Source organism: Pseudorhizobium flavum (assembly GCF_044142885.1).
Taxonomy (GTDB): Bacteria; Pseudomonadota; Alphaproteobacteria; order Rhizobiales; family Rhizobiaceae; genus Neorhizobium; species Neorhizobium flavum.
The window spans coordinates 56,041-168,704 of sequence record NZ_JBIOKZ010000005.1; the positions used below are offsets into that span (position 1 = coordinate 56,041).

Annotated in this window: 106 protein-coding genes and 4 tRNA genes (2 of these 110 only partly in view); 43 read left to right on the top strand and 67 right to left on the bottom strand. The window is 62.4% G+C overall.

Annotated elements, in window-relative coordinates:
- Positions 1–178, bottom strand: the 5' portion of a protein-coding gene (locus ACEPP2_RS11380) for a DUF6105 family protein (protein WP_077547202.1). 152 nt of this gene lie to the left of the window's left edge; the window shows 178 of its 330 coding nt (coding positions 1–178); it begins with the start codon at positions 176–178; its stop codon lies beyond the left edge, outside the window.
- Positions 175–351, bottom strand: coding sequence for a hypothetical protein (locus tag ACEPP2_RS11385; RefSeq protein ID WP_156157129.1), 177 nt, complete (start codon positions 349–351; stop codon positions 175–177). Before ACEPP2_RS11385 ends, ACEPP2_RS11380 begins: the two co-directional genes overlap by 4 nt.
- Positions 352–552: 201 nt before the next feature.
- Between ACEPP2_RS11385 and ACEPP2_RS11390 the strand changes: the two genes are divergently transcribed.
- The 3 genes from ACEPP2_RS11390 (at position 553) to ACEPP2_RS11400 (ending at position 3,136) form a co-directional block, all read left to right on the top strand.
- Positions 553–1,236, top strand: a complete 684-nt coding sequence (locus tag ACEPP2_RS11390) for a TetR/AcrR family transcriptional regulator (protein ID WP_077547201.1) — start codon at positions 553–555, stop codon at positions 1,234–1,236.
- On the top strand, positions 1,237–2,100 hold the full coding sequence (locus ACEPP2_RS11395) for an amidohydrolase family protein (protein ID WP_077547200.1): 864 nt from the start codon (positions 1,237–1,239) through the stop codon (positions 2,098–2,100).
- A gap of 70 nt (positions 2,101–2,170) precedes the next feature.
- Positions 2,171–3,136 (top strand): Bug family tripartite tricarboxylate transporter substrate binding protein, encoded by a 966-nt coding sequence (locus tag ACEPP2_RS11400; RefSeq protein WP_395516815.1) that lies wholly within the window; start codon positions 2,171–2,173, stop codon positions 3,134–3,136.
- A gap of 81 nt (positions 3,137–3,217) precedes the next feature.
- Here ACEPP2_RS11400 and ACEPP2_RS11405 read toward each other — a convergent pair whose 3' ends face one another.
- Positions 3,218–3,862, bottom strand: coding sequence for a TetR/AcrR family transcriptional regulator (locus ACEPP2_RS11405; RefSeq protein ID WP_077547198.1), 645 nt, complete (start codon positions 3,860–3,862; stop codon positions 3,218–3,220).
- Positions 3,863–4,015: 153 nt separating this feature from the next.
- Between ACEPP2_RS11405 and ACEPP2_RS11410 the strand changes: the two genes are divergently transcribed.
- Positions 4,016–4,951 (top strand): AEC family transporter, encoded by a 936-nt coding sequence (locus ACEPP2_RS11410; RefSeq protein ID WP_077547897.1) that lies wholly within the window; start codon positions 4,016–4,018, stop codon positions 4,949–4,951.
- On the opposite strand, the gene ACEPP2_RS11415 is transcribed toward ACEPP2_RS11410, so the two are convergent.
- Positions 4,933–6,585 (bottom strand): acyl-CoA dehydrogenase family protein, encoded by a 1,653-nt coding sequence (locus ACEPP2_RS11415; RefSeq protein WP_395516677.1) that lies wholly within the window; start codon positions 6,583–6,585, stop codon positions 4,933–4,935. The two genes, ACEPP2_RS11410 and ACEPP2_RS11415, sit on opposite strands and share 19 nt — an antisense overlap.
- 121 nt (positions 6,586–6,706) lie before the next feature.
- Here ACEPP2_RS11415 and ACEPP2_RS11420 point away from each other — a divergent pair, with 121 nt between their 5' ends.
- From ACEPP2_RS11420 to dprA, 4 genes are read left to right on the top strand one after another with little or no spacing between them, the layout of a single operon-like run.
- The gene (locus tag ACEPP2_RS11420; RefSeq protein WP_077547196.1) at positions 6,707–7,648 is read left to right on the top strand and encodes an aspartate carbamoyltransferase catalytic subunit; all 942 of its coding nucleotides are present in this window, start codon (positions 6,707–6,709) and stop codon (positions 7,646–7,648) included.
- The gene (locus tag ACEPP2_RS11425; protein WP_281977504.1) at positions 7,645–8,934 is read left to right on the top strand and encodes a dihydroorotase; all 1,290 of its coding nucleotides are present in this window, start codon (positions 7,645–7,647) and stop codon (positions 8,932–8,934) included. The genes ACEPP2_RS11420 and ACEPP2_RS11425 overlap by 4 nt, the downstream gene beginning before the upstream one ends.
- A 12-nt stretch (positions 8,935–8,946) precedes the next feature.
- Positions 8,947–9,564: a glycerol-3-phosphate 1-O-acyltransferase PlsY gene (gene plsY, locus ACEPP2_RS11430; protein ID WP_395516678.1), complete on the top strand. Its 618-nt coding sequence runs from the start codon at positions 8,947–8,949 to the stop codon at positions 9,562–9,564.
- A 2-nt stretch (positions 9,565–9,566) separates the two neighbouring features.
- Positions 9,567–10,718: a DNA-processing protein DprA gene (gene dprA, locus ACEPP2_RS11435; RefSeq protein ID WP_395516679.1), complete on the top strand. Its 1,152-nt coding sequence runs from the start codon at positions 9,567–9,569 to the stop codon at positions 10,716–10,718.
- Here the strand turns inward: dprA and ACEPP2_RS11440 are convergent.
- Entirely contained in the window at positions 10,671–10,889 is a 219-nt protein-coding gene (locus ACEPP2_RS11440; RefSeq protein WP_395516680.1) for a hypothetical protein, read from the bottom strand. The genes dprA and ACEPP2_RS11440 overlap by 48 nt on opposite strands.
- 233 nt (positions 10,890–11,122) lie before the next feature.
- Between ACEPP2_RS11440 and topA the strand changes: the two genes are divergently transcribed.
- The 6 genes from topA (at position 11,123) to rpmG (ending at position 18,707) form a co-directional block, all read left to right on the top strand.
- Positions 11,123–13,780, top strand: coding sequence for a type I DNA topoisomerase (gene topA, locus ACEPP2_RS11445; RefSeq protein ID WP_395516816.1), 2,658 nt, complete (start codon positions 11,123–11,125; stop codon positions 13,778–13,780).
- Positions 13,777–16,107: a ribonuclease R gene (gene rnr / locus ACEPP2_RS11450; RefSeq protein ID WP_395516681.1), complete on the top strand. Its 2,331-nt coding sequence runs from the start codon at positions 13,777–13,779 to the stop codon at positions 16,105–16,107. Before topA ends, rnr begins: the two co-directional genes overlap by 4 nt.
- 10 nt (positions 16,108–16,117) lie before the next feature.
- On the top strand, positions 16,118–16,570 hold the full coding sequence (locus ACEPP2_RS11455; protein WP_281977507.1) for a DUF983 domain-containing protein: 453 nt from the start codon (positions 16,118–16,120) through the stop codon (positions 16,568–16,570).
- A complete protein-coding gene (locus ACEPP2_RS11460; protein WP_395516682.1) occupies positions 16,567–17,253 on the top strand; it encodes an NUDIX domain-containing protein in 687 nt (228 codons plus the stop codon). The genes ACEPP2_RS11455 and ACEPP2_RS11460 overlap by 4 nt, the downstream gene beginning before the upstream one ends.
- Positions 17,254–17,262: 9 nt before the next feature.
- Positions 17,263–18,447 (top strand): MFS transporter, encoded by a 1,185-nt coding sequence (locus tag ACEPP2_RS11465; RefSeq protein WP_077547189.1) that lies wholly within the window; start codon positions 17,263–17,265, stop codon positions 18,445–18,447.
- A 92-nt stretch (positions 18,448–18,539) separates the two neighbouring features.
- The gene (gene rpmG / locus ACEPP2_RS11470; protein ID WP_052637931.1) at positions 18,540–18,707 is read left to right on the top strand and encodes a 50S ribosomal protein L33; all 168 of its coding nucleotides are present in this window, start codon (positions 18,540–18,542) and stop codon (positions 18,705–18,707) included.
- A gap of 475 nt (positions 18,708–19,182) precedes the next feature.
- Here rpmG and ACEPP2_RS11475 read toward each other — a convergent pair whose 3' ends face one another.
- Positions 19,183–20,553 carry a PleD family two-component system response regulator gene (locus ACEPP2_RS11475; RefSeq protein ID WP_395516683.1) on the bottom strand — a complete coding sequence of 457 codons (1,371 nt, stop codon included), beginning with the start codon at positions 20,551–20,553 and terminating at the stop codon, positions 19,183–19,185.
- Between the two features lie 16 nt (positions 20,554–20,569).
- Entirely contained in the window at positions 20,570–20,941 is a 372-nt protein-coding gene (locus ACEPP2_RS11480) for a response regulator (protein WP_077547187.1), read from the bottom strand.
- Between the two features lie 131 nt (positions 20,942–21,072).
- Here ACEPP2_RS11480 and ACEPP2_RS11485 point away from each other — a divergent pair, with 131 nt between their 5' ends.
- The 3 genes from ACEPP2_RS11485 to ACEPP2_RS11495 all read left to right on the top strand — a co-directional run bounded on the left by ACEPP2_RS11485 (position 21,073) and on the right by ACEPP2_RS11495 (position 24,190).
- Positions 21,073–21,381 carry a DUF3572 domain-containing protein gene (locus tag ACEPP2_RS11485; protein WP_395516684.1) on the top strand — a complete coding sequence of 103 codons (309 nt, stop codon included), beginning with the start codon at positions 21,073–21,075 and terminating at the stop codon, positions 21,379–21,381.
- A gap of 91 nt (positions 21,382–21,472) precedes the next feature.
- Positions 21,473–22,765: a DNA polymerase IV gene (locus ACEPP2_RS11490; RefSeq protein WP_395516685.1), complete on the top strand. Its 1,293-nt coding sequence runs from the start codon at positions 21,473–21,475 to the stop codon at positions 22,763–22,765.
- A 108-nt stretch (positions 22,766–22,873) separates the two neighbouring features.
- Positions 22,874–24,190: a L,D-transpeptidase family protein gene (locus ACEPP2_RS11495; protein WP_395516686.1), complete on the top strand. Its 1,317-nt coding sequence runs from the start codon at positions 22,874–22,876 to the stop codon at positions 24,188–24,190.
- A 6-nt stretch (positions 24,191–24,196) separates the two neighbouring features.
- Here ACEPP2_RS11495 and dnaE read toward each other — a convergent pair whose 3' ends face one another.
- From dnaE to ACEPP2_RS11620, 25 genes are all read right to left on the bottom strand, one after another.
- On the bottom strand, positions 24,197–27,685 hold the full coding sequence (gene dnaE, locus ACEPP2_RS11500) for a DNA polymerase III subunit alpha (protein WP_395516687.1): 3,489 nt from the start codon (positions 27,683–27,685) through the stop codon (positions 24,197–24,199).
- 316 nt (positions 27,686–28,001) lie between these two features.
- Complete coding sequence (locus ACEPP2_RS11505) at positions 28,002–28,685, bottom strand: ABC transporter ATP-binding protein (RefSeq protein WP_052637925.1); 684 nt, start codon at positions 28,683–28,685, stop codon at positions 28,002–28,004.
- A gap of 13 nt (positions 28,686–28,698) precedes the next feature.
- Positions 28,699–30,006 carry a lipoprotein-releasing ABC transporter permease subunit gene (locus ACEPP2_RS11510; RefSeq protein ID WP_077547182.1) on the bottom strand — a complete coding sequence of 436 codons (1,308 nt, stop codon included), beginning with the start codon at positions 30,004–30,006 and terminating at the stop codon, positions 28,699–28,701.
- A gap of 47 nt (positions 30,007–30,053) precedes the next feature.
- Positions 30,054–31,376 carry a proline--tRNA ligase gene (proS, locus tag ACEPP2_RS11515; protein WP_395516688.1) on the bottom strand — a complete coding sequence of 441 codons (1,323 nt, stop codon included), beginning with the start codon at positions 31,374–31,376 and terminating at the stop codon, positions 30,054–30,056.
- A gap of 434 nt (positions 31,377–31,810) precedes the next feature.
- Positions 31,811–32,080 (bottom strand): DUF1467 family protein, encoded by a 270-nt coding sequence (locus tag ACEPP2_RS11520; RefSeq protein ID WP_077547180.1) that lies wholly within the window; start codon positions 32,078–32,080, stop codon positions 31,811–31,813.
- A gap of 76 nt (positions 32,081–32,156) precedes the next feature.
- The gene (gene mce / locus ACEPP2_RS11525; RefSeq protein WP_077547179.1) at positions 32,157–32,561 is read right to left on the bottom strand and encodes a methylmalonyl-CoA epimerase; all 405 of its coding nucleotides are present in this window, start codon (positions 32,559–32,561) and stop codon (positions 32,157–32,159) included.
- Between the two features lie 9 nt (positions 32,562–32,570).
- Positions 32,571–34,238, bottom strand: a complete 1,668-nt coding sequence (locus ACEPP2_RS11530; protein WP_395516689.1) for a ribonuclease J — start codon at positions 34,236–34,238, stop codon at positions 32,571–32,573.
- Positions 34,239–34,245: 7 nt separating this feature from the next.
- Positions 34,246–35,016, bottom strand: a complete 771-nt coding sequence (locus ACEPP2_RS11535) for a biotin--[acetyl-CoA-carboxylase] ligase (protein ID WP_395516690.1) — start codon at positions 35,014–35,016, stop codon at positions 34,246–34,248.
- A gap of 2 nt (positions 35,017–35,018) precedes the next feature.
- On the bottom strand, positions 35,019–36,461 hold the full coding sequence (gene nuoN, locus ACEPP2_RS11540; RefSeq protein ID WP_142587036.1) for an NADH-quinone oxidoreductase subunit NuoN: 1,443 nt from the start codon (positions 36,459–36,461) through the stop codon (positions 35,019–35,021).
- Positions 36,462–36,479: 18 nt separating this feature from the next.
- Positions 36,480–37,991, bottom strand: coding sequence for an NADH-quinone oxidoreductase subunit M (locus ACEPP2_RS11545; protein ID WP_395516691.1), 1,512 nt, complete (start codon positions 37,989–37,991; stop codon positions 36,480–36,482).
- Positions 37,991–39,991: an NADH-quinone oxidoreductase subunit L gene (nuoL, locus tag ACEPP2_RS11550; protein WP_395516692.1), complete on the bottom strand. Its 2,001-nt coding sequence runs from the start codon at positions 39,989–39,991 to the stop codon at positions 37,991–37,993. Before nuoL ends, ACEPP2_RS11545 begins: the two co-directional genes overlap by 1 nt.
- A 7-nt stretch (positions 39,992–39,998) precedes the next feature.
- Positions 39,999–40,307, bottom strand: coding sequence for an NADH-quinone oxidoreductase subunit NuoK (gene nuoK / locus ACEPP2_RS11555; RefSeq protein ID WP_395516693.1), 309 nt, complete (start codon positions 40,305–40,307; stop codon positions 39,999–40,001).
- A gap of 24 nt (positions 40,308–40,331) precedes the next feature.
- Complete coding sequence (locus ACEPP2_RS11560) at positions 40,332–40,946, bottom strand: NADH-quinone oxidoreductase subunit J (RefSeq protein ID WP_052637914.1); 615 nt, start codon at positions 40,944–40,946, stop codon at positions 40,332–40,334.
- Positions 40,947–41,066: 120 nt separating this feature from the next.
- Positions 41,067–41,558: an NADH-quinone oxidoreductase subunit NuoI gene (gene nuoI, locus ACEPP2_RS11565; RefSeq protein WP_052637913.1), complete on the bottom strand. Its 492-nt coding sequence runs from the start codon at positions 41,556–41,558 to the stop codon at positions 41,067–41,069.
- Between the two features lie 37 nt (positions 41,559–41,595).
- Entirely contained in the window at positions 41,596–42,642 is a 1,047-nt protein-coding gene (nuoH, locus tag ACEPP2_RS11570; protein WP_142587033.1) for an NADH-quinone oxidoreductase subunit NuoH, read from the bottom strand.
- Between the two features lie 7 nt (positions 42,643–42,649).
- Positions 42,650–44,731 (bottom strand): NADH-quinone oxidoreductase subunit NuoG, encoded by a 2,082-nt coding sequence (gene nuoG, locus ACEPP2_RS11575; protein WP_395516694.1) that lies wholly within the window; start codon positions 44,729–44,731, stop codon positions 42,650–42,652.
- A gap of 54 nt (positions 44,732–44,785) precedes the next feature.
- A complete protein-coding gene (locus tag ACEPP2_RS11580) occupies positions 44,786–45,433 on the bottom strand; it encodes a hypothetical protein (protein ID WP_395516695.1) in 648 nt (215 codons plus the stop codon).
- Between the two features lie 5 nt (positions 45,434–45,438).
- Positions 45,439–46,743, bottom strand: coding sequence for an NADH-quinone oxidoreductase subunit NuoF (gene nuoF, locus ACEPP2_RS11585; protein ID WP_077547170.1), 1,305 nt, complete (start codon positions 46,741–46,743; stop codon positions 45,439–45,441).
- Positions 46,744–46,830: 87 nt separating this feature from the next.
- Positions 46,831–47,778, bottom strand: coding sequence for an NADH-quinone oxidoreductase subunit NuoE (gene nuoE / locus ACEPP2_RS11590; protein ID WP_395516696.1), 948 nt, complete (start codon positions 47,776–47,778; stop codon positions 46,831–46,833).
- A 73-nt stretch (positions 47,779–47,851) separates the two neighbouring features.
- Complete coding sequence (locus ACEPP2_RS11595) at positions 47,852–49,042, bottom strand: NADH-quinone oxidoreductase subunit D (protein WP_052637908.1); 1,191 nt, start codon at positions 49,040–49,042, stop codon at positions 47,852–47,854.
- Positions 49,043–49,120: 78 nt separating this feature from the next.
- Positions 49,121–49,723: an NADH-quinone oxidoreductase subunit C gene (locus ACEPP2_RS11600; protein ID WP_052637907.1), complete on the bottom strand. Its 603-nt coding sequence runs from the start codon at positions 49,721–49,723 to the stop codon at positions 49,121–49,123.
- Between the two features lie 16 nt (positions 49,724–49,739).
- A complete protein-coding gene (locus ACEPP2_RS11605; protein WP_052637906.1) occupies positions 49,740–50,321 on the bottom strand; it encodes a NuoB/complex I 20 kDa subunit family protein in 582 nt (193 codons plus the stop codon).
- Positions 50,312–50,677: an NADH-quinone oxidoreductase subunit A gene (locus ACEPP2_RS11610; protein ID WP_052637905.1), complete on the bottom strand. Its 366-nt coding sequence runs from the start codon at positions 50,675–50,677 to the stop codon at positions 50,312–50,314. Before ACEPP2_RS11610 ends, ACEPP2_RS11605 begins: the two co-directional genes overlap by 10 nt.
- A 449-nt stretch (positions 50,678–51,126) precedes the next feature.
- Positions 51,127–51,203 (bottom strand) — tRNA-Asp (locus ACEPP2_RS11615).
- A 61-nt stretch (positions 51,204–51,264) separates the two neighbouring features.
- Positions 51,265–51,341 (bottom strand) — tRNA-Asp (locus ACEPP2_RS11620).
- A gap of 258 nt (positions 51,342–51,599) precedes the next feature.
- Between ACEPP2_RS11620 and ACEPP2_RS11625 the strand changes: the two genes are divergently transcribed.
- Positions 51,600–51,675, top strand: a tRNA-Val gene (locus tag ACEPP2_RS11625).
- A 51-nt stretch (positions 51,676–51,726) separates the two neighbouring features.
- On the opposite strand, the gene ACEPP2_RS11630 is transcribed toward ACEPP2_RS11625, so the two are convergent.
- From ACEPP2_RS11630 to ACEPP2_RS11640, 3 genes are read right to left on the bottom strand one after another with little or no spacing between them, the layout of a single operon-like run.
- Positions 51,727–51,921 (bottom strand): hypothetical protein, encoded by a 195-nt coding sequence (locus ACEPP2_RS11630; RefSeq protein WP_395516697.1) that lies wholly within the window; start codon positions 51,919–51,921, stop codon positions 51,727–51,729.
- A 7-nt stretch (positions 51,922–51,928) separates the two neighbouring features.
- Positions 51,929–55,369, bottom strand: coding sequence for an ATP-binding protein (locus tag ACEPP2_RS11635; RefSeq protein WP_395516698.1), 3,441 nt, complete (start codon positions 55,367–55,369; stop codon positions 51,929–51,931).
- On the bottom strand, positions 55,369–56,607 hold the full coding sequence (locus tag ACEPP2_RS11640) for a metallophosphoesterase family protein (RefSeq protein WP_395516699.1): 1,239 nt from the start codon (positions 56,605–56,607) through the stop codon (positions 55,369–55,371). Before ACEPP2_RS11640 ends, ACEPP2_RS11635 begins: the two co-directional genes overlap by 1 nt.
- Positions 56,608–56,714: 107 nt before the next feature.
- On the opposite strand from ACEPP2_RS11640, the gene ACEPP2_RS11645 reads away from it, so the two are divergent.
- Positions 56,715–57,701 (top strand): aldo/keto reductase, encoded by a 987-nt coding sequence (locus ACEPP2_RS11645; RefSeq protein WP_395516700.1) that lies wholly within the window; start codon positions 56,715–56,717, stop codon positions 57,699–57,701.
- A gap of 70 nt (positions 57,702–57,771) precedes the next feature.
- Here ACEPP2_RS11645 and ACEPP2_RS11650 read toward each other — a convergent pair whose 3' ends face one another.
- The 5 genes from ACEPP2_RS11650 to clpP form a co-directional block, all read right to left on the bottom strand.
- On the bottom strand, positions 57,772–59,961 hold the full coding sequence (locus ACEPP2_RS11650; protein ID WP_395516701.1) for an esterase-like activity of phytase family protein: 2,190 nt from the start codon (positions 59,959–59,961) through the stop codon (positions 57,772–57,774).
- 158 nt (positions 59,962–60,119) lie between these two features.
- Positions 60,120–60,398 carry a DNA-binding protein HupB gene (hupB, locus tag ACEPP2_RS11655; RefSeq protein WP_052637900.1) on the bottom strand — a complete coding sequence of 93 codons (279 nt, stop codon included), beginning with the start codon at positions 60,396–60,398 and terminating at the stop codon, positions 60,120–60,122.
- Positions 60,399–60,586: 188 nt separating this feature from the next.
- Complete coding sequence (gene lon / locus ACEPP2_RS11660) at positions 60,587–63,007, bottom strand: endopeptidase La (protein WP_395516702.1); 2,421 nt, start codon at positions 63,005–63,007, stop codon at positions 60,587–60,589.
- A 354-nt stretch (positions 63,008–63,361) separates the two neighbouring features.
- Positions 63,362–64,639: an ATP-dependent Clp protease ATP-binding subunit ClpX gene (gene clpX / locus ACEPP2_RS11665; RefSeq protein ID WP_052637898.1), complete on the bottom strand. Its 1,278-nt coding sequence runs from the start codon at positions 64,637–64,639 to the stop codon at positions 63,362–63,364.
- 273 nt (positions 64,640–64,912) lie between these two features.
- Positions 64,913–65,545, bottom strand: coding sequence for an ATP-dependent Clp endopeptidase proteolytic subunit ClpP (gene clpP / locus ACEPP2_RS11670; protein WP_077547161.1), 633 nt, complete (start codon positions 65,543–65,545; stop codon positions 64,913–64,915).
- Positions 65,546–65,865: 320 nt separating this feature from the next.
- Between clpP and ACEPP2_RS11675 the strand changes: the two genes are divergently transcribed.
- The 3 genes from ACEPP2_RS11675 (at position 65,866) to ACEPP2_RS11685 (ending at position 70,272) form a co-directional block, all read left to right on the top strand.
- The gene (locus tag ACEPP2_RS11675) at positions 65,866–67,119 is read left to right on the top strand and encodes a GGDEF domain-containing protein (RefSeq protein WP_395516703.1); all 1,254 of its coding nucleotides are present in this window, start codon (positions 65,866–65,868) and stop codon (positions 67,117–67,119) included.
- A 101-nt stretch (positions 67,120–67,220) separates the two neighbouring features.
- On the top strand, positions 67,221–68,978 hold the full coding sequence (ggt, locus tag ACEPP2_RS11680; RefSeq protein ID WP_395516704.1) for a gamma-glutamyltransferase: 1,758 nt from the start codon (positions 67,221–67,223) through the stop codon (positions 68,976–68,978).
- Positions 68,979–69,024: 46 nt separating this feature from the next.
- The gene (locus ACEPP2_RS11685; RefSeq protein ID WP_395516705.1) at positions 69,025–70,272 is read left to right on the top strand and encodes a cytochrome P450; all 1,248 of its coding nucleotides are present in this window, start codon (positions 69,025–69,027) and stop codon (positions 70,270–70,272) included.
- On the opposite strand, the gene ACEPP2_RS11690 is transcribed toward ACEPP2_RS11685, so the two are convergent.
- A complete protein-coding gene (locus ACEPP2_RS11690) occupies positions 70,273–70,617 on the bottom strand; it encodes a cupin domain-containing protein (RefSeq protein ID WP_395516706.1) in 345 nt (114 codons plus the stop codon).
- A 5-nt stretch (positions 70,618–70,622) separates the two neighbouring features.
- Complete coding sequence (locus ACEPP2_RS11695) at positions 70,623–71,906, bottom strand: O-acetylhomoserine aminocarboxypropyltransferase (protein ID WP_395516707.1); 1,284 nt, start codon at positions 71,904–71,906, stop codon at positions 70,623–70,625.
- Positions 71,907–72,020: 114 nt separating this feature from the next.
- On the opposite strand from ACEPP2_RS11695, the gene ACEPP2_RS11700 reads away from it, so the two are divergent.
- Positions 72,021–72,446 carry a DUF6455 family protein gene (locus ACEPP2_RS11700; RefSeq protein WP_395516708.1) on the top strand — a complete coding sequence of 142 codons (426 nt, stop codon included), beginning with the start codon at positions 72,021–72,023 and terminating at the stop codon, positions 72,444–72,446.
- A 4-nt stretch (positions 72,447–72,450) separates the two neighbouring features.
- On the opposite strand, the gene ACEPP2_RS11705 is transcribed toward ACEPP2_RS11700, so the two are convergent.
- Positions 72,451–72,879: a CoA-binding protein gene (locus ACEPP2_RS11705; protein ID WP_152340439.1), complete on the bottom strand. Its 429-nt coding sequence runs from the start codon at positions 72,877–72,879 to the stop codon at positions 72,451–72,453.
- 157 nt (positions 72,880–73,036) lie between these two features.
- On the opposite strand from ACEPP2_RS11705, the gene ACEPP2_RS11710 reads away from it, so the two are divergent.
- The 5 genes from ACEPP2_RS11710 (at position 73,037) to argC (ending at position 76,677) form a co-directional block, all read left to right on the top strand.
- The gene (locus ACEPP2_RS11710) at positions 73,037–73,462 is read left to right on the top strand and encodes a PaaI family thioesterase (RefSeq protein WP_142587014.1); all 426 of its coding nucleotides are present in this window, start codon (positions 73,037–73,039) and stop codon (positions 73,460–73,462) included.
- 222 nt (positions 73,463–73,684) lie between these two features.
- Positions 73,685–74,149, top strand: a complete 465-nt coding sequence (gene rplM, locus ACEPP2_RS11715) for a 50S ribosomal protein L13 (protein ID WP_281977538.1) — start codon at positions 73,685–73,687, stop codon at positions 74,147–74,149.
- A 2-nt stretch (positions 74,150–74,151) separates the two neighbouring features.
- Positions 74,152–74,619, top strand: coding sequence for a 30S ribosomal protein S9 (gene rpsI / locus ACEPP2_RS11720; RefSeq protein WP_281977539.1), 468 nt, complete (start codon positions 74,152–74,154; stop codon positions 74,617–74,619).
- A gap of 110 nt (positions 74,620–74,729) precedes the next feature.
- On the top strand, positions 74,730–75,683 hold the full coding sequence (speB, locus tag ACEPP2_RS11725; protein WP_077547152.1) for an agmatinase: 954 nt from the start codon (positions 74,730–74,732) through the stop codon (positions 75,681–75,683).
- A 64-nt stretch (positions 75,684–75,747) separates the two neighbouring features.
- Entirely contained in the window at positions 75,748–76,677 is a 930-nt protein-coding gene (gene argC, locus ACEPP2_RS11730) for an N-acetyl-gamma-glutamyl-phosphate reductase (protein ID WP_395516709.1), read from the top strand.
- A 50-nt stretch (positions 76,678–76,727) separates the two neighbouring features.
- On the opposite strand, the gene ACEPP2_RS11735 is transcribed toward argC, so the two are convergent.
- Entirely contained in the window at positions 76,728–77,828 is a 1,101-nt protein-coding gene (locus tag ACEPP2_RS11735) for a COX15/CtaA family protein (protein ID WP_281977672.1), read from the bottom strand.
- Between the two features lie 144 nt (positions 77,829–77,972).
- Between ACEPP2_RS11735 and ACEPP2_RS11740 the strand changes: the two genes are divergently transcribed.
- Positions 77,973–78,188 (top strand): DUF2842 domain-containing protein, encoded by a 216-nt coding sequence (locus ACEPP2_RS11740; RefSeq protein WP_077547150.1) that lies wholly within the window; start codon positions 77,973–77,975, stop codon positions 78,186–78,188.
- 116 nt (positions 78,189–78,304) lie between these two features.
- Positions 78,305–79,513, top strand: coding sequence for a GNAT family N-acetyltransferase (locus ACEPP2_RS11745; RefSeq protein ID WP_139346160.1), 1,209 nt, complete (start codon positions 78,305–78,307; stop codon positions 79,511–79,513).
- 12 nt (positions 79,514–79,525) lie between these two features.
- Here ACEPP2_RS11745 and ACEPP2_RS11750 read toward each other — a convergent pair whose 3' ends face one another.
- Entirely contained in the window at positions 79,526–81,697 is a 2,172-nt protein-coding gene (locus ACEPP2_RS11750) for a GumC family protein (protein ID WP_395516710.1), read from the bottom strand.
- Between the two features lie 162 nt (positions 81,698–81,859).
- On the opposite strand from ACEPP2_RS11750, the gene ACEPP2_RS11755 reads away from it, so the two are divergent.
- The 11 genes from ACEPP2_RS11755 (at position 81,860) to phnE (ACEPP2_RS11805) (ending at position 92,121) form a co-directional block, all read left to right on the top strand.
- Positions 81,860–82,435, top strand: coding sequence for a polysaccharide biosynthesis/export family protein (locus ACEPP2_RS11755; protein WP_395516711.1), 576 nt, complete (start codon positions 81,860–81,862; stop codon positions 82,433–82,435).
- 6 nt (positions 82,436–82,441) lie between these two features.
- A complete protein-coding gene (locus ACEPP2_RS11760; RefSeq protein ID WP_281977545.1) occupies positions 82,442–83,602 on the top strand; it encodes a glycosyltransferase family 4 protein in 1,161 nt (386 codons plus the stop codon).
- A gap of 90 nt (positions 83,603–83,692) precedes the next feature.
- Positions 83,693–85,243: an undecaprenyl-phosphate glucose phosphotransferase gene (locus ACEPP2_RS11765; RefSeq protein WP_395516712.1), complete on the top strand. Its 1,551-nt coding sequence runs from the start codon at positions 83,693–83,695 to the stop codon at positions 85,241–85,243.
- Positions 85,240–86,490 carry an O-antigen ligase family protein gene (locus tag ACEPP2_RS11770; protein ID WP_395516713.1) on the top strand — a complete coding sequence of 417 codons (1,251 nt, stop codon included), beginning with the start codon at positions 85,240–85,242 and terminating at the stop codon, positions 86,488–86,490. The genes ACEPP2_RS11765 and ACEPP2_RS11770 overlap by 4 nt, the downstream gene beginning before the upstream one ends.
- 31 nt (positions 86,491–86,521) lie before the next feature.
- On the top strand, positions 86,522–86,812 hold the full coding sequence (locus ACEPP2_RS11775; RefSeq protein WP_077547143.1) for a helix-turn-helix domain-containing protein: 291 nt from the start codon (positions 86,522–86,524) through the stop codon (positions 86,810–86,812).
- 96 nt (positions 86,813–86,908) lie between these two features.
- Complete coding sequence (locus ACEPP2_RS11780) at positions 86,909–87,097, top strand: hypothetical protein (RefSeq protein WP_052637875.1); 189 nt, start codon at positions 86,909–86,911, stop codon at positions 87,095–87,097.
- A gap of 135 nt (positions 87,098–87,232) precedes the next feature.
- Positions 87,233–87,568 carry a hypothetical protein gene (locus ACEPP2_RS11785; RefSeq protein ID WP_395516714.1) on the top strand — a complete coding sequence of 112 codons (336 nt, stop codon included), beginning with the start codon at positions 87,233–87,235 and terminating at the stop codon, positions 87,566–87,568.
- Between the two features lie 166 nt (positions 87,569–87,734).
- Positions 87,735–88,583, top strand: coding sequence for a phosphonate ABC transporter ATP-binding protein (gene phnC / locus ACEPP2_RS11790; protein WP_395516715.1), 849 nt, complete (start codon positions 87,735–87,737; stop codon positions 88,581–88,583).
- A gap of 81 nt (positions 88,584–88,664) precedes the next feature.
- Positions 88,665–89,573 carry a phosphonate ABC transporter substrate-binding protein gene (phnD, locus tag ACEPP2_RS11795; RefSeq protein WP_395516716.1) on the top strand — a complete coding sequence of 303 codons (909 nt, stop codon included), beginning with the start codon at positions 88,665–88,667 and terminating at the stop codon, positions 89,571–89,573.
- Between the two features lie 77 nt (positions 89,574–89,650).
- Positions 89,651–90,610, top strand: coding sequence for a phosphonate ABC transporter, permease protein PhnE (phnE, locus tag ACEPP2_RS11800; protein ID WP_395516717.1), 960 nt, complete (start codon positions 89,651–89,653; stop codon positions 90,608–90,610).
- 11 nt (positions 90,611–90,621) lie between these two features.
- Positions 90,622–92,121 (top strand): phosphonate ABC transporter, permease protein PhnE, encoded by a 1,500-nt coding sequence (phnE, locus tag ACEPP2_RS11805; protein ID WP_395516718.1) that lies wholly within the window; start codon positions 90,622–90,624, stop codon positions 92,119–92,121.
- 219 nt (positions 92,122–92,340) lie between these two features.
- Here the strand turns inward: phnE (ACEPP2_RS11805) and phoB are convergent, their stop codons facing one another.
- The 6 genes from phoB to ACEPP2_RS11835 all read right to left on the bottom strand — a co-directional run bounded on the left by phoB (position 92,341) and on the right by ACEPP2_RS11835 (position 98,524).
- Complete coding sequence (phoB, locus tag ACEPP2_RS11810; RefSeq protein ID WP_142586998.1) at positions 92,341–93,024, bottom strand: phosphate regulon transcriptional regulator PhoB; 684 nt, start codon at positions 93,022–93,024, stop codon at positions 92,341–92,343.
- Between the two features lie 17 nt (positions 93,025–93,041).
- On the bottom strand, positions 93,042–93,761 hold the full coding sequence (gene phoU / locus ACEPP2_RS11815) for a phosphate signaling complex protein PhoU (protein ID WP_052637868.1): 720 nt from the start codon (positions 93,759–93,761) through the stop codon (positions 93,042–93,044).
- A gap of 44 nt (positions 93,762–93,805) precedes the next feature.
- A complete protein-coding gene (gene pstB, locus ACEPP2_RS11820; protein ID WP_077547136.1) occupies positions 93,806–94,621 on the bottom strand; it encodes a phosphate ABC transporter ATP-binding protein PstB in 816 nt (271 codons plus the stop codon).
- Between the two features lie 14 nt (positions 94,622–94,635).
- Positions 94,636–95,970: a phosphate ABC transporter permease PstA gene (gene pstA / locus ACEPP2_RS11825; RefSeq protein WP_077547135.1), complete on the bottom strand. Its 1,335-nt coding sequence runs from the start codon at positions 95,968–95,970 to the stop codon at positions 94,636–94,638.
- On the bottom strand, positions 95,967–97,427 hold the full coding sequence (pstC, locus tag ACEPP2_RS11830; protein ID WP_395516719.1) for a phosphate ABC transporter permease subunit PstC: 1,461 nt from the start codon (positions 97,425–97,427) through the stop codon (positions 95,967–95,969). Before pstC ends, pstA begins: the two co-directional genes overlap by 4 nt.
- Positions 97,428–97,492: 65 nt before the next feature.
- On the bottom strand, positions 97,493–98,524 hold the full coding sequence (locus ACEPP2_RS11835) for a substrate-binding domain-containing protein (RefSeq protein ID WP_142586995.1): 1,032 nt from the start codon (positions 98,522–98,524) through the stop codon (positions 97,493–97,495).
- 258 nt (positions 98,525–98,782) lie between these two features.
- On the opposite strand from ACEPP2_RS11835, the gene ACEPP2_RS11840 reads away from it, so the two are divergent.
- The gene (locus ACEPP2_RS11840) at positions 98,783–99,268 is read left to right on the top strand and encodes a DUF883 family protein (protein WP_281977553.1); all 486 of its coding nucleotides are present in this window, start codon (positions 98,783–98,785) and stop codon (positions 99,266–99,268) included.
- Between the two features lie 24 nt (positions 99,269–99,292).
- On the opposite strand, the gene nadE is transcribed toward ACEPP2_RS11840, so the two are convergent.
- From nadE to ACEPP2_RS11895, 11 genes are all read right to left on the bottom strand, one after another.
- Positions 99,293–100,141 carry an ammonia-dependent NAD(+) synthetase gene (gene nadE / locus ACEPP2_RS11845; RefSeq protein ID WP_395516720.1) on the bottom strand — a complete coding sequence of 283 codons (849 nt, stop codon included), beginning with the start codon at positions 100,139–100,141 and terminating at the stop codon, positions 99,293–99,295.
- 108 nt (positions 100,142–100,249) lie between these two features.
- Positions 100,250–101,344, bottom strand: coding sequence for a YeeE/YedE family protein (locus tag ACEPP2_RS11850; protein ID WP_077547132.1), 1,095 nt, complete (start codon positions 101,342–101,344; stop codon positions 100,250–100,252).
- A 228-nt stretch (positions 101,345–101,572) separates the two neighbouring features.
- A tRNA-Pro gene (locus tag ACEPP2_RS11855) sits at positions 101,573–101,646 on the bottom strand.
- A 93-nt stretch (positions 101,647–101,739) separates the two neighbouring features.
- On the bottom strand, positions 101,740–101,934 hold the full coding sequence (locus ACEPP2_RS11860) for a hypothetical protein (protein ID WP_395516721.1): 195 nt from the start codon (positions 101,932–101,934) through the stop codon (positions 101,740–101,742).
- A 150-nt stretch (positions 101,935–102,084) separates the two neighbouring features.
- The gene (locus tag ACEPP2_RS11865) at positions 102,085–102,498 is read right to left on the bottom strand and encodes a BA14K family protein (protein ID WP_077547130.1); all 414 of its coding nucleotides are present in this window, start codon (positions 102,496–102,498) and stop codon (positions 102,085–102,087) included.
- A 122-nt stretch (positions 102,499–102,620) separates the two neighbouring features.
- A complete protein-coding gene (locus ACEPP2_RS11870) occupies positions 102,621–103,157 on the bottom strand; it encodes a MerR family transcriptional regulator (RefSeq protein ID WP_395516722.1) in 537 nt (178 codons plus the stop codon).
- A 142-nt stretch (positions 103,158–103,299) separates the two neighbouring features.
- Positions 103,300–103,638 (bottom strand): integration host factor subunit alpha, encoded by a 339-nt coding sequence (locus tag ACEPP2_RS11875; RefSeq protein ID WP_077547891.1) that lies wholly within the window; start codon positions 103,636–103,638, stop codon positions 103,300–103,302.
- Positions 103,639–103,766: 128 nt separating this feature from the next.
- Positions 103,767–104,738: a beta-ketoacyl-ACP synthase III gene (locus ACEPP2_RS11880; RefSeq protein ID WP_395516723.1), complete on the bottom strand. Its 972-nt coding sequence runs from the start codon at positions 104,736–104,738 to the stop codon at positions 103,767–103,769.
- Positions 104,739–104,756: 18 nt separating this feature from the next.
- A complete protein-coding gene (plsX, locus tag ACEPP2_RS11885) occupies positions 104,757–105,803 on the bottom strand; it encodes a phosphate acyltransferase PlsX (RefSeq protein WP_077547127.1) in 1,047 nt (348 codons plus the stop codon).
- A 94-nt stretch (positions 105,804–105,897) separates the two neighbouring features.
- Positions 105,898–106,467, bottom strand: coding sequence for a YceD family protein (locus tag ACEPP2_RS11890; protein ID WP_395516724.1), 570 nt, complete (start codon positions 106,465–106,467; stop codon positions 105,898–105,900).
- A 7-nt stretch (positions 106,468–106,474) separates the two neighbouring features.
- Positions 106,475–107,011 (bottom strand): ubiquinol-cytochrome C chaperone family protein, encoded by a 537-nt coding sequence (locus ACEPP2_RS11895; RefSeq protein ID WP_395516725.1) that lies wholly within the window; start codon positions 107,009–107,011, stop codon positions 106,475–106,477.
- A gap of 262 nt (positions 107,012–107,273) precedes the next feature.
- Between ACEPP2_RS11895 and ACEPP2_RS11900 the strand changes: the two genes are divergently transcribed.
- Positions 107,274–107,735 (top strand): outer membrane protein assembly factor BamE, encoded by a 462-nt coding sequence (locus ACEPP2_RS11900; protein WP_235864212.1) that lies wholly within the window; start codon positions 107,274–107,276, stop codon positions 107,733–107,735.
- A gap of 79 nt (positions 107,736–107,814) precedes the next feature.
- On the opposite strand, the gene ACEPP2_RS11905 is transcribed toward ACEPP2_RS11900, so the two are convergent.
- From ACEPP2_RS11905 to ACEPP2_RS11925, 5 genes are all read right to left on the bottom strand, one after another.
- On the bottom strand, positions 107,815–109,953 hold the full coding sequence (locus ACEPP2_RS11905) for a sodium-translocating pyrophosphatase (RefSeq protein WP_395516726.1): 2,139 nt from the start codon (positions 109,951–109,953) through the stop codon (positions 107,815–107,817).
- 147 nt (positions 109,954–110,100) lie between these two features.
- A complete protein-coding gene (locus ACEPP2_RS11910; RefSeq protein WP_281977560.1) occupies positions 110,101–111,324 on the bottom strand; it encodes an MFS transporter in 1,224 nt (407 codons plus the stop codon).
- A 22-nt stretch (positions 111,325–111,346) separates the two neighbouring features.
- Complete coding sequence (gene nusB / locus ACEPP2_RS11915) at positions 111,347–111,826, bottom strand: transcription antitermination factor NusB (protein ID WP_281977561.1); 480 nt, start codon at positions 111,824–111,826, stop codon at positions 111,347–111,349.
- Between the two features lie 4 nt (positions 111,827–111,830).
- Complete coding sequence (ribH, locus tag ACEPP2_RS11920) at positions 111,831–112,286, bottom strand: 6,7-dimethyl-8-ribityllumazine synthase (RefSeq protein ID WP_395516727.1); 456 nt, start codon at positions 112,284–112,286, stop codon at positions 111,831–111,833.
- A 167-nt stretch (positions 112,287–112,453) separates the two neighbouring features.
- Positions 112,454–112,664 carry the 3' portion of a DUF2200 domain-containing protein gene (locus ACEPP2_RS11925; RefSeq protein WP_281977563.1) on the bottom strand. 140 nt of this gene lie beyond the right edge of the window, so only the last 211 of its 351 coding nucleotides appear in the window; the start codon falls outside the window, past its right edge — the gene reads right to left on this strand; it ends in the stop codon at positions 112,454–112,456.

A 112,664-nucleotide genomic window follows, 5' to 3' on the forward strand; every position in this document is an offset into this window, starting at 1 on the left:
CCAGCGGCGGAAGATCTTCGGCCGGTATACCGAGGACGGAGCTATAGACCTGGAAGACGAGATCATGGGTCTCGCGCGTCAGCATGAAGAAGCCGAAGCTGAGGTCGTAGTAGGATAGCCCGTACCAGCTGCCGAGCAGCAGGATTGGTCCGCCCCATAGAATCAGGAACCACTTCATGCGGTCCTCCTTCCCGGCTGTACGAGGTGAAACTCCACCGTCGGCAGCCATCTCAGCAAAGCCATCAGGCTCAGCAGGATCGCGGGGATGGCAATATCCAGCGCCAGCACCGCGAAAAACATCGTCATGATGCCCAGCAATGCGCGATCCGAAAGTTGGGTTCCCTGCAGCAACGGCTCGCCCTGCCCATGGTTAACGATTGGTTAACCCAACTTAGGCCTCCCGTTCGGGAGAGCAACGCAAACCCTTACCTATGGTTAACGGCTTGTCCAATCTGTGGACAACCACACTCCCAATCCCGAATGCGGAGAAATCTTCAGCCACCGCCCCTTCGCCGATTGACTGACCGAATAATTTGGACAAGTGTACAAATAATGCGAGCAAACGTAAAAGAGATCCTCCTGCGAAACGCCGCCATGCTGTTCTCCCGCAGCGGCTACAATGCTGTGTCCCTCCGCGACGTGGCCAAGGCGGCAGGCGTCAATGTGGGGAGCCTGACCTATCATTTCGGCTCCAAGGCAAACCTTTTGCGGGAGATCTACGAGCGTCACACGCATCCCATGAACGCGCGGCGCCTGGAGCTTCTCGGGGAAGCGCGGCGAATCAGCGATCCCGACGAGCGCCTGATGGCGATCCTGCGGGCCTACGTGGTACCGGCATTTGTCTCCTCTTCCGACGGCGACGGAGGCGGAGCGGAATTTACCCGCATGCGGGCCGTTCTCTCCGCCGAAGGCAATCCGGACGCGCAGGCGATCATCGCCGATGCCTTCGACCAGACCAGCCGGACCTTCATCGAGGCGCTGGCAGAGTGCGTGCCGGGTGCGTCGCTGGAAAGCCTCGTCTGGCGCAGCCAGTTCCTCCTCGGCGGTCTCTACTACGCCCTCATCAATCCCGAGCGCATCACCCGCCTCTCCAATGGGGCGGTGGACGGCGACGACCGCGACGCTGCCATCGAGCATCTTGTCGAGGCGACCTATGCCAGCTTTAGAAGCCTTTCGGACACGGCATCGGTGGTCGCAGCCGCAGACAACAAAACCATCAGGAAAGCGAGTATCTGAATGACCTCTGCCCCGTCTCCCAAGGACCAGCAGAAGCGCAAGCCTAACTTCACCGCGCCGGCGCTTAGCTGCGACGCGCATTGCCATGTCTTCGGCCCCGCCGCCGTATTTCCCTATGCGCCTGACCGGCGCTACACGCCGGAAGATGCACCGAAGGAGGCACTTGCCGCGCTTCACGAGCGGCTCGGTCTGGAGCGGGCCGTGATCGTGCAGGCGAGCTGCCACGGCACGGACAACCGGGCGATGCTCGATGCCATCGCCTGGCGCCCGGACAGCTATCGGGGTGTCGCGATCGTGGATGACACGTTCGACGACACGGCACTGCAGGCGCTCCACGACGGAGGCGTTCGCGGCGTCCGGTTCAACTTCGTCAAGCATCTGGGCGGCGCGCCGGACATGGTTGTGTTCGACCGCGTCATCGACCGCATCAAGGGACGAGGCTGGCATGTCGTCCTGCATCTTGACGCGGTCGACATCGTGCCGCTCTCCGACATGATCCGGGGGCTGCCAATACCCTTCGTGATCGACCATATGGGACGCGTCGACACCGCACTGGGGACGCAGCAGCCGGCATTCCAGTCCCTGCTGGAGCTCGCCCGTCGCGAGGACTGCTGGGTCAAGGTCTGCGGCTCCGAACGTATCTCGCGGCATCCCTTCGATGCGGCCATTCCGTTCGCCCGCGCGCTGGTGGAGGCTAGCCCCGAGAGGACGCTGTGGGGCACAGATTTCCCGCATCCCAACCTGAAGGAGCCGGTGGACGAGGCGGATCTTCTCGATCTCGTTGCCCGGATCGGGCCTACCGCGGAGGAGCAGCAGCGGCTGCTGGTCGACAATCCAGCCCGGCTCTACGGCTTTACAACCTGAACAAACACACCTGGAGGAGGAAGACATGACGAAGACAACGACGAAGCGGACGGGGATTTTCCGACGCACGATGATCAAGGCATTGCTGCCGGCTATACTGCTGGTGACGGCAGCTCCTGCTGTCGGCTGGGCACAGGAAAATTACCCGGAGCGCGACATCACGCTCGTCCTCCCCTTCGGTCCCGGCGGCATCGCCGACATCACCTCGCGGGTGGTCGCCGAATCGCTCGGCAAGAAGCTCGGCAAGCAGATCATCATCATGAACCAGCCGGGCGCGGCAGGTTCGGTCGCGGCAAGGGCGGCGCTGAACGCTCCGGCCGATGGCTACACGCTTGCACTTCTCTCCAACGGCACGGCGATCAGCGTGCCGCTCTTCGAGAACCTGCAATTCGATCCGATGAAGGATTTCGTTCCGGTCTCGAGCCTTGCCTATTTCGACTTCGTCTTCGTGGCGAAGAAGGGAGGAAAGTTCTCGACGCTGGCCGATGTCCTCGCGGCAGCCAAGGCAGAGCCCGGCATGCTCAACGTGGGCACGATCAACGTCGGCAGCAGCCAGAACCTCGCCGCTGAACTCTTCAAGTCCACGGCTGGGATCGACTTCACCATCGTGCCCTACAAGGCGACGCCGGATCTCCTCGTCGCACTCCTCGGCGACGAACTGGACGTCATCATCGACAGCCAGACGGCGCTGAAGGCGGCGTTGGAACAGGGACAGGCGGTGGCGCTCGCCTCCTCCGGTCCCGAGCGCTCGAAACTCCTGCCCGATCTAGCAACCGCGCAGGAACAGGGTGTCGAAGGCTTCGACGTCACCTCGTGGAACGCGATCTTTGCGCCGACAGGCACGCCTCCCGAAGTGGTGGAGAAGCTGAATGCGGCGCTCGTCGAGGTGCTGGCGGATCCGGCAGTCCAGAAGCGCTTTGCCGAGCTTGGCGTAGAAGCGCGTTCGAGCACGCCTCAGGAAATCGGCGACCGGCTCGCGGCCGACATCGAGAAGTGGGGCGCCGTCATCGAGAAGGCCGGCATCCCGAAACAGTAACCTTTCCCAGGAGACGGTGTGGCGGCCACCGTCTCGACCTGGCCCGGGGGATGGATATCAATCCTCTTCCGGGCCTTTTTTTCAACCGTAGATGCCGCGCACCAGACGACGTATGGACGCTGCGACCTTGTCCCAGTCCTTGTCGCTTCGGAGCGGCAAGCCCGCGAACTCACCCGTTACCACCGACGAGATCACCAGATGCTGGATGGCTGCAAACAGAATGCCGTTGGCCGTTGGCGCATCCACGCCCTTCGGCGCAGAAAGGCTGCCACGCATCCGGTCGAGCCACTTCGCCAGCGCCCTGGAGCGCGCCTCGGCAAGGCGGCGGACCTGCGGCGTATCCTTCGAGACCTCCCAGGCGATGATCTTGCATATGAGCGGATCGCTGCGCAGGGCATCCATGTAGAGAAGCGACAGCCGCTCCATCAGATCCCCATAGGTCAGAACGAACATTCCACCCGTGTCTTCGGGAATCCGTTCCTTGACCCAGTCGCCCAGATCGGCACCGATGGCATCGAGAAGACCGTCCAGTCCGCCGTAGTAGCGGTAGATCAACTGCTTGTCACAGCCGGCGCGCCTGGCGATGGCATTGATGCCGAACCCCTGGAACCCCTCCTCCGCCAAGAGGTCACGCGCAGCGTGGAAGATCGCTGCTTCGGTCTGCGCACGATTCTTGACGCGCTTCTCCGGCAGGGGATCAACGAAAGCTTCCTGTACTGCAAGCATGACCGGCACTCCAACTCGTTGTCTGCCGATAAGCGGCCCGACAGCCCCGCACAATGAGCGCTCGTTCTCCATTCACAGAAACCGTAGGATTGCATCCGCGCCAACCGGCAGATAAGCCTCGGTGCCTTCTTGCCGACAGCCGAACTGGCCCTCATGCTGATCATCTTCGAGAGTATCCTGCCGATCTTCCTCCTGGTCCTGCTGGGCGTGGCGCTGAAGCGCAGCCCGCTCATCAACGGGACCTTCTGGGAGGGGCTTGAGCAGTGTGGCTACTACGTCCTGTTCCCGGCCCTGCTGTTCCACACGCTGGCGACAGCCGATTTTTCGAGCATGGAGATCAGCGCCATTGCGGTTACGGCTGTCGCGGCCGTGGTGGCGATGTGCGGGCTAGTGCTGGCGCTCTGGCCGGTCTTGAGGCGGATCGGCGTCCCCGCCTCTGCCTTCAGCTCCGTCTTCCAGACTGCCACCAGATGGAACGCCTTCATAGCGCTGGCTATCGCGCAGAAGATCGCGGGAGACTATGGGCTGACCGTCGTAGCATTGGTGATGGCGGCCATCATTCTGCCGATCAACTTCATCAATGTCGGCGTGCTGTTGAGGTTCTCCGGCGCCCATATGGGCTTTGGCACCTTTGCCTTGCGGATCATCACCAACCCAATGATCATCAGTTGCCTGCTCGGCGTCCTCGTCAACCAACTCGGCATTCCCATCTACGCGCCTTTGATGACCACTATAGACCTCGTGGCGCGGGCGGCGCTGAGCCTGGGGCTCATTGCCGTGGGAGCTGGCCTGCGTGTCTCCGACGCGTTGAAACCGCACCCGCTGGTGCTGTTCTCGACGGTGCTGAAACTCGCCTTCTTTCCCGTCGTGATGATCGGAGCCGCACTGATGGCCGGGGTTACCGGCCCTGCGATCACGCTGCTCGGTTTGAGCGCCGGCGTGCCGACGGCCATGAACGGCTATATCCTCGCCAAGAAGATGGGGGGCGACGCCGAGCTTTACGCGGCGACGGCGACGGTACAGACTGTCTTCTCCTTCCTCACCATTCCGCTCGTGCTGATGGCGGCCGGTCAGTTCGCTGCCGGATAGAGAAGGTCAACGATGTAAGACGCATCGAAGCGGGCATCGAGCATACCATAGGTCGAGCGCCAGCCGCCGGCGAGACGCGTTTCCAGGAAGGCGTCCGCGATCTTGCCGGCGCCGAGCCGCGCCAGTTCGGCTGCACCGGCGGCAAGCGCCAGTTGCTCGACCAGGAGGCGCGCCGCCCCCTCGTCCGTCTCGCAGAGCGCCATGGCTGCCCGCAGCACCTCGATCGTTTTGCGGCCTGAAGCGCCAAGGTCGCGTTCAAAGCCGGAGAGGACGAGATCGAAGAGGTCCTTGCCGCGAGACAAAACGCGCAAGACATCCAGCGCCATGACGTTGCCGGAGCCTTCCCAGATCGCGTTGACCGGTGCCTCCCGATAATGCCGCGCCACCGGGCGCTCCTCGACATATCCATTGCCGCCGAGGCACTCCATCGCCTCGTAGATGAGCGAAGGCGCGATCTTGCAGTTCCAGTACTTGATGACCGGCGTCATGACGCGGGCGAAGGCTGCGTCGGCCGGGCTGCTCGCTGCGCGGTCGAAGGCATCCGCAAGGCGGAAAGCGAGCGCTGTCGCCGCCGCGACGTCGAGGGCCATGTCTGCCAGCACCCGCGTCATCAGCGGCTGGTCGATGAGGTTCTTGCCGAATACGCTGCGGCCGCGGCAGTGATGCACTGCTTCGGCCAGCGAAGCACGCATGATGCCCGCCGAAGCCAAGGCGCAGTCGAGCCGCGTCAGGGTGACCATGTCGAGGATGGTGCGTATCCCGGCGCCCGGCTCGCCCAGCAGGTAGCCGAAGGCATCGGTGAACTCGACCTCAGAGGAGGCGTTGGAGCGGTTGCCGAGCTTGTCCTTCAGGCGCTGGAACTGCAGCCCGTTGGCCGAGCCGTCCTCCAGCAAGCGCGGAACGAGGAAGCAGCCGATGCCCTCGTTGGTCTTTGCCAGCATCACGAAGGCGTCGCTCATCGGGGCCGACATGAACCACTTGTGCCCGGAAAGACGATAGATGCCCTCGCCCACGCGCTCAGCGGTGGATCGGTTCGCCCGCACGTCCGTGCCGCCCTGCTTCTCAGTCATGCCCATGCCGAGCGTGATGGCATTCTTCTGCAGCGCCGGCCGGTTTGATGAATCGTATTTCCTCGACAGGATCTTCGGTGCCCATTCCTTCTGGACACGCGGCGATGCCATCAGAGCAGCGACGGAGGCGCTGGTCATCGTCAGCGGGCAGAGGTGGCCGCATTCGAGCTGCGCCGTCAGGTAGAAGCGGGTGGCGCGCGCCTTGTGCTCGGTCCCCTTGGCCTCTGCGATGCTCTCCCAGACCGACGAGTGCAGCCCGATTGACATGGAGCGACGCATCAGCGCGTGCCAGGCCGGGTGGAACTCCACGACATCCAGCCGCTCGCCGCGGGGTCCGTGGGTGCGAAGCTTCGGCGGGCTTTCGTTCGCCATCCGCGCCAGTTCCTGTGCCTCCGGCGACGTGGCGTAGTGGCCGAGCGAATCGAACTCCTCGCGCAGGCTGCGGTGCAGACCGGCGGTCAGATCAACGATCAGCGGGTCAGATCGATAGGCATTGATGCCGGACCAGGGCTGGGGCTGGTTCAGTTCGGCAAGCTTTTGTTCGGTCCGGCTATTCTGTGTCATGCTTGGCTTCTAGCCCGTTTCTCTGAAAAATGCATGAGGATGAACGGACTTTTCCCGCCCCTTCGCTTGCCGGTTTCCCGGTCAGTCATTATAGACGCCCGAACGCAAGCGGAGACGCCTCATGGTCTTCTTCCCTCACCGCCACCTCCTCGGCATCAAGGGCCTCACCGAACAGGATATCACCTATCTTCTGGACAAGGCCGACGAAGCCGTCCAGATCAGCCGGCAGCGGGAAAAGAAGACCTCGACGCTGCGGGGGCTGACCCAGATCAACCTGTTCTTCGAGGCCTCCACGCGCACGCAATCCTCCTTCGAACTCGCCGGCAAGCGGCTGGGTGCCGACGTGATGAACATGTCCGTAGGCAATTCATCAGTGAAGAAAGGCGAGACGCTGATCGACACGGCGATGACGCTGAACGCCATGCACCCCGACGTGCTGGTGCTGCGGCATTCTTCGGCCGGCGCGGCAGCCCTTCTGGCGCAGAAGGTCGCATGTTCCGTCGTGAACGCGGGCGATGGCCAGCACGAGCACCCGACGCAGGCGCTGCTCGACGCGCTGACGATCCGCCGCGCCAAGGGCAAGCTGTCGCGCATCATCGTCGCCATCTGCGGCGACGTCCTGCATTCGCGCGTGGCCCGCTCCAACATCCTGCTCTTGAACGCCATGGGAGCGCGCGTGCGCGTTGTTGCGCCGGCAACTCTCCTCCCCTCTGGCATCGCGCAAATGGGGGCCGAGGTCTTCCACTCGATGGAGGAAGGCCTGAAAGACGCTGACGTCGTGATGATGCTGCGCCTCCAGCGCGAGCGCATGTCGGGCTCCTTCGTCCCCTCGGTCCGCGAGTACTTCCATTTCTACGGCCTGAACGCCGAGAAGCTGAAAGCTGCCAAGGAGGATGCTCTTGTCATGCATCCCGGCCCGATGAACCGCGGGGTGGAGATCGCTTCGGAAGTCGCGGACGGTCCGCAGAGCGTGATCGAGCAACAGGTTGAAATGGGGGTCGCGGTGCGCATGGCGGTGATGGAGACGCTGCTTCTCTCGCAGAACCAGGGGCCCCGGACATGACGCGCTCCCTCGTCCTGAACAATGCCCGCATCATCGACCCGTCCCGCAATCTGGACGAGGTGGGATCCATCATCATCGGCGATGATGGCCGTATCCTTGCCGCTGGCGCCGAGGCTCACAACCAGGGTGCACCGGATGGTGCGGAAGTTCACGACTGCAACGGGCTTCTGGCCGTTCCCGGCCTGGTGGATGCGCGCGTCTTCGTCGGCGAGCCTGGGGCAGAACACCGCGAGACGATCGAGTCGGCTAGCCGCGCCGCTGCTGCGGGTGGTGTCACATCCTTCATCATGATGCCCGACACCGATCCTGTTCTCGACGACATCGCGCTCGTCGAATTTGTGAAGAAGACTGCGCGCGACACGGCGATCGTCAACGTGCACCCTGCCGCGGCCCTGACGAAGGGGCTCCACGGCGATGAAATGACCGAGATCGGCCTGCTGCAGCAGGCGGGTGCCGTCGCCTTCACCAATGGCCGCCATGCGCTGCCGGACACGCTCGTGCTGCGCCGGGCCATGACCTATGCACGAGAATACGGCGCCGTCGTCGCACTCGAGCCCCGGGAAACCTATATCGGCAACGGCGTCATGAACGAGGGCCTGTTCGCCAGCTGGCTTGGGCTCGCCGGTGTGCCGAAGGAAGCGGAAATCATTCCCCTCGAACGCGACCTCAGGATGGCCGGCCTGACCCGGGCGAAGTATCATGCCGCGAAGATCTCCGTGACGGAATCGGCCGAGGCGATCCGGACCGCCCGCAGACGCGGCGCAAACGTAACTTGCGGCATCTCGATCAATCACCTCTGCCTCAACGAGAACGACATCGGCGAGTACCGGACCTTCTTCAAGCTCTCGCCGCCGCTGCGCACGGAAGACGATCGGACCGCCATGGTCGAGGCGCTGGCCGACGGGACGATCGACATCATCGTCTCGTCCCACGATCCGCAGGACGTGGATACGAAACGCCTTCCCTTTGCCGATGCCGCCGACGGAGCCGTGGGCCTCGAGACAATGCTGGCCGCGGCGCTGCGCCTGCATCACTCGGGCCACGTCTCTCTCATGCGCCTGATCGACGCGATGTCGACGCGCCCGGCGCAGATCTTCGGGCTCGATGCCGGCACGCTGAAGCCGGGCGCGAGAGCCGACATCACGCTGATCGACCTCGACGAGCCATGGATCGTCTCGAAGGATGCTCTGCTGTCCCGGTCGAAGAACACGCCCTTCGAAGATGCCCGCTTTTCCGGCCGCGCGATCGCAACCTATGTGGGCGGCAAATGCGTCCATTCGCTGTGAGGAGGCGAGCCGGTGAATGAACTTCTGACCTGGCAGATCGGCGCAGGCGTTGCGATCGCGTCCCTTGCCCTCGGCTACCTCCTCGGCTCCATCCCTTTTGGTCTGCTGCTGACACGGATGGCAGGCCTTGGCGATATCCGCTCCATCGGATCGGGCAATATCGGTGCGACCAACGTGCTGCGTACCGGCAACAAGAAGCTCGCGGCCGCGACACTCCTCCTTGACGCGCTGAAGGCAACCGCTGCCGCACTCGCCGGCTACTATATCGCCGGACCGGAAGCGGGGCTGCTGGCCGGCTTCGGCGCCTTTCTCGGCCACCTCTTCCCCGTCTGGTTGGGCTTCAAGGGCGGCAAGGGCGTGGCGACCTATATCGGCATGCTGCTGGGGGTTGCTCCGGTCTGGGTGCTGGTCTTCGCTGTCGTCTGGCTGACCGTCGCATTCATCAGCAAGTATTCGTCACTGTCCGCGCTGGTTGCAACTCTTGTGATTCCGGTTGCATTGTGGATAGTAGGCAGCGAGAAGGTTGCCCTTGTCATGGCGATCATGACGGCAGTTTCCTGGTGGCGGCACGAGACCAATATCAAGAGGCTTCTGGCGGGCACGGAAGGCAAGATCGGCCAGAAGGGATAGCGATGCCTGACGGCGGCGCAAGACGACATGGGATTGCGCTCACCGACAGGCAAAGGATCGCCTGGCTCCGCCTCATCCGCAGCGACAATGTCGGTCCGGCCACCTTCCGCGACCTCATAAATCACTTCGGCTCGGCGGAAAACGCGCTTGCCATGCTGCCGGAACTGTCCAGCCGCGGCGGCGCCTCCCGCGCTATCCGCATCGCGTCGGTGGAGGAGGCAGAACGGGAACTGGATGCGGCCCGCCGCCATGGTGCCCGCTTCGTCGGCATAGGCGAGCCCGATTATCCGCCGGCGCTCAGGCAGATCGATGGTGCGCCACCCCTTCTTGCGGTGATGGGACATTCGCCGGTGGGGTTGAGGCCGTCGGTCGGGATCGTCGGCTCTCGCAATGCCTCGATCAGCGGTGCGAAGTTCGCAGCGATGATCGCCCGCGACGTCGGCCGCGTCGGCTACGCCGTCACCTCCGGACTTGCCCGCGGCATCGACACTGCCGCCCACCGGGCGAGCATGGAAACCGGCACGGTCGCAGTGCTCGCCGGAGGACTGGATCAGCCTTATCCTCCCGAGAATGTGCCGCTCCTGAAGGAGATCGTCGCGGGTGAAGGACTTGCAGTTAGCGAAATGCCCTTCGGATGGGAACCGCGGGCACGCGACTTCCCGCGCCGGAACAGGCTGATCGCGGGCATTTCGCATGGGGTCGTTGTCGTCGAGGCCGCGCAGAGGTCGGGTTCGCTTATTACTGCAAGAATGGCGGGAGATTTTGGTCGACTTGTCTTTGCGGTCCCCGGATCGCCACTGGATCCGCGATGCCACGGCACGAATGCACTGCTGAAGGAAGGCGCGATCGTTACCACGTCGTCCGAAGATGTCCTCGAGGCGCTGGCTCCTCTCGCACGGCTCGAAGGCAGCAGTGAAAGGATGATCGAGGAAACGGGCGATGATGACGGCGCCGCGGCGCTTCTTCCGCCCGACGACAGCGATCGGGCGACGATCATCTCATCCCTCGGCCCGAGCCCGGTCGAGGTCGACGACATCATCCGACATACAGGCTTGTCCGCGTCAGCCGTCTATCTTGTGCTTCTGGAGCTTGATCTTGCGGGGCGGCTACATCGTCATGCCGGAGGTCTTGTCTCTCTCTCCATGAGCGACTGAACGTGGTCGTCGGCCCGCATGGACATCGCCCGCTTCGACATAAGCCATCTCGATCAGGTAGCAGAGCATGTCCGCCCCTTCCTGGCGTGCAACCTGATGCAGTTCACCCAGCATCTGACGGATGTAGGCGATCGTCTCCTTGTCCTCCAAACCGGCACGATCCGAACGCATGGTTGATCCCGTTGCCCCTGCCATCCAGCGGATGAACTACCTTTGATGGAGACAGGATAAAGCATTTATCTTGGATTGCAACCTTAAGTACAATCTCCTCCAGGTTGTATCGCGTTGTAGTGCTTAAATTGGCTTCAGCACTTGACCACGGCTCAAACGCCATCCATGTCGGAACCAACATCCGGTCGGGAACCTGTCCCGGCGTCCGGAAATGCACCATGCAGAGAAACTCCATGAACGTTGTCGTCGTCGAATCTCCGGCCAAGGCCAAGACCATCAACAAGTATCTCGGGCCCGGCTACAAGGTTCTCGCATCCTTTGGTCATGTTCGCGACCTGCCCGCTAAGGACGGATCGGTTCTTCCAGACCAGGACTTCGAGATGTCCTGGGAGGTCGACAGCGCATCACAGAAGCGCATCAAGGACATTGCCGACGCGGTCAAGGGATCCGACGGCCTGTTCCTCGCGACCGACCCTGATCGCGAAGGCGAGGCCATTTCGTGGCACGTTCTCGATCTTCTCAAGAAAAGGCGCGTGCTGGGGGACAAGCCCGTCAAGCGGGTCGTCTTCAATGCCATCACCAAGAAGGCCGTCCTTGATGCCATGGCCGCGCCGCGGGATATCGATGCCCCGCTGGTGGATGCCTATCTCGCCCGCCGCGCCCTCGACTACCTTGTCGGCTTCAACCTGTCGCCGGTCCTTTGGCGCAAGCTGCCTGGTGCCCGCTCGGCCGGCCGCGTGCAATCCGTCGCCCTCCGCCTCGTTTGCGACCGCGAAGCCGAAATCGAACGCTTCGTTTCGGAAGAGTACTGGAATATCTCCGCACTGCTCGGCACCCCGCGGGGCGATCAGTTCGAGGCTCGACTGGTCTCAGCCGATGGCAAGCGGCTGCAGAACCGCTCGATCAAGACCGGAGACGACGCCAATCGCCTCAAGACCCTGCTCGAAGGCGCCAGCTACGTGGTCGAGAGCGTCGAGGCAAAGCCGGTCAAGCGCAATCCAGGTCCGCCCTTCACGACATCCACGTTGCAGCAGGCCGCCTCCTCCAATCTCGGCTTCAATGCCTCGCGAACGATGCAGGTGGCACAGAAGCTCTATGAGGGCGTAGACATCGGCGGCGAGACCGTCGGTCTCATTACCTATATGCGTACCGACGGCGTACAGATGGCACCGGAGGCGATCGACGGCGCGCGGCGCGCTGTCCAGGAGCAGTTTGGCGATCGCTACGTCCCGGAGAAGCCCCGCTTCTATTCCACCAAGGCGAAGAACGCCCAGGAAGCTCACGAAGCGATCCGACCCACTGACTTCAACCGCACCCCGGAGAAGGTGCGTCGCCACCTCGACGCGGACCAGGCGCGTCTCTACGAGCTGATCTGGAAGCGCGGCATTGCCAGCCAGATGGCATCTGCCGAGATCGAGCGGACCACGGTCGAGATCACGGCGGATAGCAAGGGTGAGAAAGCCGGTCTGCGCGCGGTCGGCTCGGTCATCCGGTTCGACGGCTTCCTCGGCGCCTACATGGATCAACGCGAAGAGGGCGACAAAGGCGAGGACGACGACGAGGACGGCCGCCTGCCGGAGATCAACGCCCGCGAAAAACTCGACAAGAACAAGGTGAATGCAAGCCAGCATTTCACGGAGCCGCCGCCGCGCTACTCGGAAGCGTCGCTGATCAAGAAGATGGAAGAACTCGGCATCGGCCGCCCATCCACCTACGCAGCAACGCTAAAGACCCTGAGCGACCGGGAATACGTGACAACGGAAAAGCGCAAGCTCATCCCGCAGCCCAAAGGCCGATTGGTGACGGCATTCCTGGAGAACTTCTTCACCAAGTATGTGGAGTACGACTTCACGGCAGATCTCGAGGAAAAGCTCGACCGGATTTCGGCCGGAGAACTCGACTGGAAGCAAGTCCTGCGGGATTTCTGGCAGGATTTCTTTGCCCAGATCGAGGACACGAAGGAACTGCGCGTCACCAACGTGCTCGATGCGCTGAACGAGGCGCTTGCACCGCTGGTGTTTCCGAAGCGGGAGGACGGCAGCGACCCGCGGACCTGCCAGGTCTGCGGCACCGGGAAACTCTCGCTGAAGCTTGGCAAGTACGGTGCGTTCGTCGGCTGCTCCAACTACCCGGAGTGCAATTTCACCCGCCAGCTGTCGCAGGACGGTGCCGAAGCCGAGGCCACCGGTCTCAATGAACCGAAGTCGCTCGGCGCCGATCCCCACACGGGCGAAGACCTCACCCTGCGTTCCGGCCGCTTTGGGCCGTATATCCAGCGCGGAGAAGGCAAGGATGCCAAACGTTCGTCGCTGCCGAAGGGCTGGAAGCCGGAGGATATCGACCACGAGAAGGCACTCGCGCTCATCAATCTTCCACGCGACATCGGCAAGCACCCCGAAAGCGGCAAGATGATCTCCGCCGGCCTTGGTCGCTATGGTCCATTCCTTCTACATGACGGCACCTATGCCAATCTTGAAAGCGTCGAAGACGTGTTCACGATCGGCCTCAACCGGGCCGTGACGGTCCTGGCAGAGAAGCAGAGCAAGGGGCCTGGCGGCCGCGGGCGCGGAACGCCGGCGGCCTTGAAGACGTTGGGAGATCACCCCGACGGCGGCGCCATTACCGTTCGCGACGGCCGCTATGGTCCCTATGTGAACTGGGGCAAGGTCAACGCCACGCTGCCGAAGGGCAAGGATCCGCAGGCGGTGACGCTGGACGAAGCTCTGGCACTGATTGCCGAGAAGGGTGGCAAGGCGGGCTCCGGCAAGGCCAAAGCCACCAAGGCAAAGGCGGCAGCGGGAACGAAGAAGACGGCCGCCAAACCAAAAGCTGCAGCCAAGCCGAAGGCCTCGGCAAAGACGGCTACGAAGGCGAAGAAGACCGGAACGTGACAAGAGACAATCGGGACACACCCGCGCCAAGAAACCGCAAGGGCAACGCTCCCTCCTCCGGCGGACCGACCATCATCCACGGAGCCGTGCCGCCGCGCGACGTCTTGCTCGAGTTCATCGCCGAGAACCCGGACCGGGCATCCAAGCGAGAGATCGCCAAGGCCTTTGGGCTGAAGGGCGAGGCACGGGTGGAGCTCAAGGATCTGCTCAGGACCTTGGAGGACGAAGGCCTCCTGAAGAAGAGCCGCAAGTCTCTTTCGCGCCCCGGCGCCCTGCCCCCGGTGACGGTGCTCGACATCACCACCCGCGACAAGGATGGGGAACTGATCGGCCGGCCTGCCGAGTGGCCCGAAGACCAGGGTGCAGCACCGGCCGTGCTCATCCGCCAGCCGTCAGAGCGCAAGGGAAAGACCCCGGCTGCCGGCCTCAACGACAGGGTGCTCGCCAAGATATTTGCCAACAAGGACCGCAGCGGCCCCGCCTATACAGCTCGCGTCATCAAGATCATCGACCGACGCCGGGGGGCTTCGCTCGGCGTTATCCGGATGATGGAGGATGAGGCTCGCCTGATGCCGATCGACCGGCGCGGCGAGGAGATGCTGATCGAACGCGACGGCATGGGCGATGCGAAGGATGGCGACCTGGTCGAGGTCGAAGTCGCCCGCAGCGGCCGATTCGGGCTGCCTCGCGCCCGCGTCCTGTCGGTCGTCGGCTCAGTCGGGTCCGAAAAGGCGATTTCGATGATCGCCATCTATGCCCATGGCATCCCCCATGTCTTTCCGCAGGCGGTCCTCAACGAGGCCGAGGCAGCACGTCCAGCGACCATGTCGAAGCGGGAAGACTGGCGCCATGTTCCGCTGATCACCATCGATCCTGCCGACGCCAAGGATCACGACGACGCAGTCTATGCAGAACTGGACACCTCGCCGGATAATCCGGGCGGAGTGATTGTCACCGTCGCGATCGCTGACGTCTCCTGGTATGTCCGCACCGGCTCCGCGCTTGATCGCGAGGCGCTGAAGCGCGGGAATTCAGTCTACTTCCCGGATCGGGTCGTCCCTATGCTTCCGGAACGCATCTCCAACAACCTCTGCTCTCTGCGCGAAGGCGAGGATCGACCGGCGATTGCCGTCCGCATGGTCTTCTCCAAGGAAGGGCGTAAGGCTGGCCACACCTTCCATCGGATCATGATGAAGAGTGCGGCGAAGCTCTCCTACCAGCAGGCCCAGGCGGCGATTGACGGCAAGCCCGACGACAAGACCGGACCGTTGCTGGAGCCGATCCTGAAGCCGCTGTGGCACGCCTATGCGACGCTGATGCGCGGTCGCGAGCGGCGGCAGCCCCTCGAGCTCGACATGCCCGAACGGAAGATCATCCTCAAGCCCGATGGCACCGTCGACCGCGTCTTCATCCCCGATCGGCTGGATGCCCACAAGCTCATCGAAGAGATGATGATCCAGGCGAACGTCGCCGCGGCGGAAACGCTGGAGAAGAAACGCCAGCCGCTCGTCTACCGCGTCCACGATGCGCCAGCGCTGTCAAAGCAGGAAATTCTGCGGGAATTCCTCGCCACGATCGGGCTCTCCATGGCCAAGGGTGGGCAGGTACGGGCGAATTCCTTCAACGGCATCCTCGCACGCGCGCTCGATACCCCGCACCAGACCATGGTCAATGAGATGGTGCTGAGATCCCAGAGCCAGGCGATCTACAGCCCAGAGAATATCGGGCATTTCGGCCTGAACCTGATGAAATACGCCCATTTCACCTCCCCGATCCGGCGTTACGCCGACCTGATCGTGCATCGCGCGCTGGTCGGCTCGCTCGGGCTGGGCGAAGGCGGCATTACGCCGGAGGAAGAAGCGATCCTCGACGATATCGCCGCCGAGATCTCTACCTTCGAGCGGAGGGCGATGGCAGCCGAGCGCGACACCGTCAACCGGCTGATCGCCCATCACCTGAGCGAGCGAATCGGCGAGGAGTTCCAGGGCCGCGTCTCCGGCGTCACGAAGGCCGGTCTGTTCATCACCCTGCCGGACTACGGAGCAGACGGCTTCGTGCCAATCTCGACGCTTGGCATTGACTATTTCATCTACGACGAAGCCCACCAGGCGCTGACCGGCGAAAAATCCGGGCTTGGCTACCAGCTCGGGGATGCAGTCGAGGTACGGCTGGCCGAGGCGATCCCCCTTGCCGGCGCCTTGCGTTTCGAAATGCTGAGCGAAGGCCGGAAAATGCCGGCGGCGACACGGTCTTTTCACAAATCCGGGCGAAGAGACCGCAATCAGCGGCGCGCGAAGGCCGGCACCCGACCCCCGCGTGGCCGATAGGAGCAAGTATATGCTAAGAGAAGCCGAGCAGCCGGTCCGGTTCGGAGGAACGCACCAGGAAGAGCGCCCCCTGATGCGGTCCATCGGGCGCGGCATGAAGGGTACCTGCCCTAACTGCGGCACCGGGCGCCTTTTCCGGGCCTTCCTCAAGCCGGTGGACGAATGTTCGGTCTGCGGGGAAGAGATCCACCACCACAGGGCGGACGACCTGCCGGCCTACCTCGTCATCTTCGTGGTCGGCCATGTTCTGATGACCGGCTACATGATGGCGGACCTGGTATTCCCGCTGTCTCCCTGGATCCATCTGGCGATCTGGATCCCGCTCGCAGTCCTGGCTGCGCTCCTGACCATCCAGCCGATCAAGGGCGGCGTCATCGGACTGCAATGGGCGTACCGCATGCACGGATTCGGCGGCGAGGCAGGAGAGCGGCCCGTTGCGGATCACGGAGACCGACATCCTTGAAACCGGCTGTGGTCGCGCCCGCACCGTTCGCGATCGACGAGCCGTTGCGGAAGAACACGGAGAAGCTGCGTCCGAAGGATGCCAGCACGATCATCCTGCTGGATCGACGCCAGGGCACGCCCCGCTTCCTGATGGGGCGGAGAGGTGGCGGCCACGCCTTCATGCCCGACGTCTACGTCTTTCCGGGCGGCCGGCGGGATCGTCACGACTACACCCTGCCCTACCAGCGTGACCTTCACCCGCTTGTCGTGAAGCGGCTTCTCTCGGGAACGGCAGCACGCACCGGACCGTCGACCGTGCGCGCCCTTGCACTGGCGGCGCTCCGCGAACTGCGTGAGGAGACGGGGTTGAGCACCGGCGACGCGGCCGACCTCGTGCCCCTGCGTTACGTGGCGCGTGCGGTAACGCCACCCGGGAATGTAAGACGCTTCGATACCCGTTTCTTTCTGCTGCCTGCCGACGAAGCCGGCATTGCCTCCGCTCCGCTTCAGGATACCGAAGAACTGCAGGATCTGCGCTGGGTGGGTTTTTCCGACCTTGCGGAGCTCAAGGTGCCGCAGATCACGCGCGCGGTGCTGGAGGATGTGAAATTGCTGCTTGAGAGCGATCCTGCCCTCCCCTATGGACTGCCCGTACCCTATTACTTCATGCGCCATGGACGGTTCGTCCGGACCGAGCTCTAGAGGCACAAGATGTCCCGTCCACAGAACGACCTCAACGGCCATGTCGAGGAGATACACTGGCCGTCGCTATTCGCGGCGATCTCGGCAATCAGCGCCGTGGGGATCGCCATTGGCCTTGGCCTCCCCCTCCTCAGCATAATCCTCGAGAAACGCGGCATCTCATCGACCATGATCGGGCTGAATTCGGCCATGGCGGGTGTAGCGGCCATGATCGCCGCACCGATCACCACTCGGCTCGCCCATGATTTCGGCGTCGCCCGGACCATGCTGTGGGCGGTGATCGTGTCTGCCGTCAGCGCTCTCGGCTTCTACTATGCCAGCGCGTTCTGGATGTGGTTTCCCCTGCGGTTCGCATTCCATGGGGCGACCACGACGCTGTTCATCCTGTCCGAGTTCTGGATCAATGCAGCCGCCCCGCCCCGCCGCAGAGGCCTCGTACTCGGTATCTATGCCACCGTGCTCGCAGTTGGCTTCGCGATGGGGCCGCTCTTGTTTTCGGCCATCGGTAGCGACGGAATCCGGCCTTTCCTGATCGGTGCCGGCGCCATCCTGATCGCGGCGGTGCCAATCTATATCGCGCGGCATGAGAGTCCCGTTCTGGACGAGAAGCCCGAACGTCACTTCCTACGCTACATCTTCCTTGTGCCCACGGCGACAGCCGCCGTCTTCGTCTTCGGCGCGGTCGAAGCGGGCGGACTTTCGCTGTTTCCAATCTACGCCGTCCGGGAGGGCTTCAGCGAGGCCCAGGCAGCCCTGCTCCTCACCGTGATGGGCATCGGCAACATGGTGTTCCAGATCCCGCTGGGCATGTATTCCGACCGCCTTCGCGACCGGCGACCGCTTCTCGCACTCATGGCGCTGACGGGCCTCGTTGGCTCGCTGCTCCTGCCGTTGCTGATCGAGGACTGGCTGCTGACGGCAGTCGTCCTGCTGTTCTGGGGCGGTTGCGTCTCCGGCCTCTATACTGTGGGGCTTGCCCATCTCGGCTCGCGACTCACCGGCGCCGACCTCGCCGCCGCCAATGCAGCCTTCGTATTCTGCTACGCCGTCGGCACCGTGGCCGGGCCACAGGCGATCGGCGCAGCGATCGACATCACCGGCAACAACGGTTTCGCATGGGCGCTCGCCTCCTTCTTCGGCCTTTATGTCATGCTGTCGATAGGACGGTTCCTTTTTAGACCGAAACGGACTTGACTTTTCGGGCGCGATTTGTAGTTTCGCGCCAGATTTCGCCGTGGACACCATCCGGCCGTCCGCGGCTTCATTTTTCCTAAAGGCAGAACACCATGGCGAAAGCTACGACCATCAAGATCAAGCTGCTGTCGACGGCGGACACCGGTTTCTTCTACGTGACCAAGAAGAACAGCCGTACCTTCACAGACAAGATGTCCAAGACCAAGTACGACCCGATTGCCAAGAAGCATGTCGAGTTCAAGGAAACCAAGATCAAGTAAGATCGTGGCATCCGGCAGAACGAGGCGCGCGCCGCAGGGCGACGCGCCTTTTTTGTCGTCTCATGATCCAAGCCAATAAAAAAGCACCGCTTCCCTTGAAAGCGGTGCTTTTTTATTGGGGGTCGACCGACTGCAATACGGCACGAGGAACCGAGACATGCAATCGATCGACCGACCCCACGACCCAGGAGATGCGGCGGACCTGAGCATCATGGGGTATCTTTCGTCTCTAAAAATCGCGCAAACCACCAAGGAAATCAACCGAATCTTGCCGATTCCATAAGCGAGTTCCAATGTTGGTTAAAATCAGGCGTAGTCGCGGCGCGCCATTCAATGAATAGCGAAGATTCGACCGGTCTATTTCTCTGGTATTTCTTGGCGCGGAGACAGAACTTCCTGCGCAAGCAGGAGCGCAAGACGCTAGCACTCGATTAGTGACTGACCTGTGGCCTGCGCAACCCTGCCTGGGTTCGCTTCAGGCTGCGGCTGCGACCACCCTGTTCCTGCCGCTGTTCTTCGCCTCGTAGAGTGCCCTGTCCGCTTGCTTCAGAAGCTGTTCCGGGGTCTCTACCGCAGCCTCGTTGGAAGCGATGCCAAGCGAAGCAGTGACGCTGATGGCTTGCCCCGTCGAGCGAATGACGAAGGGCTGGTTCTCGATCAGCCCGCGCAGTCTTTCGGCGATCATGCCGGCCGCTGCGGCATCGGTGTCCGGCATCACGACCACGAATTCCTCTCCGCCATACCGGCAGGCGAGATCCGCGCCCCTGACCGTCGAACGAATACGTGCCGCGAACTGCCGGAGTATGTCGTCTCCGGCGTCATGGCCATAGGTGTCGTTGATGGTCTTGAAGCGGTCGATGTCGGTGATGCAGATGGACAGCGCCCGCCCTCGAGCCGCGGCACGATTGAACAGCGTCCTCAGATGATTGTCGAGGTAGCGGCGATTGTGCAGCCCGGTCAGCGCGTCCGTGACCGCCAGTTCGATCGTCTGCTGAACACTGACGCGAAGGCGATCGTTGTAGCGTCTGCGCTTGATCTGCGTGAGGCAGCGGGCAACGAGCTCGTTCGGGTCGACCGGGCGCATGATGTAGTCGTTGACGCCGAGGTCCAGAGCCCGGACAATCAGATCCTCCTCACCCTGCTCCGTGACGATGAGCAGCGGCAGAAAGCGGGTCCGTTCCAGCGACCTCAGCTGCGAGCAGAGGCGTAGCGGATCATAGTCGTCAAAATTGGCGTTGACGATCACGAGATCGAAGCTGTTCTCTGCTGCCTCGAACAATGCCGCCTGCGGGTCCGACATCGCCATGACCTCGGCGATCGGCTTCAGCGCCTTGATGAAGCGCTCCTGCGAATTTCCACGGCTGTCGACCAGTAGAACCTGTCCCGGCTCGTCCCGGCCGTCGGTGCCTTTCAGCATGTCCTCTATGCCGACGTTCTGTGCGGTGTCGGCCCGAATGCGCAACTCGTCGCTCAAGGTCTTCAGCCGCACGAGGCTCTTCACGCGCGATATGAGCTGGAGGTCGTTGACCGGCTTCGTCAGGAAGTCGTCCGCGCCGGCTTTGAGCCCACGAACGCGATCGACCGGCTGGTCCAGCGCCGTCACCATGACGATCGGAATATGCGCATAGCGGGGATCGGCCTTCAGCCGCTCGCAGACCTCGAAGCCGCTGAGGCCGGGCATCATGATGTCGAGCAGGATGAGGTCGACATGCGTATGCTCGCAGATCGCCAGCGCCTTGAAACCGTCCTCGGCCGTCAGGACATCGAAATATTCAGCAACCAGCCGGGCCTCGAGCAGCTTGAGATTGGCGGGCACATCGTCAACCACCAGGATACGCGCGGTCATGTCGTGTGCTCCGGTCTCATGCGTCGCCCAGATATGTCTTGATGGTCTCGATGAACTTGGGAACCGATATCGGCTTCGACACATAGGCTTCGCAGCCACCCTGGCGGATGCGTTCTTCGTCGCCCTTCATCGCGAAGGCGGTCACGGCTATGACTGGGATGATATGCAATTCATCGTCTTCCTTGAGCCACTTCGTGACCTCGAGGCCGGAGACTTCAGGAAGCTGGATGTCCATCAGGATGAGGTCCGGGCGATGCTTGCGGGCGAGTTCCATCGCCTCCATGCCGTTCCGCGTCTGGATGGTTTCATAGCCGCAAGCCTCGATCAGATCGCGGAAGAGCTTCATGTTCAGCTCGTTGTCTTCGACAATCATGACCCGTTTGGGCATGTACCCCGTCCCTGATCCTGCCTTGCAAGCCCTATTTCAGGATATAAGCTCGCGCACGGCCGATTCCATCTCCGTCACAGCGTTCAACGGTACGGCCATTTGGTTGAAAAAGAGGTAACCATTTCCGGGCAATGCGAAACGATCCCAAAAACGTTCCAGTCGGGCGGGACGCCGCGGAGCAGACGGCCGTGGCCGTTCTCGGCTGGCTTGCCTCCGAACCGGACATGCTGGGGCGCTTCCTTGCCCTGTCCGGGCTGGAGGCAGGGCAACTTCGCCAGGCAGTGGACGATCCAGATTTCCTCGCCGGGATGCTCGATTTCGTCATGGCCCATGAGCCCACGCTCCTTGCCTTTTGCGAAGCAAGCGGGACGAAGCCGGAGGCGGTGGCGGCCGCCTGGCGCCACTTTTCAAAGCCCGGCCTTGATTCCGGCCAGCACTGAGAAGCCCGTTCCGATGTGGACGGACAAAGAGCGACGTTGAGATTCTGCTCGGCCAGACATAGATTGCGGATGTTCAACTTCTGTTCCATCCATGACGCATTCGCCCGAGACGAAATCCGGCTTCTGTCGCGACTGCCTCACCGAGCAGAAGGCAGAACTGCGCCGCTGCAATAAATGCGGAAGTCCACGGTTATTATATCATTCTGAACTTTACGACCTGACGATCGCGCATATCGACTGCGACGCCTTCTATGCGGCCGTCGAGAAACGAGACAATCCAGATCTCGCAGACAAGCCAGTCATCATTGGTGGAGGAAAGCGGGGCGTTGTCTCCACGGCCTGCTACATTGCGCGCATCAACGGGGTGCGATCAGCAATGCCGATGTTCAAGGCACTGGAGGCGTGCCCGGATGCCGTCGTCATCCGCCCGAACATGGAAAAGTACGCACGGGTCGGCCGCGAGGTACGGCAGATGATGCTGGAGTTGACGCCGCTCGTTCAGCCACTTTCGATTGACGAGGCCTTTCTCGACCTCGCCGGCACGGAGCGGCTGCATCACGACCCGCCGGCACGCACGCTTGCCAAACTCGCCAACCGCATCGCCGCAGAGATCGGCATCAGCATCTCGATCGGGCTCTCCTACTGCAAGTTCCTGGCCAAGGTCGGATCCGACCTGCAAAAGCCACGGGGCTTCTCCGTCGTCGGGCGGGAGGAGGCCCTGGCGTTCCTCGCTCCACGGCCGGTGACGACGATCTGGGGCGTCGGCAAGGCCTTCAATGCCACCCTCGAAGCCGACGGCATCCGGACGATCGGGCAGTTGCAGACAATGGAGGAAGGTGATCTCATGCGGCGCTACGGCTCCATGGGACAGCGCCTCTATCGCCTCGCGCGCGGCATCGACGACCGGACGGTCCACCCCAATGATCCGGCGAAGAGCGTTTCGGCCGAGACCACATTCTTCGACGACATCTCCCGCCAGGAGGACCTCGTCCCGATCCTCCGCCGCCTCTCCGAGAAGGTCTCGTCTCGGCTGAAGAAACACTCCATCGCCGGCCAGACGGTAGTCCTGAAGCTCAAGACCGCCGACTTCAAAAGCCGCACGCGCAATCGGCGGCTCGAGGACCCTACACAGCTCGCCGATCGCATCTTCCGTACCGGCCTGTCACTGCTGCAACCCGAAACCGACGGCACGCGCTTCCGCCTCATCGGCATCGGCGTGACTGACCTTTGTGATCCGGAACGGGCAGATCCTCCAGACCTCGTGGACCGCGACGCCGTCCGTCGCGCCGCAGCGGAGGCCGCCATGGACCGGCTCCGCGACAAGTTCGGAAAGGCCGCCGTGGAAACCGGCTACACATTCGGTGAGCGCCGCCGGAATCACTGACATGTGATCGTACGGCATAGCGACTGCCAATCGTTACAATGTTCGGCAAATCTTCCTTAATTCGAAGCTGCTAATCTCGCCGCTCAGTATTGCGTAAAGAGGTTGTCCATGCTGCGTCGTCTCGCGTTTGGTCTCGGACTGATGTCCGCCACCATGCTCTCCCATCCCGCCTTTGCCGAACTCGCCCACACGCTGCAGATCGTCGTCTCCAAGAACAACCAGTCGATGACCGTCTACGACGGTGACAAGGTGGTCTCGACCACGCGCGTCTCGACTGGCAAAGCCGGCCATTCGACACCGAGCGGAATCTTCTCGATCCTGGAAAAGCGCCGCTACCACGAGTCGAACATCTATTCGAACGCACCGATGCCATTCATGCAGAGACTGACGTGGTCTGGCATCGCTCTCCACGAAGGCCACGTGCCGAACTACCCGGCCTCGCACGGCTGCATCCGCCTGCCTTCCGGTTACGCAAAGACGCTTTTCGGGATGACGGAGCGCGGTTTCCACGTGATCGTCTCGGACGCGCCGGTGGCACCGATGCCGATCGCTCACGCCAACCTCTTCCTCCCGCTCAAGCCCCTGCCCGCCGAACCACTGATGTCGGACATCGAACTGCGGCCGACCGTGAAGCGCCAGACGTCGGAAGCCTATGAGGTGGCCATGGCGAGCCAGACCACCGACCCGACCTTGACCGGCTCGATCGAACCGCAGGACACCACACCTGTAAAAATGCTCATCAAGAGGCGCGAATTGCGGGAGACGGTGTTCGACGTCCAGGCGATGCTGAACGATCTCGGCTTCGATGCCGGCGCGCCCGACGGTCTTATCGGCACCAAAACCCAGGCGGCAATCGCAGGCTTCAAGCGGTGGAAGAACCTCCCCGCGGGATCGGCGTTGACCGACGACTTCCTGTCGGCGCTCTATCGCTCCTCCGGCAAGCGGGAGCCGCCGGCTGCGCAACTGCTGGTACGCCGCAACTTTGCGCCGCTGTTCGAGGCGCCGATCGGCCTCAAGAACCCGGAGATCCCCCTCGGCACGCACTTCTTCACCGCGAGCAATGTTGATCGTGGCAGCGAGCGGGCCGACTGGCATGTACTCACTCTGCCGAACCTCCTCACCCCGAAAGAGCGGCAGCGAATGAACATCAGTCTCGACGCCTCGGCCTCTTCGGCATCCGGCGCGCTCGATCGCCTGGAGATCCCGGACGACATACGAGAGCGCATCGCGACGCTGCTTGCCGATGGAAGCTCCCTGACCATAACGGACGAAGGTCTGGGTCCGGAGACGGGCAAAGGCACCGACTTCATCACCCTCACGCGCTCCGAGGCGAAGGTGGCTGAAGCACGGCCAGCAGTCGAAAAACCGCAGAAGGTGCGGCAGAAGCCGCGGCGCGTCTATCGCAACGGCATCGGCCTCTACTGAGCGTCGCTATACGAGTTCGACCTCCAAGACTCCCGGCGCCGCCCTAAGGGCGGCGGCAATCTCCGGCGAAATCCGGAACTTCTCCGCGAGCTCCACCTCGATCTCACGCTGACCATCGTCCTTGATGACGATGAAGGAGACCAACCCGTCCCCTCTTGCATTGAGGTGACGCGTCACCGTCTTCAGGGGACCTGAATCCCTCACATAGACGCGCAGCGCCTTCTGCATTCGCACCGATTGCTCCTCAAGCGAAGCGGCGGTCTGGATACGCAAACCGATGCCCTCCGGACGCTCGTCGGCCTGCACGGTGATCACCAGGGATTTGCCGGGCTCCAGAAGGTCGCGGTACTGCGCCAGCGCCTCGGAGAAGAGCACGGCCTCGAACTGACCCGAGGCGTCGGAGAAGGTGACTATCCCCATCTTGTTGCCGGTGCGGGTCTTGCGCTCCTGGCGACCGGTCACCGTCCCGGCAAGCCGCCCGGCGGTTGCGCCCTTCTTCACGGCCGCGGAGAATTCCGCAAAGTTCTGGACGCGCATCTTCGCCAGCACATCGCCATAGGAATCGAGTGGGTGGGCGGACAGGTAGAAGCCGAGAACCTGGTACTCCCGCATCAGCTTCTCCGAAGGAACCCAAGGCGAGAACGGCGGGAAAATCAACGTTTCAGGACCTGCTGCGGAGGATGATCCAAACATGTCAGACTGGCCGCTCGTCTTGTTTTCCTGCGCACGCTGCGCATAGCCGATGATGCGGTCGAGGCCAGCAATCATCTCGGCCCGATCCCGCCCGAAGCAATCGAAGGCGCCGGCGCAAATGAGGCTTTCCAGCACGCGACGGTTGATCTGCTTCGGGTCGATCCGCAGGCAGAAGTCCTCGATCGAGGCGAAAGGCCTGTCGCCTCGAACCTCGACGATGTGATCGACCGCAGCCTCCCCGACACCCTTGATGGCCGCCAGGGCGTAGAAGATCTTGTTGTCGTCGGTCTCGAAACGGCGGAACGAGGTCTGCACCGATGGCGGCACGACCGTAATGCCGAGACGGGCCGCATCCTGCCGGAAGTCGTTCAGCTTCTCGGTGTTCGCCATATCGAAGGTCATCGACGCGGCCAGGAACTCGGCGGGATAGTGCGCCTTCATGAAGGCCGTCTGGTAGGAGACGATGGCGTAGGCGGCGGCGTGCGACTTGTTGAAGCCGTAGTTGGCGAACTTGGCGAGCAGGTCGAAGATCAAGTCAGCCTGGGGCTTCGATACGCCATTCTTCATGGCACCATCGACGAAGCGCGCACGCTGCTTGTCCATTTCCTCCTTGATCTTCTTGCCCATGGCGCGGCGCAGAAGGTCCGCTTCGCCGAGCGAGTAGCCTGACAGGACCTGGGCGATCTGCATCACCTGCTCCTGGTAGACGATAACGCCCTGGGTTTCCTTCAGAAGGTAGTCGATCTTCGGATGGATCGATTCGATTTCCTCCTCGCCGTGCTTGCGGGCATTGTAGACCGGAATGTTCTCCATCGGGCCGGGGCGATAGAGTGCAACGAGCGCGATGATGTCCTCGATGCAGTCAGGTCGCATGCCGATCAGCGCCTTGCGCATGCCGGCACTTTCCACCTGGAACACGCCGATCGTCTCGCCGCGGGAGAGCATTTCGTAGGTCTTTTCGTCATCCAGCGGTATCGAGGCGAGGTCCACGTGGATGCCGCGCTTGGAGACGTAGTCGACAGCCGTTTTCAACACGGTCAGCGTCTTCAGCCCGAGGAAGTCGAACTTCACCAGGCCCGCCTGTTCGACCCATTTCATGTTGAACTGGGTGACCGGCATGTCGGAGCGCGGATCGCGGTACATCGGCACGAGCTTGGAGAGCGGCCGGTCGCCGATCACGATGCCGGCGGCGTGCGTCGAGGCGTGGCGATAAAGTCCCTCGATCTTCTGGGCGATGTCGAGAAGGCGTGCGACTACGGGCTCCTTCTCCGCCTCTTCCTGCAGCTTGGGCTCCTCCTCAATCGCCTTGGAGAGCGGTGTCGGATTGGCTGGATTGTTCGGCACCAGCTTGCAGATCCTGTCGACCTGGCCGTAGGGCATTTCGAGCACCCGGCCGACGTCGCGCAGCGCCGCGCGGGCCTGCAGCGATCCGAATGTAATGATCTGGGCCACTTGCTCACGGCCGTATTTCTGCTGGACGTAGCGGATCACCTCTTCGCGCCGGTCCTGGCAGAAGTCGATGTCGAAGTCGGGCATCGAGACGCGTTCCGGGTTGAGGAAGCGCTCGAACAGCAGCGAGAAGCGCAGCGGATCGACGTCCGTGATCGTCAGCGCATAGGCGACCAGCGAACCCGCGCCCGATCCACGGCCCGGGCCGACGGGAATGTTGTTCTGCTTCGCCCACTTGATGAAGTCGGAGACGATCAGGAAGTAGCCCGGGAACTTCATCCTCTCGATGACGCTCAGCTCGAAGTCCAGGCGCTCGCGGTAGTCCTGCTCCGTATAGCCGGGGCTGAGGCCGAGCGCCGCCATTCGCCGTTCGAGGCCCTCCACCGATTGCCGTCGCAGTTCCTCTGCCTCGGCCCGTTCGGCTTCCTCCGGATCAGCCGTCGCACCGGTGAAACGCGGCAGGATCGGCTTGCGGGTGTCGAGGATGAAGGAACAGCGCCGGGCGATCTCCACCGTGTTGTCCAGAGCTTCCGGCAGATCGGCGAAGAGTGCCGCCATCTCGGCACGGCTCTTCAGATAGTGGTCCGGGGTCAGCCGGAAGCGGCTGTCGTCGGACACGATGGCATTGTGGGCCACCGCCATCAGAGCGTCGTGGGCGTCGTAATCGTCGCGCGACGGGAAAAAAGCTTCGTTGGTGGCGACCAGTGGCAGATCGAACTCGTAGGCAAGGCTGACGATCTTGTGCTCGTGGCGACGGTCATAGGCGCCGTGGCGCTGCAGTTCCACATAGAGCCGGTCACCGAACGCCTCCCTGAGGCTGAGGAGCCGCGATCTCGCCTGACTGGAATTGCCTTCGCGCAGCGTGACGTCGATCGGACCGCCGGACGCCCCGGTCAAGGCGATCAGCCCTTCGGTCCCCGTGTCGTCGAGCCAGGAGCGGCGGATATGCGTGCTGGCATGGCCCTCGCCCCCGAGATAGGCGCGGCTGACGAGATCCACCAGCCGCTCGTAGCCGTCGGCCGTCGATGCCAGAAGCACGATCGCCGGCAGCTTCGTCATCTGGTTGCCGCGCCGATCCTCGGCCTGATCCTCCATGTCGATCGAGACCTGACACCCGATAATTGGCTGAAGACCCTCACCGACCGCTTTCTGCGCGAATTCCAGCGCGACGAAGAGATTATTGGTGTCCGTGACGGCTATCGCCGGCTGACAATCGGCCACAGCCTTCGCAAGGATCTTCTTGAGCGGCAATGCGCCTTCGAGCAGCGAATAGGCGGAATGAACCCGCAGATGAACGAACCGAGGCGAAGGCTCTCCGTTCGTTGCACCAGTGGTTTCCATCTGCTCGGCCATCGCTGTCTCTCACCTCATGAATCAGGTGATTTTCCGGCGCGGAGCGTTCCAAGTCCAGTTCGGACTTACGTCGTCAACGGATATTCCTGCGGCTCGCTTAAATGGCCAGCATGAGCATGGAAATGCTCGCGACGAAGGTTGCTATGGAAGCGAATGCGGCAATGTCCCGTATGAGATCAGTCATGGTCATCTCCCCTGTTCCTCTATGTTGTTATTTTGTTCCGTTTTTGTACTCCTCGTCAAGAGGAAAACGAAACAAGAACAGAAAAGGCCACCGTCGCCGGCAGCCTCGGTAAACAGAGGGTTAAGAGAGGAGTTAGAAGCCGACGACCTTGCCGCCGTCGATCGTTACGCGACGATCCATCCGGGCGGCGAGATCATGGTTGTGGGTTGCGATCAGGGCCGCAAGCCCCGACTGCTTCACGAGCGCTTCCAGGGCATCGAAGACGTATGAGGCCGTTTCGGGATCGAGGTTGCCGGTCGGTTCGTCGGCCAGCAGGACGCGAGGAGCATTGGCGACGGCACGGGCGATCGCCACGCGCTGCTGTTCGCCGCCGGACAACTCGGCCGGTCGGTGTTCGCCACGATGGCCGATGCGCATGTAGTCGAGAAGCTGGCTTGCCCGCTCCTTGGCCTCCCGCTCGGGAAGCCCCGCAATCAGCTGCGGCATCATGATGTTCTCAAGCGCCGTGAACTCTGGGAGCAGGTGGTGAAACTGGTACACGAAGCCGATCTCGCTGCGGCGGATGGCGGTGCGATCATCATCCGGCAATCCATTGCAGGCATGCCCGCCGACGAAAACCTCACCGGCATCCGGATGCTCCAGCAGTCCCGCCAGATGCAGAAGCGTAGATTTTCCCGTTCCTGACGGCGCCACGAGAGCGACGATCTCGCCACTGTGCAGTTCGAAATCCGCACCCTTCAGGATGGAGAGCGTGGTTTCGCCCTGGCCGTAGTGTCTTTCGACACCGGAGAGCTTCAGGACTGTCTTGCCTGCCATGAGGGATAGCGTCCTATTCGTATCGGAGGGCCTGCACCGGATCGAGCCGCGAGGCCCGCCAGGCAGGAAATATGGTGGCAATGAAGGAGAGCGTCAGTGCCATCAGCACCACCGACAAAGTCTCGCTGAAGCTCATCTCAGCCGGAAGCTGGCTGAGGAAATAGAGCTCGGGGTCGAAGAGCACCGTGCCCGACAGCCAGGAGAAGAACTGCCGGATGGATTCTATGTTGAGGCAGACGATGACGCCGAGAACGACGCCGGCGAGCGTTCCGACGGTTCCGATCGCCGCCCCGGTCATGAAGAAGATCCGCATCACCGCGCCGGAGCTTGCGCCCATCGTGCGCAGGATGGCGATGTCGCTTCCCTTGTCCTTCACCAGCATGATGAGCCCGGAGATGATGTTGAGCGCCGCCACCAGCACGATCAGCGTGAGGATCATGAACATGACGTTCCGCTCGACCTGCAGCGCCGAAAAGAAGGTCTGGTTCCGCTGACGCCAGTCAGTGATGTGGATCTGGCGACCGGCGGCGGCTTCCACCAGCGGACGCAACCCGTCGACACCTTCGGGATCGTTGACGAAGAGCTCGATCGACTGCACCAGTCCATCGGCATTGAAATAGAGCTGCGCCTCCTCCAGCGGCATGAAGATCATCGTCGCATCGTATTCAGACATGCCGATTTCGAAGACGCCTGATACCGGGTAGGACTTGACCCTTGGATTAACCCCCATCGGCGTCACGTCGCCTTCGGGTGAGATGAGGGTGATGTCATCGCCCGCATTGATCCCCAGCGATGCAGCAAGCCGGGAGCCGACCAGAACGCCCTGCCCCGAAGCAAAGCCGATAATGTCGCCCTGCCGGATGTTGGTCGCGACCTCGCTCAGCTTCTCAAGGTCTTCCGGCCGAACGCCGCGTACCAATGCGCCGGAGCCGGCACCGGCCCGACCGGAGGCGAGTGTCTGGCCCTCCACCAGCGGTAGCGCGATCCGCACACCCGGTACGCCCTGGAACTTCGCTGTAAGGTCGGCATAGTCGGTAAAGGGCCCGTCCACCGGCTGCACGATCATGTGACCGTTGATTCCGAGGATGCGCGAGATCAGTTCGGTACGGAAACCGTTCATCACCGCCATGACGATGATCAGCGTGGCTACGCCCAGCATGATGCCGATGAACGAGAAGCCGGCGATCACCGAAATGAACGCCTCCTTCCGCCGGGAGCGCAGGTAGCGCCACGCCACCATGCGTTCGAAGGCGGAAAACGGACCGGCAGACGGGCCGCGGCCTTCGCTGTTCGTCTGTCCCTCTGCGGTCACGCTCGCCATTCTTCCGTCCCTAGCCTCAACTCGTCGTCCTTCGGGCTGCAGCGCCCTTAGCCGGCCAGCCTGTTCATTGCCGCTTCCAGCGTCATCACCTCGCGGGCGCCGGTCTTGCGGTCCTTGACCTCGACTTCGCCGTTTGCCGCCGAACGCGGGCCGATGATGACCTGGACCGGCACGCCAATCAGGTCCGCTGTCGCGAACTTGGTGCCGGCGCGGTCATCCGTATCATCATAGAGGACATCCTTGCCGGCCTTGCCGAGGCCTGCGTAGAGGTTCTCCGAGAGCCGGTCGCAGGTTTCGTCGCCCGGCTTCATGTTGATGACCACGACATCGAACGGCGCGACGGAGGCCGGCCAGATGATTCCGTTCTCGTCATGCGAGGCTTCGATAATGGCGGGAACAAGGCGCGTCGGGCCGATGCCGTAGGAACCCATGTGTACGGGATGCTCCTTGCCATCCGGCCCCTGCACCTTGGCCCCCATCGGCTCGGAATACTTCGTGCCGAAATAGAAGATGTGACCAACCTCGATACCGCGCGCAGACAGACGGTCACTTTCGGGGATCGCATCGAAAGCCGCGGCATCGTGCATTTCCGACGTCGCCGCGTAGACCGAGGTCCACTTGTCGAATATGGCCTGCAGCCCAGCGACGTCGTCGAAATTAGTGTCTTCGGACGGAATTTCGAAATTGACGAAGTCCTTGTGGCTGAAGACCTCCGACTCGCCCGTTTCGGCAAGGATGATGAATTCGTGGCTATGATTGCCACCGATCGGGCCGGTATCGGCGCGCATCGGGATGGCCCGCAGCCCTAGCCGTGCGAACGTGCGCAGATAGGCGACGAACATCTTGTTATAGGAGTGGATTGCGTCCTGCTGCGTCAGATCGAAGGAATATGCATCCTTCATCAGGAACTCGCGCGAACGCATGGTGCCGAAGCGGGGGCGGATCTCGTCCCGGAACTTGAGCTGGATGTGGTAGAGGTTCAGCGGCAGGTTCTTGTAGGACTTGATGTAGGAGCGAAAGATGTCGGTGATCATCTCCTCGTTCGTCGGACCGTAGAGGAGCGGCCGCTCCTGCCGGTCCTTGATGCGCAGCATTTCCTTGCCGTAGTCGTCGTAGCGGCCGCTCTCCTGCCAGAGTTCGGCTGACTGCAGCGTCGGCATCAGGAGCTCGATTGCGCCGGAGCGGTCCTGCTCTTCGCGAATGATCCTGTTGACCTTGTCGAGGACACGCTTGCCGAGCGGCAGCCAGGAATAGATGCCCTGGCTCTGCTGGCGGATCATCCCGGCCCGCAGCATCAGACGGTGAGAAACGATTTCCGCTTCCTTGGGGTTTTCCTTCAGGATCGGCATAAAGTAGCGGGATAGGCGCATGGAATGTTCCGAGGTTTCGACGTCCCCACCGGGAATCGCGTTTTTGAAGCTGGTTGGCTGCGTTCATAGCGGTTTCGCCGGGCCATGGAAACCCGCTCGCAGGTCCGTTCCCTCAAGTTGAAGGGAGCCGCTTGCTCACCGACAATGTGCATTGGAAAAGTGGATTTGTGACAAAGCTGCGACACTTTCGTCAACAACAAAATAATGTTCCAGTGTAGCAAAAATGCAAAAAAAGCAGGTGACAAGGCCCATTCTTTGGGCTAGCTTCAGCCCATAAAAGAGGCAAGGAGATCAAATTCTTGCCGACCTCGCGGTCAAGTCTTGGGAGGATCAGATCTTAGGCGCGCTTGTCGCAGCCCCGGAAACGGTAAGGATCACGCGAAACTGGAAACAAGGCCTCACGGCCTTGTTTTTTTTTGCTCGCATCCTGGGTCCTATCCGAATTCCGGAACGATCCGAGGAAGATTGCCGAGGCTGAAGCCAAAATAGTTCGAGGCTGCGAACCAGGCCGCGTAGATTGCCGCCGATATTACCGTCGTCAGAAGAAGGACGCGCCCTGCACGAAACTGCGCCGGCGCACTCTCCACCGTCCCCAGAGTCACATCCCCTTCGTCACCCTGCGAGCGCATGCCGAGCGGAAGCACGGCGAAAAGCGTGATCCACCAGATGATGAAGTAGACGGCGAAGAATGAAAGAAACGACATCCGGGGCTTCCCTGTGGGCTTTGCGCTTATAGCGACAAACCCCAGCGACCTCAAACCTGCCGGGACGGACGGAGTGTCACACCTCCTCGAGTTCTACCAGCGTCCCGTTGAGGTCCTTCGGGTGCAGGAAAAGCACCGGCTTTCCATGCGCCCCGATCTTCGGATTGCCGTCTCCCAGCACGCGGAGGCCACTCGCCTTCAGCTGATCACGGGCAGCCAGGATATCGTCCACTTCATAGCAGATGTGGTGCATGCCTCCCGAGGGCGACTTCTCCAGGAAGGCGGTTATCGGCGAGTCCGCGCCCAGCGGCTCCAGCAGTTCGACCTTGGTGTTTTCCAGTTCCACGAAAACCACCGTCACCCCGTGTGCCGCAAGCGCCTGGGGCTGCGAAACGCGCGCACCAAGCACATCCCGGTAGGTTGCTGTCGCCTGCGCGAGGTCCGGCACGGCAATGGCGATGTGGTTGACCCGACCGAGCATTACGTCCCCCTAGACCTTGTTGACGAAAACCGTGACCACCGGCTTCTTGCCCCACGCCTCGTTGGCGGCCGCGCGTACAGCCCGGCGGATCGCTTCGCGCAATGTCTCAAGGTCCTTGCGGCGGGCGCGCGGGATGCTCTCCACCGCACCAAGTACGGCGTCGTACAGGGTGTCCTCCATATCCTCGCCCTCCTCGTCGAACTCCGGCAAGCCGAACGCGACAAGATCGGGATCACCGAGGAAATCGAAGCGGCTGTCCAGAAGCACGTTGACGGAGACATGGCCTACATAAGCCAGCTTGCGCCGGTCGCCGATGCCCATCTCCTCCAGGTCCCCGATCAGCTTTCCGTCCTTGAAGATACGCCCATGCGGCACCTGATCGATGACCTCGGCAGGGCCCGGCGCAATCCGCAGCATGTCGCCGTTGCGCACGCGCGGGATGTTCGGAATCCCAGACTGCGCACCCAGTTCCGCCTGCGCGGTCAGGTGCGCTGCCTCTCCGTGGACCGGGACCAGGATCTGCGGGCGCGTCCACTCGTACATCTTCACGAGCTCGTTGCGGCGCGGATGCCCGGACACGTGCACCAGCGCATCGGCATCGGTGATGATGTGAACGCCCTGGTCGATCAGGCCATTCATGATCTCCAGGATTGGCTTTTCATTGCCCGGGATCGTCCGCGACGAGAAGACGACAGTATCGCCAGCCGCCAGCGACACATTGCGCATCTCGTCCCGGGCGATCTTGGCAAGCGCCGCCCGAGGCTCGCCCTGGCTTCCGGTCAGGACCACGACGACCTTGTCGCGGGGAATGTAGCCATATTCATCTTCAGCGATGAAGGGCTTTATCCCCTCCATCAGGCCGATATCGCGGGCGACATTGACGACCCGCTTCATGGAACTGCCGAGCAGCAGGACCTCGCGGCCCGCCGCATGGGCGGCGTGGGCGATGGACCGGATACGGCCGACATTCGAAGAGAAGGTGGTGATCGCCACCCTCCCCTCGGCATTCTCGATGATCTTCCGCAGGCCTTCGGAGACTTCCTCCTCGGACGGAGAAATGCCTTCGCGGTTCGCATTGGTGGAATCGCACATCAAGGCGAGCACGCCCTCGTCGCCGACGGCGCGAAAGCGAGCCTCGTCCGTCAGCGGCCCCAGCGAGGGCGCGTGATCGATCTTCCAGTCGCCCGTATGGACAAGGTTTCCGAGCGGCGTGCGGATCACCAGAGACATCGGCTCAGGAATGGAGTGGTTGACGGCCAAGGCCTCGATATCGAAAGGTCCGACGGAAATCCGGTCGCCAGCCTTGAAGGGCGTCACGGGAATATCGGCGCGGCTACCCTCATAATTGCGCTTTGCCTCCAGCAGGCCTGCAGTGAAGCCCGAGGCATAGACTGGAACGTTGAGGCCAGGCCACAGGTCGTTCAATGCACCGTAGTGATCTTCGTGGGCATGCGTGATGATGATCGCCTTGAGGTTCTCGCGCTCCTTGGCGAGAAATCGGATGTCCGGCAGGATGAGGTCGACGCCCGGCAGTTCCGGACCTGCGAATGTCACACCGCAGTCGACCATGATCCACTGGCGTTTGCCGGGCGAGCCGTAGCCATAGAGCGCCAGGTTCATGCCGATCTCGCCGACACCGCCGAGCGGCACAAACACCAGTTCTTCCTGTCTAGCCATAGCGTCCTTATTCCGTTCTTGCGAAGAATACATCACCGGCGGCGATCGACAAAACCTGCCCGCTGCCGGTTTCGAGCTGCAGCAGCCCTTGCCCGTCAATGCCAGCAAACCTGCCGGAAAGCGAGCGGTCGGGAAGGTTCACCGTTACGGCCTCGCCGATTCCGCATGCGGCATCCAGCCAGCGCCGGCTTATCTCCGCCACGCCTCTTCCCTCATCCCATGATTCCAGAACCTCTGCCATCCGATTGAAAAGATGCGCAAACACCTCCTCAGGAGAGGCGTGGCAACCGTGATCTTCCAGGCGTGTGACGGGATAGGCCGCACCTTCAGGCATGTGCCGGATATTGATCCCGATCCCGATGACGAGCGCCTGCTTTCTGTCGAGCAGTTTCTCAGCCTCGATCAGGATGCCGCAGGTCTTCCGGCGCCCGATCAGGATGTCGTTCGGCCACTTGACCTCGACCGGATCGGCGTCCGGCGGCAGGACGGCCCTGATGGTCGCATGGACCGCGAGCGCAACAGCGAGGGGAAGCGAACCCAGTCGCTCCATCGGCGCCGGATCGACGAGCAGAAGCGAGGCGTAGAGGTTGCCGGCTTCGGATGTCCAGGCCCTGCCGCGCCGTCCGCGGCCGCTGGTTTGGCGCGTTGCCGTCAGCCACAGGCCGCCGGGGTCACCTGCCCTTGCGCGGGCAAGACATTCGGTGTTGGTGGAGCCGACGTCGCCGAGGGCCTCGTGGCGGAACGCCTCCAGCGAGAAGCGTCCCGATGATCTCGCCATCCTCAGAAGAAGGACTTCGCCGCGGCATTTGCCGCGTTGCCGACCGGTCCGCCGAAGAGGACATAGGCGGTGACAAAAAGGCCCGACAGACCGAAGACCAGGCGAAGCTCGCCGGCAATTCGCGCAAACTCTCCCGTCGCTTCATCGAACCACATCAGCTTGACGATGCGCAGGTAATAATAGGCGCCGACCACGGAGGTCAGTACGCCGATGATCGCGAGCGCGTAGAGCTTCGCCTCGATAGCCGCGATGAACACGAAGTACTTGGCGAAGAAACCGGCGAGCGGCGGGATGCCGGCCATGGAGAACATCAGCGCCGTCAGGACAACCGCCATGAAGGGCTTGGTCGAGGCAAGGCCGGCCAGGTCGTCGACGTTCTCGACGTTCTCGCCCTCCTTGCGCCGCATGGCCATAATGCAGGCGAAGGTGCCAAGCGTCATGACCATGTAGATGAGCATGTAGAGGATGACGCCCGAAACGCCCGTTTCCGTTCCCGCGGCAAGGCCTACCAGCGCGAAGCCCATGTGGCCAATCGAGGAGTAGGCCATCAGGCGCTTGATGTTGCGCTGTCCGATAGCGGCGAAGGAGCCAAGCAGCATCGATGCGATCGAGACGAAGACGAGGATCTGCTGCCAATCGGCAACGATCGGCATGAAGGCTTCGGAGACGACGCGCACGAGGATCGCCATGGCCGCGACCTTCGGACCGGCGGCGAAGAAGGCCGTCACCGGGGTCGGAGCGCCTTCGTAGACGTCCGGCGTCCACATGTGGAAGGGAACTGCAGAGATCTTGAAGCAGACGCCGGCCAGGACGAAGACGAGGCCGAAGACGAGGCCCAGCGAACGGGTTTCGGCCGACAGGACGGCGGCGATCTCGTCGAACCCGGTATTGCCGGTGAAGCCGTAGACCAGCGAGCAGCCGTACAGCAGCATGCCGGAGGAGAGCGAGCCGAGCACGAAGTACTTCAGGCCGGATTCCGTCGAGCGCAGGCTGTCGCGGTTGATGGCGGCACAGACATAGAGCGACAGCGACATCAACTCAAGGCCGAGATAGAGCGCCAAGAGGTCGTTGGCGGAAATCAGCAGCATCATGCCGAGTGTGGCGAGCACCATCAGGACCGGGAACTCGAAGCGATCGAGCTGTTCCGAGCGAGCATGACCGACGGTCATGATCATGGCCGTGACCGAGCCGATCAGGGCAACGACCTTCATGAAGCGCGCGAACGGATCGAGCAGGAAGGCACCACCATAGGCCTCACCCTCGCCCGGCGCCAGAACCAGCCAGAGACCTGCGGCAATGAGCAGTGCAACGGCAAGGCCCGTCACCGTCGGCGCAGAGCGGTCGCCTGAAAAGACGCCGATCATCAGGAGCGCGAGCGCACCCACCGCCAGGATGATCTCCGGCATGGACAGTTGCAGGCTTGCGAGGAAGAGTTCAGAGCTCATGTCCGATTATGTCCTGTCTCAGTGCACGGTCAGTGCAAGGTCTTGCGCTGCCTGCAGGGCGGCGGCGTAATTGTTCACAAGCAGATCCACCGATGCGGCCGTCGCATCGAAGATCGGAGCCGGATAGACACCGTAGAAGATGGTCAGCGCCACCAGCGGGTAGAGGATCAGCTTCTCGCGGGTCGTGAGATCCATAAGGCCCTTCAGGCTTTCCTTTTCCAGCGCACCCCAGATCACCCGACGATAGAGCCAGAGCGCGTAGCAGGCCGAAAGGATCACGCCGGTCGCCGCGAAGAGTGCCACCCAGGTGTTGACCTGGAAGACGCCGATCACCGTCAGGAATTCGCCCACGAAGCCGGAGGTCCCGGGCAGGCCGACATTGGCCATGGTGAAGACCATGAAGGCAACTGCATATTTCGGCATGTTGTTGACCAGGCCGCCATAGGCCGCGATCTCGCGCGTATGCAGGCGGTCATAGATGACGCCGACGCAAAGGAAGAGCGCGCCCGAGACGATACCGTGCGACAGCATCTGGAAGATTGCGCCCTGCACGCCCTGCATGTTGGCGGCGAAAATGCCCATGGTCACGAAGCCCATGTGGGCGACGGAGGAATAGGCGATCAGCTTCTTGATGTCGTCCTGCATCATCGCCACCAGCGAGGTGTAGATGATCGCGAGGATCGAAAGCGTGAAGACGAAGGGAGCGAAATAGTCCGAGGCCAGCGGGAACATGGCGAGCGAGATGCGGATGAAACCGTAGCCGCCGAGCTTCAGCATGACCCCGGCCAAGATGACCGAACCTGCGGTCGGCGCCTGGACGTGGGCATCGGGAAGCCAGGTGTGAACCGGCCACATCGGCATCTTGACCGCGAACGCGGCGAAGGCAGCGAGCCATAGCCAGGTCTGCATGTCGGCGGGGAAGTTGTACTTCAGCAGCTCGACGATGTCGGTCGTACCTGCCTGCCAGTACATGGCCATGATGGCGAGCATCATCAGCACCGAACCGGCGAGTGTGTAGAGGAAGAACTTGTAGGACGCGTAGACGCGATCCTTGCCGCCCCAGACACCGATGATGACGAACATCGGGATCAGAGTCGCCTCGAAGAAGACGTAGAAGAGGACGATGTCGAGCGACACGAAGACGCCGATCATGACGACTTCCAGCAGCAGGAAGGCGATCATGTATTCCTTCAGGCGCTTCTCGACCGAATGCCAGCTGGCAAGCACGCAGAAGGGCATGAGGAACGTCGTCAGGATGACGAACAGCATGGAGATGCCGTCGACGCCCAGGTGGTAGGAGATGCCGGTCCCGAGCCAGGGGCTCTTCTCCACCATCTGGAAGCCCGGGTTCGAATTGTCGAAACCGATCCAGATGAAGAGCGACACCACGAAGGTGAAGACCGTCGTCAGAAGGGAGACGTTCAGGATGTTTCGGCGCCCATAGGTGCTGTCCTCGCGGGTCAGCAGGAGGAGAAACACGCCGACGAGCGGCAGGAAGGTGACCGTCGAGAGAATTGGCCAGTCGGTCATTACATAGAGCTCCCGAGCATCATCCAGGTGACGAGGGCGGCGACGCCGATCAGCATCGCAAACGCATAGTGATAGAGGTAGCCGGACTGCAGGCGGACGACACTGCGGGTCACGTCGACGACCCGCGCGGCCACGCCGTTCGGGCCATAGGTGTCGATGACACCGATGTCGCCCTTCTTCCAGAGGAAGCGTCCGAGTGCCTTGGCCGAGCGCACGAACAGGAAGTCGTAGATCTCGTCGAAGTACCACTTGTTGAGCAGGAACTCGTAGAGCACCTTCTGCGACTCCGCCAGACGGCGCGGCGTCTCCGGCGACTTGATGTAGAAGTACCAGGCCGTGACGAAGCCAAGAGCCATTGCAATGAACGGGCTCCACTTCACCAGCAGCGGCACGTGGTGGAACTCCTCGAGGATCTCGTTCTCCGGAAGCGTGAACAGCGCCCCTTTCCAGAACTCGGCATAATCATGGCCGAAGAAGTAGCCTTCGAACAGGAAGCCGGCGGCGACAGCGCCGATGCCGAGGATATAGAGCGGCACCAGCATCACCTGCGGTGACTCATGAACATGATGCATCACATCGGCCGAGGCGCGCGGCTTGCCGAAGAAGGTCAGGAAGGCGAGGCGCCAGGAGTAGAAGCTCGTGAACAGCGCGGCAATGACCAGCAGCGTGAAAGCAAAGCCGGATGCTGCCGAATGGGAGGCATAGGCCGACTCGATGATCACGTCCTTGGAGAAGAAGCCGGCAAAGCCGAGCATCGTACCCGGGATGCCGACGCCGGTGAGCGCCAGCGTTCCGATCGTCATCATCCAGAAGGTGACCGGGATGTGCTTGCGCAGCCCACCCATGTAGCGCATGTCCTGCTCGCCATCGACGGCGTGGATCACCGAGCCGGCACCGAGGAACAGCAGGGCCTTGAAGAAAGCGTGCGTGAAGAGGTGGAAGATCGCCGCGCCATAGGCCCCTACCCCAAGCGCCACGAACATGTAACCGAGCTGCGAGCAGGTCGAATAGGCAATGACGCGCTTGATGTCGTTCTGCACGAGGCCCACGGTTGCCGCGAAGAAGGCCGTAATCGCACCGATGATGGTGACGAACAGCAGCGCATCCGGCGACAGTTCGAAAAGCGGCGACATGCGGGCGACGAGGAAGACGCCGGCGGTTACCATGGTCGCGGCATGAATGAGAGCCGAGACCGGGGTCGGGCCTTCCATCGCGTCCGGCAGCCAGGTGTGCAGCAGGAACTGCGCCGACTTGCCCATGGCGCCCATGAAGAGCAGCAGGCAGACGATGGTCAGTGCACCGTAGCGCGTCAGTTCGAGGCCGAAGATGTTGGCAATCACCTCGCCGCCCTCGGCAGCACCTTCTGCCGGCAGGTAGCTGGCGGCGGTCGCGAAGATCGTCTCGAAGTTGATCGAGCCGAACAGCATGAAGATGCCGGCAATGCCAAGCAGGAAGCCGAAGTCGCCGACGCGGTTGACGATGAAGGCCTTCATGGCCGCAGCTGATGCCGACGGCTTCTTGTACCAGAAGCCGATCAGCAGGTAGGAGGCGAGACCCACCCCTTCCCAGCCGAAGAACATCTGGGCCAGGTTGTCCGCCGTCACCAGCATCAGCATGGCGAAGGTGAAGAGCGAAAGGTAGGCGAAGAAGCGCGGCCGATGCGGGTCGTGGTGCATGTAGCCGATCGAGTAGATGTGCACGAGCGTCGAGACGGTGTTGACGACGACGAACATTACCGCGGTCAGCGTGTCGATCCGGAAGGCCCACTCGATGTCGATGCCGCCGGACTGGATCCAGCGCATCACCTCGACCTTGATGACCTCATGGCCTTCGCCATGCGCCATCGCCACGTTGAAGAAGACGATCCAGGACAGGATCGCGACGATCACCATCAGGCCGCTGGTGACGTATTCCGAAGCCTTGGCGCCGATCGAGCGGCCGAACAGGCCGGCGATCAGGAAGCCGATCAGGGGAAGGAAGACGATTGCCTTGTAGATCATGACCCGATCAGCCCTTCATCACGTTGACGTCTTCGACGGCGATCGAACCGCGGTTGCGGTAGAAGACGACGAGAATTGCAAGACCGATGGCTGCCTCGGCGGCTGCAACGGTCAGAACGAACAATGCGAAGACCTGGCCGACGATGTCGTTCAGGTAGGAGGAGAAGGCCACCATGTTGAGGTTGACCGAGAGCAGGATCAGCTCGATCGACATCAGGATGATGATGACGTTCTTGCGGTTCAGGAAGATGCCGAACACGCCCAGGATGAAGAGGATGGCGCTGACCGTCAGGTAATGGGAGAGACCGATTTCCATGTCCAAATTCCTTCTTCGCCTACCTCAGAGGCCCTGGCCCGACTTAACCTTGACCACTTCAACAGCGGTCTCGGGCTTACGGGCGACCTGCCTGGAGATATCCTGGCGCTTGATATGCGTGCGGTGGCGGAGCGTCAGCACGATGGCCCCAATCATTGCGACCAGGAGCACCAGACCGGCGATCTGGAAGAAGTAGACGTAGTTCGTGTATAGCACGTCCCCCAGTGCTGCCGTGTTCGTCCGCTCCGCCGGATTCGGGATCGGCATGGTGATGGCCTCGGCCGCCTGCGGCGTCAACACGCTACCGCCGATGACCACGATCAGTTCCGCAGCGACGATCAGGCCAACCAGAATGCCGACCGGTGCATATTGCAGCACACCTGCGCGCAACTCAGCAAAATCGATGTCGAGCATCATGACGACGAAGAGGAAGAGCACCGCGACCGCGCCGATGTAGACCACCAGCAGGATCATCGCCAGGAACTCGGCGCCCGTCAGCAGAAAGAGACCGGCTGCGTTGAAGAACACGAGGATCAGGAAGAGCACCGAATGCACGGGATTGCGCGAGGAGATGACCATGAACGCCGACGCCACCGCGACGAACGCAAAGAGATAGAAGAAAACAGCCTGCAGAGCCATCGTGGTGCCTTTTCGTCTTCATCGAGGAAGAGCCCGCCCTTCCCCGCTTGATCCGGCCGCATCAGCGTACCGGGAAGTAATCTGTCCTATGCTCCACCCGCATTGCGGGTGACTACCGTGTCAGCGGTAGGGTGCGTCCTGCGCCATGTTACGAGCGATCTCTCGCTCCCAACGGTCGCCGTTCTCCAGAAGCCGCGCCTTGTCGTAGTAGAGCTCTTCGCGCGTCTCGGTCGAAAACTCGAAGTTCGGACCTTCGACGATCGCGTCCACCGGGCAGGCCTCTTGGCAGAAGCCGCAATAGATGCACTTCACCATGTCGATGTCGTAGCGCACCGTCCGGCGGGTGCCGTCGTTGCGGCGAGGACCTGCCTCGATGGTGATGGCTTGCGCGGGACAGATCGCCTCGCACAGCTTGCAGGCGATGCAGCGCTCCTCGCCATTCGGATAGCGGCGCAGTGCATGCTCGCCGCGGAAGCGGGGCGAAACGGGATTCTTCTCGAACGGGTAGTTCACCGTCGCCTTCGGCTTGAAGAAGTAGCGCATCGACAGGAAGAAGGCGCCGACAAACTCCTTCAGGAAGAGCGAACTGACGGCCTGTGTCAGACTTGCCATCGTTATTCTCCAGTGAGGCTCAGCTGGAAGCGGACCATCAGGCCCATCCCATCAGCTTGAGCACGAATGCTGTGATGACGACCATGGCGAGCGAGAGCGGGAGGAAGATCTTCCAGCCCAGCCGCATCAGTTGGTCGTAGCGGTAGCGGGGCACGAAGGCCTTCACCATCGAGTAGATGAAGAAGATGAAGATGACCTTCAGGATGAACCAGACGATGCCCGGGACCCAGTTGAGGATCCAGATGTCGACCGGCGGCAGCCAGCCCCCGAGGAAAAGGATCGTCGTCAGCGAGCAGATCAGCAGGATCGCCGCATACTCGCCAAGCATCAGCATCATGTACGGCGCCGAGGAATACTCGACCATGTAGCCGGCCACGAGTTCCGATTCTGCTTCCGGAAGATCGAAGGGCGGACGGTTTGTCTCCGCAAGGCCGGAGATGATGAAGATGATGAACATCGGGAAGAGCGGCAGCCAGTGCCAGTCGAGGAAGGAGTTCGGCAGGCCCATCATCGTGCCGAGGCCGTCCTTCTGCGCAAACACCATGTCCGACAGGTTGAGCGAACCGACGCAGAGGAGCACCGTGACGATGACGAAGCCGATCGAGACTTCGTAGGACACCATCTGAGCGGCCGAGCGGAGCGCACCGAGGAACGGATACTTCGAGTTCGACGCCCAGCCCGACATGATCACGCCATAGACCTCGAGCGAGGAGATCGCGAACACATAGAGAATGCCGACATTGATGTTGGCGATCACCCAGTTCTCGTTGAACGGGATCACGGCCCAAGTGGCGAGCGCCAGGGTCACCGCCACCAGTGGAGCGATCAGGAAGACGCCCTTGTTGGCGCCCGACGGAATGATTGGCTCCTTGAAGACGAACTTCAGGAGGTCGGCGAAGGACTGGAACAGACCCCAGGGACCAACGACGTTCGGTCCCCGACGCAGCTGGACTGCGGCCCAGATCTTGCGGTCGGCATAGAGAATATAGGCGATGAAGACCAGGAGGCAGACGAGGACGAGCAGCGACTGCCCGATCATCACCAGTGCCGGCCATGCGTAGGTCGAGAAAAAGGTATCGTCCATATTCCTGTTACTCCGCCGCAGCCTGGAAATTGTTGCGGGCAAGGGCCGAGCACTCGGCCATCACGGCCGATGCCCGCGCAATCGGGTTCGTCAAATAGAAGTCTTTGATCGGGGACGCAAATGCCGACTTACTCATCTCACCGGCTTTTTGCCCCAGTGTGGCCACATCAGCGACATTGCCGGCGGCGATCTCGTCCAGATCGGCGAAATGCGGATAGGCTGCATAGAGCTGCGCGCGAAGCGCCGGGAGCGAATCAAATGGCAGCTTCTTGCCGAGGACGTCGGAAAGAGCACGGATAATCGCCCAGTCCTCGCGGGCCTCGCCCGGCGGGAAGCCGGCGCGACTGCCCATCTGCACGCGTCCTTCGGTATTAACCCAGATTCCGGACTTTTCCGTATAGGTCGCTGCCGGCAGGATGACGTCTGCATGATGGGCGCCATTGTCGCCGTGGCTACCGATGTAGACCGTGAACTTCGCCGTCTTGCGGGAGAAATCAAGTTCATCGGCGCCGAGCAGGAAGAGCACGTCCATGTTGGCAAGCATGTCTGCTGCGTTGACGCCCTTCGCTCCGGGCACGAAGCCCAGGTCGAGCGCGCCGACGCGCGATGCGGCGGTGTGAAGAACGCCGAAGCCGTTCCACTCGTCCGTGACCGCGCCGATCGAGCCGGCAAGCTTCGCCGCTGAAGCCAGGATGGCTGCACCATCAGCACGCGACAGCGCGCCCTGCCCGAGGATGATCATCGGGTTCTTGGCGTTGCGCAGAATGTCGAGGAAGCTGCCGGAACCGTTGACGAGCTCAGTGAGGCTGTCCGGGCCGGAACCCAGGTATTCATATTCGTAGCGCAGGTCGCCGCCCTCGCCGATCACGCCGATCGGGAAGTCGCCGCGGCGCCAGCGCTTGCGGATACGGGCGTTGAGGACGGCAGCTTCCAGGCGCGGATTGGCGCCGATCAAAAGCAGCGCACCGGCGCGCTCGATGCCCTCGATGGTCGGGTTGAAGAGATAGCTTGCCCGGCCGAGCGCCGGATCAAGCGCTACGCCGTCCTGGCGGCAGTCGAGGTTCTCTGAACCGAGAGAGCGGATCAGTTCCTTCAGCGCATACATCTCTTCGACGGCTGCAAGGTCACCGGCGATCGCGCCGATCTTGTCTGCGGACGTCGCCGAAACGGCAGCCTTGATCGCCGCAAAGGCCTCGCCCCAGCTTGCAGCCTGCAGGCGACCATCACGTCGGACGTAGGGCCGGTCGAGGCGCTGGGTCTTCAATCCGTCCCAGATGAAGCGAGTCTTGTCGGAGATCCACTCCTCGTTCACCAGTTCGTTGACGCGCGGCATGATGCGCATCACTTCGCGACCGCGCGTATCGACGCGGATCGCCGAGCCGAGTGCGTCCATGACGTCGATCGACTCGGTCTTGTTCAGTTCCCACGGACGGGCCGTGAAGGCGAAAGGCCGCGAGGTCAGCGCGCCGACCGGGCAGAGGTCGATGACGTTGCCCTGAAGCTCAGAGGTCATCGCATGTTCGAGGTAGGTGGTGATCTCTGCATCCTCGCCACGGCCGATCAGGCCGAGTTCGGAAATTCCGCCGACCTCAGTCGTGAAGCGGACGCAGCGCGTGCAGTGAATGCAGCGGTTCATCACGGTCTTTACGAGCGGGCCGATATACTTGTCCTCGACCGCGCGCTTGTTTTCCGTATAGCGGGACGCGTCCATGCCGAAGGCCATGGCCTGGTCCTGCAGGTCGCACTCGCCGCCCTGGTCGCAGATCGGGCAATCCAGCGGGTGGTTGATGAGCAGGAACTCCATCACCCCTTCGCGGGCCTTCTTGACCATCGGCGTATTGGTAAAGACCTCCGGCAGTTCGCCATTCGGGCCGCCGCGGATGTCGCGCACGCCCATGGCGCAGGAGGCTGCAGGCTTTGGCGGGCCGCCCTTCACCTCGACGAGACACATGCGGCAGTTGCCTGCCACCGACAGGCGTTCATGGAAACAGAACCGCGGAACCTCGGCACCGGCTTCCTCGCACGCCTGCAACAGCGTGAAATGATCCGGAACCTCGATTTCCTTGCCGTCGACCTTCAGCTTTGCCATCGTATCACTTACGTCCTGTGCTCAATCCCGCAGCCGTGGCCGGGGAAAAAATCCTTACTTCGCCAGCTTCCTGGCCTGGCCCACCCAATCATCCCGGCGGATGCGCCCGTCCAGCCCGAGCGCGTCATCGAACTTCGCGACATCAGCGTCCGTCCAGGCGGCGATCTGGCTGATGCTGCTGATACCCTGCCCGTTCAGAACCTTCTCAAGCTTAGGCCCGATACCGGCGATCTGCTTCAGGTCGTCAGCTGTCGTCACCTTGGGCTTGCGGACCGCCGACTTCTTAGTGCGGGCATCCGAAGCCGGCTTCGCCTCCCGCGTCTTTGCCAGTCGCTTGGCGGGCGATTTGACGGCCTCCCCCGCATCCGACCTCCGCTTCGAGATCGGCGTCTCCGCAGGTGCTGGTGCAGAAGCGGTAGCAGCTTGCTCCGGCTCCGGCTCCCGCGGAGCCTCGGCTGCGCGCTCCGGTGAGCCCGTCATCCGGTTCTGCGCCTCAAGCGCACCCTGAAGCGCACCAAAGAAGGCGCCGGCGAACTGCCCCGCAATGCTCATGCCAACCGCAGTCGCGGCGGCCATTGCCGCGGTCGACTGTGCCACCAGCGGATTGCCGGCCATGGCTTCGGCGAAATCAGCATAGGCGGAAGCCGTCGCCGGCTTTGCCGTCGTTGCTCCTTCCTGCTTTTCTTTCACCGGCTTAGCCACGTTTCTTACTCCGCTGCTTCCATGACGGCGCCATGCGCCATGGCGTTGTGCGTATAGCGATCGATGCGGGCCTCGATCTCCGGACGGAAGTTCCGGATCAGCCCCTGGATCGGCCAGGCGGCAGCGTCGCCAAGCGCGCAGATCGTATGACCTTCGATCTGCTTGGAGACCTGGAACAGCATGTCGATCTCGCGCTTCTGCGCATTGCCCTTCACCATGCGCTCCAGCACGCGCATCATCCAGCCGGTGCCTTCACGGCAGGGCGTGCACTGGCCGCAGCTTTCGTGCTTGAAGAAGGCAGCGATGCGCCAGATCGCCTTGATGATGTCGGTCGACTTGTCCATCACGATCATGCCGCCGGTGCCGAAGGAGGACTTCACCTCGCGCATGCCGTCGAAATCCATGATCGCATCGGCCATGTCCTCGCCGCGAACGACCGGACAGGAAGCCCCGCCCGGGATCACGCCAAGCAGGTTGTCCCAGCCGCCGCGGATACCGCCGCAATGGCGATCGATGATCTCCCGGAACGACAGGCCCATGGCCTCCTCGAAGGTGCAGGGCTTGTTGACGTGGCCGGAGACCATGAACAGCTTGGTGCCGACATTGTTCGGGCGACCAATGGAGGAGAACCAGCCGGCGCCGCGACGCAGGATGGTCGGAGCCACCGCGATCGATTCGACGTTGTTGACGGTAGTCGGGCAGCCGTAGAGCCCCATGTTCGCCGGGAATGGCGGCTTCAGGCGGGGCTGGCCCTTCTTGCCTTCGAGGCTCTCGAGCAGCGCCGTTTCCTCGCCGCAGATATAAGCGCCGGCGCCGTGATGAACGTAGATGTCCATGTCCCAGCCGTGCTTGTTGTTCTTGCCGAGAAGACCGGCATCATAACACTCGTCGATCGCCGCCTGCAGCGCCTCGCGCTCGCGGATGTACTCGCCGCGGACATAGATGTAGGCCACATGCGCGCCCATGGCGAAGCTCGCGATCACGCAGCCTTCGATCAGCGTATGCGGATCATGGCGCATGATGTCGCGGTCCTTGCAGGTGCCGGGCTCCGATTCGTCGGCATTGACCACGAGGTAATGCGGACGGCCGTCGGATTCCTTCGGCATGAAGGACCACTTCAGGCCGGTCGGGAAGCCGGCGCCACCGCGGCCACGCAGGCCGGAGGCCTTCATCTCCTCGATGATCCAGTCCCTGCCCTTTTCGAGGATCTGCTTGGTGCCATCCCAATGGCCACGGCCCATCGCCCCCTTCAGGGACTTGTCCTTGAGGCCGTAGATATTGGTAAAGATGCGATCCTGATCTTTTAGCATGATCTATTCCACCGGTCCGCCGACACCTGCCGGCCGTTGTTATGCATCGCGCGGCCCAGGCGAAGGCCGCACAAGAATTCGCATTCCTTAAGAAGCGTCGCCTTCCGGCGTCGTCTTCTTTCGTGTCCGCTTCGGTTTCGCGTCACCGGAAACCGTCCCCGGCTCCGGCGGCGCACCTTCGACGGCAGCGCCCGCGCGCTTCTTGTCCGGCTTCGGTGTCGATGCGGTTGCCGAAAGCGGCTGCTTCTCGGCCGCCTTCACACGCTTCTGCGATCCTTCCTTGTCCGTCAGCGGCGTCTTGATCGACGGATCGGCCTCTTCGGCCGTGTCCGTTGGGCGTGCGGCATCGGACGGAGGCACTGCTGCCGCAGACGCGGCTTCTGCCGGTTCCGGCTTGGGTTCGAGATCCTTCTGCACAGGCTTGATCTCCTCGGTCAGCGTCACCGGGCCTCCGACAGGAGCGGAGAACTGGCGATCGATCTGCGGGCCCGGCGTGATCTCGTGGGGCTTGCCTGCATGGAAACGGTCGATGATGTGCTCGAGCTGCGTCGGCGTCAGGTCCTCGTAGGCATCCTTGAAGATCATCACCATCGGAGCATTGACGCAGGCGCCCTGGCACTCGACCTCTTCCCAAGACAGCGTACCGTCCTCGTTGAGCTCGAAGGGTTCGGCATGGATCTTCGACTTGCAGACCTTGATGAGGTCTTCGGCGCCGCGCAGCATGCAGGGCGTGGTACCACAGACCTGCACATGTGCCCGCGTACCGACAGGCTTCAGCTGGAACTGCGTATAGAAGGTCGCCACTTCCAGGACCCTGATATAGGCCATTCCCAGCTTCTGGGCGACGTATTCGATCGCGGCCCGGGTCACCCAACCGTCCTGCTCCTGCGCCCGCATGAGAAGCGGGATCACGGCAGACTGCTGGCGGCCTTCCGGATACTTGCGGATGGTGGCCTCAGCCCAGGTAGCGTTCTCTTCATTGAAGGCGAACGTTGCGGGTTGCACATTGTCTTCGGCCAGTCGACGAACAGACATTCTTCTTACGCCTTATCAGTCTTGGAAGCGGGCTGCCGGAAAACGGCGCCCGTGATTGCGGTTGCGGAAGCCATCAGCGATCGACCTCGCCGAACACGATGTCGAGCGAGCCAAGGATCGCCGAGACGTCGGCCAACTGGTGACCACGGCACATGAAATCCATTGCCTGCAGATGGGCATAGCCCGGTGCCCGGATCTTCAGGCGATACGGCTTGTTCGTCCCGTCGGCGACGAGATAGACGCCAAACTCACCCTTCGGCGCCTCGACGGCCGCGTACACTTCGCCGGCCGGCACATGATAGCCTTCCGTGTAGAGCTTGAAGTGGTGGATCAGCGCTTCCATCGAACGCTTCATCTCGCCACGCTTGGGCGGCACGACCTTGCCGTCCAGCGACGACACGGGGCCAACCCGGGCGTCGCCCAAGAGACGGTTGACGCACTGCTTCATGATCTTCACCGACTCACGCATCTCGATCATGCGGATCAGGTAGCGATCGAAACAGTCGCCGTTCTTGCCGATCGGAATGTCGAAGTCCATGTCGGCGTAGCACTCGTAGGGCTGCGACTTACGCAGGTCCCAGGCGGCACCGGAGCCGCGGACCATGACGCCGGAGAAGCCCCAGGCCCAGCAGTCGTCAAGGCTGACGACGCCGATATCGACGTTGCGCTGCTTGAAGATACGGTTGCCGGTCAGCAGGTCGTCGATGTCGTCCAGCGTCCCGAGGAAGGGATCGCACCAGGCGCCGATATCCTCCACCAGTTCCGGCGGCAGGTCCTGATGAACGCCGCCGGGGCGGAAGTAGGCGGCATGCATGCGCGAACCGGAGGCGCGCTCGTAGAAGACCATCAGCTTCTCGCGCTCCTCGAATCCCCAGAGCGGCGGCGTCAGCGCGCCGACGTCCATCGCCTGCGTCGTGACGTTCAGCAGGTGCGACAGGATGCGGCCGATTTCGGAGTAGAGCACGCGGATCAGCTGGCCGCGGATCGGAACCTCGATACCGAGCAGCTTTTCGACCGCCAGACAGTAGGCGTGCTCCTGGTTCATCGGCGCGACGTAGTCGAGGCGATCGAAATAGGGCAGCGCCTGGAGATAGGTCTTTGTCTCGATCAGCTTCTCGGTGCCGCGATGCAGCAGCCCGATATGGGGATCGACGCGCTCGACGATTTCGCCGTCAAGCTCCAGCACCAGCCGAAGCACGCCGTGCGCCGCCGGATGCTGCGGTCCGAAGTTGATGTTGAAGTTGCGGACGTTGTGTTCGTTCATTCTGTCAGCTCCATGCCGAGCGGCCAAGCCGCAACGGGCGGAATGTAAAGCAGCAACCGGCGCCGAAACGCCGGTGGATCAGACCTTGGCCTTTTCGTCGCCCGGCAGGACGTAGTCGGTCCCTTCCCAGGGCGAGAGAAAATCAAAGCTCCGGAACTCCTGGCGCAGTTCCACCGGCTCGTAGACAACGCGCTTTGCAGCATCGTCGTAGCGAACCTCGACGAAGCCTGTCGTCGGGAAGTCCTTGCGCAACGGGTGACCCTCGAAGCCGTAGTCGGTCAGGATGCGGCGCAGGTCCGGGTGCCCGGTGAAGAGGATACCGTACATGTCCCAGGCTTCGCGCTCAAACCAGTCCGCGCCCGGATAGACGGCACAGGCCGAGGGCACCGGCTCGTCCTCGCCCACCATGACCGTAACGCGGATGCGCGTGTTCTGCCGCGGCGACAACATGTGGTAGACGACGTCGAACCGCTTCGCGCGCTGCGGCCAGTCAACGCCGCAAATGTCGATCAGGTTGACGAAGCCGCACTGCACGTCGTCGCGCAGGAAGGTGAGCAGGGCGACGATGTTCTCCGGCGCCGTCACCAGCGTCAGTTCACCATACTCGATCTTCGAGCTGGCGATGAACTCCGGATGGATTTCGGCGATGTAGGATGAAAGCTCTCTCAGGGCTTCGCTCATGTTCTCGTCCTTGCCCTCAGCGCTCGATCGTGCCGGTGCGGCGGATCTTCTTCTGCAGCAGAAGCACGCCGTAAAGCAGCGCCTCGGCCGTGGGGGGACAGCCGGGCACATAGATGTCCACCGGCACGACTCGGTCACAGCCCCGCACTACGGAATAGGAATAGTGGTAATAGCCGCCGCCATTGGCGCAGGACCCCATGGAGATGACGTAGCGGGGCTCCGGCATCTGATCGTAGACCTTGCGGAGTGCGGGCGCCATCTTGTTGGTCAGCGTGCCAGCGACGATCATCACGTCGGACTGGCGCGGTGAAGCGCGGGGCGCAAATCCAAAGCGCTCGGCATCGTAGCGCGGCATGGACATCTGCATCATCTCGACTGCGCAGCAGGCGAGACCGAAGGTCATCCACATGAGAGAGCCCGTCCGGGCCCAGGTGATCAGTTCGTCCGTAGAGGTGACGAGGAAGCCCTTGTCGGCGAGCTCGTTGTTGATCTCTCCGAAGAAGCGGTCATCGCTGCCGATCGGCTTGCCGGTGTTCGGATCGATGATGCCCTTGGGCTGCGGCGCGACCAGGGTGTTGCCAGTATCGACTACTCCCATTCCAGCGCTCCTTTCTTCCATTCATAAATGAAGCCGATCGTCAGGACGGCCAGAAACACCATCATCGACCAGAAGCCGAACCAGCCGATCTCACCGAAGGAAACCGCCCAGGGGAAGAGGAAGGCCACTTCGAGATCGAAGATGATGAACAGGATCGACACGAGGTAGAATCGGATGTCGAACTTCATGCGGGCGTCATCGAACGCATTGAAGCCGCATTCATAGGCTGAAAGCTTTTCGGAGTCGGGAGCCTTGTAGGCGACAGCGAAGGGGGCAATCAGCAGAGCCAGCCCGATCACGAGGGAGATTCCGATGAAGATTGCGATTGGAAGGTAGGAACTGAGGAGTTCACTCATATTAATCGATCCTGCTTGCCGGGAGCGCGGGACGGCGCTCTGTCAGCAATGCGCGGGCAAAGCGAGCGTGCATTGCAATCGGCCCGTGACTACCCCAGCCCACGCCTTGGCGCAAGACTTTTAGACTCGCGATTCCGTGCCGAAATGGCACAGGCGCAACTGCGCGCGCTCGACGCTCTTGACGAACAGCAAAGGTCGCCGCCAAGACGGTGAAAACCGGACGAAGAAACCGAAACATCTCAGCAAAACACAGGGTTCGTGCCGGCGAACCGGAACGGGTGGAGCGTTGGCGGGAGCCAGGGAATAATCGATCCTCAGCCGCGACGGATCGTACCCCCTACTTAAGTCGTTGGACATGTGCCGCAAGGGCGGCAAAGAAATATTTTAGGAGAAGCTAAATCGCTCCATACCTCAACGGCTTGAACAGCGAAAGTAGAGGGGAAGAGAAGTGGCGCGAGTGACGGGGCTCGAACCCGCGACCTCCGGCGTGACAGGCCGGCACTCTAACCGACTGAGCTACACCCGCGCATGATGCCTTGCGGCGATCCGACATTCCAAGGAATATCAGAAGAGTTCGAGGAAACGAATGGCGCGAGTGACGGGGCTCGAACCCGCGACCTCCGGCGTGACAGGCCGGCACTCTAACCAACTGAGCTACACCCGCGCATTTCGTAAGGGCCAAGACCCTTGCCGGAGCAGCCTCGACCGCCTCGGTTGAGCGGCTAACTAAGAGGTTCGCGAACAGGTGTCAAGCAAGTTTCAAGACAAAAGGATGAAGCTTCTCGCCTTTCTCCAGCCGGCGGCGCCCCACGGTCTTGGAAGGCCAAAAATTTTGAATTTTCGGCGAAAGGCTCTTGCGGTTTCTCGCCGATCCGCATAGATCACGCCCACCGACGCGGCGGACATGTTTCGCGACGCGAAAGGGCGATTAGCTCAGTTGGTAGAGCGCCTCGTTTACACCGAGGATGTCGGGAGTTCGAGTCTCTCATCGCCCACCATTCCCTCAGCCTGCACATCAAGAACGCTTCTGAAGCAGAGAATGATCTGCATCAGGTCGCTGGCACCTGTTCCAACTGAGAGCTGTCGGTGCCGATCATCATCCGGTTACCGCGCCAGTCGACTGTGCCACCGAGCCACCCACGCAGCCCTATTGCCGGCATCATGATGTCGCGGACCAGCATGGCTGGCAGGCTCCAGCGGGAGACGCACCCGTTCCTGGCGGGAGCCAGAACGAGTTCGGGCACGTGAGCCTCACAAGGCTACGAGATCGACGCCCTCTCCCAGTTCGCGGCGCGCTGCCTGCACCACGCTGTCATGGTGCGTGAAGAGAAGCGTCTGGTGCGTTTCGCTGGCGGCGGACAGCGTGCGGAGGGCCGCGGCGGTACGTTCGTCGTCGAAGGTCTGGAAGATGTCATCGAGAACGAGCGGTGCCGGCTCGTTGCGGCGGCAGTAGTCCTCCAGGAAGGCGAGACGAAGCGCGAGGTACAGCTGGTCACCCGTCCCTTCGCTGAGGCCCGATAGCGGCACCTGCTCGCCCGTCTGGCGCTCGACGGCAAGCTGCAGTTCGTCCTGCTCGTCGTAGAGCTGCAGAAGGCGCGAGAAACGACCGCCGGTCAAACTTGAAAACAGCTCCCCTGCCCGCTTCATCACCGGATCCGCCTGCCGCTCGCGATAACTCTCCATAGAGGAGGAGAGAAGGCTCGCGGCAAGCTTCAGCACGACCCAGCGGCGCGCAAGCTCCTTGGCCTCGGTTTCGGCCGCAAGCTTCCGGAAGACGGCGCGCTCGGCGCCCACGCCGGTTTCGAGTTCTCGGCGCCGGCGCTCATTGTCGGCCTTGGCAATGCCGAGCCCGTTCATACGCTCGATCAGTTGATCCTCCTCGCGTCCAAGACGCTCGATCTCGAGCACTGCCTCCACGCGATCGAAATCGGCCAGGGCGACGCGGATCTCATCCTCCGATGCTCCATCGGCATGCTCGGCGAAACGGTCACGGCATTGCCTGAGCGCGATTTGTAGGCGGTGGCGCTCGTGCAGATCCTCCAGCACCTGCGGGAAATCGGACACCTGGCGGCCCAGGTCCGTGGCCACCGCCGCAGCCTCGGTCGCAAGTTCCGCCTCCTCGGCTGCCAGCCGCACGAGGGAAAGTTCAAGCCGCTCCAACTGATCGGACAGCGATTCGCGCCGCTTGTTCTCGTTCGTTGCCTCCAGGACCCGCTCATGTAGCAGGCCGGCTGCAACATCGGCGGGAATGGCGGCAAGGTCGGGTGCGGCCGAGGCCACCAGCCTGCCGACTGATGTCTCGAAGGCCTCCATATCCCGCACCATCCCACGAACGCGCCGCTGGCGGTTCTCGCGTTCGGAGAGAAGTCCCGGCACCGTGCGCCATGCCTCCAGTGCGGCCAGTGCCATGGGCGGATCGGCATCCTCGGGCAGACCGACAGCAACGGCTGCGGCAGAGAACTTGCGCTGCCAGGCGCTCACGTCGCCCATCAACTCGCGTTCGCGCTTCTCGAGCCGGCCGATCGCCTCCTCTGCCATTGCCCGTTTCGTCTCGCTACTGCGACTGTCCAGCCATTCCTGGCCGATCTCCGACAACCTGCGCTCCAGCCCCCGGCCAAGCGCCACGGTCGGGAGGGCCACTGCTGCGAGCGCCACTGCATCCGCAATCGACAGGAGGGCCGGCCGCACCGCCTCCTCCCTCAGCCGCAACACCTCCATCTCGTCATGGAGAAGATCGATTTCGCGGAGTTGCCGGAAACAGTCCTCCAACGCCCGGCGCCAATCGATCATGCGTTCAGGCGCGGCTGGCTGGATACCCGACGCGCGGAAGGCATCCTCGTAGGCGGTCACGGCATCGGAGAGCATGATCTCGGCGAGGCGCAGCGCGTCACGTGCCTCCGCGAGTTCCCGTTCCAGTTCCCCTTGTCGCAGCGTCAACTGCGCATGCCGGGTGACCCGCTCGGCATCGACAAGAGCTGCATCGGCAAGCCGGTCCGCCTGCGCGATCCCGACTGCCAGGCTATCAAAGCTGGCCGCATCGGATGTCTTGCGGGCGATGCCGAACTGACGGTCGCGTTCGGCCCGGCTTGTCGCGATTTGCTCCCGGGAAACGACGGGTCCCGCGACTTCCAGCGCCGCCAGTTCGCGGCGGATTCGTGCGGCCTCTCCGTCGAGGGTGGCGAGACGTCCCTCGACCTCCTTCGCCTCGACCCGCGCCGTATCGAGCATGCGCCTGTGGGCGGAGATTTCAGCTGCATCGGGCAGCGGCGCGGAAGCAAGTGTCCGCAGGTCGGAGACAGCGGGATCGAGGCGCGCCGTGGCCGTGGCCAGGTCCGCTTCGACGCGGGCAAGCTTCACCTGCAGCGCCTCCAGTCGCTGGATTTCCACCAGATCCGGCCGCAGCGCAGCCAGTTGCTCAGCCCATGGCTTCGGATCAACGAGATGCGTCGCCCCTACCGCCTTTCGCATGTCCCGCAACGCGTCGTGATGCTCTTCCATCCGCTGCCGGGTATCCCGCAGCAGGCGGTCGAGGTCCGTCCCCTCGTCCAGCAGCGAACGCAGGCGTGCAAGCTCGGCATCGGGTGGCTGACGGCCTTCCAGGTCGGAAAGGGCAAGGCCGAGACGTCGGGCCGCATCCGCAAGCCGCTGGTCGTAGTCATCCGCCTCGCCCCGAACACGCGCAATGTCCTCACGCGCCTTGGCATACACGCCCTTGTCCGAGTAGGCCGACATGATGGCGGCCGACGCGGCAAGCAGCGCATCGTCGACATGGATGGCGGCGATCTCGTCGTGGAGCCGTGCAAGATCGCCTTCCCCGCGCCGGGTTGCCACCTCGTTCTCGCGCAAACGCTCGAGCAGCGAGGCGAGCCGCGGCTCGAGGTCCGCCGGCTGGTTGGCCAGCCATTCGTACTGCGCAATCTGCTCCCGCTCACGATCGATTTCGCGAATGATCGGGTCCAGCCGTTGCAGCATGCGCAAGTGCTCGAGCCGACGGATGTTCTCCTGCCGCGCTGTCAGCACACTGGCCAGCTCGGTCTCTAGGTCGTTCTGCTCCGCAACCAGCTTTTTCCAGTCGCCTGATTTCAGCTCATTCTCGCGCTCTGCCCGGCGCGCTTCTTCGTGGGCATCGAGCACCTGATAGAAGAGCCGGTCCTTGGATTTCCTAGGCGCATAGATACTATCGGCCTCGGCCTCCAGGCCTTTCCGCATGTCGGCCAGACCGGTGAGGCCGGAGGCGGCCGAGAAAAGCAGGTTGCCGATTTCGCCGCCGCTCTTCAGCATACTGTCGCCGCCGGCGCGCAGCGTCGACGAGTTCAAGCCGAAGGCGCGCTCGAAGACGTCGCGCGTCAGCGTCCCGAGAAAGGGCGCAAGCGCATCGTCGGCCAAGGCTTCCTCCGGATCGCTCGCGGCAAGAAGTGTTCCCTTGCGGCCTTTGCGTCGGCGGAACTCGAGGGATGCGCCCCCACGCGACGAAATCAGCGCGCCGATCCGAAGGCTGGCGGCGTCGCTCTTGAAGCCGTAGGGCGTCCGCTCCGGGAAACCGAACAGCAGGTCGGAAATTGCAGAGAGCGCGGACGACTTGCCCGCCTCGTTCGGCCCGTAGACGATGTGCAGCCGGGCATCCGGGCAAAAGACAAGACTGCGATCGGCAAGAGCGCCATAGCGGAGGATGTCCAGACGGTCGAAGCGCATCAGCGGGATCCTCCTGCCCGTGCGAGCAGAAGATCCCGCGCTTCGGCGAGCAGCGTTTCGGCGTCGTCGCCAAGCGCCACGTCCTGTGCGCCGAGGCCGCCGGGCAGCCGCGCCGCAATCTCGGCGATCCTTGCCTGAGCCTCCGCCAGCAGTTCAACCGGCAGCGTTTCGAGCGCAAGCAGGCCGTCCAGCCCAAGGGATTGCTGACCACCCACGCTCCCTGCCCCGCCGGCATCCTGAACCCGAACCTCGACCTTCTCCAGCCAGACATCCTCGTGGCAACGGTGGCAGGCAGCCTGCGCCTCGTCCCGGAAATCCTGCGCGCGGGCAAGCAGCTCGCGACGATAGCTGCTTCTGCCCGTCAGTCGGATACGCAGCGCCAGTGGTCGCCCCTCCATCACATCCGCAACGTTCTCCAGCGCCGTCTCGATGCGCCGGAGAATAGCCGGCAGGTCGTCCTCGGCTTCGACCAGTACCGACTTCTGCGCAAAGCGGGCGCTGTCGGTGATCATCCGCTCATGGGTGACCGTGCCGTCCTCCACGGAGACAAGGACCGCCCCCTTCGCCCCCTGCTCGCGAATCGAGCGCCCCTGGAGGTTGCCGGGAAAGATGATCGGAGGGTTTTCCGAGACGACCTCGTAGTCATGGACATGGCCTAGCGCCCAATAGTCGTAGCCGCGCGAGCGCAGGTCCTCGACCGAACAAGGGGCGTAAGGCGCATGCGGCTCACGCCCCGTCAGCGAGGTGTGGAGGACGCCGATGTTGAACCAACCTGGCTGCGGCGGCGGATAGCCCCGCGCGAGGTTCTCCGTCGCAGAGCGCTCCGCAAAGCCCTGTCCGTGCAGCGCGACCTTCAGGCGATTGAGCGTGAACGTGCCCGGCTTGTTGACGGGGAACTCGCGGACATTCTGCGGCAGCGTGATGGTCTTGGTGATGACGCTTTCCGCATCGTGGTTGCCCTTCAGCAGGAAGACAGGAATTCCCGCCCGATCGAGCCGCGCCAGCTCACGGTTGAAGAAGAGACCGATCTTGTTGTCCTTCCAGTCGCCGTCATAGACGTCGCCGGCAATCAGGAGAAAATCGACATTTCGGTCTATTGCCTGGTTTACCAAGGCCGTGAAGGCGCGACGGCTTGCCTCCATGAACATTTCGGCCACAGCGGCATCCTTCATCGCCAGCCCTTGGAATGGGCTGCCGAGATGCAGGTCGGCGGCATGGATGAAGGAGAAGGAGGACATCGAATCGCTTGCTTTTGTTGTGTGACCTGAGCAGGTGTTTTAGGCAAAGCGCAGGCATGGCGGAAGCATCCGCCGCACAGGCCTGTGGATAGGCATCGGAGGTAGACATGAGACAGCACGCATTCGGCCGCACATCGTTCACCGTCAGCGAAGTCGGGTTCGGCGCCTGGCAGATCGGCGGCTCCTGGGGCGATGTCAGCGAAGCCGATGGCCGGGCAGCACTTGAAGCAGCTCTCGATGCCGGCGTGACCTTCATCGACACGGCTGACGTCTATGGCGACGGACGCTCGGAGAAGATCATTTCAAGTGTTCTGAAGGCGCGCGGCGGCGAACGGCCGATGATCGCCACCAAGGCCGGCCGCCGGCTCGATCCGCACAATGCCGAGGGGTACACCAAGGCGAACCTCGAAGCCTTCATCGACCGCAGCCTATCGAACCTCGGCGTCGACAGCCTCGACCTGGTGCAGCTTCACTGCCCGCCGACGGAAGTCCTCTACCGGCCGGAGGTCTTCGGAGCGCTGGACGACCTGCGCCGGGCCGGCAAGATCAGGAACTACGGCGTTAGCGTGGAGAAGGTGGAGGAGGCGCTAAAGGCGATCGAGTATCCGGACGTCGTCAGCATCCAGATCATCTACAACATCTTCCGCCAGCGACCAGCCGACCTGTTTTTCAAGGAGGCAAAGCGAAAGGACGTCGCGGTCATCGTCCGCGTGCCGCTGGCGAGCGGCCTCTTGTCCGGCAAGATCACCAGGGACACGATATTCGCCAGTGACGACCATCGCCAGTTCAACCGTCATGGCGAGGCGTTTGATGTGGGCGAAACCTTTGCCGGAGTGCCCTTGGAAGTGGGCCTGCAGGCGGTGGAAGAGGTTCGGAAGCTGGTGCCGCAGGGCGCGTCCATGGCCGCTTTCGCGCTCAAGTGGATCCTGATGAACGAGGCCGTGACCGTCGTCATTCCAGGCGCCCGCAACGCGGAGCAAGCGCGCGCCAATGCAGCGGCCGCGGAGTTTGCAGCCATTTCGGATGACGTGATCACCGCAACAAAGGAAATCTATGCCCGGCTCATCGCGCCGCACGTTCACCAGCGCTGGTAGTTCAGCCGGGAGAATCGAGAACGGGAAAAGGCCGGGCGGCAAGCCCGGCCTTTTCTATTATTCGCGGCCTTTAGTTGATGGCATTGATGGTCACCGGGAAGAACAGCGTCTCACCCGAAGAATCGTCAACACCGTCATTGTCCGTCACGGCGAAAGCCTTGCCTGACTTGTCGAAAGCGAAGCCTTCAAGTTTGTCGACGACATATCCGTTGGTTGCAGACCTAAGGCCCGGAATGAAGTCATGGACTTCTTCCTTTGCAACCAGCGGCAACGCCTCGCCGAGCTTGGCCGGCTTCAGGTCGGCGATGGCGACGCGGTAGAGCTTCTTGAGCTTTGCCTTGTCGCCGATCAGGTTGTCGCGCTCGATGATGTAGACATGGTCGCCATGGGCGGTGATTTCGGACAGGCCGATCCAGCCTTCTTCCGTCTTCTCGAGCGGATAACGGACAGCGCCCCACTCCTTTGACGACGGCTTGTAGGAAAGCAGCTTGACGATGCCCTTCTCGTCGTCCTTCCATTCGCGCTGGACGACCATCCAGAGCGTCAGCTTGTCGCCCTCGCCGATCGTCGTGATCCCTTCCAGCCCGAACCGGGTCTGGCCTGCAAGCAATTCGACAGGCAAGGCAATCTCCACCTTGATCTCGCCCTTTGCATTGACGTTGTAGATGCCGTGGCCGACGAACTTGGCACTGTCACCCTCGGAAGCGAGCCAGAAGCCGCCCTTCCCGTCGAGCGCGATGCCTTCGATGTCCAGCTTCTGGGCCGGCTGGCCGCCACGCGTGATGCGGGTGACGCCCATGATCTCGGCGGGTTTCCTGCTGGCATCGATGGTGAAGATGGAAGGCTGCATGCCATAGAAGCTGTCGCTGACGGCATAGAGGATCCCGTCCTTCTCCGCATCGCCGACGAGACCGGAGAGCGCGCCCCAGCCGATGGGCGTGCCGTCGACGTCGTTGGACACGATGGTCGGGTATGCCTTCTCGGCTTCAGCCAGTTCGTAGATCATCACGTGCGAACGGGCACCGCCATCCTCGCCGAGATCAACCTCGTTGGCGGAGGCGACCAGGTTACGGGCCGGGATGGCGACAGCACCTTCCGGCGAGATGCCGGACGGCAGAAGCTGCACGAGTTCCGGTTCGCCGCCTGTATCCTTGTAGACCGCCATGAGGGAGGCACGTTCCAGCAGGACGAAGAAATACTGCTGGTCGCCGAACTTGGCCGCTTCCATGCCTTCGGGTTCTATGCCCTTGCTCTTGGCCCGCTTGTCCGGGAAATGGCCGATGCGTGCGACTTCGCGCTCCAGGGAGGCACCGGCGTCATAGAGCGCCTTGCCGGAGCGGTCGAAGATCGTGAAGCCACGCGAACCGCCTTTGTAGTCGCCCTCATTGGCGACGACCAGACGGTCTGTCCCCAACCACTTCACCGAATCCGGCTCACGCGGCACGCCATCGATCCTGCCGGTAAACTCCAGTGCACCGTCGCTCTTGGTATCGATGCCGTCGAGATCGACCGTGCCGGCGGTGAAGTGACCGCTGACCGTTGCCGTCTTGCTGTCGACGATGACGATGTGGTTGTTTTCCTGCAACGTTACGGCGATCTCACCGTCAGCATTGATGTTGACGAACTCCGGCTCCGGGTCTTCCGGGGCAACCGTCGCGAGCCCGGTGAGATCGACGCGCTTGATGCTGTCGCAGGCAGGGGTGCCGTCGTTCAGCGAGAGGATCAGCAGTTCGCCGGCCGGCAGTTGCGGTAATGCTCCGTCGTTCAATTCCTCGTCGCGCTGGTTTTCGATCGCGATTGCGGCGAAGGTTCCATCTGGAGAAACGACGACCGAGTCGGGCTGGCCGCCAAGATCGCAGGTGTTCTCCAGCTTTCTCGCAGCGACATCGACAACGCCAAGTTCGCCAGCAGGCTTCGTCATGTCCTCGGTGCGATCGATAGTGACCAGTACCTTCTCGCCAACCGCCGCCACCGAATTCGGCTCGCCGTCGATCGCGATGGAGCCGCCGGCCTTCGGCGACCTGGGGTCGGTAATGTCGATGAACCCGATCGTGCCGCCCGGCGCGTCGGAGTAGATGAGCGTGTTGCCGTCAGGGGTGGCGGTGATGATCTCCGAGGACGTCGCCTTGTCTTCACCCTCGCCGAGATTGCTGGCGACAGGGAAGGTTGCGATGCGATTGAAGAACGGCTCGGCTGCTGCTGGAAAAGCAGCGGAGGCGAACAAGGCCGCTGCGAGCGCGGCGGTCATGGAAATTTTCATGGGAAGCCCTCCTGTCCATGATGGAACAGGGGCGCTTTTGCGGCACCTGCATGACAGGCAGATGACAGGCGGAGCACCTTAGAAGCTTCTAAGAGAACCTTCGAAAAACGAAAAAGGCCCGGCAAGCCGGGCCTCGAGAATTCATGTGACGCAGCAGCTTACTTGCCGTTGACGGCGTCCTTCAGGCCCTTGCCGGCCGAGAACTTCGGCACGTTGCGGGCCGGGATGTCCACTTCGGCGCCCGTCGACGGGTTACGGCCCTTCGAGGCTTCGCGACGAGAAACGGAGAAGCTGCCGAAACCGGCCAGACGGATATCGCCGCCGTTCTTCAGTTCGGCCTGAACGGTGTCAAATACAGCGTCAACTGCCGAAGCTGCGTCAGCCTTGGAGAGGCCAGCCTTCTCGGCAACAGCCGTAACGAGCTCAGTCTTGTTCATGTTTCCACCCCTTTCAAATGGTATTGAAACGACTCAAGTTATCCGGCCCGACATTAAATACCCGTCAGGCCTTCGCAAGCCACAAGCCTCGCTATAGCCTGAAAAACAAGGGGCAACGCTTCATTTTCACCAAAAAAGCCGGCTGGAAGCCGGCTTTTTTCAGTAAGCGTGCCAATTTTGGCATAAGCCTAGTGGGCGATCGAAGTGCCGGTGTCGTCGACACCCTCTACTGTTGCGATCACCGGCGTCTCGATGGAACCATCCCATTCGATCGGCTCGGGCTTGCGAAGGAGCGCGTGCCCGATCACCTCGCCCATCCTGGAAACCGGGATGATCTCCATGTTGTTCTTCACGTTGTCCGGAATGTCGGCCAGGTCCTTGGCGTTCTCTTCCGGGATCAGAACCTTCTTGATGCCGCCACGAAGGGCTGCGAGCAGCTTCTCCTTGAGGCCGCCGATCGGCAGGACGCGTCCGCGCAGGGTAATCTCACCCGTCATGGCTACGTTCTTGTCGACCGGGATGCCAGTCATGATCGAGACGATCGCCGTCGCCATGGCAACACCGGCAGAAGGACCATCCTTGGGCGTCGCGCCTTCCGGCACGTGCACGTGGATGTCCGACTTGTCGAAGCGCGGCGGCTCGATGCCGAAATCGACAGCGCGGGAGCGGACATAGGATGCCGCAGCCGAGATCGATTCCTTCATCACGTCGCGGAGGTTGCCGGTCACCGTCATGCGGCCCTTGCCGGGCATCATCACGCCTTCGATCGTCAGCAACTCGCCGCCGACCTCGGTCCAAGCCAAGCCGGTCACGACACCGACCTGATCCTCGCGTTCGGCTTCACCGTGACGGAAGCGCGGTACACCCAGGTAATCATGGATGTTGGCCGCCGTGACGTCGACGGTCTTCGTCTTGCCCTTGATGATCTCGGTCACCGCCTTGCGGGCGAGTTTCATCAGTTCGCGTTCGAAGTTCCGTACGCCTGCTTCACGGGTGTACTGCTGGATCACAGCCATCAGCGCATCGTCGCTTACCGAGAACTCGTTCGGCTGCAACGCATGCTCCTTGATCGCCTTCGGCAGAAGGTGCCGCTTCGCGATCTCCAGCTTTTCCTCCTCGGTATAGCCGGCGATGCGGATGATCTCCATGCGGTCCATCAGCGGCGCCGGGATGTTCAGCGTGTTCGCCGTCGTGATGAACATCACGTCCGAAAGGTCGTATTCGACTTCCAGATAGTGGTCCATGAACGTCGAGTTCTGCGCCGGATCCAGCACCTCGAGCAGCGCGGACGACGGATCGCCGCGGTAGTCTTGGCCGAGCTTGTCGATCTCGTCGAGGAGGAAGAGCGGGTTCGACTTCTTAGCCTTCTTCATCGACTGGATGACCTTGCCGGGCATCGAGCCGATATAGGTGCGGCGGTGACCGCGGATCTCGGCTTCGTCACGGACGCCACCAAGCGCCATCCGGACGTATTCACGACCGGTTGCCTTGGCGATCGACTGAGCGAGCGAGGTCTTGCCGACGCCGGGAGGTCCGACGAGGCAGAGGATCGGGCCCTTGATCTTCGTGGCGCGCGCCTGAACCGCCAGGTACTCGACGATACGTTCCTTGACCTTCTCCAACCCGAAATGATCCTGCTCGAGGATCGTCTCGGCGTTGTTCAGGTCGGTCTTGATCTTCGACTTCTTGCTCCACGGGATCGAGAGCAGCCAATCGAGATAGTTGCGCACGACGGTGGCTTCCGCCGACATCGGGCTCATCTGGCGAAGCTTCTTCATTTCGGCATCCGCCTTCTCGCGGGCCTCCTTGGACAGCTTCGTCTTGGCGATGCGCTCTTCCAGTTCGGCCATCTCGTCACGGCCATCCTCGCCGTCGCCGAGTTCCTTCTGGATCGCCTTCATCTGTTCGTTGAGGTAGTACTCGCGCTGGGTCTTCTCCATCTGGCGCTTGACGCGCGAGCGGATGCGCTTTTCCACCTGCAGGACCGAAATCTCGCCTTCCATGAAGCCGAGCGCCTTTTCGAGACGACCCTTGACGCTGACCGTCTCGAGCATCTCCTGCTTCTCGGTGATCTTGATCGACAGGTGCGAGGCGACCGTGTCTGCCAGCTTCGAGTAGTCCTCGATCTGGCTAGCGGCGCCAACGACTTCCGGCGAAATCTTCTTGTTGAGCTTCACGTAATTCTCGAATTCGGAAACCACGGAGCGCGACAGCGCCTCGACCTCGACGGCATCTTCTTCCGGCTCGGCCAGGATGTCGGCCTTCGCCTCATAGAACTCCTCGCGGTCGGTATAGCTGTCGATCTTTGCGCGTGCGCGTCCTTCGACGAGCACCTTGACGGTCCCATCGGGGAGCTTCAGCAGTTGCAGGACATTGGCAACCGTGCCGATCTTGTAGATTGCCGAAGGCTCGGGATCATCGTCGCCGGCATTAATCTGCGTGACGAGCATGATCTGCTTGTCCGACCCCATTACTTCTTCCAGCGCGCGAATGGATTTTTCGCGACCCACGAAGAGCGGTACGATCATATGCGGGAAAACCACGATGTCGCGCAGGGGCAAGACCGGGAAGGTTTCGCCACCGGGAGCCAAAGACGTTGGATTCGTCATTCTTCTTCCTTTCATATCCCGTTGCCGGGATTCGTCCCCAGACCTGTTATCCGGGCCGTCCACTTGAGCCCAAAGTGGAGAGTGAGACTGTTGATTTCAAGCCTCGTTCACCGTTTGCCCCCTGCTGGCAAGGCACCGGGACAATGGAGACGCGGGTTACGCCGGACGCGGGAAACGCGGGAGCCGTTCGCGCCTGTGCACGCAGGTTCGCCGATTCCTAAACCTCATTCATAGCGACTAAACGGATCCAAGCGAAGCACAATGCGCAGGATCAGAAAGGCGCAGGCTGTGAAACAGGCTACAGAACGAAAAAGAGGCCCGCGAGGGGCCTCTTTTGAAACGATCTTTGCCTTCTCAGGCGGACACGTTCGCCTTTTCCTCCTGCCGTTCGGCGTAGATGTAGAGAGGACGGGCACTGCCCTTCACTACATCGTCGGAAATGACGACTTCACGGACGCCTTCCAGCGCTGGCAGTTCGAACATGGTGTCGAGCAGGATCTTCTCCATGATCGAACGAAGTCCGCGGGCGCCGGTCTTGCGGGTGATGGCCTTGCGGGCGATCTCGCGCAGGGCGTCCTCGTGGAAGGTGAGTTCCACGTCTTCCATCTCGAAGAGGCGCTGATACTGCTTCACCAGCGCGTTCTTCGGCTCGGACAGGATCTGGATCAGCGCATCCTCGTCCAGGTCCTCGAGCGTTGCCAGAACCGGCAGACGGCCGATGAATTCCGGGATGAGGCCAAACTTGACCAGATCTTCCGGCTCCAGTTCGCGCAGGACTTCGCCGACGCGGCGATCGTCTTCCGCCTTGACCGTCGCGCCGAAGCCGATCGAGGTCTTCTCGCCACGGGCGGAGATGATCTTGTCGAGACCGGCGAAGGCCCCACCGCAGATGAACAGGATGTTGGTCGTGTCCACCTGCAGGAATTCCTGCTGCGGATGCTTGCGACCGCCCTGCGGCGGAACGGAGGCGACCGTGCCCTCCATGATCTTCAGCAGCGCCTGCTGGACGCCCTCGCCCGATACGTCGCGGGTGATCGAGGGGTTGTCGGACTTCCGGGAGATCTTGTCGACTTCGTCGATGTAGACGATGCCTCGCTGGGCGCGCTCGACATTGTAGTCGGCAGCCTGCAGGAGCTTCAGGATGATGTTCTCGACATCCTCACCAACGTAACCGGCTTCCGTCAGGGTCGTGGCGTCGGCCATGGTGAAGGGAACGTCGATGATCCGGGCGAGCGTCTGGGCAAGATAGGTCTTGCCGCAGCCGGTCGGGCCGACCAGCATGATGTTTGATTTCGCGAGCTCGACTTCACCGCCCTTCGAGGCATGGGCCAACCGCTTGTAGTGGTTGTGCACCGCCACCGAGAGGATGCGCTTCGCCTGCTGCTGGCCGATCACGTATTCGTCGAGGACCTTGATGATGTCCTGCGGTGTCGGCACGCCGTCGCGCGACTTCACCATGGAAGACTTGTTCTCTTCCCGGATAATATCCATGCAGAGCTCGACGCACTCATCGCAGATGAACACCGTCGGACCGGCGATCAGCTTGCGGACTTCGTGCTGGCTCTTGCCGCAGAACGAACAATACAGAGTATTCTTGGAGTCGCCGCCGTTGCTGCCGCTGACTTTGCTCATATCACTTTCCTTCCAGCACTCCGCCTTCCCGTTGCCGGGAGCGGTCCACTCATTGGCCGGCACCGGAACCACCCGGTATGATGTGCCGGCTTTGCCCGGGGTACTCTACCGTTCCGGAGGCATCTCCTTCTCGGCGGCAACGAACCCCCATCAACGAATGCTATGCAGCAAAGCTCTACACAGCATTAACAAGTACTAATACCGCTTTCCGATGCCCGCGAAACCCCTGCCTGTGTAACATAGGGGTGACAGCGCCGGTAAGCCGGCATTACCTCAATCCGCGGAACCGCCTTCGAGTTCCTGGCGCGAGGTAAGGATCTTGTCGATCACGCCCCACTCCTTGGCCTCATCAGCATCCATGAAGTGGTCGCGATCGAGCGTCTTTTCGACTTCCTCGTAGGTCCGCCCGGTATGCTTCTCGTAGACCTCGTTGAGGCGTCTCTTCATTTTCAATATGTCACGAGCATGGCGTTCGATGTCCGATGCCTGCCCCTGGAAGCCACCCGAAGGCTGGTGGACCATGATACGGGAGTTCGGAGTCGCAAACCGCATGCCTTTCTCACCGGCTGCAAGCAGCAGCGAGCCCATGGACGCAGCCTGACCGATGCACAGGGTCGAGACGGCGGGTCTGATGAATTGCATGGTGTCGTAGATCGCCATGCCGGCAGTCACGACGCCACCCGGCGAGTTGATATAGAGGGCGATCTCCTTCTTGGGGTTCTCCGCCTCGAGAAAGAGAAGCTGGGCACAAACCAGGGACGCCATGTGATCTTCCACCGGCCCCGTCAGGAAGATGATGCGTTCCTTCAGGAGCCGCGAGTAGATGTCGTACGACCGCTCGCCGCGATTGGTCTGCTCGACGACCATCGGCACCAGAGCCATGGCAGTATCGACGGGATTTCTCATGTCAGTCCTTTGTCACGCTTTTCCGGAGGGGGAAGCCCCAGAATCAGATGGAATAGGTCAACCCCTACATAGAGTGTCAACACCGGGCACTTCAAGACGGCGGCGGCGTTATCCTTAACCATCCGGGCTGTGTGCCTTGTAACCGATCTTGCGGCTCGATGGCGGTCCGACGGCACGCGGCGAGCGCCTACCACAGCTTTGTCCCGGAACGTGGTAAACTGAACCTGAACGCACAATGTGCCCGATCGAGGCTTCGGCAACACGTCCTTAAACAGTGGCGGCTATAGCTGGCAGCACAGAGGCTGAAGAGGGATCTGGAGATGGACATCTTGACCGGTCTGGTCGTTTGGGCAGCGCAGGCAACGACGCTGAGCCTCCTTCTCTTCGTATGGTGGATGCGTGACCGCAGCCAGATGTTCAAGTTGAGCTGGAGCTTCGCCTTTGCCCTCCTCGCCGGCGGACTGTTGCTGGTGGGCCTGCGCGGACAGATCGCGACATTCCTGTCGGTCGAGATCGCCAACACAATGCTGCTCGCGTCGATCGGGCTGCTGATCGGCGGCATGCAACAGTTCGATGCGAAACGGATAGACCCCTATATCGCCGTTCCTGCCCTGATCTGGGTCGGTGGGATGCTTCTTCCCTTCATCCGCGAAGACTTCAGCGCCAGGGTCATCCTCTACAACGTCGCTGCCAGCATCGGCTTTGCCATGTTCATCGCCATCGTCCTGCACATCCGTAGCGGGCGCACCTGGGCGAGACGGCTGCTGGCTGGCGTTCTCGGCATCCACATCGCCTCCAGCCTTACGAATGCGGCCATGGCCGCACTGTCGGTCGCGACGTCCTTCTCGACCATGCCCTCGCCTGCCTTTGTGCTGCTTCCCGGCGCTTTCTGCTTCGTCGCCGCAGTGCTGACAGGAGCACAGATGATGACCGAGCGATCCGAAGAACGGCTGAAGGCGCTTGCGTCGACAGATCCGCTGACCGGCATCCTCAATCGACGGGGCCTGATCGACGAGTTCCAGACGCGGTGTTCGGCCGTCGTCCCGGACAAGCCCCTTGTCGCCCTCCTGCATTTCGATATCGACAATTTCAAACAGATCAACGACCGCTACGGCCATCAGGCAGGCGACGGCGTTCTGGTCGCCTTCTCCCGCCTTGCCTCGATTTCACTTTCTCCCCGCGGCGCTTTCGGGCGCATGGGCGGTGAAGAATTCGCCTCGGTGTTGCGGGTGGCCGACATGGTGGAGGCAGCCAGCATTGCCGAAGGGCTTCGGATGACGCTTGGGCTTCAGACACTCTCTGCAGGCGAGCATCGCTTCGGCGTCACGGTCAGCGTGGGCATCGCACTGAAGCCGGCAGCCGAGGCAGATCTCGACCACCTTCTCAGCGCAGCAGATCGCGCTCTCTACGCTGCAAAAGCGGCGGGCAGAAACTGCACGGCGGTGGAGCAAGGCAACGCGGCAACGATCATTCCCTCGGCGGCAATGCTTACCAGGCATGAGATGGCGCTCGAGATCCACGCGAGCGAACAGGTCGCGACGCTCAGGCGACTGAGTGCGGTGGCGACATCCTGATAGCACGTCACCTCTTGCCGTCATCGGTTCAGGCCCCACATCCTCCCAGGACATGCGGGTAGCCAGCGATCGCCATCGATGGCCAACGGCGGGAGCACGACATGCAGTCACTTCGCCTATCAGGCATCATTCTGAGCCTTCTCCTCACAACCAGTTCACCTTCCGCGCAACAGGCGTCCGACGCCCTTGCACCAGAGGCGGCTACGCGAACGGCGACAGCCGAACGGGCGGAGGCAAAGCGGTTCATGGTCGCCGCCGCCAACCCTCTCGCTGCAGAAGCCGGGCGAGACGTACTGGCTGATGGCGGAAACGCAATTGACGCCATGGTCGCCGTGCAGACGGTGCTGGGCCTTGTGGAGCCGCAGAGCTCCGGCCTCGGTGGCGGTGCCTTCCTCGTCTACTACGACGCATCATCCGGCAAGATCATCACGTTCGACGGGCGAGAGACGGCCCCGATGGAGGCGACACCGAAGCTCTTCCTGGACGATCAAGGACAGCCGCTGAAATTCATGGAGGCCGTGGTCGGTGGACGGTCCGTGGGCACACCGGGCACAGTCAAGCTGATGCACGAGGTTCATTCGCGGCTTGGCACCTCCGAGTGGTCCGGGCTGCTCGACCCGGCCATCAAACTGGCCTCCGAGGGGTTCGAGGTCTCCCCCCGCCTGGCCTCGCTCGTCGCAGCCGAAGGCGACAAGCTGAAGACCCATGAGAGCACCACGAGCTACTTCTTCGACGAGGCCGGCGCACCGCTGAAGGTCGGTAGTGTCCTGAAGAACGAGCCCTATGCTGAGACATTGAGGGCGATCGCCGCAGGCGGCGCAGAAGCCTTCTACGAGGGCGCCATTGCCGAAGCAATCGTCAAGACGGTAAGGGAGGCGACGGGCAACCCCGGCGTCCTCTCGCTCTCGGATCTGGCAAACTATCGCATCAAGGAGCGCGAGGCCGTCTGCATCACCTACAGAGCGCTCGACATCTGCGGCATGGGACCGCCCTCCTCGGGCGGCGTCGCCATAGGGCAGATGCTGGGCGTTCTGGAGAACTTCGACCTCCGCAACCTTGGGCCGCGCAACCCGGAAAGCTGGCGGGTGATCGGCGACGCACAGCGGCTCGCCTTCGCCGATCGCGAGCGCTACCTGGCCGATACCGATTTCGTGTCGGCGCCGATCAAGGGCCTGCTTTCGAAGGAGTATCTGGCGGAACGAGCATCCCTGCTGGACGCCGACAAGGCGCTTGCTCCAGATGCCGTCAAGGCCGGGGAGCCGGAATGGGATCACGCGCTTCTCTTTAGCGATGGGGAAGCGATCGAACTGCCTTCGACCAGCCATTTTTCCATCGTCGACGCGGACGGCAACGTCGTCTCCATGACGACCACGATCGAGAATGGCTTCGGCTCGCGGCTGATGACCAAGGGCTTCCTGCTCAACAATGAGCTGACCGACTTCTCCTTCAAGACCCACGATGCCGGAGTACCGGTCGCCAACCGTGTGGAGCCTGGGAAACGGCCGCGCTCGTCCATGTCGCCGACGATCGTGATGAAGGACGGCAAGCCACTTCTCGCAATCGGCTCGCCCGGCGGCAGCCAGATCATCGGCTATGTGGCCCAGGCGCTCATTGCCTACATCGACTGGCAGATGCCGGTCGAGGAGATCGTCGCCATGCCGCATCTCGTCAACCGCTTCGGTACCTACGACCTGGAGGCCGGCACCTGGGCGGAAGATCTCGCCGGGCCGCTCAAGACACTGGGCTACGAGGTGAAGCTCGGCGACATGACCTCCGGTCTCCACGTGATTGAGCTGACGCCCGACGGTCTTGCCGGTAGTGCCGACCCGAGGCGCGAGGGCGTGGCACTCGGGGAGTAGTCGGAGGCTCTTTCGGAGGTTGAGAGATTGCGGTAGGCCTCTGGCCATGACCGATATACCCTCCTTCCTCCACATCGATCCCGCCACCCGCCGTGTCTCGCTCAATGGGCGGGACCCTGCCTTCTACGGCGACCCGAACCGTGTCTATGCCGCGCTTCACCAGCACTGCCCGACCTTCTATTGGGAGGAGCAGAGGCAGTGGTTCTTTACCGGCTATGACCACGTCAACGCACTGCTCCGCGACCGTCGGTTCGGACGGCAGATACTCCACATTGCCAGCCGCGAGGACCTGGGGCTGCCGGAACCGCAGCCGCATCTGGCGAACTTCGACCTTGCCGAGCGTCATTCGTTGCTGGAGATCGAGCCCCCGGAGCATCCGCGGCTCCGGACGCTGGTGAACCGGGCCTTCGTGTCGCGTCACATCGAACGGCTGCGGTCGGAGATCGCCGCACTGGCGGAGCAACTGATCGACAGCTTCGAGAAGGACGGAAGGGCTGAACTACTTTCCTCCTTCGCGGACATCATTCCCGTGACAATGATCGCGCGGATGATCGGCATTCCCGACGAGATGGGTCCGCAGCTCCTCAAATGGAGCCACGACTATGTCGGCATGTACATGTTCAAGCGGACCCGCGAGGACGAGCTTGCCGCCGACCGCTCGGCGCGGGAATTCGCCGACTACGTGAAGACGCTGATTGCAGAGCGCCGGAACGCCCCGCGCGACGATCTGCTGAGCCACATGATCCATACGGAGCACAAGGGGCAATATCTGAGCGAGGACGAGTTGGTCTCCACCACGATCGTCCTCCTCAATGCCGGCCACGAGGCAACCGTCCACCAGATCGGAAATTCCGTACGCGTCATCCTGAAGAGCGGCCTTCCACCTGCGGAGATGTTTCGTGACGAGGCGGTGACGGAGCGGACGGTCGAGGAAACGCTGCGTATCTGCGCTCCCGTCCACATCTTCCAGCGCTGGGCTCTGGAGGACGTCGAGGTCGACGGCGTTGTCCTTAAGCGCGGGGACAAGGTGAGCCTCATTCTCGCCGCCGCCAATCTCGATCCGAACAAGTTCGCCGAGCCGCTGGTCTTCAACCCGGAGCGGCAGGAGGCTCCCAACCTCTCCTTCGGCGCCGGCATCCATTTCTGCATCGGTGCGCCGCTCGCCCGGCTGGAGCTCAATACGGTGCTGCCGATCCTCTTCCGCCGCCTTCCCGGCATCCGGATGGCCGAGACCCCGCGCGTGAAGGATGTCTATCACTTCCACGGCCTGGAGCGGCTTGATCTGGCCTGGTGATCAGAGCCTGATCACATAGTCCTTGCGAGTCGTTTCAACGACTTCCCAGGTTCCCTTGAAGCCGGGTCTGAGAACGAGGCGATCGCCCGCCCGGAGGTGGAAGGCTTCGCCTCCCTCCTCCGTAACGACCGAATACCCCTCGAGGATGTGGAAGTACTCCCACTCCTCGTAGACTATCCGCCATTTGCCCGGCGTCGATTCCCATACGCCGGCATAGAGGCCGCCCTCCGCCTCCTCGAAATTCCAGGTCCGGAACCTCGGATCACCCGAGATCAGCCGGTCGGGCGCCGGAGCGCCCTCCTCCGGCTTGATCGAAGACAGGTCGAAGCGGAGCGCGGCGGACATGGCGCTCAGATCTTCGCGAGCGACTGCTCGAGGTCGGCAATGATATCCGACTGGTCCTCGATTCCGATCGACAGGCGCACCACGTCCGGCCCGGCGCCTGCGGCGACCTGCTGTTCTTCCGAAAGCTGGCGGTGCGTGGTCGAGGCCGGATGGATGACGAGCGAGCGGGTGTCTCCGATGTTGGCGAGATGGGAGAACATCTGCAGGCCCTCCACGAAGGCCTTGCCCGCGTCGTAGCCCCCCCTTAGCCCGAAGGTGAACACGGCACCCGCACCCTTTGGCGAATAGCGACGCTGAAGGGCGTTGTTGGGATCGTCCTCCAGACCGGCATAGTTCACCCACGCGACCTTGTCGTGCCCCTTCAGCCATTTGGCGACCGCCAAGGCATTGTCGCAATGGCGCTGCATGCGCAGCGGAAGCGTCTCTATACCGGTCAGGATCAAGAAGGCGTTGAAGGGCGAAATCGCCGCGCCGAGGTCGCGAAGGCCCAGCACCCGGCAGGCGATCGCGAAGGCGATATTGCCAAAAGTCTGGTGCAGCACGACCCCAGCATATTCCGGCCGCGGCTCCGAGAGCATCGGATATTTGCCGGAAGCGGACCAATCGAAGGTGCCGCCATCGACGATGATGCCGCCCATTGAATTGCCGTGGCCGCCAAGGAATTTAGTGAGCGAGTGGATGACGAGATCCGCGCCGTGCTCCAGCGGACGAAGGAGATAGGGGCTGGCCATCGTGTTGTCGACGATCAGCGGCAAGCCGTGGCGGTGCGCGACATCGGCGATGGCCGCAATATCGACGAAGGTACCGCCCGGATTGGCGAGGCTTTCGATGAAGACGCCCTTGGTGCGCTCGTCGACCAGGCTCGCAAAGCTCTCCGGATCAGCAGGATCGGCCCAGCGCACCTCCCATCCGAAGTTCTTAAATGCATGGCCGAACTGGTTGATCGAGCCGCCATAGAGCTTGCGGGCAGCAATGAAGTTGTCGCCCGGCTTCATGATCGTGTGGAAGACGAGCATCTGCGCCGCATGTCCGGACGCCACTGCGAGTGCCGCTGTACCGCCTTCCAGGGCCGCAACGCGCTCCTCCAGGACCGCCTGCGTCGGATTCATGATGCGGGTGTAGATATTGCCGAACTGCTGCAGGCCGAAGAGAGCCGCCGCATGATCCGCATCATTAAAGACGAAGGAGGTCGTCTGGTAGATGGGCGTCGCCCTGGCCCCGGTGGTCGGGTCGGGTTGGGCGCCCGCGTGAACGGCCAGCGTTGCGAAGCCCGGATTCTGCGTGGTCATGTCGTCCTCCTCCTGCGGAATTCATCGGGCCACAACAAAGCGTTTTGGTTGATCCCGATCAAGGAAATTCCGTCCCGTGGCGCTAGCCTTTAAAAAAGAAGAGAGGAGTCCGTCATGCAAACGGTACCACATTCATCCGGGACGATTGCCTCGCGCCTGCTGAACTGGTGCGCAAAGGCTTGGGAGGCCACGGTCGAAGGCGACGTCATCGGCAGCCTGGATGACCAGGCCCTGCGAGAAATCGCCCGAGATTGCTGCGTGACGCCAGATCAGTTGCTGCAACTGGCAAAGGCGGGACCCCACGCGGCCGATGAGATGATCGCACTGATGACGGCTCTCAACATCGACCCGGACGAGGCAGCCCATGCGCATGCCTTCCAGTTCCGCGACATGCAGATCACCTGTTCCGCCTGCACGTCAAAGGACCGCTGCCGAAGGGACCTGGCTCGTCACGCTGCCGATCAGGAATATATCCACTATTGCGGCAATGCCGAACACCTGAACGGCATGCGCGCGGAGCCGGATCTGCTGATCGCCTGAGGCGTCAGCCCATCAGCCGGGGATACTCGATCGCCGGGCACCGGTCCATGACGACCTTCACACCGGCGGACTCCGCCTTGGCTGCGGCGTCGTCGTCCCGCACGCTCAACTGCCCCCAGATCACCTTAGGCTTCTGCGGCAGGGCGAGCGCCTCCTCGACGACGCCGTCCAGGTATTCGGCGGCGCGGAAGACATCCACCATGTCGACCGGTTCCGGAATGTCGGCAAGCTTGCCATAGACCTTCTGCCCGTGGATCTCCTTGCCGGCCTGCCCGGGATTGACAGGAAACACGCGGTAGCCCTTCGACAGCAGGAACCGCATGACGCTGTTGCTCGGCCGGTCCGGGTTGGGTGACGCGCCGAGCAGCGCGACCGTCTTCGTCGTCTTGAGGATGTCGGTGATGTAGGCCGGATCATAATTGTCGTGGTTCATCGGTTCCTCCAGGGCTCGTTCATCTCGATCTAGATTTAGGGTCGATATCGCCCGATACATCCCCTCCACGGAAATCGCCTGTGCTCGAAACGAGAGACTGGCCAGTTCGGCAATCGCTGCTAGAAGTGCTTTGAACCACGAACAGGCGGGGTAGTGCATGCAGCCGGTCATGACATTGGATGAGATTCACGATTTTCTGGACCGGGAGTTTCCACAGATTCACATGGATGGCCGCGTGCTCGAGATCACGGATGTCCGTCCCGCGGGCCTGACCATGCGTTTCGATCCGGCGGACCGTCATCTGCGACCGGGTGCGACAATTTCGGGCCCCGCCATGTTCATGTTGGCGGACGTGGCCGCCTACGCGGCAATCCTTGCACATGTGGGTCCTGTGGCCCTCGCGGTCACCACCAGCCTCAACATCAACTTCCTGCGAAAGCCGAAGCTGGCCCCGCTCTTTTGCGACTGCCGCGTGCTGAAGCTCGGTAAGCGGCTGGCGGTCATCGATACCGTAGTGACGCAAGGAAAAGCGGAAGAGCCGGTCTGCCAGGCGACCGCCACCTACTCCATCCCGCCTCGATAGATTGTGGTATCCAAAAACCACATGGATAACAGCTTGATTTTTCTTCTTAATTTTTTGCGCCGTCAGACCATGCATTCTTGACGGTAAAAACGGCCACCGGTATAAGCACTGCAGATTGCTGACCCTCACCGGTCGGCATTCTTTTTGGCGCCTCGCCGCCGAATTCAAGCAACAAGAAACGTCCCCGCTTTCGAGCATGGGGATCCAGCGGAAAGATACACAATGTCTACTTTCGTTCAGAAGCCTGCAGAGGTGGAGAAGAAGTGGGTGATCATCGACGCCGAAGGGCTCGTCGTCGGTCGCCTCGCCACCATCGTCGCCAACCGCCTGCGCGGCAAGCACAAGGCCACGTACACCCCCCATGTTGACGACGGCGACAACGTCATCGTCATCAATGCCGAGAAGGTCGTCCTGACCGGCAAGAAGTACACCGACAAGAAGTACTATTGGCACACCGGCTACCCCGGCGGCATCAAGGAGCGCACTGCACGCGCCATTATCGAAGGCCGCTTCCCGGAGCGCGTCGTCGAGAAGGCTGTCGAGCGCATGATCCCGCGCGGCCCGCTCGGCCGTCGCCAGATGAAGAACCTGCGCGTCTATGCCGGTTCCAACCATCCCCACGAAGCACAGCAGCCTGTCGCTCTCGACGTGGCATCGCTGAACAAGAAGAACGTAAGGAGCGCCTGATAATGGCCGATCTCTCCTCTCTGAAGGATCTCGCTCCGGCGGCCGAAAGCCAGGCTCCGGTTCACGTCCGCAAGGTCGACGCGCAGGGCCGCTCCTATGCGACCGGCAAGCGCAAGAACGCGGTCGCCCGCGTCTGGGTGAAGGCCGGCTCCGGCAAGATCGTCATCAACGGCAAGGACTACTCCGCTTACTTCGCGCGTCCGGTCCTGCAGATGATCCTGCAGCAGCCGATCGTCGCCTCGAACCGCGGCGGCCAGTTCGACATCATAGCAACGGTTGCTGGCGGCGGTCTTTCCGGCCAGGCCGGTGCTGTCCGTCACGGCATCTCCAAGGCGCTGACCTATTTTGAGCCGGGCCTGCGCTCGGTTCTCAAGAAGGGTGGCTTCCTGACCCGCGACTCGCGCGTCGTCGAGCGCAAGAAGTACGGCAAGGCAAAGGCCCGTCGTTCGTTCCAGTTCTCCAAGCGTTAATCGCTGCCGGACTTCGGAATGCAGACAAGGCGGGGCTTCGGCTCCGCCTTTTCTTTTGGCATCTGTCGTTCAAGACTCCGCTCAAACACGCTCAATCAGGTTCGCGCGTCATGCCCGGAAAGACCATCGACCACGCCTTCACCGCAACGGGCCTGACGTCCGCCGCGACCGACCCGACCTATGCCGGCGCTCTCTCCTTCATGCGCCGAAGGTTCAGCAAGAACGTCAGCGGCGCAGATGTGGTCGTCTGGGGCATCCCCTTCGACGCTGCCACATCCAACCGACCCGGCGCCCGCTTCGGACCGCAGGCGATCCGGCGCGCCTCCGCGATCTTCGACAACGACCCGCAATATCCTTTCGACCGCGACCTCTTCGCAGAGATGGCGGTGGTGGATTATGGGGATTGCCTGCTCGACTACGGTAACCACCACGAAACACCCGCGACGATCGAGCGCGAGGCCGCGGCGCTGATTGCCAAAGGTGCCTTCCTGCTCACCCTCGGCGGCGACCACTACATCACCTGGCCGCTCCTGAAGGCGCATGTCGCGCGGCATGGGCCGCTGGCGCTCGTCCAGTTCGACGCCCATCAGGACACCTGGTTCGACGACAACCGCCGTATAGACCACGGCTCCTTCGTTGCCCGAGCCGCCCGGGAAGGCCTGATCGATACCAGCCGCTCGATCCAGATTGGCATACGCACCCATGCGCCGGAAGATTGCGGCATCCGCATCCTCTACGGTCATGAGGTGGAAGAAATGACGGCAGGCGAGATCGCCGAGACCATCCTAGGGCATACGCAGGACGCACCGGCCTACCTCACCTTTGATATCGATTGCTTCGATCCTGCCTTCGCTCCCGGCACCGGAACACCGGTCGCAGGCGGGCCGTCAAGCGCGAAGGTGCTGTCGGTGCTGCGCAAGTTGCAGGGGCTCGATATCCGCGGAGCCGACGTCGTGGAAGTTGCGCCTGCCTATGACCACGCCGATGTCACCGCCATTGCTGGGGCAACGGTCGCCATGTATATGCTCGGGCTTCGGGCCGAGCGGCTTGCCGAAGGGCGTTGAAACAGCCGGCGGAAGCGCGCACAGTATTTGGCCCCAGGGCTACTGAACAGACAGGACTGACAAGATGGCGAAGATCTTCATCGACGGCGAACACGGCACAACAGGCCTGCAGATCCGCACGCGCCTGGCTGCCCGCCGCGACGTGGAGCTTCTATCGATTCCGGAAGCTGAGCGGCGCAATGCGGCGATGCGCGAGGACCTGCTGAACAGCGCCGACATCGCTATCCTCTGCCTGCCCGATGATGCTTCGCGCGAAGCGATCGGCATGCTCTCCGGCAACAATCATGTGCGGGTGATCGACACCTCGACCGCCTATCGGGTTGATCCGGCCTGGGCCTATGGTTTCGCCGAAATGGACAAGGCCCAGGCGGCGAAGATCCGGGATGCACGCTTCGTCGCCAACCCGGGCTGCTACCCTACCGGCGCTATCGGGTTGATCCGGCCGCTGCGGGCCTCCGGCATCATCCCCGACGGCTACCCGGTCACTGTCAATGCGGTGTCCGGTTATACCGGCGGCGGCAAGCAGATGATCGCCCAGATGGAGGATGCAAGCCGCGAGGATGCCATTACCGCCAACCACTTCCTCTACGGCCTCAACCTGAAGCACAAGCATGTGCCGGAAATGACCGTGCACGGCATGCTTGACCGGGCACCTGTATTCTCGCCATCCGTCGGACGTTTCCCGCAGGGAATGATCGTCCAGGTCCCCCTCTTCCTGGAGGATCTCAAGAACGGCTTCACGCGGGAGAGCATCCACAAGGCTCTGGTCGCCCACTATTCCGGCCAGGACGTTGTCGAGGTGGTGGGACTGGAGGAGATGAAGTCGATCTCCCGCATCGACGCCGAGGAACTGGCCGGCCAGGATACGATGAAGCTTTTCGTCTTCGGCAGCACCGGTGGCGATCACGTCAACCTGGTGGCCGTGCTCGACAATCTTGGCAAGGGCGCCTCGGGTGCGGCGGTCCAGAACATGGACATCATGCTCTCTGCGTGACCCCTGCCGAACGGAATTCGAAAAAAGGCCGCTTCCGCGGCCTTTCAGCTTCAGTTCCGCACTTCCACCCTCACCTCGCGCGGATACTCTCCAAGGAAGCCCCGCCAGTGAGCGACTGCAAAGCCAAGTACGATGAACGCCATGCCCTGGTGCAGCAGCGCCGTATGGAGGTGGACCTGCGTCAGCAGGGTCATGATACCGACCACCGCCTGGAGCAGGATCAGGCCGAGTAGTACCACGGAACGACGCGCGTGGGTCGTACGGGGCGCATCCGCCAGCATCGTCACCATGTGCCAGAGAGCGACCAGAAGCAGCGTGTAGGCGCCCACACGATGGACGAACTGCACGGTCTTGGGATTTTCGAACAGATTGATCCACCAGGGCTCCTGGATAAACAGCCCGCCCGGGACGAGAGCGCCATCCATCAGAGGCCAGGTGTTGTAGGTAAGTCCGGCATCCAGTCCGGCAACCAGGGCACCGAGATAGATCTGGATGATGCAGAGCACGGCAACCGCTATGGCTCCGGCCTTGCCGCGCCCAGCGGGCGCGCGATCGTCGCTGTGCGGCGCCAGTCCTCTCATGATCCAGACGCAGGCGGCGAAGATCAGGCAGGCGATGGTGAGATGGACCGCCAGACGGTACTGCGAAACGCTTGTGAGCTTACTCAGCCCCGACGACACCATCCACCAGCCGATGAAGCCCTGGAAGCCCCCAAGCGCCAGAAGCCCCACCAGCGGCCGACGAATACGAGGCTCGACCCGCCCCGTCAGCCAGAAGAAGGCAAGCGGCAGGGCGAAGATCAGGCCGATCCCGCGCGCAAGGAACCGGTGCGCCCACTCCCACCAGAAGATCGTCTTGAACTCGTCGAGCGACATCCCCTTGTTGATTTCCTGATATTGCGGAATGCGCTTGTAGAGCTCGAATTCCTCCTGCCACTCCTCGACGGATAGCGGTGGGACGACCCCATGGATCGGCTTCCACTCGGTGATGGAGAGGCCGGAACCCGTCAGCCGCGTCGCGCCACCGACGATGACGAGACAGAGCAGCGTGAAGATTACGACGCCGAGCCAGATGCGCACCATCTTGCGGTCGCGGTCGCGCTTCTGCGTTCGTCCATGGACTTCCACTGCTGTTACGTCGGCCGCTGACATCATCGCTCCAGGGAATGGCAAGGCAGTCAAAAACGCCTCGATCAAAGCCGTTGATTTGCCCCATGCACCCATGCAAAACAAGCCCCGGTGCTTTGCGGCATGCCGTCGCGGGCGTGCCATGCGCCGACCTCAGGAGAGAAGATCATGCCGCCAAGGCTGCGGAGTTTCATCGGAACGATCCTGATCATCTTCCTGGTGATCATCTACGCCCTCGTTGCGACAACGATCGCTACCTTGACGCTCGCCAACTACCCCTGGTGGGTCCACCTGCTCTACTTCCTGTTTTCCGGCCTGTTGTGGATCCTGCCGGCGATGCTCATCATCAAGTGGATGGCAGGCCCGGTCAGGAAGAACGACTGACGACGCGTTCGGCGGAAGTTAACCACACCCAGCAAAGTTCCTTGGCCCTGGAAGCCTCGTAAACTCTGCTGCAAGTGAGGCAGACTATCATCGCATCCATCAAATCGGGTGACGAGATGTTGCGTCAGAACCTCCAGGCCCAGGGCCATGTTCAGAAGGCGTCGGCCGCCGGACCGCCTGCGCCATTCGACGTCTATTCCCTGACGTTCGATATCCTGGATGCCCCGGAAGTGGTGGAAGCGGAATGGCGGGAACTTGCACGGCTACCGCATAATTCGCTTCACCAGGGTTTCGACTGGTGTTGTGCGTGGTGGCAGGCGGAGCAGCGGACGCCGCTGATTGTTCGTGGTCGCGCCGAAGGGCGAACCGTCATGCTGCTGCCGCTCGAGCTGAGAACCGAATACGGACTGCGTACCGCGCGGTTTCCGGGCGAGAGGTTCAACAATGTCAACAGCAGCCCGACCAGCGCAGACTTCCTGCCGCTCGATCCCAAGGCTTCGAGCCGACTGGTCGAGGCTCTGCGCAAGGCTCTGGCGCCGCAGGCCGATCTCCTCGTTCTCGATACGATGCCCCTTTCACTTGCGGGGGCGAAAAGTCCGTTTCACGCTTGGATGACATCCGAACACCCAGACCGTTCCTTCCAGCTCCCCCTCAAGGCAAGCATGGACGAAACGATCGCGCAGTTGAACGCGAAAACCCGACGCAAGCGGTACAGGCAACAGTGCCGGCGGCTCGAAGCCCTCGGCGGTTTCCAGCACTACTGCCCGGACGAGGCGAGTGAACAGCACGCCCTGCTCGATCTCTTCTTCGATCAGAAGTCGGAACGGCTGGCGGCCGCCGGCCTGCCTGACGTCTTTCGTCCGCCACAGGTCCGTCGCTTCTTCCATGACCTGATCGACAGATCCGTCGGAACCCCTGGCTATCCCCTGAAACTGCATGCACTGCGGCTGGCAGACGAGGAGCGTAGCATCGTCGCCATCAGCGGATTGTCCCGCAAGGGAGACCACGTCCTTTGCCAGTTCGGTTCCATCGACGACAAGCTTTGCCCGGACGCAAGTCCGGGTGAGCTTCTCTTCTGGCTGATGATCGAGCAGGCCTGCGGGGAAGGTGCGGCAGTGTTCGACTTCGGCCTGGGAGACCAGCCATACAAGCGCAGTTGGTGCACGCAGGAGACGATCCTGTACGACGTTCTCCTGCCGCTGTCATGGAAGGGTCGCCTGATTCGGCCAACCCTTGCAGCTATCGGCGGCCTGAAAAGGGCGATCAAGAGGAATGCCGTCCTCTATTCGTGGGCGCAACGCCTGCGCTCCCGGCTGGTTCGATAGGACCGCTTTACTTCACGCCGCGCGGCGCCCGCTTGGGACGGTAGCATCGGACGCCATGACCAGGAGATTATCGTAACCGGCATTCCGGTAACCGTCCAGCGTTGCGGAAAAGCTTTCACTGTGGGCATCGGCGATGGAGAAAATGATTTCGGTATCGCGCCCACGGCTCAGGCGCGACACCCCCTCGACATCGGCTGCCCCGCATTCGACCAGCACATGGTCATAGGCATCGGCAAGTGCGTCGATGATCATGGACAGGCGGTCGATGCCGCGCATGGCAGCCACGGCATCGGCATTGCCCTGTGGCACGATATGCGCGTCAGAAAGGCGGTCACGATGAATGGCCTCGCCGAACGCTGCTTGCCCGCACAACAGGTCAGTGACACCCGGCAATGTTCCGGCTCCCATCAGCCGGCTCGGGCAAGCCGAGCCCGTCATGTCGATCAGCACCACGGTCTTGCCGCGATCGGAAATGTCCCGTGCCAGCATCACCGTGGCGGTGGACCCCTTGTCGCCTTCCGGTGACACAGCAAGTGCAACCGAGACGTCGTAGCGCGTCAGGTAATTCGCCACCGTCTCGATATTGAAGGCTTCGTCCGCATCCTCAGCATCCGGCCCAGGCACGGCTGGATCGACTTCGGTCGGTTCTTCTGTCGGCACAGGCTGCTCGTTCTGCAACCTCGCATGGATCTGGTCGAACTCCGCGGCGGCATCCGCCTGCATCCGATGGACGAGATGTTCGTCACCCTCGTCCCGCATCTCTGGTTCGATGCCAGCAGAAGCCTGCGAAGGCCGCAGCGCCCTGCCCGAGAACAGTTCGCCGAGCATGGCGGCGATGGCGCCCAGCACGAGCGTCGCGAGTGATAGGACGATCACGATCGGCACGACCTTGGGGAAGTAGGGTTCCTGAGGCTCGATGGCGGTGGAAACGATGCGGGCATCGGCGGGCGCCGCGCCGGGTTCCTGCCGCGACGCGGCCTCGCGGTAGCGGGCAAGGTAGGTCTCCAGCAGTTGCCGCTGCGCCGCCGCCTCCCGTTCCAACGCGCGAAGCCCCACCTCGTCCTCGCCGGTGCGGGCAGAGTCTGCCTTGATGGTGTTCAGCTGCTGGATAAGCTGTGTCTCACGCAAGCGGGAGACCTCTGCCTCATAATCCAGGCTGGCCAGGATCTTCTGCGTCTCCGCCTCGATCTGTCGGCGGATTCCCTGAAGCTGTGCCCGCAGCCCCTTGAGACGGGGGTGGTTTTCCAGGAGCACGGTCGACTGATCAGATATCTGTGCCTGGAGGTTCGCCTCGGTCTCCTTCAATCGCTGGATCACCTGGGAACCCACGACATCCGTCAACGTGTCCGATGCACGACCTGCCTCCAGCGCCGCACGCACGTTCTGCGCCCGTGCCTCGGCATTGGCCCGCTCTCCCCGCACCCGCGCGAGCTCGTTGGAAATATCGTTGAGTTGCTGGGCCGCAAAACTGCCGCTCTGGCCAGTCTGGAAGAGGCCGGCTTCGGATCGGTAGTCGGCAACCTTGCGCTCGGCTTCGCGTACCTTCTCCGTCAGCGCCGCGATTTCCGGCTCGAGCCATTTGGCTGTGTCGGACTGCGTGTCCAGCTTGGCGCCGCTTTCGAGCGCCAGGTAGACTTGCGCCATCTTGTTGGGAATGGCCGCGGCGAGCTTCGGATCATGCGATGAGAACTCGATCGCGATGATGCGCGAGTTCTCGATCGGATAGACCTTCAGCTTCTCCCGGAACTCGCGGACGACGCGTTCCTCGGGAGCGACCGATAAGGGGTCCTGCGCCAGCCCGAGCAGGACGAAAGGACCGGGGAACAGCGAGTGTCCATCCGGATCGAATTCGGCGATCTCGTGCAGGCGCAGATCGCGCGCAACCTGCTTGATCAGGTCGCTCGACTGCAGGACCTCCGCCTGGCTCGTGATGTTGAGTGTATCGAGGACCGGGTCATTGCCGGACGCGGGCGCCTGGCCGGCGCTGAGGTTCGGGGATCGGGATTCGATCAGGATCCGCGCCTCGCCGCGGAAGCTCGGCGCCATCATCGTCGTTCCAACGAATGCGAGTCCTGCCGCCAGTGCAGTGGCGGCAAGCAACCGGCCCCTGCGCTGCCACACGGCAGAGAAGAGCCGTCCCAGGTCGATATCTGCATCCTGATCGTTGCCCATCACGCCCGACATATCGAAGCTCCAACCTCGTCAACGGGCGCAATGGTAAACCACCATGGTAACGCGAGGGTTAATGGACGGCGGGACAAGGGCAACCGCATCTGCCTTTACCGGGCGTTAACCATGTTCGACCGATAAAAGGGCATCCATCTGCGCAGCCGGAGCATGCCGCGAATGTCATTCGCCAGTCGAAAAAGCCTCACGACAGTCGCCCTGGTCTCGATTGCCACGGCGCTTGCGGCCTGCTCCACCTCCCAGCCTGCGCCGAAGTCGTTCGACCAGGCAGCGGTGCAGCCCTACCGCCTCGACAGTGGCGACCGGTTACGGATCACCGTCTTCGAACAGCCCGGCCTCTCCAACACCTACACGGTCGACCAGGCCGGCTACATTGCCTTCCCACTGATAGGCCAGGTCGCGGCGCGAGGCGAGACGCTTCCGGCCCTTGAGGGAGCCATTGCGACTCGCCTGAAGCAGGGCTACCTGCGCGAACCGGACGTAACGATCGAAGTGGATCGCTATCGCCCCGTATTCGTGATGGGCGAAGTCGGCCGTCCCGGCCAGTATTCCTACGTGCCGGGCATGACGGCGCAGAATGCCATCGCCATTGCCGGCGGCTTCACCCCGCGTGGGAACCAGCGGGACGTGGACGTGACGCGCAAGATCAACGGACGCGTATTTACGGGTCGAACCGAGGTATCGAGCCCGGTGCTCGCCGGTGACACAATCCACGTCCGCGAGCGGCTCTTCTGAGCCGTCATGGAACAATCGCGGTCATTGCGGATTCTGCACTGCTTCCGGTCTCCGGTCGGCGGCATCTTCCGCCATGTTCGCGATCTCGTGGAGGAGCACCACGCTGCGGGGCATGCGGTGGGCATTCTCTGCGACAGCTCGACTGGCGGCGCCCATGAGGAGCGCATGTTTGATGCGGTCAAGCCGCATCTGGCGCTTGGCCTGACTCGCATCCCCATGCGCCGGGCGATCTCGCCCTCCGACATTCCGGCGCTCTACCGTGCCTACCGGCACATCCGGAGCCTGCAGCCCGACATCCTGCATGGCCACGGAGCCAAGGGCGGCGCAATGGCCCGTCTGATCGGCTCCGCCCTGAAGCTCAACCAGCTCCCGGTGACACGGCTCTACTCGCCGCATGGAGGTAGCCTCCATTTCGATCCCGGCCAGCTTTCCGGAAAAATCGTCACCCGGTTGGAACGCCTGCAGGAGCACTTCACGGACGCCCTTGTCTTTGTCTGCGACTACGAGCGAAGGACGTATCAGGACAAGATCGACGCGCCGCGCGTGCCGTTCCGGGTAATCCTCAACGGCGTCAGGGACAGCGAGTTCGAGCCCATTACGCCTAGGGCCGATGCAGCCGATTTCCTCTACATCGGCATGCTCCGCGACCTGAAGGGACCGGATGTCTTCATCGACGCCTTCGCACGCGCCGAACGCCTCATCGGGCGCCCCTTGTCAGGCCTGGTCGTCGGGGATGGTCCCGATCATGATCGCTACATGACCCTGATCGCCGAGCGCGGGCTTTCGCGGCGGCTGCGGATGCTGCCTGCCATGCCTGCGCGCGAGGCCTTCGCCATGGCTCATATCGTCGTCGTTCCCTCGCGCGCCGAAGCCATGCCCTATATCGTCATCGAGGCGCTGGCGGCTGGCAAGCCGGTGATCGCGTCGCGAGTGGGCGGCATACCGGAAATCCTCGGTAGCGACAGCGAGGCGCTTTCAGTGCCCGGTGACGCCGCCGATCTGTCACGTATCATGGCCGACGCCATGTCCGACGGAGCCTGGCGGGATCGGGTGATGCCGAGACCCGAAGCCTTTCGCTCCGCCTTCTCGACATCCGCGATGGCGAGCCAGATGCTTAGCCTTTACGGGGAACTCGCAGCACCTCCGAGCTCCGCCACGACATCCTAAAGCGTTTCTTAGCAACTTTCTGCTAGTCCGGACGATGACGGAACCCGGCGCCGCGCGCGCATGCGCATGCGCTGCAGGAGAACCAGTGCCATGAACGAACTGGGCGGAAAGGAGCGTTTCGACGCCGCATCCCTGCGCCGCAGGATCGCCGAACCCGAAACGGATGCCACTTCTGCAACCGACGAAAGCGACGAGCCGTCGGTGCTCAATCCGCTCGCCCGGCGAATTGCTGGCCAGTACCGCGACGAGAACTACTCTCCGACCCTTCTGATCGGCCAGATCCGACTTCTCGAATTTACCTCTCTTCTGGCCATCAACCTGCTGGCGGCCGTATTACTGTCCGCCGCCGCTCCGCTGGGGCGGATCGCGGTCCTGTCACTGGGCTCCGCATTGACGGTGCTGCTGCTGCAGTTGGCCGACACCTACCACATCCCGATGCTGCGAAGCGCACGGCGCAGTCGCGGCCGGGTGGCTGCGGCCGCCGCCCTCGGCATCCTCGCCTCCGCCGGAGGCCTTTATCTGGTCGAAGGACAGAGTCTCGCGGCCGGCGATTACCTCCTCTGGCTTGCCGCCGGAACCCTGTTTCTTCTGATCGAACGCCAACTCATCGCGTTCGGCATCCAGCACTGGGCACGCAACGGCATCATGGAACGACGCGCCGTCATCGTCGGAGGCGGCGAGCCCGCCAAGCAGCTCGTACGGGCGCTGGAGCAGCAATCCGACAACGACATCCGCATCTGCGGCGTCTTCGACGATCGGGGATCAGTACGCTCACCGGCCGTCATTGCAGGCTATCCCAAGCTCGGCACCTTTGCAGAACTGGTGGAGTTCGCCCGGCTCGCCCATGTCGACATGCTGATCATCGCGCTGCCCGCCACTGCCGAGGCGCGCATCCTGCAGCTCCTGCGCAAGCTCTGGGTCCTGCCCGTCGACATCCGGCTGGCGGCACATGCCAATCAGCTGCGTTTCAGGCCCCGCTCCTACTCCCATGTGGGTGTGGTGCCGATGTTCGACATACTCGACAAGCCCATCCGAGCCTGGGACTCCGTGGCCAAGCGGGCGTTCGACATCGTCTTTGCCCTGCTTGCGCTTGCGCTCGCCTGGCCCATCATGCTCGGCGCAGCAATCGCCGTGAAGGCGACGTCGAAGGGACCCATCCTCTTCGTGCAGAAGCGCCATGGCTTCAACAACGAAGTCATCGACGTGCTCAAGTTTCGTTCCATGTACACGGAACAGGCGGACCCGACGGCCAAGCGGGCGGTCACCAAGGACGATCCGCGGGTGACGCCCGTTGGGCGCTTCCTGCGAAAGTCGTCGATCGACGAACTGCCGCAGTTGTACAACGTCCTGCGCGGCGACCTGTCGCTGGTCGGGCCGCGGCCCCATTCGGTCTACGCACAGACCGGGGAGCGCCGCTATGTAGACGTCGTCGAGAGCTACTTTGCCCGCCACAGAGTGAAGCCGGGCGTCACCGGCTGGGCGCAGATCAATGGCCTGCGCGGCGAACTCGACAGCGACGACAAGATCCGGATGCGGACCTCCTATGATCTGCACTACATCGAGAACTGGTCGCTGCTGCTCGACCTCAAGATCCTCTTCCTGACGCCCATCCGGCTCCTGAAGGCGGAGAATGCCTATTGAGCGCGGTACCGGCCGATAGCCGCGTCGCGGCACCGGGGCGGGCAATTGCAGCCCTTGCAGGATCGGCCGCCATCGCGGTCGGTGTCTTCCTCTCCGGCTTCGTGATGTCGGAGCCGGCGCCTTACGAACTGCTCATGGCCGGGCAGATCGTCGTCTGGTTCCTGCTCGGGCTGACCATCTCCAGAACCGTCGCAATACCGCTCGCGCTGCTCCTCGTCTTCAACGTCGGCGGAATGCTGTCGCTGCTTGTCATGCCGGACATGGCCGGTGGCCCGATCTATATCGCCGTTTCCACCTTTCTCGCGCTCACCACCGTGCTCTATGCCGCGGTAATCGAGCAACGTCCGCAACGGCTCCAGATCATCTTCAAGGCTTGGGTTGCAGCTGCCCTTATCACCGGCACGCTCGGGATCCTGGGTTACTTCCATGCCTTTCCCGGCGCCGGCATTTTTACCCGTTATGATCGCGCCATGGGCGCCTTCGAAGACCCCAACGTCTTTGGCCCCTACCTCGTCGCCCCGATCCTCTACCTCCTGCACCGTCTCCTGACCGGCAGACTGGTGCAGGCACCCCTCCTCATCGCCGGACTGCTGGTGCTGGTCATGGGCGTCTTCCTCTCCTTCTCCCGTGCAGCCTGGGGATTACTGCTCTTTTCCAGCCTCATGCTCGTCTTCCTCATGCTGCTCAAGGAACGCACGGGAGCATTCCGGCTGAAGATCCTCGCGCTCAGCATCGCGGCGATCGTCCTGCTGGCGGTCGCCGTCATCATCGCCCTGCAGTTCGACCGGGTTTCCGACCTTTTCAGCAACCGCGCCCGTCTCGTGCAGGAATATGACGGCGCCCGCCTCGGCCGCTTCGAGCGCCACAAGATCGGCTTCCTCCTCGCAATGGAGCGGCCGTTGGGCCTGGGACCGATGGAGCTTGGTCGGATGTTCGGAGAGGACGAGCATAATATCTGGCTCAAGTCGCTGACGACCTACGGGTGGCTCGGCTTCGTTTCCTATGTCACCCTCATCTGCTGGACGCTGGCGGTTGGCTTCCGGCATCTCCTGCGTGACCGTCCCTGGCAGCCCTATCTGATGATTGGCTGGGTTATGATCCTGGGACATACCCTGATCGGCAATGTCATCGACACCGATCACTGGCGACACTTCTACCTCCTTCTCGGCATCGTCTGGGGCTGCATTGCTCTCGAGCAACGCCATCTACGACGCCTCCCCTCGACCAACCCCTTGCGGGGCGCTTGACTTGCCCAGTTACCGCGCCAGATTTCCAGCCATGCTGACAGGAACACAAATTCGCGCCGGTCGCGCCATCGCCGGCCTCTCCATAGAAGAACTGGCCGCCGCAACCGGACTTTCCATGGAGGCGCTCAACGAGGCAGAGACATCGACGGCGGTCGACCCGGCGGTCGTCGAACGACTTCGCCTCACCCTTGAGGCCAAGGGCGTCGTCTTCCTTGCGGCCGGCGAGGACAATCCCGGCGCCGGACCTGGGGTCCGGTTGCGCCAGCGCGCGACAGACGAGGGCATCCGTCCCCAGAACCTGAGTTCCGCCAACGACGGCTAGCGCTACTCCGCAGTCCGCGTCTTTTTCTTCATCTTCTTCCGGAACTTCCAGCCCGGTCCCGCGTTACAGGCGAAATGTCGCGTTCTGGGGGTTGAGATGAGTGAGCGGATCGACTTGGAGCAGTTCGAACAGAAGGGTCTCCGCAAGGTCTGGAGTGTGAGCGAATTTGCGAAACGCTACCGTCTTGACCGGACAGAGGAAGCACGTCTGCTGAAGCTCCTCGGCCCCTTCGCTTCCGAGCAGGAACTGCTCATGAACGCTTCGCGGACGCCCCGGTTTCGCTGAAAAAACGGGATGTAACCCATCCCTTCGCCTGCCATAGCCATTCCTCACAATTACCCTTGCAGATGCACGGAACCTATCGTTCACAATCGCGTTGGTGGCGTCATCAACGGCGGCCCCTCGCCAGCGGAGAAACAAATGCTTAAGACCCTTGCCAATATGGGCGTTGCCCTCGCTCTGACATTCGGTGCCGTCACCACAACCGCGCAGATTGCCTCTGCACAGGATCTGGAATTGCGGATCGGACCTGACGGTGTCCGGCCCGTCATCCGGGACCGCAATCGGGATCGGGATCGCGACCGGCGCCGCGACGAATGCAGCCCCCGCCTCGCCCTCTCCATCGCTCGCGATGCCGGCTTGCGCCGTGCCGAAGTGACGAGGATCACCCGACGGACGCTCACCGTCCAGGGCATGACGCGTCGCGGTCCCGAGCGGATGGTCTTCGCCAACGAGCGCGGCTGCCCGGAGCTCTGACAGACCACATACTTCAACTCGACCTAGTCACAATACCAGAGGCCGCGGACGTCCCATCGGGACCGCCACGGCCTCTTTAGCCTTTTCACAAAACCTACATCAACGTGACATGAGCACTTCATGAAGCGCGGCTAGTGACCCCTCAGCTAGAAACAGGGGGCACAGGATGCGACTGACGAACCTCACTCGGATATTTGGCACCCGCACGGCAGTTGATGCCGTCACCCTGGACATTCCGCAGGGCCAGATGGTCGGGATCATCGGCCGCTCGGGTGCAGGCAAGTCCACCCTGCTGCGGATGATGAACAGGCTCACCGACGCCTCATCCGGTACAATCCACTTCGGCGAGCTGGAAATCTCTGCCCTCCGGGGAGCCGAGCTTCGCCGCTGGCAGCGCGACTGCGCGATGATCTTCCAACAGTTCAATCTCGTGCCGCGGCTCGACGTCCTGACCAATGTCCTGCTCGGGCGGCTCAACCACCGTTCCACGGCTATGAGCGTGCTCAACCTCTTCACCCGCGAAGAGCGCATCATGGCAATCGCCGCCCTGGAACGACTCGGGATCGAACAGACGGCGCTGCAGCGGGCCGGCACACTGTCGGGCGGCCAGCAGCAACGCGTCGCGATCGCCCGCGCGCTGATGCAAGCCCCACGGCTGGTGCTGGCCGACGAACCCATCGCCTCGCTCGACCCGCTCAACGCGAAGATTGTCATGGACGCGCTACGCGACATCAACGAGCGCGAGGGCATCACCGTCATCACCAACCTCCACACGCTCGATACGGCGCGCGCCTATTGCGAGCGCATCATCGGGATGGCCGGTGGACGCGTGGTCTTCGACGGCGCTCCGCACGAACTGACCGCGGACGCTGTCCAGGAAATCTACGGTTCCGATCGGCACGGCGCCGGTATCGACGAGACGATGACGTCCACAAGCATCAACATTCCTGCGGCCGCCGCAGCCGCCGCCCGACCATCCGAAGGCATCGGTGCCCTGGCTGCCGCCAGCGCCTGACCCGCCCCGATCGTAACGCCCGCGTCAAGGGCACTTCATGCAACGCCGCTCCGGGGGACCGGACAAGACAGGAGAAATTCCATGCTGAAGAAAATTCTGCTCGCCACCGCGGCCGTCGCCGCTCTCAGCGGCCATGCCATGGCCGAGGACCTGAAGGAATTCCGCATCGGCATCATCGGCGGTGAAAACGAGGCCGATCGCCTGCGCAACTTCCAGTGCATGGTCGACAAGCTGCCTGCCGCCATCGGTGTCGAAAAGGTATCGCTGTTCCCCGCCGCAGACTATGACGGCACGATCCAGGGCCTTCTCGGCGGCACGCTCGACTACGCGGAACTCGGAGCCTCGGGCTACGCGAAGATCTACCTGGAGAACCCGGAAGCCGTCGAGCCGATCCTCACAACAGTGCAGACCGACGGCTCGATGGGCTACCACTCGATCATGGTCGCACGGAAGGATTCCGGCATGACCAAGGTCGAGGACATCCAGGGCAAGAAGCTTGGTTTTGCGGATCCGGACTCCACCTCCGGGTTCCTGATTCCCACCGTTACCCTGCCCGAAGCCCTTGGCGGAAAGCCGGTAAAGGAAGTGGTTGCCGAGACCGGTTTCGGCGGCGGCCACGAAAATCTCGTCCTTGAAGTGCTGAAGGGCACTTTCGATGCCGGCACGACCTTCGGCTCGGGTGTCGGCGACTTCAAGGATGGCTACACGTCCGGCAACCTGCGCAAGATGGTCGACAAGGGCATCCTCAACATGGACGACCTCGTCGAACTGTGGAAGTCGCCGCTAATCCCGAACGGTCCGGTCGTCGTCCGCACCTCGATGAACGAGGACATGAAGGCGAAGTTCAAGGACTTCATGCTGGCTCTGCCGAAGAGCGATCCTGCCTGCTTCTCCGCCATCCAGGGCGGCGATTTCACGGGCTTCGCAGAGGTCAACGTCGACTTCTACAAGCCGATCATCGATGCCCGCAGGGCGACCATCGGCGGCTGATCCGCAGATCATACCGAGGTCGCTGAACTTTGCGTTCGGCGGCCTTTTCCCTACCCCACAACAGTCAGGAAAGCATGATGCCGACTTCCGTCATGAAGCCGACACTCAGCGACAGCGGGGTTCTCGTCGAGCGCCACTGGCAGCAACTCGCAGGGCAGCGCCGTTTCTATACCGTCACATCCGGCATACTGCTGCTCCTCGCCGTATCCGGCTCGCTATGGTTCGCCAACGAGACCACTGCCGGCAAGTTCTTCGATCGCCTGCCACATCTCTTCGACTTCATCGGCGACCTCATCCCGAGGGACGGCTGGGAGATCTGGCGCGCCCTGTTCGACCTGCCCTCTCCTTATGAAGACGGAAGCCTGAAGTACAACTATCCCGAGGGCCGGCTCTACCTGACGGAGAGCATCTACCTGCCGGAATACGTTCATCAGATGCTCGTGACACTGAACATCGCGATTGCAGCCACAGGCATCGGCTTGATCTTCGGCTTCATGCTGTCCTTCCTTGCGGCAAAGAACATGACGCCAAACGCGTGGATACGAGGGCCAATTCGTCGACTGATGGAGCTGCTTCGAGCTTTCCCGGAAGTCGTCATTGCGGGCTTCTTTCTGGCCATTTTCTCGCTCGGGCCAGTTCCGGCACTTATCGCTGTCTCCATCCACACGATCGGCGCCCTCGGAAAAATGTTCTTCGAGGTGATCGAGAACGCCGACATGAAGCCGGACGAGGGTCTGAAGGCCGTCGGCGCCAATTGGCTGGAGCGGTCCTGGTTCGGGATGGTCCCGCAGGTCATGCCGAACTTCATGAGCAATTTCCTGCTGCGCCTGGAGATCAACGTGCGGGCCTCCACAATCATCGGTGCGGTCGGTGGCGGCGGAATCGGTGAGCTGCTGCGCCTTTCCATCGGCCAGGGGCATGAAGCCAAGACCCTGGCGATCGTCCTGCTCCTTCTCCTGACCATCATCGCCGTAGACCAGTTTTCCGCATGGCTGCGTCGCAGGCTGGTCGGCGACCAGGCATTCCAGACAATCTGAGCGAGGCTGCCATGACCGTTCTCAACACAGCCGAAATGGACGCGTTGGCGGCGCGCCATCCCGAGCTCCTGCACCGCTCTATCTGGCAGCGCTTCCGCATCCCGATCATCGCATCGGCGGCCATTCTCTACTTCATCTTCGCCTGGTGGTTCTTCGCTGTCGGCAAGGTGGTCGGCGGCGCGAACTGGGGCCTTGCAGGAAACTACCTCGCCGACTGGGTCTCCTACGAAATCCGGCCCGACATCGACATCGCCTCCGACGGATCCATGCAGATCACCTATCCGCGCTTCGATCCGATTGGCCCGAACCCCAATCCGGACTGGCTCGAGGCGAAACGCGAGACGGTAACGCGCAGGGTCGAGATGCCGGCGGCCGCTCCCTCCCAATCGGGCCAGGCCACATCGAGCTTCAGCTTCATGGCGCCCGCACCCGCCCAGCAGCCGGCCGCACCGGCGGCGCCTACTGTCGAGACACGAACCGAGGAGATCGTGACCGAAGCCGTCGTCCGCATGGGCTCCTCCCACACCATTGATGTCCAGCCGGACCGTGTCGTCCTCACGCGCGGCGGCGAAACGGTGACGCTGCTGCTCGATCGGGACGCAGAGGAAGTCCACGTCCAGGGCCCGCTTCCGGAATGGGTGGAACAGCGATCGATTGGGGGGCGGGTGACGGCGTTTTTCGGCTTCTCCGGATGGGTTGACGTCAGCGACGACCGCGTTCGCATCCGCAAGCGCTTCCTCGGCTGGGAGAACTTCCTCTTCGATACAAATTCCGCCTTCTTCGGCAAGTCGTCGGGCGAGATTGTCTCGCTGATCTTTACCGGCGAGCGGATCGACCCGGCTAGGTCCAACCTGTCGCTCGCCTGGAGCGACATCCTCCACAACCCGTCCTGGCAGCATCTCGACGTCTGGACGAAGCTCCTGCAGACCATCGTCATGGCCTTCATCGGCACGTTGTTCGCCATGATCGTCGCCTTTCCCCTCTCCTTCATCGCCGCCCGCAACATCTTCCGCAACCGGCCGGCGAACCAGCTGACGAAGCGCCTGTTCGACTTCCTCCGTTCGGTCGACATGCTGATCTGGGCGCTGTTCTTCACACGTGCCTTCGGCCCGGGGCCGCTCGCCGGCATCTCTGCCATCTTCTTCACCGACACCGGAACGCTCGGCAAGCTCTATGCCGAGGCGCTGGAGAACATTGACGACAAGCAGCGCGAAGGCGTCCGCTCGGTAGGCGCACCGCCGGTCACCGTCCAGCGCTACGGCGTCCTGCCGCAGGTCATGCCGGTCTTTGCCTCACAGGCGCTCTACTTCTGGGAGTCCAATACCCGATCCGCGACGATCATCGGTGCGGTGGGAGCCGGCGGCATCGGCCTCAAGCTGTGGGAGGCGATGCGCACCAATTCCGACTGGGAGAACGTCGCCTACATGGTGCTGCTCATTCTCATCGTCATCTTCCTCTTCGACGGGATCTCGAACGCATTGCGCTCCCGGCTGATCGGCAGGGAGAGGTGACGGAGGCCTTTACGACCGAGCAATCCGAGCCTCCGACCGGCTTCGGTTTATGAAAACTCCAGAACCGCGCCGGGAACGGTCGCGGCTCTTTTCCTGCCACTCCTGTCCTCGGTTATCACCCTCCCCTCGAAATGCTGGCGCGCCCCAAAACGAGAAGAGCAGCCGCACTGCGGGCCGCTGCTCTGAGGTCTTCGGATCGCGTTCCGGGATGTCGGGCGCCTAGCCCTCTAGGGAGTAGCCGGCGCCGCGGACCGTGCGGATTACATCGGGCATGTTGGAGAAGTTGAGGGCCTTGCGCAGCCGGCCGACATGGACGTCCACCGTACGCTCGTCGACATAGATGTCATGGCCCCAGACGCCATCGAGCAGCTGCGCCCGAGAGTAGACGCGTCCCGGTGCCGACATCAGGAATTCCAGCAAGCGGAATTCGGTCGGACCCAACCGCACCTCCCGGCTCTTGCGGTGAACGCGATGGGTTTCACGGTCGAGCTCGATATCGCCGCAACGGAGCACGGTTGATAATACCTCGGGCTTGGCACGCCGGAGCATCGCCCTGACGCGAGCCATCAGTTCGGGCGTCGAGAACGGTTTGACCACATAGTCGTCGGCGCCGGTCGCCAGGCCGCGAACCCGCTCGCTCTCCTCACCGCGCGCCGTCAGCATGATGATCGGCAGGCGCTCGGTCTCGCGGCGCTGGCGCAGGCGACGGCAAAGCTCGATCCCGGATACGCCGGGCAGCATCCAGTCAAGAATGAGGAGGTCCGGAACGCGCTCCTGGAGGCGCAGTTCGGCCTCGTCCCCCTTGACGATGGTTTCAACCTCGTAGCCTTCGGCCTCGAGGTTGTAGCGGAGAAGGACGCTGAGGGCCTCCTCGTCCTCTACGACGGTGATCTTTGGCTGCATGAAAAGGCTCCGCGATCCTAGTCGTCGCTCAGGACGGCGCTCAGCGTGTTGGACCGGTCATCCTTTGGCCGCTCACCCTCCGGCTGCGAGCCGGTCGCCATGTAGTAGATCGTCTCTGCGATGTTCGTGGCATGGTCGCCGATGCGCTCGATGTTCTTGGCGCAGAAGAGCAGATGGGTGCAGCTCGTGATGTTGCGCGGATCCTCCATCATGTAGGTGAGGAGCTCGCGGAACAGCGAGGTGTACATGGCGTCGATTTCCTCGTCGCGCTCGCGGATGGCTTCCGCCTTCTCAGCCGAGCGCGTGACATAGACGTCGAGCACTTCCTTGAGCTGGACCAGCGCCAGTTCCGACAGATGCTCGATGCCACGTGCAAGGTTGCGCGGGATGCCCGTTTCCTGGACCGCGATCACCCGCTTGGCAGTATTCTTGCCGAGGTCCCCTACCCGCTCCAGGTCAGCCGCGATGCGAAGCGATCCGATTACCTCGCGGAGGTCGGCCGCCATGGGCTGGCGCTTGGCGATCGTCACGATGGCCTTCTCGCCGATCTCGCGTTCCGCGTGATCCAGGATCACATCGTCGGAAATCACCTTCTGGGCAAGTGCGGTATCGGAATTGACCAAGGCGCGAACCGCGTCGCCGCACATCTGCTCGGCAAGGCCGCCCATCTCGGAAATCCGGCGGGCCAGGTATTTCAACTCCTCGTCGAAAGCCGACGTGATGTGGGATGATGGCATGATCCAGTTCCTCAGTGTCTTGGTAGCGCGCGGTCCACCGCGGATCAGCCGAAGCGACCCATGATGTAGTCCTGTGTGCGCTGGTCGTTCGGGTTGGTGAACATCTTGTCCGTGTCATCCTCTTCGACGAGATGGCCAAGATGGAACATTGCGGTGCGCTGCGACACGCGGGCGGCCTGCTGCATGGAATGGGTGACGATGACGATCGAATAGTTCGCCCGCAGTTCGTGAATCAGTTCCTCCACCCTTGCGGTGGCGATCGGGTCGAGTGCCGAACAGGGCTCGTCCATGAGGATGACTTCCGGCGACACGGCAACCGCACGGGCGATGCACAGGCGCTGCTGCTGCCCGCCCGAAAGACCCGTCCCGGCCTCGTGAAGGCGATCCTTCACCTCGTTCCAGAGGCCTGCCTTCTGGAGGCTGCTTTCGACGATCTGATCAAGATCGGCTTTCGAACGGGCAAGACCATGGATGCGGGGCCCGTAGGCGACATTCTCGAAGATGGACTTCGGAAACGGGTTGGGCTTCTGGAAGACCATGCCGACGCGCGCACGCAGTTCCACGACATCAATGTCCGGGTCCTGAATGTCCTGGCCGTCCAGCGTGATCTTGCCGGTCACACGGGCATTCGCGATCGTGTCGTTCATGCGATTCAGGCAGCGCAGGAAGGTCGACTTGCCGCAGCCGGAGGGTCCAATCAGAGCGGTGACGGTGTTCTTGCGCACGCCGAGGTTGACGTCGAACAGCGCCCGTTTGTCGCCGTAGTAGACGGAGACGTCCTGGCCAATCATCTTGTAGTCGATCTCGTTCATCTTCTTTACCAAGGCTTTTTCAGTGGCGGCTTCCGACAGGATGTTCATCGCTCTGTTCTCCATTACCACCGGCGCTCGAAGCGGCGACGCAGTATGACTGCGACAAGGTTCATGACGAGCAGGAATACCAGCAGGACGATGATCGCACCGGATGCGCGCTCCACAAAAGCAGGGTCGCCGCGCTGCGTCCAGTTGTAGACCTGGACAGGCAGAGCCGAAGCGGGATCGAAAAATCCTTCCGGAGGTCCCGCGGGATATTCGCGCACGAAGGCGACCATGCCGATCAAAAGCAGCGGTGCCGTCTCACCGAGCGCCTGGGCGAGTCCAATGATCGTGCCGGTGAGGATACCGGGCATGGCCAGCGGCAGGACGTGGTGGAATACAGACTGCATCTTGGATGCACCGACGCCCAGCGCAGCATCGCGTATCGACGGAGGGACAGCCTTCAGGGCAGCCCGGGTGGCGATGATGATGGTCGGCAGCGTCATCAGCGTCAGCACCAGCCCGCCGACGATCGGCGCCGATTGCGGCAGCCCGACGAAGTTGATGAAGGCGGCAAGCCCCAGAATACCAAAGACGATCGAGGGTACGGCCGCAAGATTGGCAATGTTTACCTCGATCAGATCGGTGAAGCGGTTTTTCGGCGCAAATTCTTCAAGATAGATCGAAGCCGCCACGCCGATCGGCAGTGAAAGGACGAGGACGATCAGCATCATGTAAGCCGAGCCGAGTATCGCGACTCCAAGGCCGGCGGCCTCGGGCCGGGTGTCCGACGCGTCTGGTGCCGTGAAGAAGTCCCAGTTGAAGCGGGTCGTCAGGATCCCTGCCTGCTTCAACTCGTCGGCAAGGCGCAATTGTTCCGGGGACGTGTTGCGGTCAAGCTCCGCACTCGCCATCGTCACCCGGCCCTTGTAGTAGCCGTCGATGCGTCCGGATGCGAGCATGTCGAACTCGACCGTCTCGCCGATGCGGGAAGGATCCGCGAGCACATAACGTCTAAGGATCGCAGGCGCCTCCTTCGAGATCAGCTCGGCGGCCGCATCCGCCTCCATCGTGCTGTCAAAGCCCTTGTCAACCATCGCCTTCGCGAGAGAAGCCTTGATCAGCGGCGCATAGCCGAAGGTGGTGACCTTGGCGATCTCGGCAGGCTCGCGATTGCCCTGCTTGTCGAGTATGCCCGGGTCGAGGTAGATCTCCATCGTGATGTAGGTCTGCCGGAAGGACGACAATCCGTTTGTCAGGATGGAGGTCAGCAGTCCGACGAGCGCGAGAACCCCGAGGATGACGGCAAGCAGGCCAAGGCGCCGAAACCGGTTTTCGGCTGCCTTGCGGCGGCGCGTCCTGGCGCTGACTGCGGGTTTGACCTGGCCGGTCGTCGCGGCGATAGCGTCGGTCATTCGTACTGCTCCCGATATTTGCGCACGACATAGAGGGCCAGCACGTTGAGCCCGAGTGTGATCACGAAAAGGGTAAGGCCGAGCGCGAAGGCGACCAGGGTTTCCGGGCTCGCAAACTCGGTGTCGCCGGTCAGCTGGCTGACGATCTTGACGGTGACGGTCGTCATCGCCTCGAAGGGATTGAGATCGAGCCTCGCCGCGGCACCGGCGCCGAGCACCACGATCATCGTCTCGCCGATCGCCCGGCTGGCGGCCAGGAGAATGGCGCCGACGATGCCCGGAAGTGCGGCGGGAAGAATCACCTGCTTGATGGTCTCTGACTGGGTCGCACCCAGGGCGTAGGAACCGTCGCGCATCGCCTGGGGTACGGCATTGATGATGTCGTCAGAAAGCGAGCTCACGAACGGGATGATCATGACGCCCATGACCAGGCCGGCAGTCAGGACGGACGACGAGGAGTTTCCGAGTCCGAGGGGTTGGGCGATCCAGTCGCGAAGGAACGGTCCAACCGTAATAAGCGCAAAGAGGCCGTAGACGATGGTCGGGATGCCGGCAAGGATCTCGATCGCCGGCTTGGCGAAGCTTCGCAGGCGAGATCCGGCGTAATCGGCAAGGTAGATCGCTATCATCAGCCCGATCGGCACGGCGACGAGGAGCGCCACCAGCGAGATATAGAGAGTTCCCCAGAGCAGCGGCAGGATGCCGAGTTCTGACCCTCCCCGGAATTGCGGGTTCCAGACGGTGGAGAAGAAGAACTCCGATGCCGGGTACATCTTGAAGAAGTTGATGGTCTCGAACACCAGTGAAAAGACAATGCCCGCCGTCGTCAGGATGGCGATCATCGAAGAGCCGATCAGCAGGGTAAGAACGAAGTTCTCGCTGACATTGCGCGCCCGCATCTTCGGCCGGATGCGCAACATCGACCAGGCTCCCAGCCCAAGAGCCAGCCCAAGCACCACAAGTGTCATGGCGATGTTGCCGTACCCGGCGCTCTGCCGGTAGCTCACGGCCGCCTCGAACACCTCCCGTGGAGCGTCGCTGCCGATTGCGACACCGACCTCTGCGAGCCGTGCGCGGATATTGGAAAAGTCGACCTCTCCGTTGACGAGCGCTTCCTCGTTCAGCGCATTGCGCTGGAGAACCGCGTCGAGGCCACCGGCGATCTGCCGCACATCCGCCATGACCAGGCTGCGCGCACCACCCTGTGGGATCACGCTGTCGGGGATCATGCCGTCGACGCGGCTTTCGATCACGATCGGCTGGACGAACAGCCAGGCAGCCAGAACAACAAGGGCGGGCACGGCAACGAAGAGAGCAACCGTCTGGCCGTAGTAGCCGGGAAGCGAGTGTAGCCGGACACCACTTGCCGTTGATGTGGCCAGCGCACGGCGCCTGCCGAGGACATAGCCGATTGCCGCCAGCACGAGGACGACAAGGATAATGCTACCAACGTTCATCTAGCCGAGATCCTCGATCGAAGGAGCACTGGCGGCGCATTCATTGCGCCGCCAGAAGGCGCTGATCAGTTCAGCGCAGCCATCGGGGTGCGGTTCTTAACCGCTTCCTGGGTCTTGGCAAGCTCCGGATCAGAGACGAGACCGTACTGTGCCAGCGGACCATTCGGGCCGGCCATGTCGTCCGATACGAAGAACTCGACATATTCCTGAAGGCCGGGAATGACATCGAGGTGGGCATTCTTCACGTAGAAGAACAGCGGACGCGATACCGGATACTCGCCGGAAGCGATGGTCTCGACCGACGGCTCGATACCGCTCATGGTCGCGACGCGAAGCTTGTCGGTGTTGTTCTGGTAGAAGGACAGGCCGAACACGCCGATGCCGTTCTTGTTGGCATCGATGCGCGACAGGGTCTCGGTGTAGTCGCCGTCGATATCGACGGAGACACCGTCGGTGCGGAGCTGCATACAAGCCTTGGCCGCATCTTCAGCACCGGCAGCCTTGTGGGCTTCCTCGGCACCGTTCTCCTTGCAGCCGTCGACGAGGACCTTTTCGTCGAAGACTTCACGGGTGCCGTGCTTGGTGCCCGGGATGAAGGCGAGGATCGGCTGTGCCGGCAGGTCGGCGCGGATCTCGTTCCAGTTCTTGTAGGGGTTATCGACCAGCTGGCCGTCCTTCAGGACCTTGGCAGCCAGGGCATTGTGCCAGTCGGCCGGGGTGAAGGCATATTCCGCACCGTTGATGTCGGAAGCGAAGACGATACCGTCGTAGCCGATGCGGACTTCCTGGATTTCGGTCACGCCGTTCTGGGCGCACAGGTCGATGTCCGACTGCTTGATGCGCGAAGAGGAGTTCGCGATGTCGATGGTGTTCTCGCCCACGCCTTCGCAGAGCTTCTTGCGGCCGGCGCCGGAGCCACCGGATTCGACGACGGGGGTCGGATGGTCGAAGTTTTCGCCGAAGGCTTCGGCAACGATCGAGGCATAGGGCAGGACGGTCGAGGAGCCGGCGATCTGGATCTGATCGCGTGCAGCAGCAGCGCCCGTGGTAGCCAGCATGAGTGCGACGACCGCGCAGCTTCCAAGGTACTTCTTCATGGAAATTCTCCCTAAGAATTCGGATTGACGCTTCGGCGTCGGCTCCCCTCTATAGGTGCCCCATTACAGTTTTGTGACAGTTATATAGCAGTTCGGCCCGGGACTCTGCACCTGCTCCTCCGCGCCCCCGGGCGAAGCGCCAAAGGCAACCTGCATGGGCCTAGGGCCCACCGCCGCAGCGGAAGGCTCCTCTGTCGCGGACCGTGGAACTTCGGGAGGGCTTGGGAATTTCTTCACGGAAAAACGGAAGGAACAGACATGGCACAGGACGACGAGTCTCCCGCAGTACGCTCGATCAAGAAGGAGCGCGCCCGGCAGCGTACGGGCGAAGGCAAGAGCCAGCTTGACGAAGGATTGGAGGATACCTTCCCAGCCTCGGATCCCGTCGCAGCCACCGACACGACAGTTGCCGGCCGTGCCGGGATTGCATCAGGCAGCAGGCAGTCGGCGCGTTCCGATGCTTTGAACGACGAGTTCCCGCTCGTGGAAGAAGCCTTGCAGTCCACGCGCGAAAAGGCGGATGAAGAGGACACGCAGGTTTATCCTGGGGAGCTCCATGCGCTGAAGGCGGAAGTTGCACGGCTGCGGGAAACGGTGACGACACTGGCATCCGGCACGACGCGCGTCGCCAAGGCGCGCGCCCAGGATGCTCTGGATGACGTCGAGCTTCGCATCCGGGAGCGCCCGTGGAAGGCAGTCGGCATTGCCGCCATCCTGGGATTCTTCCTCGGCCTGCGGAGGTAGTCCGGCGCTAACTGCTGCCGGTGGTCACGGGACTACCGGCAGTTCCCGCTTGTGGGCAGAGACCTGGTGGCTGGTGAGTATCTTCCGCAGCGATCCGTCCGAGATCTGCTTGCCCTCAAGAAAGTCGTCGATCTCTTCATAGGTGACGCCATAGACCGCCTCGTCCGGCTTCAATGGCGCATCTGATTCGAGATCGGCGGTCGGTACCTTCTCGACGAGATCGTCGGGAGCGCCGAGATGGCGCGCGACCGCGCGAACGCGCCGCTTGTTGAGGCCTGCGAGCGGCAGGATGTCGGCGGCGCCATCACCGAACTTCGTGTAGAACCCCATGAGTGCCTCGGCAGCATGATCCGTGCCGATGACGATGCCGCGTGAGGCGCCGGCGAGCGCGTATTGCGCGATCATTCGCTGGCGGGCTTTGATATTGCCGAGATGGAAGTGAAAGCGCTCACCCTCCAGCAGATCTGCCGCGTCGCGCATGACCTCCTCCATCATCGCGTCGGTCGCCGGCCGGATGTCGATCGTGACGATACGGTCGGGGCCGATGACCTCCAGACACTTCCGGGCGTCCGCTTCATCTGCCTGGATCCCGTAAGGGAGGCGGACAGCAATAAACTCGGCTTCCGATCCACCCTTTCGCAGCCGCTCGACCGCCCGTTGAGCAAGCAAGCCCGCAGCAAGGGAGTCCACGCCTCCGCTGATCCCCAATACGAGCGTGCGGAGCGCATTGTGCTTCAGGTAATCCGCGAGAAAGGCAATACGGCGTTCAGCTTCGGCCGCAGCGGCGAAATCACTGGAGACCCCCAGTGTCTTTGCAATCTGAGCCTGCCGCTCAAGAAGGTCCTGATGCCCGATCTCCTGTCGCCTCTCCACGCTCGTCTCCTTTCATCATCCGTCTCGTGACGCGTGCCGCCATGGCGCACTCCATGACAGGAAACAACAGGCGGCGGGAGAGATATGTTCCCGTAGGCCAGAGAGGCGTCAGGAGGACGGCCGCAGTTCCATGCTGGAGACCGATCCTTCGGGCTCTTCCCAGAAACGGACGAAGGCCCAGTCAGTGACCATGGCGCCGATCCACATCCCGATCAGCGTCGTCCATGCGGTGACGGCCAGTATCGACCCGCCGGTGACGCCGGCACCAACTGCGCAGCCCCCGGCCAGCATCGCGCCGAACCCCATGAGAACCGCACCGATGATGTAGCGCGGCATGGTGTGGCCGCTGTCGAAACCCTGGATCTTCAGTTCGCCCGTCAGGAAGGCGGCCGTGAACGAGCCGAGGAACACGCCGGGCATGATGCCGATCCCGAAGTCGAGGGCCTTGTCGTAAGGCGCAACGGTCAACATCAGGAGCTCGGCCGAGGGTCCCGAGAAGGTGAGCGATTCCACCGAGACGAGGTCGAACGATGCCTGGGAGACCGAATAGGTGAAGATCCAGCCAGCGGGGATGGCGAGCCCGGCACCGACCGCCGCGAACAGGACGCGCCGGCTCACCTTGCTGTAGAGAGCCACGGCCAGGCCCGCACCGAGCCAGGCCAGCCCAATCACGAGGCCGAGGCGATTGCCGCCACCGAGCAGGGACAGGATTTCGCGGTTGGAGCCGCCCTCGACCAACCACCAGCCCGAGAGTTCCGCCCGCAGCGGCGCCAGCAGCCCGTTATAGGCCGATTGTGCCGCCACGGCGAAGACCAGTCCCGCCAGGAGCGCACGCAGGTTGCCGGTCGCCGACAGCACCAGAAGCCGCGTGGCGCAACCACGCGCGCAGATCATGCCGATCCCGAACAGGATGCCGCCGATCGCCGCTCCCGACATACTGCCCGTCGCGGCGATCATCCGTGATTGGGAGACATCCAGCCATCCGGCCATGATCGCCACCTGGACGCCGGCAAGAGCCACCGAGAAGGTGAACAGCCAGACCGCAAGCTTGTTGCCCGGCTCGCGGCGACGAAACTCGGTGACGGCCGAGCGCAGGCAGAAACGGCTCTGCTGCGCGAAAGCGCCGAACAGGAAGCCCACCGAGATTCCTCCCAGGAGCAAAAGATCCGACGTGCCTATCCGGTCTATCAGCGTCTCTATCACTATCCAGTTCTCCAATTTCGTGGCCAAAGGGCATCGACCGATCAGGGAAGGATAGGGTTATTTGAATGTATTTGCTTAATCTGGATCAAACCCCGGCGGCTTTTTCTGCGCTCTGGGGTGATGGGACGGTCTCCCGCGGCTGTGAACCTCAGAATCAAAAACGCCAGCTCGCAGTCGGAGCTGGCGTTCAGAGATAGGGATTGCCTTGCGGACTACCTGTCGAAAATCTCGGAATGGCGGGATTCGAACCCACGACCCCTTGACCCCCAGTCAAGTGCGCTACCTGGCTGCGCTACATTCCGTCACGCTCTTTCGAGCAGGATTTCCCTAGTCATTCGGCAGGACGGGCGCAAGCGAAAAATCGCGGCGGGATCTTCTGTCAGCAGACGCCGATGTCAGGCAAGGAGCTGTGGAGCCGTGTCGAGCTTGCGGCCGATCGAATAGTCGCGACCGTAAGACTCTCGGAAATTGCGGTCGCGTTCGTGGACAAGATCTCTTCTAGCCAGCACGTGGTAGAAGCCGTCCGCATATGTCCCGGTGGCCAGCTGGTTATCGCCCGACAGCACTTCCGTCAAAATCTTCCAGATCATGTCTTCCCTCCGTCTCAGTCGCCACAACGGCGCATCGACCCCACCAGTTCCCAGTCTAGGAAGACTTTGTTTACGAAGATTTACATCGGCGGCGGGGCAGGATGCCCGGCCGCCGATCTTCAGGCCTTTCTTGGCCATTTTACCGCGTCGTCAATAGGGCGAGCGGCACTGCCGGCGCGGGCCGTTGTAGGGCTGGAAGGTGTTGTCATAGGCCCTGTAGGAGCGGTAACGCGCGTGGCACCACTGCACATGCGCATTGCCGCCGCGGTAGTAGCGCGGCTGCTGTGCCGCCAGTGCGCCGCCGATGATGGCGCCTGCGGCAAGGCCACCGATGATCGCGCCAGCATTGCCGTGGCGGTGCCGGTAGTGCCTGTGGCCGTAGTAGCGAGGACCATAGGAGCGATGTCCGCGCCAGTGCCTGTGCCGGTGACCGCGATGCCTGACCTGCTGGACATCCTTGGCCACCTCAACCTTGACGGTGGGGGCCGAGGGAAATGCCTGCGCAGGCGTGATGCCGGACACGGCCGTGACCAGCGAAACGAAAATGACTGCGAGCTTTTTCATGTTTCCTCACCTCTTTTCTTGTCCCTTCCAGAGGAAATGGTCCTGCAAAGCGCCTGAACCAGAGGTGAACGAGCACATTTTCGTGCGAGGGAAGCGAAAAAGCGCCGGAGGACTGCGAACCCTCAGCGCACCTGGTCAAGCAGGCGCTTGCACTCCAGCAGGTCGAAAAGCGCCTCCTGCAGCAGCGCCCGGTCTTCCTTGGCGATGCTCGCCTTGCCGATCGCAACCTCGGGCATGTCGCCCTCACCGGCCGCTCCGAAGCCGAAGAAACGGCCGCTCGGCTTGGCCTTCGGCCGGCCGACAAGCTGATCCTCCTCCGAACTGCCGACCTTGGGCTCGACATGCTTGTCGTTGCTGGCGGCAACGATGGCATCCATCGCCGCAAGATCACCGGAGGCGATGGCGGAAACGAACTTGTTGCCGTTGGTCTTCAGGAGTTTCTGTACACCCTTGATCGTGTAGCCATGATCATAGAGCAGGTGTCGGATGCCCTTCAGCAGGTCGACGTCTTCCGGCCGGTAATAGCGGCGCCCGCCGCCTCTCTTCATCGGCTTGATCTGCGGGAAGCGCGTCTCCCAGAACCGCAGCACATGCTGCGGCAGGTCGAGATCATCGGCGACCTCGCTAATGGTGCGGAAAGCGTCCGGGCTTTTGTCCACGTCAATCTCCCACAAGCGAGCATGATACCCGCGCACAATCCGTGACGTGCCGTCAATTGCCGCAAGTCACGAATCGTCGACATTTCAGCCCTCTATGGGGCGGATTTCAAGCAGGCGTGGAGGATTTGAACAGCTGAATTGCTCAGGCGGCCGGCACTGGCGGCTTCTGCTTCAGCTTTCGCATGTTATGGGCGCGCAGGATACGCTGCTTGAGGACATTGGAGGCCTTGAAGGTCATCACCCGGCGCGGAGAGATCGGAACTTCCTCGCCCGTCTTCGGATTGCGGCCAATCCGCTCGTTCTTCGACCGGACCTGGAAGGTAGCGAAGGAGGAGAGCTTCACCGTCTCGCCGCGGACGATGGCGTTGCAGATCTCGTCGATGATGGTTTCCACCAGCTCGGCGGACTCAGTTCTTGAAAGGCCCACCTTGCGGAAAACCGATTCCGCCAGATCCGCCCGTGTCACTGTTTTTCCGGCCATGATCCCCGCCCAGTCCACTGTCGTCTGAAAGCCGTGCGAGAGTATTTTGCTTAAGCCGCAGGGTCAAGCACTACTGTAAAATCAGCAGCTTCGGCAAATGTCCTGAAAGGAGACAGGGCCGCCGGAGGCTACCAACGAACGAGCACGGCGCCCCAGGTGAAGCCGCCGCCCATGGCTTCCAGCATGACCAGATCGCCCTGCTTGATGCGGCCGTCATCGAGCGCGACGGAGAGCGCCAGCGGTATGGACGCGGCCGACGTGTTGCCATGCAAATCGACCGTCACCACGACCTTCTCGGAGGGAATTCCGAGCTTCTTCGCCGAGCCGTCGATGATGCGCCGGTTTGCCTGATGCGGCACAAGCCAGTCCAGGTCTTCGGCAGTGGTCCCGGTTGCCTCGAAGGCGGCCTCGATCACATCGGTGATCATGCCAACCGCGTGCTTGAAGACCTCGCGGCCTTCCATGCGAAGATGCCCGACCGTGCCCGTCGTCGAAGGGCCGCCATCCACGTAGAGCTTCTCCTTGTGGGTGCCGTCGGATCGCAGGTGGGAGGTCAGCACCCCACGGTCGGCTATTGTGCCCTCGCCTTCCGCCGCCTCGAGGACCAGCGCGCCGGCACCGTCACCGAAGAGGACGCAGGTGGTGCGGTCCTTCCAGTCGAGAATTCGGGAGAAGGTTTCGGCGCCGATCACGAGCACGCACTTCGCCATGCCGCCCCGGATGTACATGTCTGCCGTCGCCATGGCGTAGACGAAGCCGGAGCAGACGGCCTGCATGTCGAAGGCGAAGCCGTGCGTCATGCCCAGGCGGTTCTGGATATTCACGGCCGTCGCCGGGAATGTGTTGTCTGGCGTCGACGTGGCGACGATGATCAGGTCGATATCGGCCGGTGTCAGGGCGGCCTTATCGAGAGCAGCACGCGCAGCCGCCTCGCCTAGCGACGCCGTCGTCTCCCCTTCTCCCGCGATGTAGCGCTGGCGAATACCCGTCCGCTGGACGATCCATTCATCGGATGTCTCGACGACACCTTCCAGTTCACGATTTGCTACCGCGCGCTTGGGCAGTGCGGCACCATAGCCGCGAACCACTGAACGGATCATGCTGTTGTCATCCTGTCGTCAGGCAGCCTCGGGACCAGCCGGCGGCTGGTGGCGGGCGTGATAAATTCTCAAATCCTCGGCGATTTTCTCGGTCAGCCGGTTGCGCGCCATGTCGTACCCGACGTCGATGGCCGCCGCGAACCCTTCGGCATCGGTGCTGCCATGGCTCTTGATGACGATGCCGTTGAGGCCCAGGAACACGCCACCATTGACCTTCCGAGGATCCATCTTCTCGCGCAGCAGGTCGAATGCGCCCTTCGCCAGCAGGTATCCCATCTTGGCGAGGAACGTCCGGGACATCGCGTCGCGAAGCAGCTGCGATATCTGACGGGCCGTTCCTTCGGCTGTCTTCAGGGCGATGTTGCCGGTAAAGCCCTCTGTCACGACGACATCCACCGTTCCCTTGCCGATATCGTCTCCCTCGACGAAACCGTGATAGGCGATGGTGGGAAGGTTCGCCTCGCGGATCAGCCGGCCCGCTTCCTTGACTTCCTCGAGACCCTTGACTTCCTCGACGCCGACATTGAGGAGGCCGACGGTCGGTCGATCCGTTTCAAAAAGCGCGCGCGCCATGGCGCCGCCCATCAGCGCAAAATCCATTAATTGCTGGGCATCCGCGCCGATCGTCGCGCCGATATCGAGAACGATGCTCTCGCCCTTAAGCGTTGGCCAGATGCCGGCGATTGCCGGGCGCTCGACATGTGCCATGGTCCGGAGACAGAATTTTGCCATCGCCATCAGCGCACCGGTATTGCCGGCGGAGACGGCAACGTCCGCCTCGTCACGCTTTACCGCCTCGATGGCCCGCCACATGGTCGAGACATAGCGGCCGCGGCGTAGGGCCTGGCTCGGCTTCTCATCCATGCCGACCGCGAGTTCGCACTCGTGGAAGACCGAGCGTTCGCGCAGCTTGGGGTATTTCTGGAGATGGGGCTCGCAATCCTCCTTGAGCCCAAAGAGGACGAACGTGACGTCGGGATGCCGCTCCAATGCCTTGGCTGCGCCGGCGATGACGACTTCGGGGCCGAAATCGCCTCCCATGACATCAAGAGATATTCTGATCACTCTTCGCTGATCCCTTTGCTCGCCATCCGGCGAAAATCGAGGCCAAAATAATTGTTCTGGCGGTGCTTACAACCCAATCGAGGCGATTTCCATCCTAGTCCTGCTTTTTCCAGTCCTTGAGGACGGCGAAGGGGGATGGCTTGCGTTCATCCGTCGACCCGTCGCTTTCGATATGCGCGCTGAACTCGACACTGGCCTTGCGGGGATAGGGATCGATGGCCAATGCTACCACTTCGGCAACAACTTCGCCGGCATCGATCGTGTCGCCGGTGAAGGTCTCGGGCAGGTCGGGACCCTCCGGGTCTAGTACCATCTCGGCCGTGTCGCTGAGCACGAGGCGGGCAAGCTTCGACCCTTCCGGCACGAAAACCTGCTCGAAGGCCTCGTCGATCTGCGAAACCACCGGCTCAAGCGTAACGACGCAGGCCTGCTCGATCGCCGCCTCGACGCGCCCCTTGATGCGGACGCCATCCTTCTTCCAGCGCGCGATCTGCAGATCCGCCTTCAGCGACTTCACGTCCAGCACGTTCCAGAGCTTTGCCAGCCCCGCGAGTTCACGAGGCGTCGCCTCGACGTGAACGGACACCGCATTGGCGGAGATGTGGCCAACTCGTACGGGATAGGAAAAGGGAGGCCTTTCGCCTCGACCGTGTTCTTGCGTCATGACGTCCTCACTTGCCCGGCGGCAACAGCACTGCCCCACCCCGGGCGATCTCTTCTTCCGAAACGGCGACAAGCGCCTTCTCTGCAGCGATCATCCAACCCGCCAGACCATCCATCGGCGGATGCTCGCCAGACTGCGGATGAATGTTTCTCGCCAGAGCCGCGGCCAGTGCATCTCGATCGATGGCGTCCAGCGCCGCAGCGTAGCTTTCCAGCCGCCCGTAGAACATGCCGGCGAGCTTCTTCATCCTCTTCGGAACCCCCGGATCCCCAATGCCCAACTCCCGGATCGAATGGTCGAGGTCTTGGAAGAAGGCATCGATGATCTCCTGCGCCAGTTCCTGCCCGCTTACCGCAGAACTGGCGGTGCGGCGGAAAAACAGGATCATCGCGATCGACAGCATCTCGAACCGGCCCATGACCGTGTCCGGCACGCCAAGGTCCGTATAGAAGAAGGGATCGCGTGCAGTCGATGTCAAGGAGGCGTACTGGCGATCGACGATCGGCTGGTTTTGTTTTTTCTTGCGGAACAGGCCGAAGATCATAAGAACTCTCGTGTTTGGTCTCCATCTGTTGCATGGAAACGAAAGCTGGTTTACCGAAGCATGCACGAATTGCAACGCCGTTACGCATGTCGTCCGCAGCGGTCACTTCCGCATCAGGCCGGAACCTGGTTCCGAGCCATGTCCCCGGAATAGCCACAATGATATGGCCAGCAGACGATGGCGAGGGCCGCAAGGCGAAGTTTGGGGAAGCCTCTCAAGGCGGGTGTTAAGGTCTGAAATGAAGTTGTTGAGCAGAACCGCAATGGCGGCCATCATCGCATCGACCGCAGTCACCGGCTGCACGTCCATGGATATCGGCCAGACGATGTACAATGGCTACGTCATCGACCAAGAGTCGCTGGCACTCATTCCGGTTGGATCGAGCCGCGAGCAGGTTCTGCTGACAATGGGCACGCCTTCCACCACCGCCACCTTCGACAGCGAAGTCTTCTACTACATCTCGCAGAAGCGGGAGCGGCCGGTGGCATTCATGAAGCCGCGCCTCGTGGAGCAGACCGTGCTCGCCATCTACTTCGACAAGGACGGCGTCGTCGCCAACAAGGCGAACTACACGTTGCAGGACGGCAAGGTGTTCGACACGATCTCACGCACGACGCCGACAGGCGGCCGCGACCTGACATTCCTGCAGCAGCTGCTTTCCGGCGCCGGCGGGGCTGGGAACGCGAACGCGGCGCGAAGCCTCTTCCAGAACCTCGGCCGGTGACCACCGCGCCATAGAATCAAAGAAAAGAAAGGGCCCGCGGAGCGATCCGCGGGCCCTTTCGTCGTTCAAGGTCGGCCCATCAGCCGGCCAGGACCGCCAGAAGCAGCAGCGCCACGATGTTGGTGATCTTGATCGCAGGGTTGACGGCCGGGCCGGCTGTATCTTTGTAGGGGTCGCCGACGGTGTCACCCGTAACGGAGGCCTTGTGCGCTTCCGAGCCCTTCATGTGGCGGGTACCGTCCTTGTCGACATAGCCGTCCTCGAAGCTCTTTTTAGCATTATCCCATGCACCGCCACCGGAGGTCATGGAGATTGCCACGAAGAGGCCGTTGACGATGACTCCAAGGAGCGAGGCACCGAGTGCGGCGAACGCCGAGGCCTTGGAGCCGGAGATCAGCAGCACGCCGAAATAGACGACGATCGGCGCCAGAACCGGCAACAGCGACGGTATGATCATCTCCCGGATCGCCGCCTTGGTGAGGATATCCACCGCCCGGCCATAGTCCGGCTTCACCGTTCCCTGCATGATCCCGGCATTCTCACGGAACTGCTTGCGCACTTCCTCGACAATGGAGCCGGCGGCGCGGCCGACCGCGGTCATGGCGATGCCGCCGAACAGGTAGGGGATGAGACCGCCGAAGATGAGACCTGCCACCACATAGGGGTTGGACAGGCTGAACGAGATGTCGCCCATATCCGCAAAGTACGGGTAACGGTCGCCATTGGCGGCGAAGTAAGCGAGGTCGTTCGAATAGGCTGCGAAGAGCACCAGGGCGCCGAGGCCGGCCGAGCCGATTGCGTAACCCTTGGTGACGGCCTTGGTGGTGTTCCCTACCGCATCAAGCGCGTCCGTCGACTTGCGCACGTCTGACGGCAGGCCGGACATTTCCGCGATACCACCGGCATTGTCGGTGACCGGACCGAAGGCGTCGAGCGCAACGATCATGCCAGCGAGGCCGAGCATGGCGGTGACCGCGATGCCGGTGCCGAACAGCCCGCCAAGCTGGTAGGTCGAGATGATGCCGGCGACGATGACGATCGCCGGCAGCGCCGTCGATTCCAGCGACACGGCGAGGCCCTGGATGACGTTGGTGCCGTGGCCGGTGACCGAGGCCTGGGCAATGGAATTGACCGGCCGCTTGTTGGTACCGGTGTAGTATTCGGTGATCACCACGATCAAGGCCGTGACGACCAAGCCAAGGATGCCGCAGAGGAAGAGATTGGTGCCTGTGATATCCATGCCGGCGACCATGCCGATCGAGCCCCAGCCGATCGTGAACGAAGTCGCTGCTCCTAGTCCGATGATCGACAGCAGACCGGTGACGATCAAGCCCTTGTAGAGGGCGCCCATGATCGACCCGTTCGTGCCGAGCTTGACGAAGAATGTGCCGATGATCGACGTGACGATGCAGGCGGCGCAGATGGCGAGCGGATAGACCATCGCGCTTTCGAGCACTGGCGCACCGGCGAAGAAGATCGCGGCCAGCACCATGGTGGCGACGACGGAGACGGCATAGGTCTCAAAGAGGTCGGCGGCCATGCCGGCGCAGTCACCGACATTGTCGCCGACGTTATCGGCAATCGTTGCCGGGTTGCGCGGATCGTCCTCCGGAATGCCGGCTTCCACCTTACCGACGAGGTCGCCGCCGACATCTGCACCCTTGGTGAAGATGCCGCCGCCGAGACGGGCGAATATCGAGATGAGCGAGGCGCCGAAGCCGAGCGCCACCAGCGCGTCGATGACTTCGCGCGAGCCGCTCTCGTGCCCAAGCGCCGAAACGAGGATCCAGTAATAGATGGAGACGCCGAGAAGCGCGAGACCGGCCACCAGCATGCCGGTGATGGCGCCGGACTTGAAGGCTATATCGAGACCTGCCGACAGGCTCTGCGAGGCAGCCTGGGCGGTGCGGACATTGGCGCGGACGGAGACGTGCATGCCGATGAAGCCGGCCGCCCCGGAGAGCACTGCGCCGATGACGAAGCCGATGGCGGCCGTTCCGGAGAGGAGCAGCCATGTAAGCACGGTGACGACCGCGCCGACGATGGCGATGGTCATGTATTGCCGAGTGAGATAGGCTTGCGCCCCTTCCCGGATATAGCCTGCTATTTCCTGCATGCGGGCATTGCCCTGATCAGCGGCCAGCACGCTCTGCGTTGCCCAGACGGCATACGCGACGGACAGCAGGCCGCACAGGATCACACCGAAAATTACGGTCATTCGCTTCTTCCTCTCCCTTTTGCCGACGAGTCCCCTCGCAGCATGAACCGGCAACCACCTCCCCTCCCAAGGAAACCAAGGGTTGCCATGCGGGAGGGAGATTGCGGCGGAGATGAGGTTGCGTCAAGCCCTAGAAAAGCAAGAGGCTTATGCCGCTTTCGTCGCGGCAGTCCGGCGCATCAGAAGGAAGATGAGCGCGAGGCAGAGGATGGTGACGGGCCAGATGACGAGGTTCATCGCCTCCCAGCCCCAGGCGGTGAAGACCTTGCCCGACGAGAAGGAGGAGAGCGCCACGGTTCCGAAGAGGATGATATCGTGGAAGCCCTGAACCTTGTCGGCCTCATGCGGACGGTAGCTGGAGGCGACGATGGCGGTGGAGCCGATGAAGCCGAAGTTCCAACCGACGCCGAGCAGCACCAGAGCCCCCCAGAAGTTCCAGAGCTCGATGCCCATATGGGCGACGACGGCGCAGGCCATGAGGATGACGAGGCCGGCTGCGACCACCTTCTCCGTGCCCAAGCGGGTGATCAGCATGCCGGTGAAGAAGCTCGGCGCGAACATGGCGAGCACGTGCCACTGGATGCCGAGCGTCGCGAGTTCGGTGGAGAAGCCGCAGCCGATCACCATGGCGAGCGGCGCGCCGGTCATCATGAAGGTCATCAACGCATAGGAGCCGATGCCGCAGACCATGCCGGTGATGAAGCGCTGCGTCAGTACGATCTCCCGGAGCGGGCGCACCGGCGCATCCTCCGCGGTCCTCACCCCCGCCTCCGGCAGCCTCAGCGCCGCAAGGATCAGGATCGCGACGAGGCTGAGCGGGATGAGCGCCACGAAGGCGCCGGCAAAGCCGACGGGCTCGAAGATGTCCTTGAACCAGATCGCCAGCTGTGGCCCGAGAATGGCGGAGACGATGCCGGCGGCGAGGATCCAGGAGATCGCCTTCGGCTTATAGAAGCTCGGCGAGACATCGGCGGCGGCGAAACGGATCTTCTGGGTGAAGCCGCCTGAGACGCCGATCATCATCAGGCCGATGGCAAAGAGCCAGAAATCGCTGCGGAAGAGTGCGACCGCGGCGACCCCTGCCCCGACGGCCCCCATCAACGCGCCGAGCATGAAGCCCGCCTGGCGGCCGAGGAAGCGGGAGGCAATCGCGACAGCGACGGCGCCCAAGGCCACGCCGACATTGAACCCGGTCAATGGAGCTGTGGCGAGCGACTTGTCCTCGCCCAGCATCTGATAGGTGGCAAGGCCACCAAGGGCGAAGGTGAGCGGCGGTGCGGCGCCGAGCAGCGCCTGAACCGTCGACAGCAGGAAGACGTTGCGCTTGGCGGCCTTGAGCTGTCCCTGAAGTCCCTCCACGCTGCCGTCCATCTCCGCCGCCTTTCCTGTCGTGCTATTTTGCCGCCGGGCCGCGAACCTGCTTGGCGATCCGGTCAAGCACCGCATTGACGATCTTCGGCTCCTCGCCCTCGAAGAAGGCCTGGGCGATCTCGACGTATTCGGTGACGATCACCGGGATCGGAACGTCCTTGCGCTCGAGGATCTCGAAGGTGCCGGCGCGCAGGATGGCTCGGAGCGTCGAATCCAGCCGCGACAGTGGCCAGTCGCTCTGCAGGGCCGAGCGCACCACCGGGTCGATCTTCACCTGGTCGCGCACGACGCCGGAGACGATGGAGCGGAACCAGGAGGCGTCCGCCTTCAGGTAGGTATCGCCGTCGAGTTCCTGGCCGAGGCGATGGGCCTCGTATTCCGCGACCACTTCCAGCACGCCGGCGCCGCCGACATCCATCTGGTAGAGCGCCTGCACGGCGGCGAGGCGCGCGGCACCCCGCTGGTTGGCGGGCTTCACCGCCGGTTTTTCGTCGTTCGTCATCGGATCAACCATTCAGCTTCTCGCGCAGCGCGATCATCGCTAGCGCCGCACGTGCGGCAAAGCCGCCCTTGTCCTTGTCGGAGCGGCGCACGCGCGCCCAGGCCTGCTCCTCGTTCTCGACCGTCATGATGCCGTTGCCGATCGCCAGCGATTCCGAGACAGCAAGATCCATCAGGGCGCGGGAGGATTCGTTGGCGACGATATCGAAATGATATGTCTCGCCGCGAATGACCATGCCGAGTGCGACGAAGCCGTCGTAATGGGTGCCATCGTTTTCGGCCGCGTCGAGCGCCATGGCGATGGCTGGCGGGATCTCGAGCGCGCCGGGAACGGTGACCACATCCCAGGTGGCGCCGGCATCCTTCAGCGCCGATGTCGCCCCTTCAAGCAGCGCGTCGGACATGTCGTCATAGAAACGGGCCTCGACGATCAGGAGATGGGGCTTGGACGTGTCGGACATCAGGCTACCTTGGCGCAAAGGGCGTGCAAATCGGGATGGCGCGGGTCAAACCACGGCGGTGGCAGGAAGGCAAGCACTTTTCCCGCATGGCTGCTCCCCGGACCGCGCTGCGCCTGGGCGAAGATGACGGAGACTTCTTCGCTCCGGCATCCGCGAAGCTATGAGCGCTATCGCCGCAGGATCTTGTCCATCGCCTTGCCCTTGGCCAACTCATCGATCAGCTTGTCGAGATAGCGTATCTCGCGCATGGTCGGCTCCTCGATATCCTCGACGCGGATGCCGCAGACGACGCCCTTGATCATGCTGCGCGACGGGTTCATCCGCGGCGCCCTCGAAAAGAACGCCTCGAAGGAGGCTCCTGCCTCCAGTTCCGCCCTC

What these genes read in the sequence shown, in the direction of transcription:
- ACEPP2_RS11400 (WP_395516815.1), top strand. Translation starts at nt 2,171, where the DNA reads ATGATCAAGGCATTGCTGCCGGCTATACTGCTGGTGACGGCAGCTCCT.
- nusB (WP_281977561.1), bottom strand. Translation starts at nt 111,826, where the DNA reads ATGACGAACGACGAAAAACCGGCGGTGAAGCCCGCCAACCAGCGGGGT.
- rpmG (WP_052637931.1), top strand. Translation starts at nt 18,540, where the DNA reads ATGGCGAAAGCTACGACCATCAAGATCAAGCTGCTGTCGACGGCGGAC.
- nuoL (WP_395516692.1), bottom strand. Translation starts at nt 39,991, where the DNA reads ATGATCTACAAGGCAATCGTCTTCCTTCCCCTGATCGGCTTCCTGATC.
- ACEPP2_RS11700 (WP_395516708.1), top strand. Translation starts at nt 72,021, where the DNA reads ATGCAAACGGTACCACATTCATCCGGGACGATTGCCTCGCGCCTGCTG.
- phnD (WP_395516716.1), top strand. Translation starts at nt 88,665, where the DNA reads ATGCTGAAGAAAATTCTGCTCGCCACCGCGGCCGTCGCCGCTCTCAGC.
- ACEPP2_RS11635 (WP_395516698.1), bottom strand. Translation starts at nt 55,369, where the DNA reads ATGCGCTTCGACCGTCTGGACATCCTCCGCTATGGCGCTCTTGCCGAT.
- pstB (WP_077547136.1), bottom strand. Translation starts at nt 94,621, where the DNA reads ATGAACATCCTGTCGGAAGCCGCCACTGAAAAAGCCTTGGTAAAGAAG.
- ACEPP2_RS11455 (WP_281977507.1), top strand. Translation starts at nt 16,118, where the DNA reads ATGCTAAGAGAAGCCGAGCAGCCGGTCCGGTTCGGAGGAACGCACCAG.
- argC (WP_395516709.1), top strand. Translation starts at nt 75,748, where the DNA reads ATGGCGAAGATCTTCATCGACGGCGAACACGGCACAACAGGCCTGCAG.
- mce (WP_077547179.1), bottom strand. Translation starts at nt 32,561, where the DNA reads ATGCTCGGTCGGGTCAACCACATCGCCATTGCCGTGCCGGACCTCGCG.
- ACEPP2_RS11640 (WP_395516699.1), bottom strand. Translation starts at nt 56,607, where the DNA reads ATGTCCTCCTTCTCCTTCATCCATGCCGCCGACCTGCATCTCGGCAGC.
- phnC (WP_395516715.1), top strand. Translation starts at nt 87,735, where the DNA reads ATGCGACTGACGAACCTCACTCGGATATTTGGCACCCGCACGGCAGTT.
- ACEPP2_RS11840 (WP_281977553.1), top strand. Translation starts at nt 98,783, where the DNA reads ATGGCACAGGACGACGAGTCTCCCGCAGTACGCTCGATCAAGAAGGAG.
- ACEPP2_RS11560 (WP_052637914.1), bottom strand. Translation starts at nt 40,946, where the DNA reads ATGGCTCTGCAGGCTGTTTTCTTCTATCTCTTTGCGTTCGTCGCGGTG.
- ACEPP2_RS11545 (WP_395516691.1), bottom strand. Translation starts at nt 37,991, where the DNA reads ATGACCGACTGGCCAATTCTCTCGACGGTCACCTTCCTGCCGCTCGTC.
- ACEPP2_RS11775 (WP_077547143.1), top strand. Translation starts at nt 86,522, where the DNA reads ATGCTGACAGGAACACAAATTCGCGCCGGTCGCGCCATCGCCGGCCTC.
- ACEPP2_RS11710 (WP_142587014.1), top strand. Translation starts at nt 73,037, where the DNA reads ATGCAGCCGGTCATGACATTGGATGAGATTCACGATTTTCTGGACCGG.
- ACEPP2_RS11485 (WP_395516684.1), top strand. Translation starts at nt 21,073, where the DNA reads ATGCGAAACGATCCCAAAAACGTTCCAGTCGGGCGGGACGCCGCGGAG.
- ACEPP2_RS11490 (WP_395516685.1), top strand. Translation starts at nt 21,473, where the DNA reads ATGACGCATTCGCCCGAGACGAAATCCGGCTTCTGTCGCGACTGCCTC.
- ACEPP2_RS11495 (WP_395516686.1), top strand. Translation starts at nt 22,874, where the DNA reads ATGCTGCGTCGTCTCGCGTTTGGTCTCGGACTGATGTCCGCCACCATG.
- ribH (WP_395516727.1), bottom strand. Translation starts at nt 112,286, where the DNA reads ATGTCCGACACGTCCAAGCCCCATCTCCTGATCGTCGAGGCCCGTTTC.
- ACEPP2_RS11645 (WP_395516700.1), top strand. Translation starts at nt 56,715, where the DNA reads ATGAGACAGCACGCATTCGGCCGCACATCGTTCACCGTCAGCGAAGTC.
- ACEPP2_RS11735 (WP_281977672.1), bottom strand. Translation starts at nt 77,828, where the DNA reads ATGTCAGCGGCCGACGTAACAGCAGTGGAAGTCCATGGACGAACGCAG.
- ACEPP2_RS11910 (WP_281977560.1), bottom strand. Translation starts at nt 111,324, where the DNA reads ATGGACGGCAGCGTGGAGGGACTTCAGGGACAGCTCAAGGCCGCCAAG.
- phoU (WP_052637868.1), bottom strand. Translation starts at nt 93,761, where the DNA reads ATGCCATCATCCCACATCACGTCGGCTTTCGACGAGGAGTTGAAATAC.
- ACEPP2_RS11695 (WP_395516707.1), bottom strand. Translation starts at nt 71,906, where the DNA reads ATGACCACGCAGAATCCGGGCTTCGCAACGCTGGCCGTTCACGCGGGC.
- ACEPP2_RS11405 (WP_077547198.1), bottom strand. Translation starts at nt 3,862, where the DNA reads ATGCTTGCAGTACAGGAAGCTTTCGTTGATCCCCTGCCGGAGAAGCGC.
- ACEPP2_RS11505 (WP_052637925.1), bottom strand. Translation starts at nt 28,685, where the DNA reads ATGGCAGGCAAGACAGTCCTGAAGCTCTCCGGTGTCGAAAGACACTAC.
- dprA (WP_395516679.1), top strand. Translation starts at nt 9,567, where the DNA reads ATGCCTGACGGCGGCGCAAGACGACATGGGATTGCGCTCACCGACAGG.
- rpsI (WP_281977539.1), top strand. Translation starts at nt 74,152, where the DNA reads ATGGCCGATCTCTCCTCTCTGAAGGATCTCGCTCCGGCGGCCGAAAGC.
- nuoF (WP_077547170.1), bottom strand. Translation starts at nt 46,743, where the DNA reads ATGCTAAAAGATCAGGATCGCATCTTTACCAATATCTACGGCCTCAAG.
- ACEPP2_RS11860 (WP_395516721.1), bottom strand. Translation starts at nt 101,934, where the DNA reads ATGATCTGGAAGATTTTGACGGAAGTGCTGTCGGGCGATAACCAGCTG.
- ACEPP2_RS11780 (WP_052637875.1), top strand. Translation starts at nt 86,909, where the DNA reads ATGAGTGAGCGGATCGACTTGGAGCAGTTCGAACAGAAGGGTCTCCGC.
- nuoN (WP_142587036.1), bottom strand. Translation starts at nt 36,461, where the DNA reads ATGAGCTCTGAACTCTTCCTCGCAAGCCTGCAACTGTCCATGCCGGAG.
- ACEPP2_RS11755 (WP_395516711.1), top strand. Translation starts at nt 81,860, where the DNA reads ATGTCATTCGCCAGTCGAAAAAGCCTCACGACAGTCGCCCTGGTCTCG.
- phoB (WP_142586998.1), bottom strand. Translation starts at nt 93,024, where the DNA reads ATGCAGCCAAAGATCACCGTCGTAGAGGACGAGGAGGCCCTCAGCGTC.
- topA (WP_395516816.1), top strand. Translation starts at nt 11,123, where the DNA reads ATGAACGTTGTCGTCGTCGAATCTCCGGCCAAGGCCAAGACCATCAAC.
- rplM (WP_281977538.1), top strand. Translation starts at nt 73,685, where the DNA reads ATGTCTACTTTCGTTCAGAAGCCTGCAGAGGTGGAGAAGAAGTGGGTG.
- ACEPP2_RS11880 (WP_395516723.1), bottom strand. Translation starts at nt 104,738, where the DNA reads ATGATCCGTTCAGTGGTTCGCGGCTATGGTGCCGCACTGCCCAAGCGC.
- ACEPP2_RS11705 (WP_152340439.1), bottom strand. Translation starts at nt 72,879, where the DNA reads ATGAACCACGACAATTATGATCCGGCCTACATCACCGACATCCTCAAG.
- ACEPP2_RS11900 (WP_235864212.1), top strand. Translation starts at nt 107,274, where the DNA reads ATGGCGGCCATCATCGCATCGACCGCAGTCACCGGCTGCACGTCCATG.
- speB (WP_077547152.1), top strand. Translation starts at nt 74,730, where the DNA reads ATGCCCGGAAAGACCATCGACCACGCCTTCACCGCAACGGGCCTGACG.
- proS (WP_395516688.1), bottom strand. Translation starts at nt 31,376, where the DNA reads ATGCGCCTATCCCGCTACTTTATGCCGATCCTGAAGGAAAACCCCAAG.
- nuoH (WP_142587033.1), bottom strand. Translation starts at nt 42,642, where the DNA reads ATGGACGATACCTTTTTCTCGACCTACGCATGGCCGGCACTGGTGATG.
- ggt (WP_395516704.1), top strand. Translation starts at nt 67,221, where the DNA reads ATGCAGTCACTTCGCCTATCAGGCATCATTCTGAGCCTTCTCCTCACA.
- ACEPP2_RS11865 (WP_077547130.1), bottom strand. Translation starts at nt 102,498, where the DNA reads ATGAAAAAGCTCGCAGTCATTTTCGTTTCGCTGGTCACGGCCGTGTCC.
- nuoI (WP_052637913.1), bottom strand. Translation starts at nt 41,558, where the DNA reads ATGGCAAGTCTGACACAGGCCGTCAGTTCGCTCTTCCTGAAGGAGTTT.
- clpX (WP_052637898.1), bottom strand. Translation starts at nt 64,639, where the DNA reads ATGAGCAAAGTCAGCGGCAGCAACGGCGGCGACTCCAAGAATACTCTG.
- ACEPP2_RS11475 (WP_395516683.1), bottom strand. Translation starts at nt 20,553, where the DNA reads ATGACCGCGCGTATCCTGGTGGTTGACGATGTGCCCGCCAATCTCAAG.
- ACEPP2_RS11690 (WP_395516706.1), bottom strand. Translation starts at nt 70,617, where the DNA reads ATGTCCGCCGCGCTCCGCTTCGACCTGTCTTCGATCAAGCCGGAGGAG.
- ACEPP2_RS11440 (WP_395516680.1), bottom strand. Translation starts at nt 10,889, where the DNA reads ATGCGTTCGGATCGTGCCGGTTTGGAGGACAAGGAGACGATCGCCTAC.
- ACEPP2_RS11875 (WP_077547891.1), bottom strand. Translation starts at nt 103,638, where the DNA reads ATGGCCGGAAAAACAGTGACACGGGCGGATCTGGCGGAATCGGTTTTC.
- ACEPP2_RS11480 (WP_077547187.1), bottom strand. Translation starts at nt 20,941, where the DNA reads ATGCCCAAACGGGTCATGATTGTCGAAGACAACGAGCTGAACATGAAG.
- ACEPP2_RS11390 (WP_077547201.1), top strand. Translation starts at nt 553, where the DNA reads ATGCGAGCAAACGTAAAAGAGATCCTCCTGCGAAACGCCGCCATGCTG.
- phnE (WP_395516718.1), top strand. Translation starts at nt 90,622, where the DNA reads ATGACCGTTCTCAACACAGCCGAAATGGACGCGTTGGCGGCGCGCCAT.
- ACEPP2_RS11600 (WP_052637907.1), bottom strand. Translation starts at nt 49,723, where the DNA reads ATGAGCGAAGCCCTGAGAGAGCTTTCATCCTACATCGCCGAAATCCAT.
- lon (WP_395516702.1), bottom strand. Translation starts at nt 63,007, where the DNA reads ATGACGAATCCAACGTCTTTGGCTCCCGGTGGCGAAACCTTCCCGGTC.
- ACEPP2_RS11785 (WP_395516714.1), top strand. Translation starts at nt 87,233, where the DNA reads ATGCTTAAGACCCTTGCCAATATGGGCGTTGCCCTCGCTCTGACATTC.
- ACEPP2_RS11510 (WP_077547182.1), bottom strand. Translation starts at nt 30,006, where the DNA reads ATGGCGAGCGTGACCGCAGAGGGACAGACGAACAGCGAAGGCCGCGGC.
- dnaE (WP_395516687.1), bottom strand. Translation starts at nt 27,685, where the DNA reads ATGGCCGAGCAGATGGAAACCACTGGTGCAACGAACGGAGAGCCTTCG.
- ACEPP2_RS11835 (WP_142586995.1), bottom strand. Translation starts at nt 98,524, where the DNA reads ATGAAGAAGTACCTTGGAAGCTGCGCGGTCGTCGCACTCATGCTGGCT.
- ACEPP2_RS11905 (WP_395516726.1), bottom strand. Translation starts at nt 109,953, where the DNA reads ATGACCGTAATTTTCGGTGTGATCCTGTGCGGCCTGCTGTCCGTCGCG.
- ACEPP2_RS11465 (WP_077547189.1), top strand. Translation starts at nt 17,263, where the DNA reads ATGTCCCGTCCACAGAACGACCTCAACGGCCATGTCGAGGAGATACAC.
- ACEPP2_RS11410 (WP_077547897.1), top strand. Translation starts at nt 4,016, where the DNA reads ATGCTGATCATCTTCGAGAGTATCCTGCCGATCTTCCTCCTGGTCCTG.
- ACEPP2_RS11895 (WP_395516725.1), bottom strand. Translation starts at nt 107,011, where the DNA reads ATGATCTTCGGCCTGTTCCGCAAGAAAAAACAAAACCAGCCGATCGTC.
- ACEPP2_RS11605 (WP_052637906.1), bottom strand. Translation starts at nt 50,321, where the DNA reads ATGGGAGTAGTCGATACTGGCAACACCCTGGTCGCGCCGCAGCCCAAG.
- ACEPP2_RS11675 (WP_395516703.1), top strand. Translation starts at nt 65,866, where the DNA reads ATGGACATCTTGACCGGTCTGGTCGTTTGGGCAGCGCAGGCAACGACG.
- ACEPP2_RS11535 (WP_395516690.1), bottom strand. Translation starts at nt 35,016, where the DNA reads ATGGCGAGATCATCGGGACGCTTCTCGCTGGAGGCGTTCCGCCACGAG.
- ACEPP2_RS11890 (WP_395516724.1), bottom strand. Translation starts at nt 106,467, where the DNA reads ATGACGCAAGAACACGGTCGAGGCGAAAGGCCTCCCTTTTCCTATCCC.
- ACEPP2_RS11740 (WP_077547150.1), top strand. Translation starts at nt 77,973, where the DNA reads ATGCCGCCAAGGCTGCGGAGTTTCATCGGAACGATCCTGATCATCTTC.
- pstC (WP_395516719.1), bottom strand. Translation starts at nt 97,427, where the DNA reads ATGAACGTTGGTAGCATTATCCTTGTCGTCCTCGTGCTGGCGGCAATC.
- nuoK (WP_395516693.1), bottom strand. Translation starts at nt 40,307, where the DNA reads ATGGAAATCGGTCTCTCCCATTACCTGACGGTCAGCGCCATCCTCTTC.
- clpP (WP_077547161.1), bottom strand. Translation starts at nt 65,545, where the DNA reads ATGAGAAATCCCGTCGATACTGCCATGGCTCTGGTGCCGATGGTCGTC.
- nuoE (WP_395516696.1), bottom strand. Translation starts at nt 47,778, where the DNA reads ATGTCTGTTCGTCGACTGGCCGAAGACAATGTGCAACCCGCAACGTTC.
- ACEPP2_RS11750 (WP_395516710.1), bottom strand. Translation starts at nt 81,697, where the DNA reads ATGTCGGGCGTGATGGGCAACGATCAGGATGCAGATATCGACCTGGGA.
- ACEPP2_RS11650 (WP_395516701.1), bottom strand. Translation starts at nt 59,961, where the DNA reads ATGAAAATTTCCATGACCGCCGCGCTCGCAGCGGCCTTGTTCGCCTCC.
- hupB (WP_052637900.1), bottom strand. Translation starts at nt 60,398, where the DNA reads ATGAACAAGACTGAGCTCGTTACGGCTGTTGCCGAGAAGGCTGGCCTC.
- ACEPP2_RS11745 (WP_139346160.1), top strand. Translation starts at nt 78,305, where the DNA reads ATGTTGCGTCAGAACCTCCAGGCCCAGGGCCATGTTCAGAAGGCGTCG.
- ACEPP2_RS11610 (WP_052637905.1), bottom strand. Translation starts at nt 50,677, where the DNA reads ATGAGTGAACTCCTCAGTTCCTACCTTCCAATCGCAATCTTCATCGGA.
- nuoG (WP_395516694.1), bottom strand. Translation starts at nt 44,731, where the DNA reads ATGGCAAAGCTGAAGGTCGACGGCAAGGAAATCGAGGTTCCGGATCAT.
- ACEPP2_RS11425 (WP_281977504.1), top strand. Translation starts at nt 7,645, where the DNA reads ATGACGCGCTCCCTCGTCCTGAACAATGCCCGCATCATCGACCCGTCC.
- pstA (WP_077547135.1), bottom strand. Translation starts at nt 95,970, where the DNA reads ATGACCGACGCTATCGCCGCGACGACCGGCCAGGTCAAACCCGCAGTC.
- ACEPP2_RS11530 (WP_395516689.1), bottom strand. Translation starts at nt 34,238, where the DNA reads ATGGCTAGACAGGAAGAACTGGTGTTTGTGCCGCTCGGCGGTGTCGGC.
- ACEPP2_RS11415 (WP_395516677.1), bottom strand. Translation starts at nt 6,585, where the DNA reads ATGACACAGAATAGCCGGACCGAACAAAAGCTTGCCGAACTGAACCAG.
- phnE (WP_395516717.1), top strand. Translation starts at nt 89,651, where the DNA reads ATGCCGACTTCCGTCATGAAGCCGACACTCAGCGACAGCGGGGTTCTC.
- ACEPP2_RS11395 (WP_077547200.1), top strand. Translation starts at nt 1,237, where the DNA reads ATGACCTCTGCCCCGTCTCCCAAGGACCAGCAGAAGCGCAAGCCTAAC.
- ACEPP2_RS11595 (WP_052637908.1), bottom strand. Translation starts at nt 49,042, where the DNA reads ATGAACGAACACAACGTCCGCAACTTCAACATCAACTTCGGACCGCAG.
- ACEPP2_RS11685 (WP_395516705.1), top strand. Translation starts at nt 69,025, where the DNA reads ATGACCGATATACCCTCCTTCCTCCACATCGATCCCGCCACCCGCCGT.
- ACEPP2_RS11760 (WP_281977545.1), top strand. Translation starts at nt 82,442, where the DNA reads ATGGAACAATCGCGGTCATTGCGGATTCTGCACTGCTTCCGGTCTCCG.
- ACEPP2_RS11420 (WP_077547196.1), top strand. Translation starts at nt 6,707, where the DNA reads ATGGTCTTCTTCCCTCACCGCCACCTCCTCGGCATCAAGGGCCTCACC.
- ACEPP2_RS11520 (WP_077547180.1), bottom strand. Translation starts at nt 32,080, where the DNA reads ATGTCGTTTCTTTCATTCTTCGCCGTCTACTTCATCATCTGGTGGATC.
- ACEPP2_RS11765 (WP_395516712.1), top strand. Translation starts at nt 83,693, where the DNA reads ATGAACGAACTGGGCGGAAAGGAGCGTTTCGACGCCGCATCCCTGCGC.